Below are 82878 nucleotides of genomic sequence, written 5' to 3'. Positions count from 1 at the left end.
TGTGCGCATAATACTTTTTCCTGCTATATTAAGTTGCTATTCAGCAGGTAATCAAGGCTACTTCACAGGACGGATACTTATTAACGACAGAATAGAAATTAGTAAAATCAGTGGACAGATTAGGAATAAGCCCAAATATCATCCATAGGGCTTTTCAATATGCTAAAAATTTTTTTCCAAATAATGTTAGTGCCAAATTCATTTTAATTAGCTACTGAATACTTTCTTTCTCATTTTCCACCAAGTTATCAATTATGGACTGTACAATTTGTATTTCATTTTCAAGTGACACTATTAATTCTTTTACTACAGCACCTTCAAAAACATTTATCGTTTCCAGGTTTTTTGAGATACCTGAAATTTTGGGGATATTAGCTGAAGCAGTTACCCCCTTCAGCCTATGTCCTAAATGTTTAAGAGTATGCAAATCTTCGTTTTTATAGGCATGCTGCATTTCCCTAAATGTATCCTTCAACTGTAAAGAAAGCTGTTGAATTATTTTTAAAAACATCTCTCCTTGTAGTCCTGTCTTTTCTTTAAAAGTTTGAAAATTAAAATGTTCTTTTTCAATTATTGGTGGTGCTAAATCATTTTCATTTTCCAGGAAACCTTCTCTTCCCATATTGAGCCATTTTCTTATTACATTCCTTAAGGTCTCCAATACAATCGGCTTACTGATGTAGTCGTCCATTCCAGCTTGAATACAAAGTTGATATTCTTCCGGTGTAGTACCAGCAGTCAATGCTATAATTGGTGTAGGATTGGTATTTTCCATTGTACGAATCCTTTTGGTTGCTTCTATACCACTCATTCCCGGCATTTGCACATCCATTAGCACCAGATCTGGTTGATGCTTATGAAATAAGTATATTGCCTGCTTACCATCTTCCGCTTCAATTACCTGAACATTAGGCATTAAATTGCTAACCATGCTTTTGGCTAACAACATATTATATTTAACATCATCAACAATTAGTATTTTATATGGGTAAGTTGTGCAGAGACTTATCTCATGATGCGATTCATTGCCTGTTTTTTCCATTTTTTGAGTCTGTATACGATTTAATGCCGCATACAACTGTTCAATAGATATTGGCTTACTAATTTTACTTTGAACGTCTAATGACTGGCATAACTCTTTTAGAACCGGAGCATCATTAGAGCTATGTAAAAGTATTATGGGGAGCTCTGTTGCATCAATTTTCAATCCTTCCCTGATTTGTCTAATTACTTCTATACCATCCATATATGGCATGATGTAATCGATTATAACGAGATCAAAGTCATTATTTTTTGAAATTCTATCAAGTCCTGCAATCCCATGTTCTACTATTTCGGTTTGAATATTTTTTAGGGCTAACATTTCTTGCAAGATAATACCATTGTGCTTGTTATCATCTACAATAAGTACTTTCTTAAATTCATTTTCTTTACTCCAGGAAACCAAATCATCCTCAGCTGTATCAACCAAAATTGTAAAAGAGAAACGGCTTCCCTTGCCTGGCGTACTTTCAAGTTCAAGCCGAGAGTCCATGAGTGAAAGTAACTTATTTGATATAGTTAGTCCTAATCCAGTTCCTCCATACTTACGAGTAGTAGAACTGTCCTCTTGTCCAAATGCTTCAAATATTTTCTTCTGATTTTCCGCAGAAATTCCTATTCCAGTATCTCTTACTGAGAACTCTATCTTGGTTTTTTCTCCAAACTTACCAAGTATATGTTTTAAAGAAAGCTCAATTTCACCCTCGTGAGTAAACTTGGTTGCATTGCCCAACAAGTTGATAAGGATTTGTTTGATTCTAATAGAATCAATCCAGGCATACCTGGGGGGTAAGTCTGATGATAAATTTAAAAGTAATTCTAACCCTTTTTGGTTGGCATTGTATTTCACAATTTCGGTTACATGAGAAACGAGCTCCCATAGATCAGTTTTTTCAATGGAGAGCTCAAGTTTACCAGCTTCTATTTTAGAAAAATCAAGAATATCATTAATCAAATCCAACAGTGAATTGGCAGAATGGTGAATTGCCTGCATGTATTGAAACTGTGAGTCATTCAGTTCAGTTTTTATAAGCAAATCACTAAAGCCAATAACACTGTTGAGGGGTGTACGGATTTCATGACTCATATTCGCTAAAAACTCAGATTTAGCATTACTTGCTGACTCAGCAAGCTTTTTTGCTCCCAGCATTGCAGCCTCATTATTCTTTCTGTGGGTTATATCATTAATTTGAGATACGAAATGAACAGGCTCTTCATTGTCATTTCTTACCAGTGAAACTGAAAGTAATCCCCAGATGATGCTTCCATTCTTATGAAAATACCTTTTTTCCATCTGATAACTTACAGATTTTCCAGAGAGTAACTCCTTGACATGTTTAAGGTCATTTTTGAGATCATCAGGATGAGTAATATCCTGAAAACCTAATTCCATTAGTTCTTCATTGGTATAACCTATCATTTCACACAAGCTAGCATTTACTTTCAACCATTTGCCATCCAGACCTACCAGAGCCATTCCATTAGCGGAATTTTCAAACGCTCCTCTAAACCTTTCTTGACTAATCTGAAGTTCTTCCTCTTTAACCTTTTCAGAGTCAATATCTTGAAACATACCGTACAACCTCTTACACTTACCATTTTCAAATTCAGAAATTCCAATGGCTCTCACCCATTTTAGATTATTTTTAGCAGTAAGGATTTGCAGTTCCAGGTCATATGAAACACCTTTTTGGATAGCATCATTTGCAGCTTTCAAAATTTTCTCCCTATGTAGATCAGGAAAAAAACTTAAAGCAGTTTCCATGTCAGGCAGATAGTCCTCATCTACTTCATGTATCTCTTTCGTAACATCACTCCACGTAGGAATATTTTTTTCTAAATCTACTTCCCAGGTTCCTATTCGTGCGATTCTATTTGTCTTATCTAATAATTCTTTAAATTGGGACAACTTTGCTTCGTAGTTTTTGCGCTCTGTGATCTCCAGATGAGAACCAGCCATCCATAATGGTTTCCCCTCTTTTGTCCAACTCATAACTTTTCCTTTGTCCAGTACCCAGACCCAATGACCCTCTTTATGCTGCATGCGGGCTTCACACTCATAAAAGTCATTCTCTCCTGCAAAATGTTTTTGCAGAAGTTCATTTGACTTTTTCAGATCATCTTTATGTGTAAATTTAATCCAAGTATCAATTGAAATGGGCTGAAGTTCATCTAATCTGTAACCCAGTATTTCTGCCCACCTACTATTGAAGATGGTTTCACCTGTCTGAACATTCCATTCCCATGTACCTGCATTAGTGCCCTGAATAATATTATCAAATCTTTCCTTTTTTTCGCGAAGCTTTTCTTCAGTTTGTTGATTTTCTGTGATATCTCTTGCTATAGCATACAATAAATGAGTGTCTTTCTCAGGTGTGGCTACCCACTGCAAATTTTTATATGTACCGCACTTTGCAAGAAACCGGTGAGTAAAGGACAAAGTATACTTTCCTTGCGCCAGTTTTTTTATTTCATCATGGGTAGCAGCAAGGTCATCAGGGTGAACAAAATCAAAAAATGACCTCTCTAGGAGTTCATTTTCACTCCACCCCAATAACTGTTCAAATGCCGGGTTAATAATTTTAAAAAATCCATTCGTTTCAGCAACACAGATCATATCTATAGATAACTGAAAGAGTTTTTCATATGCTTCAAGTCGCTCTTTTTCTTTTCTTGAGGTAATTTGATCAGTAATTTCCTGCGCTAAGGTCTTAAGTGTAAACTGCTGGACTTTTGTTAATTTACTGGGTTTAATATCCATAACACATAAAGTCCCCAAAATAAACCCATTGGGATCAATCAGCGGAAAGCCTGCATAAAAACGGGCTTTTGTACCTTCTGTTATTGGAGGACACTTTTTAAAACGTTTGTCTGTAAAAGTATCATTAACTTCCAGAAGATCATTTTTCAAGATGGTAAATTGGCAAAAAGAATGATCTCTGGGAATCTCATCAAGTTCAAAGCCTACTTTAGATTTAAACCATTGTCTGGTTTCATCAATTAGGCTTATAAAAGCTAAGGGTTTTTCACATATCGCTGAAACTAATTTCGTAATACGATCAAACCTCTCCTCTGCTTGGGTATCCAGTATATGATAATCATGTAATGCAGCAATTCTCTGATTTTCATTAATTGGCAAAGGATAGGTATTTTTCATCTTTTAAAAGGTTGAATCTTTCACAGATTTGAAGTACTTGAGACTAAACTTATTTTTGATGACATTTATTAAAGCACCTGAAGCATATAGTCATGTGCTATTTTAGAATCCTGCTTAATTTTTGATCAGTTTGAAGGGCTTAGATTGATACTTGGGATGTATTAATGTTACTAAATATGTGCCGTTCTTGATCGGATGATTTTCCTGGAAATCAATTTTATTCATACCCGCATAAGCCTGCTCTTTTCTGCTTGCTACAAGTGCACCATTCATATCTGTCAGTTTTAAAGTAACCTCTCCACTTTCGGGAATATCAAACTCAACAGAAAAAGAATACTGAAAAGGATTAGGCCCAAAATTTACAATGCTTAAATCCTGATCTAACCCAATTTTACTATTATGATGGACAGTGACGATATCAAAATACTCAAATTGACCATCAAAGTCGGTTTGCTTCAGCTGGTAAAAGCTCTGGCCAGTCAGAGGTTTTCTGTCAATGAATTCATAGTCCAGTACCTTATTGCTATTGCCCACTCCCTTTATTGTACCGATTGCATGGAATTGTTTTCCATCAGCACTTCGTTCAATAGTAAAAAAGTCATTGTGAATCTCCTGGGCAGTTTGCCAGCTGAGCACCACATTATTATCTATTGATCTAGCTTTAAAGTACGTCAGGGTAATTGGTAAGGTAGTAAAAGTATTATCTTCTAATATTTCAAATACACCCTCATATTTAGTTTGAAGATCAGTCATGCTTTGTTGGGCACCAGATGCATCTGTATTACCAGTAATACTGCCATTCACGAACAATTCACCTCCTCCGCTTCCATCATAACTATCTTGTGTATTTGTAGGGAAATCCATATTCCCTGCTACTGCGATAACCCCTCCATTACCTACGGTAATCTTATTATCTGCGGTAAAATTACCAGTAATAATAAGCACCCCTCCATCAGCTACTGTTACGTTGGATTTATTACCCATCGTTAGATTACCAATTATGAGCAAAGTATCTGTAACAATTAAGTTCTTACCTGATCCTGAACCACTTGCATAGCTTAGGTCACCATTTCTGGTTACAAACTCAAAGATTTCAATATTAGAATTAATACCAGTAGTTGGAGGAGTAATCCCACCATTCCAAGTAATAGCTTCTTCCCAATTACCTTTAGTGATAGAGTAAAAATCTGGTGGTGCAGCTTCACTATCTTTTTCTGCTCCCAGATTAAGATAAATAAACACTCCAATGGCTACGAGTATCGCTAATGATATTCCAACAACAGTATATACCATTATTTGCTTTCGCTGCATTCTGGGAGATATGCCAGATTTTAATTTTCTTCTTGATTTCATATTTTTAGCGGTATAGCCCAGTTTTTTTATGCAATGGATGGAGAAAATAAAAGATCTTCACAGCCAATTTTTTCTCCTTCACTGATTAGTGCAGCTCTTTCAATGAAGGATTTTAATTCTCGTATATTACCGGGCCACGAATGTGAAACGATTGCCCCAATAGCGTCCTTGGTTAAAGTTTTTGGAACAAGATTATTTTTTTCACAGAATTGATTTAAGAAATAGTTTGCCAAAAGAATTACGTCATTATCTCTTTTTCGAAGAGGGGGTAATTCTACAATAAAGCCTTGCAAACGATAGTACAGGTCTTCACGAAACTTTCCTTCTTTCACCCTTTGAGCAAGGTTTTTATTGGTCGCAGCCAAAATTCTGGCGTCTATACTAATTTCTTTATTACTCCCTATTCTACTAACTGTACTCTCCTGTAGTACCCTTAATAATTTGGTTTGAAGATTGATATCCATTTCACCAATTTCATCAAGTAAAATTGAGCCTCCATTGGCTTCTTCAAATTTTCCAATTCTTCTACTGATTGCCCCGGTAAAAGCTCCCTTTTCATGACCAAAAAGCTCACTTTCAATTAAGTCTTCTGGAATAGCCGCTACATTTACTGCGACAAAGGGTTTTCTTCTACGAGAAGAGTTATAGTGTATAGATTTGGCAATTACTTCTTTACCAGTACCACTTTCACCCGTAATCAATACCTGAACATTGGTTTTTTCAATTTTTTGTAATAATCGTATCACCTTCAAAATCGCAGGGCTATTACCTATAATTGATGAATAGTGATGCCGGTCTATAATCTGGTCTCTTAACTCTTCTACTTCTTTTCTTAAGTTTATATGGGATTTAAGTTTAGCTACATACTGCTCTAATTCAATAAAAGCATCTTCATTTTTTATGATGTAATAATCTGCCCCATTTTTATAGGCTTCTACCGCTACTCCTACTTCCTCCTGCCCTGAGATGATAATAGTAGCAATATTACTATTGTACCTAAGGGTCTTTTTTAGTATTTCTAATCCACTTATGCCGGGAAGGTTAAAGTCTATAGTGACTATATCTGGGCTCTTATGAAGATGATTAAAATATTCTTCTCCAGAGGAAAATACAGTAACTCCAAATTCATTATTTTTTTCAAGCGTAAGCTTAATCATCTCCCCATAAAACGGATCATCTTCAATACAAAAAATATTAATTAAATCTTTCATAAGCACCATATTATTGAACTCTATATAGAGTAACAATAATAGAAACAGGACTTATTAAATAAATGACAATTCCTTAAATAATCTTATTAAGTAACTATTTCTTTAGCTTTGAATATATCCATTCTTATGGCATGAGGATAAATGTTTTTTTATAAAGTTACTTAGTATAAAACTATTTCTGTACAACTTAACTTACTCATAAAGTAATAAAAACTAAGCCGACATATTTGCCTGATTAATACTGAGAAACCTACTTTTATTCTATTTCTCCTCCCACCTTAATTCATTAAAATTTACTACAAAAGCTATTAAAGGATTTTAAGAATAGAATTAACGAAATGAATATTATAGAATTAAAGGGGTACAAAAAATACCAGGTTTGACAACTCATGAAATCATTGTATGAAGACCAAGCTAGTGTTGCAGAAATAAGCAAAGGTTACCCCTTTTTACAATAAAAAAACCTTCTCTTCATAGTTTCTTTGAAGAGAATGTTTTTAGGAAATTTTACCTTATTTATTTTCAATAATTCGGAATTCAACTCTGCGGTTGATACTTCTGCCTTCTTCGGTGGTATTTTCGGTGATAGGTTGAGTCTCCCCTGCACCGCTGATGAGTATACGAGCACTATCCACATTTTTCTGTAGGAGGAATTGCTGCACTACTTTGGCTCTTTCTATGGATAAAGCTTTATTCCGTTCCTCACTACCAACATTGCAGGTATGACCGATAAGTTCCACCTTCAACCACTCATTACTCCGCATGATCTCAGCAATCTGGTTTAAAAACTGCTTAGAACTCTGATCAAGCTCAGCAGTCTGAAACTCAAATCGTACTGTCTTCTCAAGGCTGAGCTTGTCCTTCTCGGCTAGCTGCATTTTCTTCTCTATCTTTGGCAGATTAGCGCTAGACGTTTCCATTGGACGGTTGTCGAGCTTTTCTACTGAAGCCGGTTTAGTCAGCGGAAACGGTTCAGGTTCTAGTTCTTCCTCTACTTTTTCCATCACCTTTTCTTCAATTACAACCTCTTTCTTCGGCTCCTTCTCTACTACTACAGGTGATTCAGGTTGCCGGATTTTACGGATGCGCAATGATATGGAAATCTCAAAGATACCAGTCTGAAGAGCAGTATTGAGCTCATTGGAGACAGGCTGATCATAAGAGGCAGCCAGGCTAAGGTTTTCCTGCTGATACTCAAGCGATACCACTCCTGCCTGGTTGGTATTGTACCATAAACCGAGAGCTACTTGTTGCTGCCTCTCACGGTTCATTTGATATCCCAGCCAGGAGCCTGCGTTCCAGAAGCTATTCTGAGCCTCCTGTACATAGCGAAACGTAGGCATGACTGAGAAACGTCCCTGACTATAAGCTCGGTAGCCAGCAGTGAGCTTCCAGGAAAGAGGCACCTGATCCTGTCCGTCAGTGATAAAGGAAGCATTAGGCTGATTAAAATTGAAGATAGAAGCCCCGGCAAAAGCTCTTAACTGTCCATCCGTACCTTTCCACTGCCAGTGCAGCCCGCCGCTACCGCTAAGGTAGCTGGTGGTATTATTAATCATGGTTTCTCCAGTGCCAGCACTAGGGTCAAATACTCCATCTACATACTGCTGATCGGTAGTAAAGTTAAAGCCGAGACTACGCTGAAAGAAACCTCCCTGGAAGCCCATACTCAATGAGCTTCGCGGGAATACCTGTATGCTGTATGCCAGCCCCAGCATACCGCTGTTGGTCTGTACGATGTCCGCAGAGCGGTCGTTGAGGAAGGCCGCACCTACCCCCAGGCGGTGATGTCCGACACGGATAGGCACATAGCCTGATAGCATGGAAGTCTGAAAGCTCTCACCTGCGCTGATAGTTTGGTTACGGTAGTTTGCAAAGATACGAGCGTCTTCCACAGTACCGATCATTGCTGGATTGGTCAGAAAAGGTGTCTGGTGATAAAGTGAGAAGTTTCCCTGCTGTGCCCAGGCTGCCGAAATGCAGACCATGAGAAACAGTAGCACTGCAAAAGATTGGCGAATATGTTGATGTATCATTATTCTGAATTAAAGATTTTGTGGTTTCTATTAGCGAAGTAGGCGGACAATACCAGACTTTCTACCCTGGACCAGAAGAGGTTGTCCACTGGTATATGTTCCTTTGATCACCCATATGTACATGCCCATGGGCTGTTTCTTCCCTGCGAAACTTCCGTCCCACCCCCGTTCCGTGATTTCTGTCCAGTCTGTAGAGTGAAATACTACATTATTGCTGCGATCAAATATGGTAAACTCTACATTGTTCACTCCTCCACCTCCGCGCAAAATGAAGCTGTCGTTATTACCATCCTCATTAGGCGTGAAAAGGGTAGGTAGAAAAAGCTCATTAGCGGTGATATTAAAAATGCGCACGACAGCAGGGGCCTCCTGATAAATTTCATTACCGGCTTGCCTTGCTGTTACAGTCACTTGCCCTATATTCTCTATGATGATTTGATTCCCTTCCAGACGTGCCACACCCTCAGCTGGCTCAGTGCTGATCGTAAAGACAATCGGCTCCCCAGAATCACCACCACTGGCTGTGAGTAGAATAGGTTCCTGGCCTACTTTTTTATCCTCCAGAGGAGCAAAGCTGATCTCCTGCGAAATTTTGCCTACGATGATGTTAAAGGTTACAGGCTCAGAAGTATCCACACCTCCATTGGCAGTTCCGCCATTATCATTGAGTTGTACTGTCACCGTGACAGTACCGCTGGCATCCTGTGCAAGGCTGAAGCTCAGATCCCCTCCAACTGTTATGGCCGGAGCTGTAGTGAAGAAGGCTGATTGATCATTACTTACTACAAAGCTGAGTTGCTGGACAGATTCATTGGCTGGACCAGCACTAATCTGACTGGCCCAACCTTCATAAAGATAGTCGGCTGCACCAGCCTGCAGGCTAATATTTTCTCCTTTCACAAAGGTGGGAACATCATTGACAGGGGTTACATCAATGTTAAAAGTAGCTACTTCTGATTTATTGATTCCTCCATTGACTGTACCTCCGTCATCCTGTAAATAAGTATTGACGGTCACCGAACCATTGACATTATCTGCTACTGCAAAGCTAAGGTTACCGCTAGCATCAATAGTTGGCAACTCTGCAAAGAAGGCGTCATTTGAAGTGGTAAGGACAAAAGTAAGTTGCTGGTCACTTTCATTTTCCGGACCGGCCACAATATCAGTAGCCCAATTGGAAAAGTTCTGTGAGCCGGCATCTTCTTCAATGCTAATATCCTGACCGGCTATGAATGAAGGCGCATCATTCACCTGAAGCACAGTCACAGCAACGTTAGCTGCAATACTAGTGTTCAGACCGTCGCTCACAGTAAGCTGTAAACTATAATCAGCAGTATTGCCATTCAATTCATCAGCGTCATCTACAGTAAGCTCTCCGGTTTCAGTATTGATTGCAAAAGTCGGGCTATTATCCTGATCAGTATCTAAGTTACCGGATAAGATTTTCCAACCTCCTAAAGTAGTAATAGTTACATCGCCATCAGTTGCGGTTATCTTGCCTAGGCTAATACCCTCCTCGCTGCCTTCTACTACTTCAAAATTCTGTCCGGCAGTAATGACTGGCTTAATGTCATTTTCGTCAGTCATTATAAGTGTGATTTGCTCGCTCTTGCTAGTATTGGTACCATCGCTTACGCTGACTTCCAACATAAAACCATCGGTAGTTTCACGGTCTAATTCCTCAGAGTCATTTACTGTGATTTCTCCTGTATTAGCATTGATGCTGAAGGCTTCCTCACTGTCACCATCCTGGTCAGGGTTACCAGAGATAATCTGCCAGTTCTGTAAGCTGGTTCCTGCATCCGCATCAGTAGCAGCTACTACCAGGATCGTACTCCCCGAACTAAGATTTTCTGAAAATACTAGCGACTGCCCGGCGGTCACTATAGGGCTGTGGTCGTCATCGATAATGGTAAGCGTTTGCTGCTGCTCGCTGGCTTCTGTAGCATTGCTTACAGCAACAATATCAATGATTACCGTTTCATCCTCCTCATCAAGGCTCTCATCCAGTAGATGGATAAGCATTTCATGACTGGTATAACCAGCCTCTATCAGCGCTGTGCTTTCAATTACACTATAATCAGTAAGTGCTTCAGCGGTACCTGAAAAGCCCAACTCTACTGTTACATCTTTACCAGCGGATTCAGAAAGAGTAACCGTCAGCTTTGCGGTCCCTCCATTTTCATTCAGGCTGAGTACATCCAGGCTGAGTGTGACCTCAGGTATCACTGAGTTAACCCAAACCTGACTGGTATTTCCTATGCTATTGAGTGTAAGGTCAGCCATATTGCCCACTTCATCCAGAATAGTTCCACCATTGAGCGCCAGTGTACCTACGCTGATTCCATCCAGATCTTTCTCTCCTACTTCCACTGTATAGCGAAAAGTAGTATGCGTAGTTCCGCTACCACTCACATATGCTGCTTTCACTTCTTTTCTACCAATAGTGATTGAAAGTTCAGGATTAGCTGTGATGGTCACTATCTCACTCCAATTGATGACAAAATCCAGAACTTCACCTTCAGTGTGAGTTTTGTTGGCAGGCATATCAACGCTGCTGATTACAGGCTCTACCGCATCTACTTTGATGCCGCCAGTAGCTCCTTCATTATTAAGGGTCAGGTCAGCGGTAAATACCCTGTCAGCGATATCTCCTCCGTTCAAGTCCAGTGTACCTATGGTTATGCCGTCAGTATCCAGATCTCCATTTTGTACTGTGTAGCGGAATACTGTGGCTGTACTACCACTACCGCTTAAATAATCAGCCTGTACTACCGAGCCTCCAATAGTCAGTGATAATTGCGGATTACCGGTTACATTCACACTTTCTGACCAGTTGACTGTAAAGTCCAGAGACTCTCCAGCTACATAGGTTCCATCAGTTGGCACATCCACACTGCTAACAGTAGGCGCTGTAGCATCATAAATAACATTGGTATGCGTAACATTTGCTTCTGGATTTCCCAGTGCATCCTGATAAGATAATTTGAAACTGTAGATCGCACCATCTACCAGAAAGTCATTAGGGTCTGAACTTACGGCACTGACCAGGGCATCATTGGAAATATCAGCAGGATCATAGGTAGTGGTATAGTTACCGCTGCTGGTCTGATCAAGGGTTAACACATGCGGAGCATTGGTATCCTCAGCACCTCCTGTACGGGAAATAGTCATCTTTACACTACCAGCCAGTGGAGCTTCAGGAAGATTAATATCTATATCAGTGAAGCCAGAAGACACACTACCATCACTGGCTGGGGTAGTGAAGCCGGGAGTGGCAGTAGTAGCATCGTAAGTTACAGTAAAAGCTGTTGCGGCAGTATTGTCTCGGCCAGCCTGATCAGTAGCTACTGCTGCAGCTACTTCAACCCTTACTTCCCCTTCAGCCGCAGGCGTAATGTCAGCTGTATAACTGATGTTATCACTGCTTTGCAGATTGCCTGCTACACCATTGGTCACGCTGATATCTCCCAGTGCAAAGCCACTTACTTCTTCGCTGAAAGTGAAGCTAACTTCAAAAGATGACTGATTTGTTGATGTGCTTTCTGTAGAATTGATTACAACTGTCGGAACGCCAGTATCGTAATAAATGCTGAAAGTAGCAGCTTCGGTATTTGCATTGCCTGAGACATCGCTAAAGGAACCAATAGCCACATCTACACTTATCTGCGCCTCTGTTGCAGGAGTAATGTCAGCAGTGAATGTAATATTATCACTGCTTTGCAAATTGCTTGCTACTCCATTAGTTACGCTGATATCTCCCAGCGCAAATCCACTTACCTCTTCGCTAAAGTTAAAGTCCACCGTAAAAGGGGAATTATCGGTAAAACCACTTTCTAAAGAATTGATAGAAAGCGTAGGTACAGTAGCATCATAAGTAATGCTAAACTGGCTAGCTGATTTGTTACCTAGTCCGTTGCCATCTGTAGCTACACCTCCGGCTATGCCTACTGTTACGATGCCATCTGCAACAGGCGTAATGTCTGCCGTGTAGGTGTCATCTGAGCCAGTGAAGTTACTCGCTGTGCCATTACCCACACTTAAATCGCCAATAACGAAGCCTGTTACAGACTCACTAAATGTTACAGTGATGGTAAAAGGACTGCTGTTGGTAGGATCAGTGCTGGTACTACTGATGATAGCGGTAGGTTCGGCATTAACCGTCAGCGTGGTGGTATAAGCAGATGCACTGGACTCTATTCCATCATTCACCTGAAAAGAAAAGCTGGAAGAAGTGCTCCCGGCTGAAAGGTATTTGAGCCTTCCTGCATCCAGATCAGCTTTACTGACAACACTGGCATCAGCAAGTGCCTCACCACCATCGGCAGTATTATTATCATTGCTATCTATGAAAAGTGTTCCGGAAGCCGGAGCGGCAACAATGGTCACATGATGCAACGGATCAGCATCCCCGTCACTGTAGGAAAAGTCTCCGGTAGCAAAAGCAAAAACACTACCTTCATTAGGAGTGACAGTGAAATCAGCGGAGGTTGGCGCCTGATTAGTACCGGTACCACTGATCACAAAGTTGTAGGGAGCTTCGTCGGCATCGTCATTGAATATCTGGATTGCGGCAGTTCTGGCACCAAGCCCTGAGGGATTGAAAGTTACTGTAAAAGCAGTACTTCCTGAAGCAGCTACTGATGATGATGGCTGAGAAGACACACTAAAATCAGCTGCATGTGTACCGCTAATTTCTACATACCCTCGTCCATTAAGGTCACTTAGTGTTAGAACTGAGTTTCCCAGGTTTTCTATAGTGAAGGTACGTACTACTGTACCAGCACTGACAGAAAGATTACCAAAATCAGTATGGTCACTAATATCAGTAGTTAAATCTCCATCAGCAATATTTACATTATTTCCTTTAACATTGATTTCAGGGGCTAGTCGTATAATTGGGCCTGAGCGGGTGCTTTCTACAGCAGTACCTGCATCAGTACCATCATTAGGAGTTACTTCAAAGCTGATATATTTATTCTCATCAGCGGCGGCCAGGACATAAGTCTGACTATTCGCACTAGCAATAGCAGTTTTGTTGAGTCCAGCAGCATTGTCTGAACGATACCACTGGAAGGTTGTGCCACTTTCAGGATCTGTATCTACATCAGTGTAACTATAGCTTCCGGTAAGTGTCTGACCCACTTCCAGTGTCCCGGTAAAACCAACAGATGATGCAGTGGGAGCGGTATTAGTGGATGTAGATACAACGTTTTGTCTAAGTAGCCAGGTATCGTACTGGGCACCACCCACCATATCATTCACCATAAAGCTAATATTACCATCAACATCTGCAAAAGTGACTATCTCGCCCCACTGATCAACCAGCGTAGGCATACAGGATGCATAGCTGCCTACATATGTTCCATTATTTTCATATACCTCTGCATAGGGAACATAACCTAAATTTGGTCCATAGCCTAAGTCATTGTATGAATATGAAAGATAAAATCTATCACCAGCAACTACTGGCTCACTGATTGAACCCCAGGAGTAAATTTGTCTTATTATTACCTGGCTCTTGGCTTCCGTACCATCATCATTATAAATTTTATAGGCAATGCTCCGGGACTCTGTTCCACTGGTGGGTTGTATTCTATAAACCAGCAAAAACTGCCCGGTAGATAAAGTTTTGATATGAGTGGTTTTATCCACGTGAGCCCCGGAAGTACCGGCAACTGCCGCAACAAATGAATTATTACCTCCGACCTGAATAGGAGTTGTGCCATCATTGTCAAATATCATGGCATAATAATTCAAATTATAGTGATCTATAAAGATCATAAACCTACCATTGTCATTAGCAGCAATATTATATGCGTATTGTGAACCTGATAGTCCCGCCAGACTAGTAAGAGATAGCTGGTTTGCATCTACAGCAACACCATTCTCAGTGAATCTGCGCATTGCATAATTGCTACCGTCTGTAGCCCATGTAAAAACAATATTTCCATTTGAAAGCTGTTCTACCTGCGTAAACCTGTTTAGGCTTCCTGCCAAAGTATTAATCTTGGTAGAACCAAGCACTTCAGTTCCGGATCGGTTTATGATTTTGAAATACACATCCGTAAAACCTTTGCCACTGGAAGAGGAGTACCAGGTCACCAGAAGGTTACCATTATCTAAACCTTTATATATAATTGCATCAGAATTATCATTAGTACGTGGTGAAATCGTAGTAGTAGGAGCAGGTGTTACTGTACCATCCGGTGCTATAAACTTATAGTGATTCTCATAGGTAAGGTAGTCAGTATATCCTACCAACAAATCTGTACCTGCTAATGAGACGTTTGGCCAGAAACTGTCTTCTGCTAAACCTACTTCAAGATCAGTCCTTGTATCCCCAAAGCTGGCACATGGATCCGCGAAAGTCTCACTCAAAGTTATTGGAGATCTGTATTTTGTAATAGTTTCTTTAGCGGGTATCCACCGGGCTATTGCCGAATTTTGATTAAGATAGCTCTGCCCAAAACCAGGAGATGTAGTGCCCCATAGGACTAATAGTAAGAGTAAGATAGTAATTTTTGATTTCATTCTTTTTGGGTTGATTACTCAATGATCGTTACTAATCGGAGATAAATCGTTTGAAACGGTAGGAAGGTGAGTAGGTGTTAGTCAATTATAACTTGTAAAAGAAATAGATAATATTCAGATTTATTTTTACCGATTAAGGCCGTAAAACTATTTCCTTTTTCAAATTCTTAATTTGGTATGTATGAGTAAAAATTACATGAGTAATGCTAAAAATTCTATTCAGGAAGTGGGTATAATCAGCTGAGGAATGAATACTATTAAAGTATTGAATTAGGAGCTATTTGATATAACTTTTCTAATTTTGAAAACACTTAATATTTATTTTTTTATGGGATAATACCCTTAATTATTATCATAAAGCTATATTTTTACAGAGGGTGCTTTAGCAAAATATAAAGTGAAATTTAATTATTTGCAGACTACCCCAATAGCGATAACTTGATAACTAGTTTTAGAATTAGGCTCAAACGTTAAGCTTGATAATATTTAGTCTCAAAAAGAATTCATTTTAATTTGTTAGAATCTCGAACCATGAAGAAAAAATAACATTGCAGGTATTAGCTACAGAGATAGGGGGGTAATAATATCTTGAAAGAACAAATTGAGATAGAAAATTTGAGAATAGTTAATACTCAGATATTGTTTGATTGCAGCTTAATGGAAGACCTACACTAAACTTTGCTTTCAATTTTTCTTGGTGTTCGTTATTATACTAAGAAATGCGTTTCTTGGCACCAACTGTATTTAGATTTATTCGCAAATAAATAACTCAAGAAAGCAGTTGCTGCACCTATGCTTTTAATATTGTAGGTAATCTAATATGGTTATCCCTATGAAATGAAAGGCTCTTATCACTTTGATACTGGATGAAAGATGAACAGAAGTAGGGATTTTTGTGAAGTAAGGTTGATAAAGCGTTTAAAGATCGTGCTTATATTTTATATAGTAATCTCTTCTAGATAAAGAGATAAATGTATTTACTTAGAGCATGTTAAAAAATTCTGTTTGGTATTTACGCCAGGCGGTTAATAATCATTTGACAGTTCTGCCATAGTACCCAAGCTTCTGCGCTTCGGGTAGTTTTTTCGTGATCTTTGTCCAGCCTTCTAAAGAAGTTAAAGCTTCCAAAGCAGCGTTCCGTCACCCATCGCCATTTGACAGGCACGAAACCTTCCTGACTAGGTGGTCGGGATGATATCTCTAGCTCTACACTCAGCATATTAGCCTGCACCCATGCTAAGAAGTTCTTCTCATAAGCCGCATCGGCTAGTATCTTTTTCATCCGATGTAGATAGCCTTGTAAAGGAGCGACAACACGTTGAGCAGTGGCACCGTCTGCCCGATTAGCCGCATGAACCACTACGCCCCATACCAAACCTAGCGTGTCAGTTAACACATGCCGCTTACGGCCATTGATGCGCTTATTGCCATCCACACCTCGTGCTTCCTGAACAAAAGGTACTGCCTTAACTGATTGTGTATCAATACTTACCATGCTAGGCGTTGCTTCTTTTCCCACTCTTTTACGTTCCTTTTGGTTTAAAAAAACATTGAGCCTATCCAGCGTTCCATTGCGCTTCCAAGTACCAAAGTAATAGTAGACAATGGCATAAGGCGGATAGCTTTCCGGTAGGTTCCGCCATTGTCCGCCTACGCGTAGATACCAGAGAATAGCATCGACAATGTCGCGCAGGTCATATTTACGCTTTCGTTGGATAGGTAAACATTCTTTCATAATTTCCCACTGCGGGTCGGTCAGTCTTTTGTACTGTGTTTGCATGAACTTTTAGGTTTTGGTTAACCCAAAGTTTACGCACTGGCCCGCCATTTTCAAAATTTCAACATGCTCTTATTCCAGTCTCTAAATCATAAGGTATCTCAACGTAGAAGGTTTCTACGTGAATCAAGGTATACCTGTACCTCCTACCCTTTCTCAGCATTACGAATTTTCCGTACTGCTTGATATACTGTATTTGATAGTGCTCTCCAAACTTAATGAAGTTATTAACCGTCATGCCCTCTCTTTTTTGCGCGCAATATGGAAGCCTTAGAAAAGAATTGCACTTGACACTGCCAGCTTTTCCTACACTGTAGGATTCATTAGGATTGAAGACCTTTAGTCCCATATTCTCCCTCATCTTCATCCAAGTAAAGTAAGAAATATGTAAAATAATTATTAGAATAGTGATATTTTAAATATATATAGTTATATTTGTGTTAATAGGTACACAAATAGTACATCATATTAAACCATTCCTTATGAAAAGACTTATTTACGCTCTTGCCTTAGTTATTAATGGATTACCTCTCCTTGCACAAAATAGTATCTCCTCTGAAAAACCCGAAGATTTAATCTTCTCTGGCTCTATTCAACTCCTCTCATTTACAAGTGTAGTACAAGAAAATACTGTTCAGTTAGCCTGGAATACTGCTCTAGAAAAGGATGTAGATAGTTTTAGGATAGAACGGGCTACAAGTAACATGGAGTTTAAAGTCATAGGTAAAGTAGAGGGTAAAAGTGACGCTGATAAAAAAGTTAATTACAAATTTGTTGATAAAAATCCTTTACAAGGTCTAGCTTATTATTGCCTCAGCACTACGGATCTGGACGGCAATGTGGAGTTTCATAATATCATTAGTGCTTCCATTGAAAGGTTAGAGGAAAATAGTTATGAAACCTACCCTAGGGTGATAAGCGATAATTATCTGAAGTTAGCAGCTTCACAAGTTCCAATCAGTGAAATCAGGCTATTAGATTTCAGTGGTATGGTGGTATTTTCTTTCTTTCCTGAAGGGGGGGATACTAATTGTCTTCGCCTACCTGAGCAGGTCAAGCCTGGTGCATACTTACTTGTGATGTTCAGCGATCAAGGCAACCAGCATCAACAAAAAGTTATGATTTTATAAGTTTAGCTACATAAAAGAATAGTCAAAGGTGAGCAATGCTCACCTTTTTTGTTTTAATAAGCTGAACTGTAAAAATCACCATACCAACTTAAGATGGCTACTGTACAGCATACGTTGTGTTTTCACTAAGCAAACTACATAAGTATATTTAGTGCGGTTGATAAACTCATTTTTTCCTAAAATTTTTATGCTAAAATTACATCTTATACCTTTTTTTTTAATGAAACATTTAATCGTTAAACAAACTGATAATCAAAATTGAATAAAAAATGTATTGCCATACACATTAATTTTTAAGCCTTTTTCATTTTAAGATAGCTTTTTTTTTAATAAATCAGTTAATTCTCCTGGGAATACTACTTGATATCTTCATGGTGTTTACACTCATATATTAGGACGAAACTGTATTGATGAATAAGTTTGAGCATTAAAATATTATGAAGATCTAGTTTTTGATTGTTAAACCACAAATTGAAGTTTATCATGTTCACAACAATTTCAAAGGTAGGCAGCTTAATAATAAGTTTGTTATCAATTGTAAGCGTGCAATTCGTAAATGCTCAAGCTGAAAATAAGGACTTTCAGTATCACGTGATGTCTTCAACACCTGTAAATCATTTGTATCAGGGAAAGATTCTGGGAGTGAGCGGTACAGAAGCAGAGAATAAAATAGTGGCTACTCAAGTATTAAAAGGAGAGATGCCGGAAGGTATTTCCATCTTTAACGATGGAACTATGGCAGTCAGGCAAGATAATAAAATCAAAACGGGTAAATATAAAGTCAAAGTAGAGTTCATTGATAGCCATGGGAATAGCTTTATTGAAAAGATAAAATTTAAGTTATTAGAAGCTGTAAACTATACTGATGTAGAAGCTTCTATTCGTATTGCTCAACCCAAGTTTACTCATCCCAAACTTACCAATCACTACAAAGTAGGAGATGTCATTGCTCAATTTCATGATCCTGATGGAGCTATTAAAGATGCGAAATTAGTCAAAGGAAGTATTCCTCCGGGAGTCATGTTTGTGCAAAACAAAAAATTTGTAGTGACTCGTCCTGAAGAGTTAGAAGATGGAGAATATTTTTTTCTATTCGTTTTAGAAGATGAGCGAGGAGGGAACTCTGTGATAGCAGCTTCTTTACCTATTGGACTCAAAATAGGAGAACTTAATAATGAAGGTAATTCTAATACTGTTCTGGAAAACTAAATATTCAGCTATTACTCACTTCAAGTAGATATGTATGCTAGCATGTGAGAATACGTTCCCCAATACTTTGCGTTACCTACATATTAAATTTCATTTATACACGAATTGCCTTGGCGTGGTCGGATCAGTATTATATCATAAACTTATGATACTACTTATCTTCTCTCAGTGTATCATAGGTATGGTATATTGTCACTTGCTTTTTGATTCTATAGACCTCTTTTTTTCATTAGGAGAATTACTTCTTCCTTTATCCTAATACCCATGTTATTTCTTAAATAAATTAAGAACGAATTTATGATCTATCATTTTTTATTGGCATTAATTCTTTCGGTGATCATCATGCCCAAATCTGCTATGAGTTTGAATGAACTCAATGAAGTACTAACCGAAAAGTTAAATGAAGAACCTCTCTTCGTAATGGAACTCCAAGGTAAATCTCTCAAGCTAGATCAGGCGAAAAGAGAAATTATTAAAACTCGCTGGATTGACAAGGTAGAGCTATTAAGAACACCTTGCTTGAAAGATAGTAACCATGTTTCTACACCTAAAACGATGGTGAAAGTTTTTCTAAAAAAACGTAAAGTGGATGATTTCTGGGAAGTAGTAGAGCAAGAAAATATGCATCTTTAAGTTAGAAACTTGTGTCTTGTCCTGCTTTAAAAAGGTCCATTTCTAGCCCCCAAACCTTTTTGCAGGATTGCTACCAGTTCCTATACGAACTTACTCATACCGTAGGCTATCTACCGGGTTCTGACGGGCAGCTTTCCAGGTGAGCCTGCTCACTGAGAAGCCCGCTATTACCAATACCATAATACCAGGCACAGCATAGAGCCACCACTGGATCTCTACGCGGTAAGCAAAATTTTGTAACCATTCACTGATGAAGTAGTTGGCTACAGGTATGCCTATGGCAAAAGCTATTAAGATAAGCCTGATGTAATCCTTCCCTAAAAGTATAAGCAGATTATTTACTGAAGCTCCCAATACTTTGCGGATACCGATCTCTTTGGTACGCACTGCTACGGTCAGTCCCATCACCCCTACTAAACCCATACAGGCAATGAGTACTGATAAAACCGAAATCCACTGTAAAATTTTCATCCAGCGAGCATCTTCTTCATAAAGAGCCTGCATATCCTCATCCAGAATACTATACTGAAACGGTAGTTCTGTATCCAGTGATGCCCACACCTGTCTTAGATTCTCCAGGGTATGGCCAATATCCTGAGTATTTAGTTTTACTAGAATATGTTGCAGCTTATTTCGCTCTCCTGCCAAAGAAAACATCAGTGGTTCTATTTCACCTTTGAGCGACTGGAAATTAAAGTCCTCTACTACGCCAATGATGCGATATCCATCTAATTCTTTTCCGATTGGATCTTCTATATCCCAATACTTTACCAGTGCCTGATTGACGACCACTGCTTCGGTGGAGTCCGATGCGATCTGAGTATCAAATCCTCTGCCCTGACTGATGGCAATATTCAATAAATCAAAAAAGTTAGGCGTTACATGATAGGCCCACGTCATGCGCATCTCCTCTTCCTCACTTTTGCGCATGTAAAAGACAGTGCTTCCCCTGGTAAAGGCAGCATCGGTAGCACTAACATCTAATATGCCTGTTTGATAGCTGACCGCTTGTTTGAAACGCTCAAAAGTCTGTTTCTGGTCAGCGGTATTATTCTCTACCACCAATACCTGTTCGGGTTCAAAACCCAGGTCTTTCTTTCGCATATGACGAAGCTGTAAGACCATGACTAAAGTGATGGATAGAAAAACGATAGGCAGCATGAACTGGAAAGAAAGCATCATTTGGGGAGCCACTCTTTTTCTTCCCAGACCTGTTTTGTTTTTGAACACTGACAGCACGTTTAAGCCTGACATCAAAAGGGAAGGATAAGCACCAGCCAGGCTACCTGTGAATAGTGTGATACCCATCAAAACAAGTATTCCTTTAAGAGAAAAAAGATGTGTAAGAGAAAGTGATTTTTGTGCCAACGCATTGAATAAGGGCAATATCAATCCACTTACAAGAAAGGCTAATAATAGTGCTAAAAAGTAAGTTAGAATCGCTTCGCTCCAAAATTGTAAAATCAGTTGTCCCTTTCTTGCTCCTACTACTTTTCTGATCCCCACTTCTTTGGCCCTGCTGTTGGAACGACTGATAGAAAGCAACATAAAGTTGACTGAGGCCAGCAATAAGATACAGGCAGCCACAGCCATCAGGATGTAGGAGTACATTGGATTGCTACCGATTCCTTTCGTTTTAATTTGGGTGTTAAGGTGAATGCTGGTAATAGGTTGTAGCAGGTAGGTTCGAGAAAAATTACTTCCTTCTCCCCCATGAAGATCCAGTAAAGCCTCTTTGTCATCTGAAAAATACTGTTGTCTGAAGGTGGCTAGTTTTTCATCCATATGCTTTACTACTGCCTTTTCCTCCAGTAGCACATAAGTCTGGTAAGCTGATACCCACCACAGGTTCATCTCAGGATCGTTGATGTATTTTTTGTCTTTGCCCAGGGTTTCTTTGAGCATTGGAAGGAAAAAGTCAGAATGAATGCTGGAGTTGGAAGGAATATCTTTGAATACAGCAGTTACTTCGTAGGCTTCAAATGTATCGTCAAGCCTGATGTCTAGTGTTTGTCCCAGAGGATTTGTATCACCAAAGTATTGCCTGGCAATTCGTTCACTGATGGCTACCGTATGAGGTTGGGTTAGTGCTTTCTCCGGATTACCATAAACGAGAGGAAAGCTGAATACCTGGAAGAGAGATGAATCAGCAAAGAGGAATGATTCTTCATTGATGAGATCTCTGTTTTTCACAAACTTGTTAACCCTAAAAGATACTCTCACAAAATTCGCTACTTCCGGTAGGTCCTCTTTCATTGCAGGTCCTAAAGGGTAAGGATGGGTTACCTGGTATTCTACAGCATTACTGCTTTGGTTGGTTTCTACCAGAACAGTACGAAAGATCCTGTCCTTATGGGTATGAAAGCTATCAAAGCTAAACTCTTCTTCAATGAAGAGGTAAGTAAGCATCGCACAGGCAAGTGCAATGGAAAGACCCAGCAGGTTGATGAGGGTAAAACTTCTGTGCTTGAGAAAGTTTCTGATGGCAATGGCGAAGTAACTTTTAATCATTAGGAGCAGCATATAATAGACAATGACAGAAGGTAGTCACACTTATCTTCACCAGCCAAAAATTTGCAGCCAAAGGCTATGATTTTGCAGGGAAAGGGGTTTAAACTTGTAATCAGTATACAATCGGGAACATACACATTACCTGGACTTAACTGAGGACTAAACTCTGCCAAATGATCTAATAGACAAACGATTGGAAGCAATTTATGAGCAAAGGCAATCAAGCATATCTTCTCTGGGTACCAGCAATAAATACATATTGCAAAAATGATTTGATGAGATTTCAAGAGGATATACCAATCAAAATAATTGAAGCTTGAAAAAATCTATTTGCCCTTGAACAGCATTTGAATAAACGAGATGATATAGGTATGGAGGAGTGAATGGAAGAATATTTACCTAAAGAGGATATTGCTGGAAAAAAGCAAAAAACAGCAAATGAGGTAGGTAGCTTCCCAGATTATCGTAATCAAAGGTATTGAACCCCAGATAGCACACTGAACTAAAAAAAGCCATGAATAACCCCGCTTTACCCGAAACATTATTGCCACCAAATGATCAGGAAATCCTTGCGTTAGATGAGTTGTACTCTTACATATACCTAAAAGCTGATTATGGATTGCGTCTTTATATTTAATCCTACAAAATAATCCTATTCTTAACTTTAGAGAAAAGGAGGAGAACTCGTGGCTTGCTTAGGCTTAAGACCTTGACATTGTGTTAGTCCTCCTTTTCCTAAAATGTTGAACCTTTGACCCTATAGAACGATAGACCTACATGCCTCATAAAGGTGCTAGTTGGTTCAACTTATTCTTTCATCACTAACCTTTAAGTTATGAAAAAATCAGTATTTGTCTGTATTGATGTAAGCAAATTATCCTTGGATGCTGCCATGTTTGAACCTTCTTCTGGAACCCTAACTCATCAGCAGTTTAAAAACAATGACCAAGGCTTTGCAAAACTCTTGAAGTGGGTGGTAAATGTGGCTTCACTTCAAGACTGTCTGTTTTGTACAGAGGATTCAGGTAGTTATAGCTATAGATTAGTTTGTTTTCTCACTAATGCTGAAGCCGATCTGTGTCAGGAGTCTGCCTATCGCATTAAGCATTCAATGGGTATACAAAGAGGTAAAACTGATAAAGCAGATGCAGAGATGATCGCTCGCTTTGCCTATCGTTTTGCTGATGAATTGTCCCTTTATACTCCTCCGGTTACTACAGTTGCGCAGCTTAAAGCTTTACTCTCTTTTAGACTACGCCTCATCAAGCAGAAGACAAGCATCATTTCTGCCATAGAAATCGGTAAGCATCACATGGTCGTCATCAATGCCATCAGAAATAAGCTGATCAGCCGAATGTTCGCTGTCATTAGAAGGGATACTCCCTATGTGAAATTGCAACTGTAGTAATGGAGTCTTCCTTATTGACCACCCGGTAAATAGCAGGTGGTGAAAGTAGGAAATGCTTACATTTGCTGCTTTTAACACCTTGTTTGCAGAAAGCAAACTTTCACGGTAGCAGATCCAACAAGTGTAAAATTTCCACCAATATGGTTAGGCAGGATACCTTTGTCCTTTCTTAGAATATTTATATCTAAATGCTTGCTTTTTTAATAGGACGCGATGTCGCAGAACCAGGCAAATAATTGCCATTTTTATAGGGGATTATATGGCTGAAAGTGGCCAACATTTTTGGCATTCCATACTCCAAAACTATCGTCATAGCATCACTTATAGTGATTTTTGGAAAGCTTATGACCAGGTAATACAAACGAGCAAACATTACAGGGTGGGAAAAGACACTGCTCAGACCAATCATATGTAGCGGTGAAATAATACTCTCAGCCAACGAATCAGTATATTTGTTAGAAAAACATTGTCATTTTTAAAATTAGATAAAAACCACTACTGGTTCAGTAAATGGTTTATTGTCAATTATAATCTATCACTCACACATTGACACTACCATAATTTCTTGTCTCTTTTTTTGCACCCGGCCATCGTATGCTCTACGGTTATGAAATGGAGAGTCTTATACTGGTGTATTTAAAAAATTAGAATAGAAGTTGCTTAACTACTGAAAAATTCAAGCTTTCCAGATAACAGTGGCGCTGTAGATATTAATAGAAGAAATGGAGCTATTACACTCTGGGAATAGCTCCATTTTTTGGATTATGAAGAATGAAGTTATTGTGTTATTGTATCTCAGGAGGAAACTGGCCTTGTCTTGGATGTGCTAATGGAAGTCCAGGTTTTGCATCCCACCATACTTTGCTCATTGGATCATCGCCATTGGACAATGTAGAAGAAGCTTCTTCAACATTATCTAGATTTTTTGAATATTCATCCAGGGGGTACTTTTGTCTCCTGGGGATTTGCCCATCGGTATCAGAAGGCCCCTCTCCAATCCACATACGAGGATAGCCGGTTCTTCTGTATTCGGCCCAGGCTTCATGTGCCTGATAGTAGTTGGCCAGATATTTTTGAACAATAATTTCTTCCAACTGCTCTTCTTCTGAGCCTTCAAGTATCGCTGCTGAGCTTGCCAGATATGCATCAATTTCTTCCTGTGCAACATTATATTGCTCCATAGCGAGTTGAATGCCTTCCTGAAAATGTATTTCGGGATCATCTGAAGTGATACCTGCTAAAGCAGCTTCTGCCTTGAGGAACTTTACTTCTGCAGCTGTAAGCACATTAAAAGTATATTCTGAAGTTCTAAACATATCACCTACCGATGTAATGCTGTCTCCATCATACCTGGGTTTTTGCTCTTCAATTACCATATTGAAAGGTCGTGAACGATACCCTGCAGAGTTAGACTCATTCAAATAAATTGATAGCCTAGGGTCATCTCTTTGCAGCAGATTTTCACTCACAGTTAAAGAAGCATGTAACGAATTGGAATTATTATTGGCTATATAATTATAAAAAGGGCCTCTGTTTTCATTTAGTGCGGCATCTTCTCCTTCGGAGATTAGGTCAGCGTTTTGGTCATTACTTTCAATCAGAGGAGCATTTACTACCTCATTAATATGTTGCTGAGCCAAAGCCGGATCGGCATATCGGATGCGCATGGCCAGACGTAGCCGGAGCGAATTGGCAAACCTTTGCCAGGAGGCCACATCGCTTTGAAACAATATGTCGGCATCGCCATAGCTTTTTAAAGAAGCATCATCACTGAGTTGGGTAGCTGCTTCCTTGAGCGTATTAAGCAGATCATTGTAGATAAACTCCTGGCTATCATATGATGGCCTGGTAATCACCGCTTCAAAACCTTGGGCAGCTTCAGTATAAGGAACTGGCCCAAAGTTATCCGTCAAACGATAATATAGCCAAACCTTCCATATTTTTGCGATAGCATTCTTATTAGAGAGCGTGGGGTCATCATCAGTCAGTCGGATTACTTCGGCTATATTTACTATCCCATTTCTGTATTCGTCAAAGCTGCCAATGATATTTTGCAAGGGAAAACCAGAAGCCGGGTTACTCACAAAACCTGAATACTCCCCTATCCGTCCAAAATCCGGAATACCAAAAATAGAATTTTTCAACACATAAGTCAGTATAGCGTCAGGTTTTACCTTTTCTTCGGTAATTAATGTTGGAGAAGTATTGATCTCCTCAAAGTCATCAGTACAGGCACTGATGAAAATGCCCATAAATGTGCCAAATGCCAGATATGTTAATATATATTTATAGTTCATGTCCCTCAGTAATTTTGTATTAAAAAGTAAACGATAAGTTGAACCCTAGGCTTCTTGTAGTAGGAGTAGAAGCGAACTCATAACCTTGGGCAGCAGCTGTAGGAGCAAATGCCGTTTCCGGATTGATACCCATCAACCTCACTTCAGGATCACGGTACAAGTAAAGTAGGTTTCTACCCACTATAGAGAGTTGTATCGTGCTGAAAGGAGTTTTGGATAATAGCGCTGGCTTAAAGTTATAACTCAATGAAGCTTCCCGAAGCGCCACATAGTCTGCATCCAGCACGAACTCCTCACCAATATTACCCCAGGCTTTTTGTGCATAATACAACTGTCCTGTGACTACCTTGGTGTTTTCTGAATAGGTGCCATCTTCATTTTCAACTACACCATCAGCCACTAGATTCTCTCTGTCCTCGGTGAATTTTCCCGTTCCCTTTGCAGTTTGATCATACTTACTGAAAGAGTAGATTTGTCCACCCTTCCGAACATCAAACAATGTGCTCAGGCTAAATCTTTTGAATGAAAAGGTGTTGGTAAAACCTGCCAACCAGTCGGGTTGAATATTCCCCAAAACTACCCTTTCATCAGCACGCTGATAAGACCCATTTGACGTGATGATGAAACGCCCTTCTTCATTTCTTTTATAAGGGAAGCCGACAATATTTCCATATGACTCTCCTGGTCTGGCCTCAATACTTGCATTATCTGTACTAATCAAAGTGTACGAATCAATACCTTCTACCAAAGAAATTACTTCTGATTTGTTTTTGGAGAAGTTAAGTGAAACATCCCACATAAACGAGTTGGCTAGCGAAATCGGAGTGCCTGTCAAAAGTAGTTCTACCCCCTGATTAGTAATTTCACCAGCATTTACAAGGATAGTATTGTAGCCAGTGGTTGCTGAAATTTCAGCAGGAAGAATCTGGTTGGTAGTTGACGAATTGTAATAAGTAAAATCAATACCCAATCTGTTTTCAAACAAACGAATATCAGCTCCTACTTCAAAAGAAGATGTAAGTTCATTTTTTAAGTCTGCATTCTTTACATTACTTGTAACACTGGCGTACCGCTGATCTCTAAAACCATTTTGTGAAATTACATATCCGGTAATTGTTTGGTAAGGACTGGCATCATTTCCAGCTTCTGCATAAGACATTCTTAACTTACCAAATGTGAGTAGCCTTGAGTCAATCTCAAAAGCATCAGTGAACACATAACTCAGGCTGGCTGAAGGATAAAAGAAAGAGTAGTTACCTACACCAAGCGTGGAAGACCAGTCATTTCTGCCTGTGATATCCAAGAAGAGGTAATTCTTATAACCCAGTTGTCCGGAGAAGAATACTGAATTGGTTTCTTTTTGAGAAAAGTAAGGCTCAACATTAATGTTAATTGCATTGGTAATTTCATACAAACCATCAATGTCCAGCTTCCTTCCTGTATATCCTTCTTTGTTCAGCTGATAGGTATAATGGTTGACACCCACAGAAAGCAATCCACTGAAGTCAGAAGAGAAGTCTTTTTGTGCTGTTAAGATAGCATCAGAGTTAAGTTCTTTTACATGATAAATACTTTTTGACACTACACCATCTCTTCTTGAACTTCCTGGTGTTCCTTGTCCGATGCGCTCATAACGGACGTCGGTATAAAAATCATTACCTACCCGGGCTTTCAGACTTAGCCAATCTGTAAAATCATAAGTAGCTGCCACAAAACCGATAATTCTATTTCTTGTATCCTCTGTAAGGAATTCGTTCTGTATCCAATAGGGGTTGGTCGGAGAGTTATTTTTCCAGTTTCTGTATTCGCCATCTTCTGTTTTATAGTCTTTGATCCAATCAAGGTCTACATGTCGGCCCAACAAATTCAAACTTGGAGCTATTGACTCACTACTTGACTGGCCGATTACAGGTCTGTTTTTTCCCTCCTGATTGATATAGTTTACCTTTGCTTCCACTGTGAGTTTATCAGTGATACTGGCTCCTACATTCATATTGACAGTATTACGATCAAAAGAACTGTTAGGGATGATACTCTGGTTGTTAAGATTAGAAAGCGATAACCTGAAATTCACTTGCTCAGATCTTGAGGATACAGCTACCGTATTGGTAAAAGTTTTGCCGGTTCTATAGAAATTGCGGATGTTATCTTTGGGCTGACCTACCAAAGGTACCAAACCTAATTCAGGCAGCGTTTCAATAGCCACGAGTTGACCTTCCATTTTTGGCCCCCATTGATCTAACATCCAGCCTGGATACATAGGATACTCTTCTCCATCAATAGTTGTAGTACTCCAGGAACTGAAATCATCGTCATACCCACCGGCATAAGAATTTTGAAAAGTAGGAAGTACGTTAGGCTCTTCAAAGGTGGCATTTGAATTGAAGGAAATGCCCAAGCCTTTTTTAGTAGCTTTTTTGGTAGTAATCAGAATAACCCCATTAGAACCTCTTGAGCCATAAAGAGCCGCTGCATTAGGACCTTTTAAAACTGTAAGAGATTCAATATCATCAGGATTGATGTTCTGGATACCATCTCCATAATCTCTACCACCCCAAACGCCTGCTGCACCTAGGTTATCGTTATTTATGGGTACCCCATCTACTACATACAAAGGCTGATTATTACCTCCGATTGAGCTGTTTCCTCTGATAGATACAAAACTAGAACCTCCTGTACTGGCTGAAGATGAATTGACATGTACTCCTGCAACTTTACCTTTGAGAGAATTCATCACATTGGTTTCACGCGCAATGCTTAGCTCTTCCCCTTTTACTTCCTGTGCAGAGTAGCCTAAGGCTTTCTTTTCTCTTTCAATCCCAAAAGCAGTTACTACAACTTCAGAAAGTGACTGAATATCAGGCATTAAACTAACATTTATTTCGTTGCGCCCACCGATTTCTACTTCCTCTATTTCATAGCCGATAGAAGAAAAAACTAATACAGTGGCTTGAGCAGGTACCGAAAAGCTGTAGTTACCTTCTATATCAGTAACAGTCCCCCTAGTAGTACCTTTCACTATAATGTTAACTCCTGGCAAAGGTGCATCATCTTCTCCTGAAGTTACTTTACCCGAAACCACATTTGCTTGTCCCAATACGTTTGAAACAAAGCCAAACGAAAAGAAAAGGAATAACAATGTGATCGTTGATTGATAGTTGTTCCTCATAAATATAATATTTAGGAATGCGTATTTAATTGTTTAAGGTAGTATATACTTTCACTTCATTTCGTTTTAATATTATTAATTATTATTTTATTATTCAAACTTTTTGAAACCAAAATAAAAAGGTTTTGAAATTTTATCATGGAATTTACTTAATAAACATTAAAAAAATAAGGATTTACATAACACATAGTAATGATTAAGATAAGATAGTAAGCAAATGAAACTATAACTTACTAGCCAAACTATGAATTACCTTTTTTGGTTAGAGAACTCCCTCCATGAGACATGCTTTGATGGCTAGAGAAGACCACATACAGCAATAGATGTTTAATGTCAGTGCATGCAGACGCTAAAAGCTCTTTAATAGCACTATTAAACTATGTGAACATAAACCTTCTGAGTAAGGGGAATTGCGAAAAAAATTAGAAGCAAAAAAATGCAGAGAGATGCTTATATCCACTCTACAAAAGTTTTCTAAATAAGTATCGTAAATTATACGACCAGTACTTGTATGCCAGCATTCTCAAGCTTTTTATGCTCTTCAATAGGAATACCGGCATCAGTAATTACCACGTCTATATCAGAGATAGGGGCAATAAAAGCAAAACTCCTTTTCAGAAATTTACTAGAATCGGCTACAACAATAACTTTTTTGGAAATTTCTATCATTACTCTGTTCAGATGTGCCTCCTCTACATTAGGAGTAGATAAGCCATGAGCCGCACTAAAGCCATCAACTGCAATGAAAAGCTTATCACAAAAATAATTACGGTAACTTTCTTCAGCAGTCGCTCCTACTAAAGACAATGAATTTTTCCTTAAAAACCCACCCGGGATAATCACACTTGCATTTTTATGTTCTGCTAAGATACTAGCTACGTTGAGAGCATTAGTAATTACGGTCAAAGTACTGGAAGCAGATAAATTTTTTGCGATTTCAATAGTAGTAGTGCCTGAATCTAGAATAATGGTATCACCTTCTTCAACCAGTTTGGCTGCCGCCACACCAATTCGTTTTTTCTCTTCGTAATGCTGTTTGTTTTTATCTGATAAATCAAAATCTACCGCTACCCGATCTAGTTTGATAGCCCCTCCACGTGCCCTGATCAACATTTTCTTCTGCTCCAAACGTGCCAAATCATTGCGAATAGTAACCTCACTTACTCCCAAATCTTTACTTAATGTACTCACATCTACTTGACCTTTTGACTCTAGCCTATCCAGGATTATTACCCGTCGTTCTACTGTCGTTTTTTTATCTATCTCAGACATTGATTTTCAATTTGTTACAGCTCTTCCAAATTTTTAATGGTGTAATAATATTAAAAAGGGTAAGAAAAACCTTCAGCTTCAAAAAAAACTTGACATACTTACTTTAAGATTAATAATAACAAATAGAATAATTTTAAAAGCTTTCATAAGCCAATTGCTTTATTTAAAATAATTTATAAAGGTTTTGAAAACAAATAATTAAGTTTTTATATTTAGATCGTAACGAAATAACAATATGAATTTTACAAACAACTATAAGCTGGAAGATAATCAGGAGGTTATGCGGGCATATCTTGGGTATGATCATCCTGAACTTGAATATAGAGGAGCATGGCATACAGCCCAGGAAATCTCTAACCAACCCGAGCTTTGGCGCAAAACCTGGGACTTGGTAAATCACCACCAGGTTAAGCTCGCTAAATTTCTTAAAAACACATATGCTCATGAAACCCTGGATATTATTATTGCAGGGGCAGGTACTTCTGCTTTTATAGGCAATATTCTCCAGGGCACATTTAAGAGAAATACTGGAAAATCAACTTATGCTATTGCTACTACTGATTTAGTATCTCATCCGGAAGATTATCTGCGCCCTGAGCACCCAACCTTACTTATTTCTTTTGCACGTTCCGGGAACAGCCCTGAAAGTTTAGCAGCAGTTAATATAGTAAATACCTATTGCAAAAAGGTTTATCATCTTATCATTACCTGCAATCCCTCCGGACAGCTTGCTACAAATAAATATGATGAAAACACTTTAGTTTTTTTATTGCCTCCGGAATCAAATGATCTGGGCTTGGCCATGACAGGAAGCTTTACGGCAATGTTGCTTTCCGGCTTATTAATTTCCCAAATTGAACGATTAAAAGCATTAAAGCCCCAAGTTGAGCAACTAGCTTTGTATGGTGAAAAAATAATTTCTAACTATGCTTCTTCTTTACAAAAAGTAGCCACACTTGATTTTCAAAGAGCAATATTTTTGGGCTCTGGTCCATTATTGGGAACAGCCAGAGAGTCACAACTGAAATTGCAAGAACTTACTGATGGCAAGGTTATTTGCAACTATGATTCTTTTTTAGGATTACGACATGGGCCACAGGCAGTAATCAACCCCCATACCCTCCTTGTTTACTTGTTTTCCAATAGTGAATATGTTCATCCTTATGAAGTTGACTTAATAAAAGCTATTAATAAGGGAGAAAAAGGTTTATTTCAGATTGGGGTGAGTGAATCTCCTCAGAAGGATTTAAACCCAGATTTGATGATAGAATTATCTTCAGGAAATAAAAAAATTGAGGAAGAGTTTCTCGCAATCTGCAGTGTTTTGCCTGCTCAGATACTTGGGTTCTACAAATCACTTCATTTAGGTTTGAAACCAGACTCTCCCTCTGTGAATGGAGCCATTTCCAGAGTGGTGCGGGGTGTTACGATTTACCCCTATCATTCCCCAAGTCCACCTGAAGCATAATTCATAGTGCTTTTCTACCTGTGAAAGTGAATAAAAAGGTAGCTGTAAAAAAATATTCTTCCATGCTTCTTACCTAACCAAAAAATTTTCATTTCATATGAAAAAATTTGATGTACTAGTAGTCGGAGAACTTAACGTAGACCTGATTTTCAATAAAATTAATCCTTTACCTGAAGTAGGGAAAGAAGCACTGGCTGAACAAATGACCCTAAGCCTGGGGAGTTCTTCGGCTATTTTTGCCAGTAACCTGAGTAGCCTGGGGAGTAAAGTTGGGTTTATAGGAAAAATTGGCAAAGATCATTTTGGCGAGTTCGTATTGCAAAGTCTGAATTCAAAAGGAGTAGATACCAGCCTCATTAAACAAAACCAAGCCCTGCAAACCGGTGCAACTGTAGTACTGAATTTTGGTGAAGACAGGGCTATGATTACGCATCCTGGTGCGATGAGCTATTTAAGTATAAAAGATATCCAGCCTGAACAACTAGCTCAAGCACACCATTTACACTTTTCATCCTTCTTCTTACAATCCGGAATTCAGCAGGAAGTTCAACAGCTTTTTAAACAAGCTAAAAGTTTAGGGCTAAGTACTTCATTTGATACCCAATGGGACCCTTTGGAAAAATGGGATGTAAAGCTTTCAGATATTCTCCCCTTCGTAGATGTGTTTCTTCCTAATGAAACCGAATTCCTACATCTAACTGGTAAGAATGATTTGACGGAAGCAATAGATTCTGTTAAAGCATTTAGTAATTCCATTGTCGTCAAACAAGGAAATAATGGTTCAATCTGCTGGAGCAAAGGAAAGATATTATACCAGGAGCCATTCTTAAACAGGGAGGTAGTAGATACCATCGGTGCCGGTGACAGCTTCAATGCCGGTTTCATTTATAAGTTTATTCAAAATTCAGATATAGAAGCATGTCAGGAATACGCCAACCTGATTGGTGCTATTTCAACTACTGCTGCCGGAGGTACTTCAGCATTTGCAGATCGTAACCAGTTTACCAGGATTGCAAAAGAAAAATTCGGATACCAGACCCATGAGACTGCAAGATAAACTCAAAGAAATGCGAGCTAATGGGACCTCCCTGCTTGCTACCAATTTCTATAACTATGAAACTTTAAAAGGAGTAGTAGAAGCCGCTTCCGCAATGAAGTGTCCTATCATCCTGCAACTTACCAAGAGTTCCATTGAATATTTAAGTTTGCCTGTAGCAGTAGATATGGCAAGAGCTGCACTGAAACAGTACAAAGTGAAAGGCTGGCTGCATCTGGATCATTCCGATTCCTATCAATTAATTGTCCAGTGCCTGAAAGCAGGCTTTGACTCGGTTATGATTGATGCCAGTGAAAAGACAATGGAAGAAAATATTGCTATTACACTGCGAGTGGTTGCTTTAGCTAAAAAGTATGATGCTAATGTGGAGGCTGAATTAGGATATGTAGCCAAACTGGGACAGTCAAAAGAGAAAGTTGGCTTCACTGAGCCAGAAGAAGCCTGTTATTTTGCCCAGCAAACAGGAGTGGATGCTCTGGCGGTTGCGATAGGCAATGCACATGGATTCTACACTGAAACTCCCCAAATTGACATGGAGAGGCTTAGCAAAATACATGCGGTTACCCAGGCTGCTCTGGTACTTCATGGTAGTTCCGGAATTCCATCACCTCTGTTAAAAGAGGCCATCAAAAGAGGAATTTGCAAGGTCAACTTAGCTACTGAGATTAAAAACACATTTATGACACATCTGAGAACAGATTTGAGCATTACGCATGAAATTGATTTGCGCCAGGTTTTTCCTCCAGCCATACACGCGGTTACTGCACTGGTCAAAGAGAAACTGGAAACGGTAAGCCTATAACCTCATCCAACTCATGAAAAAAGATAGAAAGTTTAATTTTTTTATTGTCTTAAGTATATTGATCCTCATGACGCTTCAAAACTGTTCCACTAAAGAAGACTCTTCTGCTACCTATTATTCTATGGATGACTATCAGAACATAGAAAAATACGATGTGCACGTGCATGTCATGACTCTTGACTCATCTTTCGTGAAGGCTTCAGCAGAGGATAATTTTAAACTTCTGACGATCAATGTGGATGTTCCTTATTATCCATCTTTGGAAGATCAACAGCATTATGCGTTACACCAGAGTAAAGCTTTTCCGGATCATTTGCATTATGCTACTGCCTTCACAGTAAACAACTGGGAAGATGAAAACTGGCAAAAGACGGCTCTTGATTATTTAAAGCAATCTTTTTCAAATGGAGCCATCGCTGTAAAAGTCTGGAAAAATATCGGGATGGAGTTGAAAGATCAGCATGGTGATTTTGTCATGATCAATGATGCTCGCTTTGACGCTATTTTCAATTACCTGGAAGAAAATAATATCACTTTAATTGGCCATCTGGGCGAACCAAAAAACTGCTGGCTACCGGTTGAAGAAATGACTGTAACCGGTGATAAAAACTATTTTGCTACCCATCCGGAGTATCATATGTATTTACACCCGGAATATCCTTCATATGAAGACCAGCTCAACTTCCGGGATAAACTCTTGGAAAAGCACCCCGACCTTAAGTTTGTGGGAGCTCATCTGGGCAGCCTGGAATGGAGTGTAGATGCCTTGGCAAAGCGACTGGATCAATATCCCAATATGGCAGTAGATATGGCTGCCCGCATTTCTCACCTTCAATATCAGGCAGTTACCGACTGGCAAAAAGTCCATGACTTCTTCATCAAATACCAGGACAGAATACTGTATGGTACAGATTTACAAGCTGATGACGAAATGAGCCCCGAAGCATTGAAAAAGGAAGCACATGAAATTCGTCTTCGGCATTGGAAATTTTTTACCAGCGATGAGACCATGAGCGTACCAAAAGTTGAAGACGAGTTTAAGGGACTGAGATTGCCTAAGCAGGTAATAGATAAAATATACCGAGAAAACGCAAAAAAATGGTTTTCAGGACTGTAAATTATCCTACGGATTGAAAATTCAGCAATAAAGATAGAAACTATGGCATCATGACCAACCTATAAAGCAAGCTCATTATGAAAGATATATCTAAAAACTATACTTCCAGCCGTCGTCATTTTATGAAGACCTCTTCGGTAGCTTTGGGTAGCACATTACTTTACCAGCTACCGGTAGAGGCTAGCGCTTTTGTGGCGGGCAATGATACGCTTAAGGTAGCCCTTATCGGATGTGGCAAACGTGGAGCAGGCGCTGCTGTGCAGGCACTGAGTGCCGATGAAAATGTAAAACTGGTGGCCATGGCTGATGCTTTCCGAGATCGCCTGGATGAGACTTACAACAACCTTAAAAAGGTTGGCAATGTAAAAGAGAAAGTAGAGGTGCCGGAGGAGCATAAATTTGTGGGTTTTGAGGCTTACAAAAATGCCATTGCTCTTGCAGATGTAGTACTTCTGGCTACTCCTCCTTCCTTTCGTCCCCTGCATTTTGAAGAAGCTATCAAGGCCGGTAAGCATGTGTTTATGGAAAAGCCATTGGCTTCAGATGCACCGGGCATACGCAAGATATTGGCGGCTGGAAAGGAAGCTAAAAAGAAAAACCTGAGTGTAGTAGTAGGTTTACAGAACCGTTATGACCCCGTTTACCAGGAATTTGTAAGCCGTTTGAAAGATGGAGCCATCGGTGAAATCGTTTCTTCTACCTGCTCCTATATGATAGGACATGTCACTTTGCTAGCCCGTCAGGCTGGGCAAACCGAAATGGAGTACCAGATGCGCAACTGGCGCTATTTCTGCTGGCTTTGGGCAGGCTCACCAGCTGGCTTACAAATCCACAATACTGATGTAGTCAACTGGGTAAAAGAGGCCTACCCCATCAAAGCACAAGGCATGGGTGGTCGTGCAGTATATCAGGGACCAGAGAAAGGAGACATCTTTGATCACTTTTATATTGAATATGAATATGCGGATGGTAGTAAACTGCATAGTCAGATACGTACCATTGATGGCACTTACAATCAGGGAGGATCATTTTTTCAGGGTACCAAAGGCTCAGGAGATGTGAAGAAGGGACTAGTGGATATGAAAGGAAAATCACTTTGGAGAACCAGAGGACTCAAAGAAGTTAATCCTTATCAGCAGGAGCATGACGAATTCTTTGCAGCTATCCGCAGGGAAACACCCATTAATGATACAGAATGGGCGGCCAAAAGCAGTATGATGACCATTATGGGACGAATGGCCGCCCATTCAGGTCAGATGATACAATGGGATGATGCTCTTAACTCTGAGTTGAGTCTGCTCCCTGAAAAATTTGCCTGGGATGCAGATCCCCCTGTACTTCCCGGACCAGATGGTCGTTACCCTATCCCTATTCCCGGGCAGACTAAAGTAATGTAGGATGAATATAAAATATGTCCCTATCCTTCTGTTAAGTATTTTGTTATGTTCCTGCCAGCAGGAAGATGGTTTTCAGAACTTATTTAATGGGTATGATCTCAGTGGGTGGACCAATGTAAACGGGGCTCCTACTACCTGGCGGGTGAAGGACCAAATGATTGTATGTTCGGGTATCCCTAGCGGAATTTTAAGAACTACCCGGCAGTATGAAAACTTCATCCTTGAGTTGGAATGGCGACATACAGAAGAAAATGGCAATGCAGGCGTATTCATTCACAGCGATGCCCTACCTGCACCCGGTCAACCCTTTACCCGCTCTATTGAATGTCAGGTAATGGATGGTAATCATGGAGACGTATTTGCCATTCATGGAGCGACAATGAAGCCGGATCGCCCTCATCCCCAGGGCTGGATGCGTTCCTTACCCACCGAAGAACGGGCAAAGCCAGCTGGTGAATGGAACCATTACCGTGTTGAGAGCCGTGATGGGCGCATAAGCCTTGCGGTCAATGGAAAGGTGGTATCCGGTGGTTTTCAAAGCAACCCCAGGAAAGGCTATATATGCTTGGAGTCTGAAGGTTCTGAGGTGCATTTCCGTAACATCAGAATCAAAGAGTTACCTTCAACGCGTCCTGAGCCACACGAAATTGCCACCCTGGACCAGGGCTTTGTATCCCTTTACAATGGAGTGGATTTATCGCAATGGGAAATGAAGCCAGGTCATGAAGGGCATTGGACAGCGCAGGACTGGAAGCTGGATTACGATGGCAAAAGCGAAGAGCAAGATAAAAGTCTCTGGTCGCGCAAATCCTACCAGGACTTTGAGCTTATAGCTGATGTACGTTTGACTAGAGAACCAGAAATGACCATGCTGCCTGTAGTACTACCTTCTGGAGAAAATGACACCTTAGACGATGGCAGTGAAAAACAGGCTCCGGTTGCTTATGCCGGTGACACTGGCATTTATTTGAGAGGAAGCTCTAAAAGTCAGGTCAACATAGGCATCCGAAATATTGGTTCCGGAGAAATCTATGGGTACCGGGTAGATCAAAAACTTTCGCCCGATGTGCGAGCCGCTGTGGTACCGAAAGTTAAAGCAGACCACCCCCCAGGGGAATGGAACAGGTTTATCATCCGCATAAAGGGTAATAGAGTAAGTGTGGAACTAAACGATCAACTAGTGATCCGGGACGCATTGCTACCGGGAGTGCCTGATGAAGGGCCAATTGCTTTGCAGGATGATCATGCTGAAGGAAATACTTTTCAGTTTGCGAACTTATTTATCAAAGAGCTAAAATGAGATTAGGGACAACCTAATTCTATACAAATTCAGATCTAAACTACTTACAGAATACAAGATGAGAAATATCTTAATGGCAAAAGACTGTACAAACGTTATCAATTCTATAAGCTTGATCAGGTTCATTTACACCTTACAGCTACAATGGATAGTAGCATTGTTTTTAGTGATGATCTTATCACAAAATGTTTTTGCACAAGATAAGCCAACACCGCTTTCAGAGATAGGTATTCATCTGATCCCCTACCCTCAGGAAGTTAGTTTGGAAGGTACTGATTTTATGCTCAACAATAATGTCAGTATAGTAATAGACCCGAATGCTACTGAAGAAGATAAGTTTGCAGCACATGAGCTTTCCAACACCTTAAAACAAGATTACAATATAGAAACAAGTGTCACCTCATCAGCTCAAACAAATGCTATTATCCTGACAAGAAAAAGTGCTCCCAAGGATATGGGAGAAGAAGGCTATCATCTAACTGCCAATCGCCAACAAATTAGCATTCGTGCTCGGGAAGAAGCAGGGCTGTTTTACGGCGTTCAGACTTTACTGCAATTGATTCAAAAAAATGCTTCGGCTACCTATGTAAAAGGCATGAAAATCAAAGACTGGCCGGATACACCACAAAGAGCAGCACATTATGATACCAAGCACCATCAGGACAAAAAGGAATATGTAAAAAGCTTTATTCGTGACCTGGCAAGATATAAAATCAATATGTTGGTATGGGAATGGGAAGATAAGTTTGCCTACCCTAGCCATCCTGAAATAGGTGCACCCGGTGCATTTACTATGGAAGAAATGCAGGAGCTTACCAGGTATGCACGGCAATATCATGTCCAGATCGTACCCCTGGTACAGGGGCTTGGTCACGTGAGTTTTATCCTCAAATGGCCTCAGTATGCTCATCTAAGAGAAATACCAGCCTCCAACTGGGAGTTTTGCCCTCTCAAAGATGGCACCTATGAACTGCTTTTTGATCTCTGGGAAGATGCTATTGAAGCCACTCCTGGGTCACAATACATTCACATTGGCTCTGATGAAACCTTTGAACTGGGCATGGGCCCTGAATGCCAGGAAAAAGCAAAAGAAATTGGCAACAGTGGTATATATCATCTTTTTGTGAATAGAGCAGCCAAACATTTGCAAAAAACTGGCCGTGAAGTTATGGTTTGGGAGAGGCCAATGGGCTGGGAAATGAGTAATTCACCAGCCAAAGGAATTGCTCCCCAGAAAGATGTAATCCTTACTGAAAGCTATGATTATGAAACTCCAGATTTCCAATATGCCAAAGAGGCCAAAGCGCTGGGGTATTCAATATATGCTTACGATCCTAATCCTGGAATTGAGCAGCTATTTCTTCCGTATTATTTTCGCAAAAACAGAGACAAAAAGATCATGGGCAGTCTGGAAAACTCCTATAATTTTTTAACCTCTAATATTGGGTCTGGCTTGTTTGATGGTATGATCAACACCTCATGGGATGATGCGGGTTTGCACAATCAGGTTTGGATGTTGAGCTTCGCTACCTCCGCTGAATATGCATGGAGTGCTGATAATCCTGGGTTAGAAGAGTTTGAAGAAAAATTTTTCCTCAACTATTACGGTAATGCCGTAAAGGATGTGGAAGAACTTTTCATGCTGCTAAACGAAGGAGCTTTTTACTACATGGAAAGCTTTGAGCGGAAGATATGGCATCATGCTAATGTAGGTAAAACACATTTGCCTGACTTGCCACGGGGTGATGCCCTTGAGTATGATCCTTACTGGAATCAGGAATATGCAGAGCGAGTAGAGAAGTCAAAAGAAATGGCCGAAAAAATGGACATGGCCATATTGATCTGTCAGGAAAACATGAAGAGAGGCATCAAAAATGCTTATGATTTTGAAGTATTTGCCTCCATTGCCAAACTGATCAGACACACTGCCCATACCTATCTGGACTTATCCCATCTGGAAAATGCTATTACCCAAGCTCATAAGCAGCGCTTTCTGAGTCACGAAGCTGCTTATAAAAATTTAGAAAATGCTGCAAAAATTGTAGAAAAAAGCTTGGAGCGCAGGAAAAAAGTTTTTTCCGAATTAGTAGATACCTGGGAAAAAACGCGTTTACCCAAAGGGATGTCCACAGCAGACAAAGCTTATTTCTATAGGCAAGATCGGGCTTACCATTTTGCTAATCGGCGCCCTGATATGACTTACCTTATTTATGATGAACAGCTCCTGGGCATGGAAGAATATTTAGAAAACCTTCAGGAATATATGACCTATTATGAAGATACTTTTCTGAAAGGTGATATGATTGAGCAAGAAGTACCTGCACCCAAATAGTAACTGAAGAAGTTAGAGTAGGCCCTGATAATTCACTGTTAAACATGAAGATAGCAAATTTAGTAGGCTAGACTCCTGGTTAATGGCGTCTTTTTACAAAGCTTTGTTGGTTTCTTCAGTACCAAACATGGACTACCTTGCAATCATTATTTTTCTTTAATAGGGGCCAAATAATTCATTTGTTAGATCCTGCTGCCCCTTTTGGCTTGTAGAGGACTGTCCACCTGTTTCTGTTTTGCCTTTTCAAGAGATCTATATCTACAAACAAAGCAGCGCTCTCTTCTACTGGCAATAATAAATAGCTACTGATACTATGAAAATGATGGTGTTGATTGAAGTAGAAATATGACACACTATATTGATAATAGAATAGTTAAATAGCGAGGCATTATGAAAATCATAAAATTAAACTGTATATTCGGTTTTTTTATGAGAAATAATATTAACAAAGTTGTAGAATAAACTTATTTTTAATAATATCATCATAATCAGCTTTTTACACCCAGCCAGAACTATCTATGATCTATGAGTTATAACTTTAATGGGCTCCCCAATGAAGATACCTCAGCTACAGATGAGAGTCTATGGGAAGAAGTCAGGTGTGGTGACAGAGCTGCCTACCAAAAACTTTATAGCAGGCATTTGAACGACCTATATAACTATGGGTATAAGATTATTTCTAATGAGGCTGTAGTAACTGACCAGATCCAGGAGCTTTTTATAGATCTATGGAAGTATAAAGAGCGTTTATCTGGAATAAAGAATATTAAACATTATCTATATCGCTCTTTGAGAAATAAGATCGTCAAAGATATAAGCCGGAACAGGTATGTAGTGAAAGACATGGAAAGTGAGTATGCTAATGCTCTGGTGGTTCTTCCGCTTGAAAATAAAATCATAGAGAGTCAAACCCTGGCAGATACTAAAAAGAAATTACAAAAGGCCTTCCTGGCCTTATCCAAACGCCAGAGAGAAGTGATCAACCTCTTATTTTATGAGAAGTTTTCTTACGAAGAGGTGGCAGAAATTATGAGCATCAACTTACGTTCGGTCTATACTCTGGCCTGGAAAGCCCTCTCTGTACTTCGTAAAGAGTTGAGCTGCCTGATTATCGCTTTTCTATTTAGTCTTCTCATACGGTAGTCCTACTCACCCTCCATACAGTATAGTTAACCTGCATTTTATGCTCAAAAATTCACCTTTTCTTGCCAAGAAAAAAACACCTTCTTTCCAGCACTTTGAAAGATGAAGAAAAAAAATTAAAAATTTTTTAAGAAATAATGGATAACTATTCTGCATTTCTGACTCTTGGTAGTAAAGAGTCCCGGAATGGATTATAAACAATATAGTGTAGAAGATTTTGTCCTGGATCAAAGATTCAGAAAATGGGTGTTAAATCCTGATCAAGACGCTCGTGCTTTCTGGACTCAGTGGTTAGATGAGCACCCGCAAAAAGCAGAAACGGTAAAGCAAGCCATTGAATTGCTCAGACAAATACCTGTGCAGCAAAATAGCCTCAGTGAGCAGCAAATGGCATCCATCTCTAAGGCCATAGAAGAAGGTATAGATTTGTGGGAAGAAAGCGAACAAAAGCCAGCAGAGAAAGAAAAGACTGTTCCCATCAGTGCTTATGCAATGACCCGGCAAAAGCTTGAGACTAAAAAACGCAAAAAAACGGGATACAGGTCATTATGGGTTAAGATTGCAGCCTCAGTTGTATTTTTACTGGGTATGCTGTATGTATTTTATGATGACATACAACATCAAGAGCAGGAGCCCGAAATAGTTTATGAGGAAGTAATAAAGGAAAATCCTAAAGGACAAAAGCTGACAGTCTTTTTATCTGATGGTACCAAGGTAGTGCTGAATGCCGGAAGTAAGCTGAGTTTTACCAAACCATTTCATCCTGAAAGAAGGAGAGTAACTTTACAAGGAGAAGCTTTTTTTGAAGTAGTGAAAGATTCCTTACGACCATTTCAGGTAGTAAGTGATGTAATCACTACTACAGCCCTGGGTACGAGTTTTAACATTGCTGCTTATCCAAATGATCAGCACATACATGTATCATTAACGAGTGGCAAAGTAAAAGTGGATTACCAGCAAACTACGGAAAACCAAAAACCGGAAGTATATTATCTGGTACCTGGAGAGCAATTGGGCTACGATAAAGAAAACCAAAGTTTATCTAAAGCACCTTTTGATACTGATAAAGTGCTTGCCTGGAAAGAAGGAATAATTCATCTGGAGAATAAAGATCAGGAAGCTGTAATTAAAACACTGGAAAGGTGGTATGGAGTACAAATTGAAATAGAAGGAAAAAGTGCTACTGCCTGGAGTGTGACTGCTAAATTTAACAACCAATCACTTAAGAGTGTGCTTACTTCTCTAAGTTATACTATGGGATTTGAGTTTGAAATCAAAGAAAATCGTGTCTTAATCAAATATCCTACTAATACTTAAACCTAAATCTAATGAAATACACTGATACAGGCTAACAAAAGCAGCCCCGACTGGAAGTCCCTGACTGGAAGTCCCTGACTGGAAGTCCACCACACGGCATCCCCTAATCAGGGCTGCTAAATACTTCTTTCTCTTGAATAAAACCATGAAGTAGGCAAAATGGCAAGTTGTCAATCAAGGTTTTTGCCAGAGAAAAAAGCTTCGTTCATGATAATCTACTAAAACAACCTAAAGATATGAAAAAGGTCTTTACCAGGATACTTATGTCTTCATTTTATGGCATACTCATACAAATAAGCTTGGGTAATCTTCTGCTGGCCATTACGCCAAGCAACGCCCAGGAACCTGCCAGCACAAAGGAAATCCACCTTAGTCTGGAGTTGGAAAATGCTGATCTGCTTACCATATTTAATAAAATAGAACAACTCACTGAATTTAACTTTGTCTACAACAGTAAAGATATAGATAAGGGTATTACATTAAATAATAATTATTCAAATACCCCTCTCTACGACATACTCATTGATATTTCCAGACATACAAAACTCGGTTTTAAACGAGTGAATACTAATATCAATGTCAAAAAATTACCAAAGGGAGAGCCAGCCACCGTTACTGAAGAAGTGGCAGCCATTACCGTCTCTGGAACCGTAACCTCTCAGGTAGAAGGAGAAGGCCTGCCAGGAGTCAATGTTATGGTGAAAGGAAGCAACATAGGAACCATTACTGATATTGATGGGAATTATAATCTCAATGTACCTAATAATGATGATATTTTGGTGTTTTCTTCCATTGGATACACTACACAGGAGGTACCAGTAAATGGAAGAACCAGCATTGATGTAGCAATGGCTGAAGATGTACAGAGTTTGGAAGAAATAGTGGTAGTAGGATATGGAACAGCTAAAAAAGAAGATTTAACCGGAGCTATTGCTTCAGTTGATATTGAAAACTCCAGAGATATTCCCAATGCAAATGCCGTTCAGTCTTTGAGAGGAACGGTTGCAGGAGTAGTGGTTACTGACAATGGGCGGCCTGGTTCTGATGCTTCTATCCAGATACGTGGCAGAAACTCTATTTCAGCAAGTAATCAACCCTTGATCGTATTGGATGGGGTGATCTATGCAGGAGGACGACTTTCCGATATTAATCCGGGAGATATAGAATCCATTCATGTCTTGAAAGATGCAAGTTCTACTGCCATTTATGGTTCACTCGCTGCAAACGGAGTAATAGAGATTACCACCAAAAAAGGAGCGTACGGTAAACCACGTTTATCATTAAATACATATTACGGGTTTTCTGATTATGCCCAGGTTCCTGATTTTTTGAATGCCCAGGAATTTCTGGATTTTCGTAAAGATGCAGAAGCTGCTGATAATGGACCAATACCCTTTTCTGCCACAGAGCAAGCAAACATAGATGCCGGAAGAAGCATTGAGCCATTTGAAGAAATCAGGCAGGAGGCACCTGTATATAATGGCGAATTAAGTGTTTCTGGCAGAACTGAGTTTGTAAGTTACTATGTTTCTGGTTCCTATATCAACTCTAAATCTCCTGTTGCTGGTGATAATTTTAGTCGTCTTGCAGGCAGGGTTAATCTCAATGTAGCCGCTACAGAATGGTTGAATATAGGATTAAACTCTGGTTATTCATCTCGTGACAACTCAGGAAACAGGGCTGACCTTGGTGCTGCCAGCTGGTTAAGTCCCTGGGCAAGTTTATATTATGATGATGGTGTACCGAGGAAGCAACCACAAGATGTTGGCCTGGTTGCTAACCCAATGTTTTCTACCATATGGAATAACAGAGAAGATAAATCAGCTACCCTTTTTGTCAATTCATTTGCTGAAGTCACCCTGCTTGAGGGACTTACCTACAAACTTAATGTAGGGTATACGCAAAGAAATGATCATGAATATATTTACAGGCCTTCCTATGATAGAGAAGAGTTCTTTAACCTTGGCTCAGGCAGTAAGGAGCATTTTGAGTCTCATAACCTAACCTTGGAGAATATTTTGCAGTATTCCCGATTCATAACTGATGATCATCAGGTAAACGCCACGCTCATGTATGGGTTTTATGAGACTAATGATGAAACTTCTTTCTTATCAAGCCAGAATATTTTCAATGATGCCCTGGGGTGGAATGCCTTGGAAATAGGCGAAAACTTCAATATTGCCACCGCAGCAGGCGAAAGCACCCAACTATCTGCCATGGGAAGACTCGGTTACCGATACAAAAGTCGCTATATACTTGATGTGAGTTTAAGAAGAGACGGATACTCAGCGTTTGGAGAAGGTAGAAAATATGGACTCTTTCCCGCTGTCGGATTAAGCTGGAATATGATAGAGGAAAGCTTCTTATCTGATGTTCAGTTTCTGGATAACCTGAAACTAAGACTTTCCTGGGGTAAAAATGGTAACAGAGGTGTAGACAGATATTCTTCCTTGAGTGAAATTGTTTCAACGAACTATGTCTTTGGTGACGCAGGAAACACGGCTGTTGGATTGTATCCAACTTCTTTTGCTAACCCCAATTTAGGTTGGGAAACCACTACCAGCACTAACTTTGGCGTTGATTTCGGTGTTCTGAATTCCAGATTAAGCGGCTCTGTTAACTATTATGTGAGTCATACCACAGACCTGCTCCTCCAGCAGCAAATCCCCAATACCAATGGTTATGACCAATTCTTAAGAAATGTGGGAGAGACAGAAAATAAAGGAATAGAAATTAGTCTTTCTTCTGTCAATCTGAACTTAGGGGATTTTCAATGGAATACCGGAGCAGCCTTTACACTAAACAGAAATAAAATTGTTAAACTTACCGGAAATGATATTGATGAAGATGGAATAGAAGATGATGACATAGCCAATGAATGGTTTATAGGTTATCCGCTTGGGGCTAATTATGATTATGTTTTTGATGGCATATATCAGGAAGGAGATGACTTTTCTGCTTTACCGGGCTCACAAGCTGGTCATATTAAGTTTAAAGATGTGAATGAAGATGGTGTAATCACGCCTGACGACAGGCAGGTATTGCACTCGGATCAGCCAGACTTTATCCTAGGCTTAACCAACACTTTCAGCTACAAAGGATTTAGTTTGATGACAGTTTTCAATTGGAGAAAGGGTGGTTACAGCTCTAATCAAGCTTTGAATCTGGGAAGGAATTTCTATTATGAGGCAAATGTTTACGATATCCCGTATTGGACTCCTGAAAACGCTATCAATGACTGGCCTATCATCAATTATGGCAACCCACTGGCATGGGGCTTTTATCAGAACAGAAGTTATGTAAGACTTCAGGATGTATCTCTTGGATACACTTTTCCTCAGGCAATTGTGGAAAAGGTCAGTATCAGCGGACTTAAGATCTACCTAAGTGGTAAAAACCTGTTTACCTGGACCGACTGGATAGGTTGGGATCCCGAACATGGTGCCGGAGGAATCAGCCCTGGTAACAACGGACCATTAATGAAGACTTATACTGTAGGCCTAAATGTTCAATTTTAATCTAAGTATATCATGAATAATATAAAATTATTGTTGACTTCAGTTTTTGTTATGGGTCTGCTGGTATCCTGTGATGAATCGTATTTGGATGAGGTGCCAAAGGATCAATTTAGCCCAGAAAATGTACTGGAAAATGAAGCAGGATATGAGGCAGTTGTGGTCAGTTTATACGATGCTGCCAGAGAAGAACATCTTGTTGCATCCGGCAACTTTGAGTATATGACTGTGGGAACCGATCTGGCCCGATGGGGCAGATATGATAGCCGGGGCTTGAAGGATTATACCCTTCTCAATTCAAACTATGATGCAGCACGAATTTATTGGGATTGGGCTTACGAGCAAATGATTGTTCGTACTAACCTTATCCTGGACGACATTGATAATGTTGATTTTGATCCAAGTGCAAAGGATAATATCAAAGGTCAGGCCTTGTTTTTCCGGGGCTACACGTACAACTTCCTGGTTAACATTTATGGAGGGGTTCCCATTGTAGATACACGGTTAATAGAACCAAAATTTGATTTTTCCAGGTCCAACCGGGAAGAAGTGTTAAGGTTTATTGCCGATGATTTAGAGCAGGCTACTCAACTTTTACCCATTGAAGTAGAAGATGGCAGGGTCTCCAAAGCAGCTGCTTACCATCTATTAAGCGAAGTTTATATTTCGCTAGGTCTTGAAACCGGAAATAATTCCTATTATGATGATGCCATTGAGGCTGCTAGTATGGTGATTGACAAACAAGTTGGAGACTATGAGATCATGACTAGCAGATTCGGGCCGGCAAGCGGTGAACCTGGTGATGTTTTTTCAGACCTACATTCCTGGGGACAGGTCAACAGATCTTCGGGTAATAAAGAAGTAATCTTTGCCTGGCAAATGGAATCTTTTACGATTGGTGGTGGAAACGGAAATAACTGGCCACGATACTGGGCTCCTGAATATGATAAGATAGTCTCCCCTAATGGTTTTGGGAATAGTGCGGCAGATTCATTGGTAAGAGGTATTGGCGTGAATTCGCCTACCAACTTCGTTAAATATGATATGTGGTCCCTGGACTGGAGTGATATGAGGAATTCTGAATATAATATCAGGAGAACATTTTACTACAATAACCCGGCAGATCCGGAATACTTTAGGCAACCCATTAGAACAGCACATGGTGCTGATGGAAAATTATATATTGTAGAAAATGACGGGGTGACATTAACCGATATAGAATTGGATACATTACGCCAATACTACCCCTGGATAAGAAAGATAGATGGAGAGCCATTTGAAGACAATGTCGCAGGAGGAAGAACTTCAAAAGACATTGTCAGAATGAGGTTAGCTGAAACCTACCTATTGAGAGCAGAAGCTTACTTTAGAAAAGGTAATTTGAGTGCTGCTGCCGATGATCTGAATGTTATTAGAGAACGCGCCAATGCTGTATTAATCAACCCGGCGAATGTAACGGAAGATTTCATACTGGACGAAAGGGCGAGAGAACTTCTGGTAGAGGAACCAAGGCTAAGGACTTTGATCCGTATGGATAGACTGGTAGACAGGGTGAGAAAGTATAACTCCGCTCCTGATACTGAAGGAGGAGTTTCATCGGGGAATACGATTCAGGATCATAACAGATTATGGCCTATTCCTCAACATGTAATTGACGCCAATACTCAAGGTGAATTTCAACAGAACCCTGGTTACGCAGGTTCATAATCATTAATAATTATGAAAAGAAGAGACTTTTTAAATTTAACCATACCAGCCACTGGAGCTATTTTAATGACTCCCGGCTTAATGAACGCCAGAGTTTTAGAAGAGATAAATAGTCAGTTTTCTGCTCAGGCCAGTTTTGATGAATATGACATTGTGGTCAATGGGGCAGGTTTATCCGGATACTTTGCAGCTATACATGCAAGCAAACAGGGCAAAAAAGTATTAATTGTGGATAAAAGAACCAGCCCTGGCTATGACATTGCTGCCAAAAATAAATTGTGGCTAGGTGCCGAAGGATTTGATGACTTTCGTCCTGAACTTCAACAATTATTTTTGCCATCTGATGAAAAGCAGGAATCTCAAAGAACTGGGGGGAGAGGTTATGGAAACAGCCTTTTTGGAGATGAAGTACTCCTTTTTTCTGGAAGTATCCGAAAAGGGTTACTGCGCAATCTGTTGGTGAATAAAGTTCACATCCTTTTGATGACTGATGTTTGCGGCGTCCTCACTGACAACGAAAATATACAGGGCGTACTCCTGGCTGGTAAACACGGTATGCATGCTGTTAAATGCAGAAGCTTTATTGATGCTTCCGACCAGGTATTATTTAGCCGAGGCATTCTGGATGAAAATTACAAAGTAGACCGAGCTGGCTTTGTACTGGAACTGTCAGATGTTGATCAACCCAAGAAAAAGGAAGTCAAAGTTTCAAGTGATTATGGCCTACATGAAAACACACTGAAATTCCATCAGGGAAAACTCTCTGATAGTCAATCCTTTATTGAATTTGAATTTCCTGTAAATTCACAAAAACCTGAAGAAATAGAACATCAGGCGAGGTTAATATCAGCAAAACTGGGAGAAAATTTGAGTAGCCTGGATACTTCTCTTCAAAAAGCTCAGATCAATCAATTCCCTTTAGAAACTTCTATTTTCTTGTCAGATGAAACTTTGCCATCAACCCAATTGAAGGGGCATTATCTGCTGGCCAATTCCTCTGCCTACTTAAGCGGTAAAAAAGTAACAGAATTAGAAGCAAGTGCGAAGCAACTGGTGGATAGCATAAAGTACGCTAAAACCAACGCAAAAACTAAGTCTGTACTGACTATTGGGAATGTGATTCCTATTGCAAATCTGCATATCACAGACATGGAAGAACCGGGGCTGGCTGTTCCTTTGAAAAATGTTACGTTTGATTTTGCGAAACTTGTCAAAAATAAAGAACAGTGTCAGGTGCTGGTAGCCGGAGGCGGTACTGGAGGTGCCTTTGCCGCTATTGGCTCCGCCGAAAAAGGAGCTAATACTATTGTGGTGGATTATTTCAATGATCTGGGAGGTACTAAAACTATGGGGGGTGTGATGGGATACTACCATGGCGTTACCACCAACAAATTTTTCAAAAAGCAAAGTGATGATGCCGAAAGACTCGCTTTTGAAACCAACATGAGCAAAAAGACAGGCAGAAAATTATACCATCTTACCAGTATGCTGAACGCCGACGGACGGTTTTTAGGGGGAGCGATCATGTGCAATACATTGGTTGACAAAAATACTGTCAAAGGCATACTGGTGTGTCGTAATGGTAAATTGGAAGCCATTGAGAGCCAAATTACCATTGACGCTACCGGAGACGGAGACATTGCTGCTTTTGCAGGCGCACCTTTTTTTATAGGCAATTCTCGCACCGGCGAGACCCAGAACTATAGCCAGTGGGACATTGGAGGCGTTAACATGCCTTCACCCACCAACCGGGATTATGATGTGATAGACAATACCAAAATATCTGAATTGCAACGCGGATTGTTTTTGTCACATTACGAAGCCCACTTTTATGAGTTCCATCCTATGCTGACAGTCAGGGAATCGCGAAGAATTGAGGGAGAATATGTATTGAATTATCTGGACGCTGCCGAAGGCACCCACTTTAAAGATGTAATATCCCTTACCAGCAGCGATTTTGATCCGCATAACGTGGGCTCGTCCGAATTTACGAAATGTGGTTTTTTGCTTCCTCATTCCAATGACATCGTGGTTGAAATTCCCTACCGAAGCATTGTACCTAAGACTTTGGATGGTTTGTTGATTTCCGGGAGAGGCATTAGCCAAACCCACAATGCATTGCAATTTACCCGAATGACGGCTGATATCATTGTACTAGGCTATCTTACCGGACAAATAGCAGCAGACTTAGCCTGGAACAATACCCAGCCCCGAAATTATGATATTTCCCGACTTCAAAAAGAATGGGCAGATCTGGGATATTTACCGGCCAATTATACCCGGGAGTCTACCTGGAATTTGAGGGAAAACGATGAAGAAATCCAGAGAAGAATTATGCATCTGGCCAATGGAGAAAGGGAATACCTATTTGAATGCAGTAAATTACCAAAAGAAAAAGCCCTCCCTGTATTGCTAGAATACTTCAACAGTACTGTGAATACTGAAGTGGAGTTTGTAGGTGAAGGAAAGCTGTTGACAGCCAAAGCTCTGGCTTGGTTTGGCAACCCTGTTGGTAATGACCTAATTGTAGATGAGTTAAAAAAATTGTTTGCTCAGGAACAAGCAGAAGGTTACCCTGGTGGTTATGTAGACAATTATGATTTTATCAGGGGTAGAGAAAAGAATGTATTGGAAGGCTTGTTCTGGCGGATCAATCAGAATATAGGTTTGCTTGCCATGTCCGGAGATCCCAAAAGCAATCCAACCATCAGGCACATTATTGATAATACGGTTTCAGGAGGAGGTATGGTAGAACGTTCCAATGCTTATTACAATGGCAGGATTGATTTAAAAATCATTCCTTTCTATAATAGAATCCTGAACTTATGTTTTTACGCGGAGCGGATACCTGATGCTTCATTTATTCCGGCTTTTGAGCAACTGCTTCGGGATGAAAACATCAAAGGTTACATCACAGAAGATTATGATAAGGTGCGCTGGAGAGCGTACGGAGGCTTTTTAGAAATTGCTATTGCTTCGGCACTGGCTCGTTGTGGGGGTAAAACTGGTTATATGTTACTGGCTGACTATCTGGAAGATATTCATCATTTTAACAAGGCGTTTGCTGTCAAAGAGTTAACAGAACTGACACAGAAAGATCATGGTTTTAATGCCAAAGCATGGAAAAAATATGTGGGTAGCTTACAATATCCCAGACCAGGCAAAAAGCTTGTTAAAGAAGTAGAAGTATAATTTTTATAATCATGATAATCAGTCGGATTTTATTTCTCCTGTACTTATGCTTTTTGTTAATCTGGGATTCAGATGAAGTTTATTTCCAAAGTAGCGCTCTGAAAAACTTGAATCTATCACCTTTACCTGGTGAATATTGTATCCTTGATGATCAAGATGAAAAAGTAGAAATAAAAGGATTGCAAGATGAAAATGGCATCGTGTACTGGTATAGAAAATTAAAAACTCCGGTATGTCTGACTGGTGAATGTAAGTTGATTGAAATTGGCATTTATTGGGATTGTACCGGCAGTTTTCGTGGGCTTGAAGTATATGGAGAACATCTAACCAAAACTGACCACAGTGACTTTTCTCAGCAGGATTATGACCAATTGATGAGTATTTTGCAAAATGATTGGTCTATCCTGCGAGAATATGAGCTTTCAGAATTGGTAGATGATCCATATGCTGATGCTGAGGTAGATGGTGCAACAGGAGCAACCAAAAAGGAAATAGCTGATGAAGCTGTGGATGATGCGGTGTATACCACCTACACCATCTGGCACCTGATTCATGTAGGAGAGAAAGAACAACTGGCAGCCCTTACCTTAACTGAATTAAAAAGTGATGATGAGCTTATGAGTAAGCTCTTGAAGAGTAGTAAAAAAGAATACAGCTACTTCTTACTCGATTTGCTCGCACAAGGAAAACTGTCGCCTTCTCCCTTAACCGATTCATTAGTGATTAAGGGTTTAAATACAGAAGACGACCCTCATCTTAGTACACTGGTTTCCCAATCTTTAGCAAAATCTAATGTCAACAGCACCTTTATTCAAACTGAACTGGCTAAAATTTACCATCATGCTCCAATGAACGAAAAGTTGCAAATATTGTCTGCTCTAAAAGATATTAACACCATTGATCAAAGCTTATATGATGCTTTGAGTGAAGATATGGATATGGAAAATGAATGGTTTCTATTAAAGATCTTAGAAGTATTAAAAAGTGCCAGTCATCATTCAGATAAGGTAATTATTACAGCACAACAGTTGACAAAAAGTGAAAATTCTTTACTAAGACAATCAGCAACAGAGCTTTTGACCCGTGTGGATTAAAAGCATTAAAACCATAACTACCTCCAAAACATAGCATATTTGAGAAATTCTCACGAGCTATTTGGTAAAATAAAATCAAGTTTTACTAAGCGCATAGCCCCCTTAGGGTTAAGGGACAAAGGTTTCCAGGGGGCGCTCTATTTTCTTCATATTTTGTCCAGAATATGAAAATAAAGAAGGATATTAGACATTATTCTGATAATTTGTTAGGCGGTTCTGTTAGCAGTTCTTAAGTTATGCAGCCCACAGGCAATAAGCATGACTTGGTCGCGTATATTTTGGAAACGTAACCTGATCTTCTCTTTTACAAAGTTAAGTCTTTTAACCCCAGCCATCACATGTTCTACAGGCACTCTAATTTGGCTTAGGTCGGTATTCTCTTGTTTCTGCCGTTCAGTTATGATGACCTCTTTAGGTCAGGTCATGTAGATCCGAAAAGCGTTTTGGATGCTGCTCAGTCAATAACGCATTTTGGGGTGGTGGTCGTGATGAGTTTTTCGCTCTTCCTAAGGCGTTTGAGGAGAAAGTGCTTGATGATTACTTTTTGGGTGATGAAAGAAGCATGATGTTCGCCAGAACTCATTTTGGAACCCAGGGGGATGGTAATCACTTTTTTGTTTGTTGGCCAATCAAATCAGACGGGTGAAACTATCATGATTACCCATCATGGAAGCCGGGGGTTTGGCGCTAACCTCTACAAAAAAGGGATGAAGGTGGCTGAAAGCTTCAGAAAGCAGATTTCCCCACAAACAAGACCCACCAATACCTGGATTCCTTATGCTGAAGATCAGGGTAAGAAATATTGGGAGTCGCCTCAATTAGTTCGTAAGTGGACTAAGTTGAATCATCATGATATTCACGACAAAATTTGCGAAAAACTCAGGATTGATCCACTGGTTCGTTTCTGGAATGAACATAACTTTGTTTTCAAAGAGGGTGATACATTCTACCATGCCGAAGGGGCCACTCCCCTGGATGATAAGTTCGTACCTGATAGTCACAAACAGTTACGACTCATACCTTTAAATATGAGTGAACCGGTATTAATTGTTCGTGGTGTAACCACATCCAGAAACCTTGGTTTCGCTCCGCACGGAGCGGGCCGGAATATCAGCTGTACCAAGCATATCAGGAAGAAAACCGATCAATCTATTCAGGAAATATTTGAGGAAGAGACCAAAGGCCTGGATGTCCATTTTTTTCCTCAAATGTTGACATCTTTGAGTTGCCTTCTGCCTACAAAAATGCCCAAAACGTTCAGGAGCAGATGAAGGAGTTCGGATTAGGAGAGGTGGTTGATGAAATCCTTCCCTATGGATGCATTATGGCCGGAAACTGGCAAATGGATGCTCCCTGGAGAAAGAAGAAAATAAGACGACACTAGGATGTGTCTTCTTTTCAAATATGGAATTCCACCTAATAATTATGTGGGTCATGAAATTTGGTGAAAATTTGACAAAATCATTTTAGAAAAAAAACCTGCACCTACTGCTGCTAAAAGCAGCAGATAGGCACAGGCACTATCACACTACTACATTATTTTTGAGTGATAAACCAGCCCCTTCTCTAGTTTAAAATTTTACTGAAAAGAAGTGTAATAATATTAGACTACATTTATTGAAGTTCATGATGTGTAAATAACATGATGTTGTAGATTTTTAGAGTTCAATCAACTATTTAATGTGATTCTGTATGTGACAGTATTGCCTTTAAAATATTCATAGCTAAACTCCAGTACCATGCTGGTTTCGCTTATAGATACTATGGTTGCCATCACTTCTGTACTGCCATCTTCCAGTATAATGGTCTTTTCATCACTAGATAAAGTCCAGCTACCAGTATTAGCCAGGCCACTAAAATCCGGAATGCGCAAAGTGTATTGCCCTCCTACTGTAAATTCTACTTGTGCATTAGTTGTACTAACTGCGGTTCCATTAGTAGTAATACTACTTATAGTCCGGGGTAGTACAATCAATTCACGAGTAGTAGGTCCTTGAGGAGGATCAGGAGGTGGAGGGCAAGCATATACTCCCAAGAGAAGGAAGATAAATAAATATAGGGTTTTATAAGCTTTCATTTTATTCAGATTTATCATTGCTTGGAAAATTTCTTTCTGACCACTACATCATCTCCTCTTAGCATGATGAAATATATCCCTTGGGGAAGTGTACTTACATCAAAATCTGAATAGAAGAAGCCCCTATTACTGCCGAAAGGTGTTGAAGAAAGTACCTGTCCATTGCTATTAACAAACTCAATGGTAATATCACCCTCAATTAGCTGTGGTGGTATTTCTAACTTAACTCTATCATTTGCTGGAATCGGATAGAGCTTTATCTGCTGTGCAATGACCTCACTTAGGCCGGTAATACTGATTTCATTAGAAGCCTGGCTAACACAACTACCATTACTAGCCACTACATAATAGCTTCCAGCCTCAGTAACAGGTATTGTGTTACCCGTAGCGCCTGCAATGGGTTCATTATCTTTGTACCACTGTAGTTCAACTCCAGAACTCACTCCTTCAGCGATCAAGGACAGTTCATCAACATAGTCAGACTCATTGGAGCGGCGTATGGTAGGTGCTGCCGGAGCTTGTCGTTGGGCATCAATAGTTTCTTCTAATACAGTCGTACATCCATTAGCATCGCGCACCGTTATAGAATAGTTGCCTGCCACAAGTCCGGTGAAAGTATTGCTTTCCTGAAAATCTGAGTTATTCAAGCTATAGGTGTACCCCTCTTCCGCCCCTCCAGAGGCACTGACTTCAATTCGGCCATCAGCATCACTAGCACAGTCTACATCCTGAGCCTCTGCTATTTCCAGTACCAGTGGCTCAGGGGCAGTGATCGTAAAGCTTTGGCTTTCTACATAACTATCTACATTTCCACGAACATAGGCAGTATATGTACCTGCAGATAAACCTTCAAATACATTAGTAGAAGTAAAAATAGCACTATCTGTACTGATGCTGTAAAGTAATTCGCCTACCCCCCCTGAGGCTTCTATTGTTATAGAACCATTTTCTTCTCCTGCACAGGCAAGGTTATTTACCATTATAGTATCAATATCTATAGGAATGGTCTCAGTATAAGGTGTGATGTCAGTAGTGCTTACTAAACTACTTCTGTTATTGTCATCCGTAGCCCACACATACATGATATAGTTTTTCCCATTTTCCAAGGGTTCAACCGTTGCGGGAAACTCAAGGTCTACTATTGGTGCCGGATCTGGAATATTGTAGGTATACATACCTTCTCCTGCAATAGTATCTTCAGCTATATCGTAGTAATAATAATTGAGTGCTACAATATTTGACGGAGCATTATCATCTGCCACTACAAACGCTCGCTTTGTAACCAAAGACCATTTTCCATTAACATCTTTTGCCCGCATGTATAGCATGTGAATGCCCGGGTCAAGGCTGCCCAAATCGGCATCAAATTCTAAAGTGTCTAACCCAGAAGTGCCACTGACTTCAATGGCTTGGTTATTTCCAAAGCCTGCATCTGAGTCAATAAAATATTCCGCAGCTACGATACCAATAGAGGTTAATGATTGACGATCTACTAAGAATGTTCTGTTGGTAGTCAGGCTCCATATTCCGTTTTCATCCTTGGCACGAACACCTAATACATGGATGCCCGAACTCAGATCAGCAAGTACAGCAGTGAACTCAAGGCTTAATTCATTTCCATTTTGAGAAATAGGTATAGAAATGTTTTGACCAAAACCGGCATCCTCATCTATAAAGTACTCTGCCGCAGTAATATTTTGAGCCCAAAGGCTAACTGGCAGGAGTACAATGATCATTAAAATACTTAACCATCTCATAATACTCTAGTTATGAGATTTAACTTTGATTACCACCCGCAAACCCTCGTTGGGTGTGCCTACACTGGCAGCATCTAGATCATAAATAGCAGGAATCGGAGGTAAACCAGATAATTTATAGGGTGTTACTCCTCCAAAAGCACCTAAATTTTCTCCATTGATGCCCTGCCCAATTGCTGGAGAATCAGATGCTAATTTAAACTCATTGTCAATAGAAGGGGCAGGGTTTACAAAAATATTTGCTTGTACTGCTCCGAAAATGTTACTACTAAGTGTATTACCTGTAGAGTTTTCTGGTATCACAGCTTCCTGCGTGGTCGTAAAAAGATTGTTCTTTACATTATTATTATCGCAATCATTTAAAATTCCTTGTGCAAAAATATTATTTTGAATAGTTGCACCATGAACTCGATACAGGCCACTCCCAAAGGTGTTATTCTCAATTACAGTATTAACTAAACTAACATTATCAATACCATAAATTGAGACAAGATTTCTAGTTACGACTATAATGTTGTTTCTTATGATTGTTCTACTTGCTTCTTGATAAATTCTGATAGGGTAATCATTTGTGTTAAAGTAATTCTGGGAGATTAAAGTATTACTAGCATTAGAAACATATATAGCCTCAATAACATTGCGTTCTAACCTAACATCACTTGGCCCACTAGTTCCATCACTACCATCAAAACGATCATTATTGATTGTTATATAACTACTATTGTTTCCAATATTCATCCCACTTATGGTAGTTCCGTCAGCTCCCTCACCAACAATCATTCTATATACAAATGCTGCTTGTTTGACAGCCTGAGTTTCTTCATTTTCACCTAAGAAATATCCTGGGCCTATTATTGTAAGGGTTTTATTAATTCTTATTACTGTCCTGTTGTCATCATAATAATTCGGGGAGCCGACTACATAGATAGTATCACCAGACTCGGCATTATTGATAGCATCCTGTAATTTGATATAATCAGCTGATGAATCGGGATTGTTATCTACCCGGATCACGGTAGCCTGAGCCATGGTAGAAAACAAAATTCCTGCAAATAATAGAAAGTAGAATGATAGTTTCATGATAATTGAATTTTGATAGTGTGTATTAATTGAATAAATGTTAATTTCTAAGTATTCTTTTTTATTAAGGATATGAGGGTTTTTAGTAACTCATCGTCAAGGAATTTTCACTTCAAAGGGCACAGTAAACTGACTTCCGTCAGCAAGGGTAATGACCATCTCAGCTACAAAAGAGGTATTGCTACTCCATACGCCTGAAGAAATGTTTGCTTCCCACAGCGTCTGATAGTATAGGGCATTACCACTGAGCAAATCCCCCAAGGTTCCAAACATGGTGATGAGTTGCTCGGTCTCTTCTGCCCACATAAAAGCACCACCAGTATTTGCCGCAATGGTAGACAACACGCCGAAATCAACATCTCTGCTTAATCCTATTGTGTAGATTTGAACATTCATGTCAGAAGCATAGTCAGTGAGTTGCTGAATACTTACTCCCCCCTCAGTATCCTGTCCATCGGTAAACAGGATGATTGCTTTGTTAGCACCTGGGGCATTTTCTTCAGTGTATCCTACCATGATATAGCTTGACCAGTACAGAGGAGTACCTCCTCCTTCTCTGTAAAGTAAGGCATTCAAACTACTGTTAAGCGTTGCAGTATCCTGTGTGTAGTCGGTATGAACTAGTAAGTCAGTAGGGTAGTCATCAGTAAAACTGGATACCAAAGCATAATCACTACTCCCTAGGGCGCCACAGAATATTTTGGCTGCTTCAATCCGAGAGTTGTCGGGGTCAGTATTCGTAATGCTACCGCTTTGGTCCAGTAGCAAGCTAGCCGCATAACTGCCTTTGGAGCTTGTCCTGGAAGCACCGACTTGAGTATTTGTGAAAACAATACTGTCACCAAAGAGAATACTGATACTTTCAACATCAAAATTACTACCTGTTAAGCCTCCGGCAAAATTACCTTGACCATCTACCACAAAAACATCCAGAGAAAGGGTTAAGGTTTCTCCATTTATGTCCAAAACATTAGTATTGATTACAGCTCCGCTGGGCTCACCATTCAGTCCACGATCAGGAATCAGATCGGCGTGATCCTCAAAGCAGGAGGTGCAAATAGCGGTTATTACCGATAATATGATTAGATTTTTCATGCGCTTTGATTTGTATTTTACTTTCCGAATTTGACTACCAGACCGACTTTAGGATAGGCTACACTTTCGTCTCCTATCTCTCCAAAGAACCCGAAGGTATTGTTCAGGTAATAGCGAATGCCTAGCAATAAACCAGGGTCAATTTCTTGCCAGCTAGTACTTTCACCAAGCTCCGTTTTCGTTATTTGTCTTCCCGTAAGCGCTGCTCCGGCATACAAATCCAGCTTACGCCCCAAATTAAAGTGGTAAGCCACCCGGGCACTCACTGCATAATATTCGTACAGAATGTCTTCAACTTCCGGAAAACCCCAGTGCATTGCTCCGGCCGTAATTCCGACGCCTATATTGTGGCCTATAGGAAGCTCAGCCATGAACATGACAGGAGGGATATTTATCTGATTGTTACGATAGCCGATGTCCACATTATCCAACCCAATACCCAGACCAATCACAAAATTCCCCCGGTGGAAGGATTCAGATGTTTTGAAAATCGGTACATTATCATTCCACCATTGGGCGAAATCAAATTTCTCTTTAACAGGTTTAGGGAAAGCTTTGACAGTACCATCGGAAAAGTAGATGGTATCCACCTTTTCTGTTTTGACAACCAAGGTATCATTATTGGTGAACTGTTGGTAGCGTACTTCTTCTTCGTCATAGTTAAGTACTACCGAGCCAATTCGCTTACGGCTGGTCAATACAATAATATCCTGGATTGTCTCAACGGCTTCAGGCTTGATCACCTCCATTTCTACCCTTCGGTTCTTAGCTCTTCCTTCAGAGGTACTGTTATCGGCTACAGGGTTATCACTCCCGAAGCCTTCACTGATGAGCCGGTCTGATTCAACACCCTTCTCCTCAAGATACTTTTGTACATTCTTTGCTCGATTTGAAGATAACTGTTTGTTGAAATTTTCATCGCCAGTATTATCAGCAAACCCCTGAATATAGAGATCAATGTTGGGAGCCTTTTGCATTAGGTTCACGACTTGATCCAGATAGGCCGTAGCCTGGGGCTCCAACTCAGCAGTCCCAAACTGGAAGTTGATATCACCCAGGTTAATCACCATATTTTCCACTGCTTCACCTGCATCCAGTTTCTGCAATATCTCCTGCACATCCGTTTCCGTTGTTTGTCCGTACAAAGAGCATGTAGCGACTGTTAACAGCAGTAATAAAGATGCTTTTAAGTAGCGCATAAGAGAAAGGTTGAAAGTATGTAACACAAGAGTGATTATAGCATAAAGCTAACGCCCATTTGTAATACCGAAACGCCGAAACCTAATTCACCATAGGCAGCAACTTTCGGGTTAAACTGATACCGTATGCCTCCAAAGATATCATAACCAAAGTCATTGATGTCGCTATAGCCACTATAGCGTTCACCACGGTATGAGACCGTTGTTATTCCAAAACCAATGAATGCACCAACATAAAGATCTAGCGCTTCATTTTCTATATCCAAGGCATCGGCGAAGTGAAAAGAACCTCTCGGACCAAAGTAAAATACGTTGATTCTTAAGGGATCATTAAAAATGTAGTTTCGTCGGTAGCCAGAGTAGCCAATAGCTCCCCCAATAGAAAGTTCCTCATTGACAAAATATTCTACGCTGCCGTTTAAAGAGACGGTACCGTATACACTTGAACCCAAGCCTATTCCAGTGTTTATCAACAAGTCCCCTTTTTCGTAAATCTTTTGTCCCTTGCTGGGAAGTGCGTATGCACACACCAATACGGTGATTAATAAAATTAACTTTTTCATAGTAGTATATAGTTAAATGGTTTGTGTAATAAATTTTTGAGGATCAGAGCTTGACACCTAGTGTTACCTGAAAGCCATCAAATTTTTGCAATCCGGGAATACTTAGCCCGGCTAAAGTAGCTCCGTCAACCCCGTTTAGTAAGCGACGGTATCCAGCTCCAGCAAAAATTTTCTCGGTAAGATCGTAAGTACCGAAAACCTGTAGCAGATCACTCATAGACATGATCCGCAGCCCAAACTTTTGGAAACTAGCGCCAAAGCGAGCGTAAAAGCCATACTTAAGATGATTGTAAAAGTCATCATTTAGGAAAAATTCTTCATCAAAAGAGTAGGTAAAGGGTTCAGAACTCAGCAGGGCACCGTATCCAAGAGCTGCGTAAACTTTGTAATGGTCAGCTTGATAACCACCGTACATGCCCGCAGCCCCGCTAAGCAAAACGTGAAAATTAAATTCATCGTCTACCAGTGAAGAGTAGAACGGATCATACATGTAGCTACCAGTAACGGATGTAGGTACGGCCAGGCCAATATCGAGCCCGTCTTTATCATAGAACGAAATAGTTCCGTCGGTAGCGAATTGCAGTGTAGCAAAGTCAGGCCCGGCGCTAAGCGAGAAAGCACCCTGGGCAGAGACAGTTGATTGGCCTATAATCAGTTGTGAAAAGACAAAGACAAGTAGTGTGATGTAAGCTTTCATGATTGTATGTTTTGTTGGTTGATATTGTAAAGGAAAACCTATTGGCCAGACTGTATCTGCTCAAAAGTGACGTCCCGAAAAGTACCCTCTATGGAGAAAGTGGAATTCACCGGATTAGAAGGACTTCCCAGATTGATCATCTCTCCTGCTATCTGGAAGGTGCCCGATATTTTCAGGGCTGATTTATCCAGCACTGTGATTACTAATTCTCCCGATCCGAAGCCTGCGGTTTGTTGAGCAGATGGTTCAGGCGAATAGATACCTACTACTGCCGGATAAATTCCGGTGGCCGAAGAAGTATAAGTGGTATTAGTTTCCAGAGTTTGGTAATCTCCGTATAACTGAATACCTACAATAGTAGTGTCTCCTGCATCAATAGCTATTCCTGCTACGGTGAGCACATCTATTGTAGGATTTTCATTATGGATAGCAACTGAAGAAGAAATGAGGCTGGTAGAAAATGGCTCCCCGTCAATGGTCGCCTCCATCATCCCATTATTGGCTATGGGTTGCAGTTCACCGGAGTTTTCTTCCTGAGGATCTAGGTCTTTATCTTCCTGGCAGGAAAAATTCAGTATACTCAATAGTAATAGTATCAGTGTGTAGTTTCTCATGGGTGTAAGTTTAATGTAAACAAAAGGAGACGTAGTGGTACCAGGGCAGCTCAGGCTACCAGGTAGTTCCAATGAAAACCAAATTCATTAGTATATGACAGGTTTAACAAAAGGTTACCCTTGAGCGGATAACTTTTTTATTTTTCTTGAAAAAGAGTGCTTACGAGCGGATGCCCGAAGTGCTGCTGAGAATAATTATTGGTAGTTTAGTAAAATAGACTCTTTTGTTTTTGCAACTGGAAATAAAATTACTCACATTTTGATAATAAAAAAGCTATTTAACCCTCTTTCTGCTAACAACTTTTCGAAGACTGACTGATTTCACACCAAAGCAGTTTTTCCTCTCACCAAACTGAAAGAAGTGTTTTTGAACGCTTTTAAGGTACTATTTTTAGTACAAGTGAAACTTTTTTTCACACCAAAAGGGTAATTGTTCAGACAAATTGACAAATTGACGAGTATCTAATACTTTCTAATGTTGATCAAAACTTTAAGCAAACTCTTATAGTCGGATAAAGTCTAAATTTTCACATTAGCATTTATCAAAAAAAACACTTTTCTTAAAGGATTGTATGAACTGCAATAAGCATAAACAATGTAGAGATTAAAAACCTAATCATGAACCTGACCAGTAAACCCAGGAATTAAAGCAGCACTTTTTCTGGTGCTAGTCGCAAGACAGGTTAGCTTTCGGTTAGGCATTTCGCAAAGCTCAGTTGTAGATGAGTAGCATAACAATTCTATACACTGGATTGCTTTTGCACTGGCTTAATAAAAAATCTTGTTTATATTGGTAATAATTAATAAAAACAATTCTCAAAATTTCAACCTTTCAGCACAACCACCATCGCTATGAGAAGATACCTTTTCACCCTACTCACGCTTATTGTTTTAGTACCCTCTTACGGTCAACAACTCATCACAGAAAGGCCTTGGTATGCCTTTATTAAATGTAAAGCCATGATTGAGCAACAGCACTACGATAGTGCATTACTCTGGGCCGATACTGGTATGGAACGAGCGGAAGAGGAATTTGGTAAAACTACCGATGAATATGTTTTCTTTCTTCATAACAAAAATCTGGCATTTAAGGCGGCAAACCAAAGAGATCAGATTGAGCCAATGTACAATGCGTATTATGAAGAATTGAAAATAGCCCCTACCGACTCTGCTCTTATTAACCACCTAAGGATTAAAACCTTCTCGGAAACCATGCGAAAAGTGGGCGTTGAGGAAGTATTACGAACGATGACACTGATGAAAAGCAAACTAGGAAAGAAAGCTCAAAACCTGGCATTGAGTGCTTTTGAGAATCCGGAGGCTGATAGCCGACGGTGGACGACTATTTTGGCTTTCGTAGACCTGGGAGGTGAGTTTCAACAGATTGATCAGGAAACTGAAGAGAATAAATCTCTATTTAAAGGTACCCCTCTAGAGAGCACCGCTAATGATGTTTTTGGTAGTATAAGTCTTTTTAAAAAAGGAAAAAAAACCAAAGAAACGCTTAATGAGCATAACAATCCCGAAGATAGTGTGGAGCGTCCCAAAATAGGCATCCGAGCATTTCTAGGTGCTAAAGAGGAGGAGGATGAAGAGCCTAAAGAGGAAAATCCGTTGATCCCGCAGTTTGTAGCCACTGGTGTCAATTACGCTTCTCTTAGCGAAGCTCAGATTGATTCTTTGGAAGCGAAAGTTGTTGAAGAATATATACTTAAAAAGCAGCAGAGAGATACTTCTCAATCCATATTTAGCAATGTTATCTTTGCAACCACCGCCTTAGGAGCTGGAGTTTTTTATGAAAATGTGGACCGCATTACCCAGGCAGACACTTGCTTCGCTAGAGCCAACGAAGGTTTTCATAATTACATGAGTGAGTTCTCCCTGCTGGTGGGTCAGGAAGATAAAATGCGCTCTGTTTCTGACTTTTATGCCTTCTCCAATTACGCCAACAGCTTTGTACTAAGGCACTACCGGGAATATCCCTCTATTACCGGACTTGCGTACAATAACATACTACTCGAAAAAGGGCAGTTGCTAGAGAAAAACCGCTTTATGCAACAAGCCGTCACTAACTCTGATGATGAATATCTTCTCCGAGTATACGATTTATGGATTGATGCCAAAAATATTGTAGCGGCAACCAACCTTGAAGAAATGAAAGATGATGAAGTTAGGAATTACATAGATTCTGTAAAATTTGCTATGCAAGAGCTCAAAAAAGAGCTTAACCGGCAAACCCAATTTGAAAACCAGCAGCAGTGGGTAGCCATTCGGGAAAACCTCTCTGCCGGTGAAGCGGTAGTAGAATTCTTACACTTTCCTTATTACGAAAAGGGAAAAGTACTGCAGAACAGTGAAGAAGAGGAAGAAAAAGTTACTCCCTTTGACTCTATCTATTACGCTGCGGTCGTAATGCGTCCAGAAGATGAATATCCTCATATTGTTCCTTTATGTAAAGAAGCTGATATTATAGAACTGGTAAAGGGAGAGGAATCTGAGACAATTGCTAACCAATTATACCGGGGGGCAGGTGCTGTGAAAACCAGTTTAAGTAAAGGTGATCAGCTATATGATCTGATATGGAAACCCTTAGAACCACTGCTCAATGAGAGTGAGACTGTACATTTTTCACCCACTGGACAATTACATAAGGTGTCTTTTGCGGGCTTACCATCTCCTGATGGAGCATTGGTTGAGCGCTACCAGTTACATCATCTTGGTAGTACGCGCTTACTTGCCTTTGGATCGGTAACAAAACCTGTAAATACTAATTCGGCTGCCTTATTTGGTGATATTAACTTCAACGCCAACCCGGACGAACTACTGGCTATGGCAGAAAGTGAAAACCTGGTGAGCTATGGCAATGCCTTTGTATACAAAGATAAAGAAAAGGAAGAATGGAAAAAATTAGATGGGACACTTTATGAAGTGGAAGCCATCGCTAATCTTCTAAACGATAAACAAACTCAGTATGATTACTTTACGGGTAGCAGCGCTATGGAAGAGAGATTCAAAAAGCTAGGAGATCGAAGAGCTGAGTCTCCGGGAATTGTTCACGTAGCAACACATGGTTTTTTTCTGGCTAATTCAGAAACCGAAAAAAAGAAGGACAAAGAAGAAGACGAAGAACTTTATGACCCAACTTTAGCATTACGAAGATCGGGCCTGGTGTTTGCCGGAGGTAATAATGCCTGGATGGGTAAAAAGAATGTGCCGGAAGATATAGACGATGGTATTTTACTGGCTTCCGAAGCTGCTCAGATGAGTCTGCAAAACACTGATTTGATAGTACTATCCGCCTGTGAAACCGGGCTTGGCGATATTACGAACAGTGAAGGAGTATACGGGTTGCAGAGGGCTATTCGGGAGGCGGGTGTGCGTTATCTTGTTATGAGTCTGTGGAGCGTTGATGATGAAGTTGCAAAGTTTACCATGCAACGGTTTTATGACTTATTGATTGATCAAAAAAAGCCAGTCAGTACCGCCTTTAATCAGGCTCAACAGGAAGCTCGCCAGCGGTTCAATGATAATCCTGACTGGGCTGCTTTTACGCTGGTAGAATAAAAGATAAGATTAGTAGGAACAAGAAGCTCCCTGGTGAGCTTCTTGTTCAATATTGGTAACTAATATAGAATTGTATCATATATAGTCAGAAGAAAATCATTATCAACTTCAACACTGACTAATATGAAAAAGCCTGCTTTATTACTAGCTATACCAGCTCAATACGAATCTTATACGGGCACTTCCCTATATTATTCAAGACTAGAGGAGATTACCCCCCTTCCTGTTTGCCTTTCTGGCTATTTGGCTTTCTTACTACCCGATATGGCTGTGGTTAGCGGTATCAATCTAAATAATAGCTGCCTGCTGCATTAAAAAATATTTCTTCTTTTGAAAGGTGGGCGGTTTTTCCTAGTTTGAAGTGTTATTTAAAAACTACTACGACTAACCACCGTGACCGAACAAGAACTAATAGAATTACTCAAAAAGTGCGATCGTCGAGCTTTTCAGGAGGCATTAAAATGTTATACTATATGTCGAGGAGTTCTCTTAAAAATGGGAATTCCTGAAGAGGTCATTGAGGATATTTTTCAGGAAAGTATAATCGTCCTTTACGAAAATTCGCAGGAAGAGGGCTTTGTATTAACCTCTAAGCTATGTACTTACCTATGTGCAATATGTAAATATAAGGGATTGACTTGGCTCCGGAAAAATGGGAAAGGGCAGAACCAAGAAAACATGGAAAATTTCGCTGATGACAATGAGGGCGAAGAGTTCGTATATGAGGAGAAAAATGAAGGGGGAGCACCAATATTACCTGAAGAGGATTCTAACCTACCTTCTGAAGAAAAGATACGGGAGGCAATCGATAGTTTAGGTTCTCCCTGTAAAGATTTAATACTGGCTGTGTATTACCATAAAACCAGGATGGAGGAACTTAGAGAGGAGTTTGGATACAAAACGTTGAACTCAGTGAAAGTAGCAAAGCACAAGTGTATGGAGCGATTGAAGAAAATATTAAATCCAAAAAAACCATGATTAACGAAGAGGATAAAACTTATATAATTGACCAGTATTTGGCTGGAACTTTAAATGATAAACTGCAATTAGAGTTAGAAGAGCGAATAAATGAGGATGCTGAATTTCGTAGGGAAGTAGCCCTCCAGCAAAAGATTATCCGCACTGTTAGGAACCGAGAGCGGGACTCAATACGCAATGCATTAGCTGAACTGTTTGACTCAGAATTTAGATAACTCAAATGTTTTAGAGAGTTGGAGTTGAAAGGCTGTAATAACTAAAAACTAAGTTAACTCCAGCTAATAAACATTAGGTTCTAATTAAACTCAGGGCTTCGTTTTAATAAAACTTAAACGTTGCATAAGCGTTTTCCGATAATGTTCACCCACCGATAATTTTTCTTCACCCAACCAAATGGCTTTCTTCTCAATCTTGGTCAAATGATGGGCATTAATAACATGCTTTTTTGATATCCGAACCAAGTCATCAGATTCTAATTGCGGAATAAGCTTAGATAAATAAAGGGTGATATCATATTTTTTCCCATACTTGGTAATTAGCGACGTATAGCTACCATCTCCCTCAACATACAAGATATCATCTTTCAACACTTTTTCATGCCCCCCATCGGATGTAGGAATAAAGACCGCATTGTCTAATAGCAAATGATCTTTGGTATTTTGTCGAGCAAAATTCTCAATGGCCAAATCTACATTCGTGATAAACTCTTTTGCCCTAAATGGTTTTAAGACAAAAGTGACTGGTTGGGTATTTTTTGCTTGTTCCAGTAAATTATCTTCTGCACTACCAGTGATGTAAATAATGGGTACTTTGGTTAGTTTATTAATTGTACTGGCTACAGCAATTCCGTTCTTCTCACCATCAAGTTGGATATCAAGAAGTACTAAATCCGGTAGTTCTTGCTTAAACAGCTTGAGGGCACCTTCATAAGAACGGGCAATCCCTGTTACTTCATACCCTGCTTCCTCCAGCTGTTCTTTGATATCTTCGGCAGCAAGTAGTTCATCCTCTACAATCAATATTTTAACTTTAGCCATAATTCTAAGAATTCATTTTAATTGGTTTTAATGATTAATGAAGCTTTTCTGAAAAAGTTACTGTATTTATCAGAGTAAAACTAAAATTTACCCTTGTATCATTTATTTTCTTGGAAAAGTTAATTGAAACAATGTTCCATCTTGAATCTGATAATCAGCTTTTCCACCTAGCTGATCAGTCTGCAAATGAATTAGTTTGGTACCAAACGTCTTGGAACCATTACATTTATCCAAGTCAATTCCAGGACCGTTATCCTGAATAACTAACAGGTATGATTGGGCTGAAGCTGGCTGAAAAGTTACCTTCAAAGTAGGTTGAGTATGGTCGGGAAAAGCATACTTACAGGCATTACTAATTACCTCATTGGTGATTAGGCCAACGGGTACGGCCTGATCAACATCGAGCATAACATCGTCCAGAGAAAGTTGCAAGTCTGCCTTGCAACCAAATGAGTCCAATACCTGAGGAATTAATTCTTCTAAATATTCACGCATGTTTACGTCAGTAAGCTGATTTCCGTACAAACGACGATGAATCAGTCCCATAGATTGAATACGCAACTGCGTTTCGCTCATTGCTTTTTTTGCACCATCGTCTTCTAATCGTCGTGATTGCAGGCTCAGCAAACTGGAGATTGAGTGTAAATTATTCTTGACCCGATGATGCACTTCCCGTACCAGATCGGCATTGCGATCTTTCATTCTACGATTTAAGTTATACAAACGAAACAAGACGATACTAATAACTGTCAGAATTGCTCCACCAGAAAGCGCTGCCAGGGTGTAGCGTTGATGTTGTTCACTTTCAGCCTGGGCAATTGATGCCCGTAGTTCAGCATTTTCCCTGGCTTGCTCTTCTTGATGTAATGTATACTCAGCCTGGGTCTCCATCACTTTAAGCCGCTCTTCATTGAAGAGGCTATCCCTGAGTGCAGCCCACTGCTTTTGGTAGGAAAGTGCCCTTGCTGTTTGATCCGTTTTTTCGTGGTAAAGGGCTTCTAAACGGAAATACTCTAGGCGAATACTCCGGGAATCCAGCTGATTAAGCAAAATCTTCGTAGTATCAAGATACGAACGAGCGGTTGATATTTGTTCACTGGACAAATAGAGTTCTCCCAAGCTATTACTGGCGGATGCCATTGCTCCTTTCATATCATATTGTTGAGCAATTCTATAAGATTCTTTTAGATAATACGACGCAGTATCCAGATGCTGTAGAGATAGATAGGTGTTTCCAAGATTATATAATGTAGTAGGTAGAGTTCTAGATTGATCAATTTGCCTTTTCCAATGCAAAGCTTGCTGATAAAATAGCAAAGCACTATCATAATCAGCCTGATCGTAGTACACCTGACCAATATTGTTGTAGACATAAGATAATCGTAGGGTATCTTTTAAGTGCGTCCATTCTTTCAAAGCAACTTCATAATACTCCTTTGCTTTATCATATTGCTCCATTTCATACATTAATACTGCTAATGAGTTATTTACCGAAGCAATAGATTGAGGTCGATTTAGGAGTTGGGCCAGCTTTAATGCCTCTAGGTAATGATTTAAAGCACTTTGATTCCGCCCCATATCCCAATAGGTCATTCCAATATTTTTTAATCTCCCAATAATTCTCACCGTATCCGACATAGCTTGTTCAAGTGCGAGCGATCGCTGATAATAATGTAAGCTTTGGTTTGAACTACCCATTAGGTAGTAATAGTACCCATATTCATTTAAAATATCTGATACCATCGTATCCTCCGAAGAGTAAAGCTGGAGCATAGAATCCAAAAGTTGAAAACCTCTAGTTGTATCATTGTGTTCAAAGTATTGGTCTGCTAAATTGAATAGGGAATCAGGATTCGAAAAATTAGTTGATGAAGCGAGTGTTTGGCTGACACTAATCAGAAATAAGAGAGTAAAATATGGTTTACGTAGTTTCATTTACCTGATTTTATAGTCAGTAAAAAGTAGCAAAAGTAAGGGACTGAAACAACAGTCACTTATAAAACTAGCATACCTTCGGATAAATATCACCAACTCTTGTGATTCGTTTTACAGATATCATATTTACTCAATTCGTTTTTGAAGTGACATTAGTAATTCCTGAGCCTGATGTATGCAATTATTATTCGTATTAACATCATCGTAACCATAGAAATCATATCAGATAGAGAAACAGTATAAAATCTTTTTTATATCAAACGGTAGTGGGGGCTAACATAGCTGAAAATACTAAAAAAGAAGCGCGTCCCAAAGGACGCATTTCTTCAATTATTCACAAGCTCTGCGACAAGGGTCTTGATCCGACCCTCCAGAACCAGAGGCCTGTTCGGTATGCTCTTTTAAGTCATCGTCAAAACCGACAACATCGCAACTGCTAGTAAGACATAGTACAACCACCATTCCAATGAAGGATTTCGCTAAAGTTTTCATTTTTTCCAGATTAGAATTAGAAAAATTGGCTCAGCCGTTTAGCTGGTGGGGTTTAGAAAGCAGAGCATCATACCTACCCCACACGGGTAATCAGCCCTGCTTTCCGGAAAGCAGCTAAGGTTTTTAGTGAATGTCTGAATTAGCTTTAGTAGACTATCTTTAAAACCGTTAGCGTAGAATTCTACGTGTTACTTTCATCTATCTATGGCGAAAAGGGAAAAACGTTACCCATCCTTTGGAAAAAATTATTTAAAACCAAGATGGAGGGTTAGGAGGTATGATTGAGAAGCAGGAATTTTCATTTAGCAATACTATTACCCTAAAAACAAAAGCCCCTTATGAAGAATAAGAGGCTTTGGTTATAAGAAGATACAAGTTAGGAGCACATAATATCCGTAGTCACATTTCTTTCAGATTCTATCCAGTAACGAATGGTTTGTTCTGTTTTCAATTAAAGTGATTAATATTTAGCGGAGGATGACGATTTGACAAATAGGTTACCCTGCCCCCCTATTTTTTTCTTGCCGATTATTGCTGTAAAAAAACATAGGATAACCTATCTATTTTCCCAGTTAGGGTCTTGAACTTTCCGATTGACTCAATATTATGCATTTTTTTTACTCTATACATGCTTAGCTATGGTCAAAACATAACCCTGGCCCATGATTTTATTTGCCTTCTTCTATCCTAAACACCAAAGTCTCAATATGTCCTGAGGAAGGAGACACACTAGGGGTACTCGCTCCCCTATTCTTCATCCGTTTAGTCTTATATGTATCTCTAAATAGTTTTTCCAGAGGGGTTAGATTCCCACCTCTTCCGGTAGACTCTCCCCGGGTAGTAACGATTGGCCCGATTTCAAAAGGCTCGGTGGTGGCAATCAGCTTGAAATTTTCGGTACCAAAAGGCCGCCCAATCTGAAAAATATCATTGGGTATCAAAGTATCACCCGCCGCAACCACGTATTCTTCGGCCGTTCTTCCATTATTGGGTATCAATGCATTGATCACATTATCCGGTTGAATATCTAGTAAGGCGAAGTAGGCTTTTTTTATTCCATGATTAATAATGCGTAATTTTATATAATCACCCTCGTTGAGAACCAACATACCCTCCTTGTTCATTTTATTCTCTATCGGTAGGGAGCGGGTTTCAACTACCCTTCGGCCCTGTTGCTCCGCTTCAATAGGAATTACCTCAAAGGATACCCGAATATCCTCAGCTTCCATTTCCAGATTACGGAGAAAGGATGCCTGGGCGTACGAGATAATCTTCTCCGTCACGTCCTCAGCAATGGCCGGAGTACGAGCTTCCTGAACAACATTCTCATAAACTACATAATCATGTGCCGTAATAATTTGTAGTGCATTGACTCCCTGTTCTTTGGTAAATTCCGTATTCATTTCTATCAGCAACTCAGGGTTTTCAGCGGTTTCCTTAATCAGGGGGGCTTCGGCAAACTCTTTTCTCAAGGCGTTGGTAAAAGCCTCATTTTCCCGGATATCCAGTTTTACCTTCACCTGCATGGCTCCGAAATTCTTGCTGGTAATAAATACCCAGGAATTTTCTGCCTCACTTTGACTTACCCCCTGATCCAACAACACATCGCTTTCCTGTAAATAGGAAGCAATTACCCGACCGGATGCTTTAGGAGTTACACCAGTAGTATCTTGAGTATCAATATCATATAAGGCAACTTCAGTATCCTCATAAATCCCGTAAAGCTGCCCACCCTTAATGGTGATATTTTTATCATCGTAGTGCTCCTTCACGGTGTAGTAATCCAATTGAGGTACCGCCTGACCACCTAAAATCTGCCGGTCCAGATCTCCTTCTATCTGGGGAGTTTGGCGAGGAGCCAGCGAACTCATGTCTACCATAATCATATCAAATAGCCCGCGGTAAGAAGTATGAGCTTCGGCTTTACTAAGGGTACGGCTAAGGGCGTAGGAAAGTGAACCTACCCGGTTACCGTTCTTATCACGAGCTTCGTAGTTAAGCTGATTGGCCCCTGCCCCACTTATTACTACTATGGGCGATAACTGATTCCCTTCTCCAGCCTCATCCCAACCTTCATTCTTACCTCGGGATTGAGACGGTTGATAACCCGGGGGAGCAATCTTTGTATTCGTCCCTCTAACATGGGTTAGTTCTCCCCGAGTAGCCGTACCCGAATGGCATGCATCCAAAACAACGATCAGATCACCTGAGGGGCCTATCTTCTGGCGTAACTGTCTCAGCAGTAAACCCAGTTCATCATCCCGCAAATGTTTTTCTCCCTTATAATCGGAATTTGGTCCTTCCACCTTCTGGGGTGCATCATAGGGTACTAGCGCTTCATCAAAACCGTCCAGTTCTTCTCCGTTGTCATCAAATACCTGCTGCCCATGTCCCGAATAATGGAGAACGGCTATACTGCCTGGTTGAGCTTTCTTCAACAAATGTTGCTGAATAGCTTGTGTGATGCCAGTTCGGGAGGCTTGCTGATCTTGCAAAACGGCAACATTATTGACAGTATCAAATCCCTGGGCTGCTAAAGAAGCTTTGATTAAGGGTATATCATTGGTTGATGCTATTTTATCCCATCCCGTTTCTGAATCATACTCACTAATCGCTATGATTAATGCAATCTTATTCGGATCGACAGCTACTTGGATAGAAGTTTCTTTCAAATTTTCATCAGAGTTGTAAGTTGCTTCTGCATTCTGTGCTCTGGAAATAATTTTGCTATCAAACACTTCTGTCTTCTCCTGAGGTGACATGGTGGTACTAAGACAGCTTAAGGTAAGAAAGGCTATACAAGCTAGACAGGTTGGGTGAGCGTTAAAAGGTTGTATCATAATAATAGATAAAAGTTTTGGCTATATCTTCTGATCTGCAATAATGATTTTAGAAAGCATATATCATCCGTTTTTTGCTACTCATATCAGGATAGAACACAAAACGAAATAAGGTTAATGCTAATAGATTTTGGTCAGTTAATCAAAATATTAGGCATTTTTTTGATAAGGATATTTGTCTTTCCTTCAAGGATTTACTCACTATAAAATTGGACGTTAAATTCACCCTATAAGAACATCAATCTAGTAAACAGGCTAAAAGTCTCAAAAAACAACCTATTTCTCTCACTAACCCATAATTCTTTCTCACAAATTGACAATCAGATCAAAAAGTCAGTCAATAAAGACCTACTAAAGATGAAAAAATTATTGATAAATTTTTATGAAAGACTTTGCTCAAAGATTATATTAATGTGATACATATATCTACCCATTTAAAGATTGAACACACTTTTATTTGTCAAGTCCATATCATATTAGCAACTACAATGAAAAATTTATTTCAGAAACTTTTTATCATTATCAGCATTCTGTGTATTAGCTTTTCTCTCGGCTTCGGACAAGTGATGGAGTGGCCCGAGGTTTTCGCAGGCGAATCATCCGAAAGCCCCCTCCATTTTATGTACATGATGGGAGGTGAATATGATAAGGCGATAGTAGAGCTGGACAAAGTGGCTTCTGAAGTAGCGCAAAATCACGGAACAAACAGCTTAGATTACCTAAACCTACAGTACCATCAATGGTTAAGTTACCATTATACACAGCAGGAAAATAAAGCTGCGCAGATAAGAGAGGAAATGCAACCCCAAGCGGATAAGCTTCCCGAAGATTCGCTGCTTAAGCATTTGCTGTATAAAAGTTGGCTGGATATACAGTTGCATAGTTCCTTGATAAGTGGAGTCAATACAAACGAGGTAATGAGCGAATCTGATGATCCTCTTTTGAGCAGTCTTGGCGAAGTCTCTGTAGTAGACCCTCAGGCATATCAACGCAAAATGGCAGCTGCGTTCGAAATTACGGAAAAATATGAAGAGCAGGAAGAAGAAAACAATGATCAGATGGCCCTGGAAATGTATGGTGCCATGTACGGTAAAGAAGGAGCCAGTGACTTGGCCGAACTTATGAAGCTAGCGGAAGAGGGTGGAGATCTTAGCGATGAAGAAGCCATACAACAATTGCTTAAGATGGAAGACAACAGTCTAATTTCCTCTTATCTACCCCTACTCAAAGGAGTTCAGGAATTGGATGAAGGCAGTTCCCCAGAAGAGGCTTTGGCTTTGGCCGAAGATGCTGAGAGAGCAGATACGGAGGCTGCTATCAGAGGAATGAATCAGCTAACTACTCCAGTTGGTTATCAGGCAAAGAAAACTATAAGTCGTCAAGAGTTTGAGGAAAAGATGCAACGGTTTGATCAATTAAATGAAGAAGAAAAAGTAGTGCTGGAAGATCAACTGCTGGACAAACTCCAGCAGCGAGATCAAATTCAAGGTAAAATCAAATGGAGCTCGCACGGTGATGTGTATATTCAACTGGCCCGGTTCTACGAAGCCCGCGGAGCTATTAATAAATCGGCTAATTTCTACCGTGATTATAAAGATGCCTTGACTGAGATTCTACTGTTGTATCAGCAAGGAGAACCCTCACCTTACGGTGAAGAAATGGAAGAAGAGGAAGATTATGCCAGTAGAGATATGCAGTATCTTACTGCTGCCGAAAACCAAATCTTCATCATCTCAGCGATGCTGCATAACTTTGTGATGAGACATCACCAGCAACATCCTGAACTGGCCAGCTACGCTTACAACACCGCTTTGCAGGATAAAGGTATGCTCTTAGAGAAAAAGCGCAATTTGAGAGTTTCTGCGCAAAATTCGGATAATGCCTACTTACATAAAATAGCTGATCAGTGGCTAACATGTAAGAAGCAAAAGGTTCACCATGACACAGAACATCCTGCCCTTGAACAACAATTGGATTTGCTGGAAAAGGAACTGAGCCGCAATGCCCAGGATCTCTTGCAAACTGACTGGAAGGCAATACAGCAGCAACTTAAAGAAGGCGAAGCTGCCGTAGAATTTATTTATTTTTACAATCTTCCGCAGGATCCTTCTTCCAATAGTCAAACTACTACTTCAATTAAGGAAATAGATAGTTTACGTACCTACGCAGCAGTCTTACTAGTCCCCGAAGAAGTTCACCCGCACTTCATCCTCTTAGCTCAGCAATTCCAACTTGACAGATTGCTTAAGATCGATAGCAGTAATTCACCTCAGCAACTATATCAAGCAAGAGGGGCCTCCCCCGTTAATAAAAATCTTACCGGAGATGAATTATATCAGTTAGTTTGGGAACCGCTGGAGCCATTTCTACAAAATACTCAGGTGGTTCATTTTTCACCGGCCGGTATTCTTCACCAGGTAGCCTTTGCCGCCCTGCCTCATCCGGAAGGCTTACTACTGGATCGCTACGATCTACGGCAGCTAAGTAGCACTCGTCAGATCACGCTACAATCTTCGGAGTCTTCGCCACAAAATGCAGTTCTATTTGGTAGTATTCGATACGGCACACCACCTAAGTCAGAAACAAATACTCAAAATGGCTCTTCTAATTCACAAGAGCCATTTGAATACCTGCCCGGGACGAAGGGAGAAATAGAAGCTATTGCTAATTTAGTGGAAGATCAAGGTATAGCCTCTGAACTTTTCACCGAAGCGGAGGCCTCAGAAGAAGCCGTCAGTCAACTTGTTTCTCCCAGCATTTTGCACATCGCTACTCATGGTTTTTTCAAAGATTCCAAAGATTCTACTGATGCTCCAACTTCGGAGGATGAACTAATATTGGATGATCAGCTTTCCAAAAGTAAAGAGCAACAAGATACTCTTCTTTTAGAAGATGAAGCAATGCTACTCAGTGGATTAGCGTTTGCCGATGCCAACCGAAATTGGAAAGACCGTGAACAGCCAGTCAAAGCAGATGATGGAATTCTGCTTGCTACTGAAGCTGCCCAACTTGATTTACATCAGACCCAACTGGTTGTACTTTCTGCTTGCGAAACCGGCTTAGGTTTGGTTCGTGGCAGCGAGGGGGTATACGGACTACAGCGTGCATTACGGGAGGCCGGAGCTCAAAAAATTATTATGAGTCTTTGGTCAGTTCCAGATTTGGAAACTCAGGAAATGATGCAGCTATTTTACCAGTTTTATTTGCAGGAAAAGCTGACTATTAGAAAGGCATTCCGAAAAGCCCAGCAGCAGATGCGGGAAAAATACGATCCTTACCAATGGGCTGCATTTACATTAGTTGAATGATCTAGGGGAGGTCGTTTATTCTTTTAAAACACGAAGATGGTCACGTCTTATGAAAGTAGAATAAATTTCTTGCTGGATTGAGTTACGGACGAAGTGGTACTATATCTGATGTGGTATTCAAAGAATATTCCGTATCATCAATCAATAAGAGATATTGTTCAGCATTTGGCTCATAGTAGATTGTCAAATCGTTTATATTGAAATCTCCGTATAGTTTTAGCGTATCCTTCAATTGGTAGTGAAAATTGTATTCTGAGTGCTGGGAAATAACTTCTACTGCCAACGAATCAGGTATTTGAGTAGGCAATACGCCTCTACCTCCTGGAGGAACAGTGACTTCCAGGAAGACAAACTGTGGGTCAGAGTTATCTGGTTGAAGTGTAAAAAAGAGTATCGCTGTCAATATAAGCAATCCAATAGCAGCTGCGATGGCAATGTAGCGTCGATGAGGAGAGATATCTACCACCTTTCTATCATCTATTTCCTTTACTTCCTCTTGTTGTCCATCTGCTTTGCCTCCAAGGGGTGCTTTTTTATCTTCTACCTCTTCTTTGAAAAGTTGTTTTATGTCATTCCTTAAATCACTTCGCTCCTTTTCTTTAATCGTTTGGATAATTTTTTGCTGAAGAGCAACTTCTTTACGAAAGTCTGAATCACCTTCCAGTTGCTCTTCAAATTCTTGAAGCATTTCCCCACTTAGTTCTCCACTTAAATATTGATCAATTAAATCGGTTCTGTTTTCGTCGTTAATCATCCGAGAAAATATTTTTTAAGTCGGTCTAAACATCTTTTTTTCGCTTGTCGAGTAGCATTTTCGTTCGTATATCCCTGCTCTTCCATGATTTCTTTCATACGAAATCTATGATAGTAAAACATAGACAATAACTCCCTACACGTGTGCCCTAAATTTACAATTGCATTGTAAATTTCATCATATTCCGGGAGTTCATTTTCTAATTCTTTATACAAAATGAGGTTTGAGTCATCTTGACCATGCTTCACTTGCTTTATAGTATCTGGTTCTTCTGAAATAGTGATTGTCTCTACTTTACTTTTTTTGCGGCTATGTGCCCTAACTTTATTTTGGCATACAGAATAGAGGTAGGAGCTTACTTTTGCAGTAAGTTCAAAACTTTCCTTTTGTAAATTTTCGTAAAGAACAATCAGACTTTCCTGAAAAATGTCTTTAGAGGAATCTTCATCCAAGTTATAATTCCGCATCATTTTCCTGCACATTGGGTAGTACTGCATCAGATAACGAAACCCTTTGAGATCTTTTTCTCTGAGCCTTTTAACGAGTTCCTCTTCAGACATATAGTAATTTAACAGTAAAGGTTTGGTTAATTCAACTGTGTTGAATATCGGAAATATTACTAATCCTTTCAAATGAGATAATAAAATAAGCAATTCTGCTGAAGTTAATTTTCTAATCTCCCCCCTCAATATTACTAACCTACATTAGATTGAACATTTTTAACAAAGTTTCTTCTTTTGGATAAAAACTGATCAACAAAACTTATAATGATCATTTGTTCAAGAAATTCTAAAAAAACATTCAGTGCAATCATTATTGCTAAAGATAGCCTATATTTTTGTATAATGGTTTTCTGTATTTACTAAAGTAGATTACATCTATGAAGTACTTCTTGACCTTGGTAACACTTTTCCTTTCTTTGTCTTTAAGCGCCCAAAAATACTATGTTTTGCACGTAGTCGGAGATGTGACTACCGACAATAGTGATACAGTTCGTATCAAAAATCATTATGAAGAGGGACAAAAATTTAACTTTGAGGATTCGTTAGGGTTAATTGTTTTTCTCAATGAGAAAGTTGGGAAGGTTGTACTTAAGCCGCTACATAAAAAATCGTCACAACAACCCCAAAAACAGAATTCAAATACCCTACAATCTTTGCATACTGACGAAAAAAATTATGTTTATTCAGAAATTATTGCACTAAGTAGTAAAGAAGTGCTTCCCTTGACAAGTTCAACCTTTACCAGAGGCAGCGTGGGTATAATTAATCATTTAGATGATTTTCAACTATTTTTTCAAATACCTCATTTGCTACTTGACACCATTACTATTGATTACAACCAAAATTATTTTCCTATAGATCAAAACAATTATTTCTTTATAGCCGACAATAGTGAAAAAAAGAAGAAAATTAATGCCAAAAATGGACAGCTATTGTTAACTGAAACTTTGTTTAGATTAATAGATTCAAGCTATCAAAAACAGAATTTTTTTCACACAAAACTTTTTCAGCACAAAAATCAAATTAATTATCCCATTACTGAGTTTACCATTGTCAAAGTTGAAAATCAGCAACTCATGCAACAAGCAAATATGATTATAGAGGCTGGAAAAAAAGGGGACTCTAATAGTGAAATAGAGCTTATCAAACAAATACATCTCTTCTTTAACGAACTGTATGGTAGTTGCACAAGAGATGAAGTGAAAGCTTGGCTTTATAACCATTCTTTACTTTGAGTATATGAAGAAAGGTTTATCATCAAGGCATCTCTGGTTAGTAAACCTTTTCTGCTTATTCCATGCTTTTCTTTTGGTAGGAGCAACTGTTCTGTTAATCAACATACCTTTTTTACATCCTAGCGCACTTGATATAGCTAAATATAATACACGGTTCAAGACACTACTAGATACCTATCTATTCAAGAATGATACAACTTCATTACCCTATAATTTTGCTTTCGTTGATGTTGCCTGGAGTAAAAAATTAGTACCAAAATACGATAGCCTTGGGATTCAAATCGGAAATAAAGCCATCACCGATCGTGAAACATTAGTTAATTTCTTTAGACTTATCAATAGCAGTAGTTCAAAGCCAAAGCTTATTCTATGCGATATTTTTTTTGAGGAAGCCACCCAGTATGATTCGCTTTTACAAAAAGAATTTGACCAACTAGATAATCTAATTATTCCTATTGCAATAAAAGAGGATCAAATAATAAAACCGGTTGTTACATCCGACTTTGGACTTGCAACGGTACTTGAACACAGAGGTAATTTTCTTAAGTACAGATATATATTCAGTGACACTCTTCGACAATTACCCTTGGTGGGGTACGAAAAAATAAGGAGCACTAAATATAAAAAAGCAGGTTCACTATTGAGATCAGAGTCAGGAAAGTACTTTTTTAATAACTTCATTCCTACCCTGAGAATATCTCCTTTTGACCTGAATCATCAGAATGGAAATCTATTGCATCTTTATATTGATGAATTATTGGCAGTGCAAGATATTGCTGCTACTTTTCTACAAGATAGAATCGTAATTGTAGGTGATTTTGAAAATTTGGATAGACATCAAACACTTTGGGGTGAAATGTCAGGAGCATTAATTATCGCTAATGCGCTTTTAGCTTTAGAGTATCAAGACAATTTAATCTCCTGGCTTTTCTTGCTCTTTTTGTTTATATGCTATGTCTTAATTACATACTTCGCTATTTTACCTAAACCTTGGCTAAAAAGAAGAGCGCTTATGTTCAGAAACAGAGCCACTGTAATTTACAGACAATTCCAGATTGGGTTTTCAAAAATTATACAGATCAAAAAGAAAAAGCAATCTGTACCCACTACAAAAAGAATACTAAGATATAAAATCACCAGTCTTCTTGTCACCTATATTACTTATGCTCTTTTTCTTGAACTAGTTAATTTGATCGCTTTTTTTTGGTTGAATATTCACTTGACACCAATATTCTATTTATCTACTTGGTTTTGGCTTATCGAGTTAGCGTCAGGATGGGTACGCAAACATTATAGTATTAGTTAAAAAGATCACGGGTTCAAGAGCTTGCTATTCTAGTTCTACATGAAACTACCAATAGTTTAATCTGAAGGGAATAAAAAATGAGGACTTAAAAGCACACAAAATTACCTTAGGCAATTCGGTGACCTATTCGGTGACCAAGACAATTTATTTTTCATAAGTGATTGATAATCATAAATTTGAAAATAATATTCAGGAGCCTCACTCTCTGCGAGGCTCCTGAACCTAGAGTACATTTTACATCAAAGCCCTTTAAATCCTATGATTTTGAGGGCTTTTTTCTTTCTCAGGATATCAAATAGAACCAAACCAGTTCAAATCATTCGGTGACCAATTCGGTTACCTTTTTTGGTTTTTTCACCCTAAAAAATGTACTTCGTTGACCCGTTTTGGTATATGTCAAAACAATGCAAATTAATGCAATTTGATCATCTAATTATGAGGCTGTGTACATTGTAATAAGCTTCTCTCTTGACATTATCAAATGGAAGCTTAATGATAACCATGATATTTTTTCGGTCTCAACTTTTGACTCACTGGTACACTATGCTCTAGAATATCGACTAAGAATCCTGTACTTTTGGAAGCTGAGAGGAAGAGAGTTAAAGGAGGAATTTATACAGTTTATCAAGACAATATCCTTGAACTTTAGGCTTACGAGCATTCACCAGGTTTGAGGTGATCCACAGAATGCATACCTCCTTTAACATAAAATGTAATTAAGAAACTTTAAATATATTTTTTTTTAGTTGCTTAATTTTAAAGTTGTCCAAAACGTTTGGAATAAAGAAGGATCTTATTGACCTTCTTTATTCTCTCTTTTCAATTCCTGGTTGATAGGCTGAGACTGCAGGTCCATGGAAGGATTTTCCAGTATGCCTATGAATTCATCCAGATGTTGCTGATGTACTCCCCTGGGATTGGTGTTGTGTTTTCTAGCTACATATGATGCATAGCCTACCACTTCTCCCATCATACCACAGGTACGCATCACCCGGGTACTTCAGAAAGTTACATGGGTTGTGCTGATGTCCCTACCTGCCATGAAAAGGTTTTCAATATTGCATGAATAAAGGTAGCGGTAAGGAATGGTGTAGGGTTTATAGTGTGTAAAGGCCTTAAACTATCTATTCCCTGCAGAGTCCAGAGGAATTTACTTAAATAAAAAAGCTCTTTACCCACCTCCTTTTTTAGAAAGCTCGCGCCTTATCACTATCTAATTGGAATTAACTTTATCTCTCGCAAATCCAATAATGCGCCTTCAAATTTTGCTCCTGTCTTAAACGTTATTTCCTGCCTTCCCTTCTTCAGCTGAATATGACCTATTTTTTCAGTTCTGTAAGTAAACCAGGACCCACTCTGTCCGACCTTACCATTCAGTTGATCATTTCCTACTTTTAACAGATATGGCTTTCCTGCTTCTTCATCAGAGACTGACCATTCCAGATACACATCATATTTTCCAGGCGTATTAACTTCTGCCTCCCAGTTCACCTGGTCTTCGGCAGTAAACCAGCCAAAGGCTTTCCATTCCGGCATATATTCTATTTCCGGACCCATTGCCTGGGCAACCGCTGCATGCAATGTAAGCGTACCCTTCTGATCTGGTTTTACTAGCTGCAAGCGATTAACAGAAGCTCTCTCTGACTTAAACGAGGTTGGCATCAGTTCGTCAACAGCATTAACTATCAACTCTTCTACTTCTTCAGAAAAGGGAGATGGTTTGTCATAGTAATACATAGAACTTTCAGCTTCATACCCTCCTTCCTGAATCACCCTACGAGAAGCAATGTAACAGGGAACATCATTCGCATAAGCATTCATCCACACTTGCTCAGCACCATATTTATTCTTCAGGCGTACAGCGTAATCTACCACCACTTCACCTGCCAGGTTAACCATCGCCATATCATTGCCGAACGCCCAGACCTGTACCGGATACTGCAGTTCTTCAGGGATGGCATGACCTCTGGCGATCCTCTCAAGAGAGCGACGGGCATAATATCCTTTCACCGAAGGATCTTTAGTTTGTTCAATCAACTCAGCTATGGTAGGCACTTTAGCAAAGGGGAGGTCTATCCACTTGATTTTGCCCTTCGGAGGAGAAGTAAGCGGCTGTAGTTGGGCTGTTAACAATTTCTCGACATTGCTGGCAATTTCCTGCCCGTGTAAAGTCATATGCTCTACTTTTCCACGTGGGTCTGGATTTGCATCCGCACCACATCCAATAGCCACCATGGCTAGTGCTCCCGGATGCTTCTCTTCAATGAACTGTTGCGCCTCGCTCATCCAGTCGCCATGAATTTTATTAACCCCGCCTCCCAAGGTAGTACCATGACATGCATAATTCACTAAAACTGCTCGCAGCTTACCTTCAGGATCATTTACCCGCAACAAAGGAAGCGCAGGGTCAACCGGACCTCCCGGAGTTCGTCTATTTTTTGCAAAACCTGCCTGTCCCTGCCCCCAAGCCACTAAGGCAGGGCTGCGGTTATCCAGTGCTTCTAGCGTTAGCTGCTCAAGCTTCTGGCTTAGCTGATCAATATATCCGGCAATCTGCACCATCTGATCCAGAGCAAGTAGAGAATCACTGAATGCACCATCTTTGTACTGTAATATGTTCAGGAGATTACCCACTTCTGGTCCTCCATGTGTATGAGAAGCCAAAATAACCAGTTGTGATGCACTCAGTCCGGTTTGCTCCGAAAGCCGCTCCACCAGTCCAGCAGTGATATGGCCGGGAATCCCCACCAGATCAACTGTAATCAGCACCGATGGATGCTGGGTATCACTTCCGAAAGCAAGCGCTTTGGCATAAAGCCGATGTATAATCCCTTCTGATTCGGTATTTTTCCTGCTGGCGTATCCTGTCAGCCGAATCGGCCCTTCCGGTGTAATATCAATTCTAGCCACCCCAACTTCCATTGTTTTCCCAGGCTGAGAAGTGGTCTGAGCTGAGGCTTTTGCACTAAAAAGCAGCACAACAAGAATCGCAGATAGTCTGAGAAAGTCAGGTAAGGTCATTTTGCGTATTATAAAAGTCATACTGAAATATTTCATGTTGGCTTGGCTGCTTAGTTTAGTAAATCAATCATTTTTTCTTAAAAAGACCAGTAGATCAGCCATTTCCTGCTGGCTGATCTGTTTTTCCAAACCTGTAGGCATAGCAGACATATTCAGCGTTTTAATGTTCTGGATATTTTGCCGATTGATAACTTTCTCTACACCAGGCGCAGTATGCAAAGTAATGGCAGATTGCGTTTCGCTGGAAATGATGCCTTGCACTGATTCTCCACGATTAAGGTCAACTTTCCAAAGGTCATACCCTACAGCGATAGAAATATTAGGATCCAGAATATGAGACATAATAGCCTCAGGCTGCCAGCTGTGTACCGTACCCAGATCAGGACCGTACTTCACGCCTAACTCACCTTTGAACTGATGACAAAGGGCACAGTTTTTCAGATATACTTTTTTCCCTTCCACCCCATCTCCCTCTAAGGTCAAAGATTTCTGATACTTTTGGGTGACCTTACTTTGCCCATTGGCAGCAAACATAGAGCGTGCTCTTGCACGCAGATTTTCATCTGATTGGGTCATGAGGCGAACTTTTTGCCGGAAAGTCAGGCTTGATGTAGAAATCTTCTCCTGGTCAAGTGCATCCAGCA

Annotated in this window: 53 protein-coding genes (1 of these 53 cut by a window edge); 25 read left to right on the top strand and 28 right to left on the bottom strand. The window is 39.8% G+C overall.

Annotated features, from left to right (window positions below):
• Positions 1-211: 211 nt before the first annotated feature.
• From WJR50_RS17915 to WJR50_RS17890, 6 genes are all read right to left on the bottom strand, one after another.
• Positions 212-4198 carry a PAS domain S-box protein gene (locus WJR50_RS17915; RefSeq protein WP_341294680.1) on the bottom strand — a complete coding sequence of 1329 codons (3987 nt, stop codon included), beginning with the start codon at positions 4196-4198 and terminating at the stop codon, positions 212-214.
• 114 nt (positions 4199-4312) lie between these two features.
• The gene (locus WJR50_RS17910; RefSeq protein ID WP_341294679.1) at positions 4313-5551 is read right to left on the bottom strand and encodes a T9SS type A sorting domain-containing protein; all 1239 of its coding nucleotides are present in this window, start codon (positions 5549-5551) and stop codon (positions 4313-4315) included.
• 26 nt (positions 5552-5577) lie between these two features.
• Positions 5578-6762 (bottom strand): sigma-54-dependent transcriptional regulator, encoded by a 1185-nt coding sequence (locus tag WJR50_RS17905; protein WP_341294678.1) that lies wholly within the window; start codon positions 6760-6762, stop codon positions 5578-5580.
• Between the two features lie 512 nt (positions 6763-7274).
• A complete protein-coding gene (locus WJR50_RS17900) occupies positions 7275-8798 on the bottom strand; it encodes a PorP/SprF family type IX secretion system membrane protein (protein WP_341294677.1) in 1524 nt (507 codons plus the stop codon).
• A gap of 30 nt (positions 8799-8828) precedes the next feature.
• Positions 8829-15332, bottom strand: coding sequence for an Ig-like domain-containing protein (locus WJR50_RS17895; protein ID WP_341294676.1), 6504 nt, complete (start codon positions 15330-15332; stop codon positions 8829-8831).
• A gap of 1012 nt (positions 15333-16344) precedes the next feature.
• Positions 16345-17112, bottom strand: a complete 768-nt coding sequence (locus tag WJR50_RS17890; protein ID WP_341294675.1) for an IS5 family transposase — start codon at positions 17110-17112, stop codon at positions 16345-16347.
• Positions 17113-17591: 479 nt separating this feature from the next.
• On the opposite strand from WJR50_RS17890, the gene WJR50_RS17885 reads away from it, so the two are divergent.
• The 3 genes from WJR50_RS17885 (at position 17592) to WJR50_RS17875 (ending at position 20081) form a co-directional block, all read left to right on the top strand.
• Positions 17592-18239, top strand: coding sequence for a hypothetical protein (locus WJR50_RS17885; protein ID WP_341294674.1), 648 nt, complete (start codon positions 17592-17594; stop codon positions 18237-18239).
• A gap of 543 nt (positions 18240-18782) precedes the next feature.
• Positions 18783-19448 (top strand): hypothetical protein, encoded by a 666-nt coding sequence (locus WJR50_RS17880; RefSeq protein ID WP_341294673.1) that lies wholly within the window; start codon positions 18783-18785, stop codon positions 19446-19448.
• 297 nt (positions 19449-19745) lie between these two features.
• A complete protein-coding gene (locus tag WJR50_RS17875) occupies positions 19746-20081 on the top strand; it encodes a hypothetical protein (protein ID WP_341294672.1) in 336 nt (111 codons plus the stop codon).
• A 90-nt stretch (positions 20082-20171) separates the two neighbouring features.
• Here the strand turns inward: WJR50_RS17875 and WJR50_RS17870 are convergent, their stop codons facing one another.
• Entirely contained in the window at positions 20172-22592 is a 2421-nt protein-coding gene (locus WJR50_RS17870) for an ABC transporter permease (RefSeq protein ID WP_341294671.1), read from the bottom strand.
• A gap of 835 nt (positions 22593-23427) precedes the next feature.
• Between WJR50_RS17870 and WJR50_RS17865 the strand changes: the two genes are divergently transcribed.
• The gene (locus tag WJR50_RS17865) at positions 23428-23997 is read left to right on the top strand and encodes an IS110 family transposase (protein WP_341294670.1); all 570 of its coding nucleotides are present in this window, start codon (positions 23428-23430) and stop codon (positions 23995-23997) included.
• Positions 23998-24785: 788 nt separating this feature from the next.
• Here WJR50_RS17865 and WJR50_RS17860 read toward each other — a convergent pair.
• From WJR50_RS17860 to agaR, 3 genes are all read right to left on the bottom strand, one after another.
• Positions 24786-26297: a SusD/RagB family nutrient-binding outer membrane lipoprotein gene (locus tag WJR50_RS17860; RefSeq protein ID WP_341294669.1), complete on the bottom strand. Its 1512-nt coding sequence runs from the start codon at positions 26295-26297 to the stop codon at positions 24786-24788.
• A 19-nt stretch (positions 26298-26316) separates the two neighbouring features.
• The gene (locus WJR50_RS17855) at positions 26317-29466 is read right to left on the bottom strand and encodes a SusC/RagA family TonB-linked outer membrane protein (RefSeq protein WP_341294668.1); all 3150 of its coding nucleotides are present in this window, start codon (positions 29464-29466) and stop codon (positions 26317-26319) included.
• Between the two features lie 492 nt (positions 29467-29958).
• Entirely contained in the window at positions 29959-30738 is a 780-nt protein-coding gene (gene agaR, locus WJR50_RS17850) for a transcriptional repressor AgaR (RefSeq protein ID WP_341294667.1), read from the bottom strand.
• Between the two features lie 388 nt (positions 30739-31126).
• Between agaR and WJR50_RS17845 the strand changes: the two genes are divergently transcribed.
• From WJR50_RS17845 to WJR50_RS17785, 13 genes are all read left to right on the top strand, one after another.
• Positions 31127-32206, top strand: a complete 1080-nt coding sequence (locus WJR50_RS17845) for an SIS domain-containing protein (protein ID WP_341294666.1) — start codon at positions 31127-31129, stop codon at positions 32204-32206.
• A 97-nt stretch (positions 32207-32303) separates the two neighbouring features.
• The gene (locus tag WJR50_RS17840) at positions 32304-33263 is read left to right on the top strand and encodes a carbohydrate kinase family protein (RefSeq protein WP_341294665.1); all 960 of its coding nucleotides are present in this window, start codon (positions 32304-32306) and stop codon (positions 33261-33263) included.
• Positions 33247-34065, top strand: a complete 819-nt coding sequence (locus WJR50_RS17835) for a class II fructose-bisphosphate aldolase (RefSeq protein WP_341294664.1) — start codon at positions 33247-33249, stop codon at positions 34063-34065. Before WJR50_RS17840 ends, WJR50_RS17835 begins: the two co-directional genes overlap by 17 nt.
• 13 nt (positions 34066-34078) lie before the next feature.
• Complete coding sequence (locus WJR50_RS17830) at positions 34079-35182, top strand: amidohydrolase family protein (protein ID WP_341294663.1); 1104 nt, start codon at positions 34079-34081, stop codon at positions 35180-35182.
• A gap of 77 nt (positions 35183-35259) precedes the next feature.
• Entirely contained in the window at positions 35260-36579 is a 1320-nt protein-coding gene (locus WJR50_RS17825) for a Gfo/Idh/MocA family protein (protein WP_341294662.1), read from the top strand.
• A 1-nt stretch (position 36580) separates the two neighbouring features.
• Positions 36581-37879, top strand: coding sequence for a 3-keto-disaccharide hydrolase (locus WJR50_RS17820; protein ID WP_341294661.1), 1299 nt, complete (start codon positions 36581-36583; stop codon positions 37877-37879).
• A gap of 58 nt (positions 37880-37937) precedes the next feature.
• Entirely contained in the window at positions 37938-40211 is a 2274-nt protein-coding gene (locus WJR50_RS17815) for a beta-N-acetylhexosaminidase (protein WP_341294660.1), read from the top strand.
• Between the two features lie 525 nt (positions 40212-40736).
• Positions 40737-41354, top strand: a complete 618-nt coding sequence (locus WJR50_RS17810; protein ID WP_341294659.1) for an RNA polymerase sigma factor — start codon at positions 40737-40739, stop codon at positions 41352-41354.
• A gap of 186 nt (positions 41355-41540) precedes the next feature.
• On the top strand, positions 41541-42671 hold the full coding sequence (locus WJR50_RS17805) for a FecR family protein (RefSeq protein ID WP_341294658.1): 1131 nt from the start codon (positions 41541-41543) through the stop codon (positions 42669-42671).
• A gap of 236 nt (positions 42672-42907) precedes the next feature.
• On the top strand, positions 42908-46189 hold the full coding sequence (locus WJR50_RS17800; protein ID WP_341294657.1) for a SusC/RagA family TonB-linked outer membrane protein: 3282 nt from the start codon (positions 42908-42910) through the stop codon (positions 46187-46189).
• A gap of 12 nt (positions 46190-46201) precedes the next feature.
• Entirely contained in the window at positions 46202-47893 is a 1692-nt protein-coding gene (locus WJR50_RS17795; RefSeq protein ID WP_341294656.1) for a RagB/SusD family nutrient uptake outer membrane protein, read from the top strand.
• 12 nt (positions 47894-47905) lie between these two features.
• Complete coding sequence (locus WJR50_RS17790) at positions 47906-51085, top strand: FAD-dependent oxidoreductase (protein ID WP_341294655.1); 3180 nt, start codon at positions 47906-47908, stop codon at positions 51083-51085.
• 107 nt (positions 51086-51192) lie between these two features.
• A complete protein-coding gene (locus WJR50_RS17785; RefSeq protein WP_341294654.1) occupies positions 51193-52179 on the top strand; it encodes a hypothetical protein in 987 nt (328 codons plus the stop codon).
• Between the two features lie 206 nt (positions 52180-52385).
• On the opposite strand, the gene WJR50_RS34215 is transcribed toward WJR50_RS17785, so the two are convergent.
• Positions 52386-52532, bottom strand: coding sequence for a hypothetical protein (locus tag WJR50_RS34215; RefSeq protein WP_445223473.1), 147 nt, complete (start codon positions 52530-52532; stop codon positions 52386-52388).
• A gap of 300 nt (positions 52533-52832) precedes the next feature.
• On the opposite strand from WJR50_RS34215, the gene WJR50_RS17780 reads away from it, so the two are divergent.
• Positions 52833-53450, top strand: a complete 618-nt coding sequence (locus WJR50_RS17780) for an RtcB family protein (RefSeq protein ID WP_341294653.1) — start codon at positions 52833-52835, stop codon at positions 53448-53450.
• A 398-nt stretch (positions 53451-53848) separates the two neighbouring features.
• On the opposite strand, the gene WJR50_RS17775 is transcribed toward WJR50_RS17780, so the two are convergent.
• The 8 genes from WJR50_RS17775 to WJR50_RS17740 all read right to left on the bottom strand — a co-directional run bounded on the left by WJR50_RS17775 (position 53849) and on the right by WJR50_RS17740 (position 61261).
• Positions 53849-54256, bottom strand: a complete 408-nt coding sequence (locus WJR50_RS17775; RefSeq protein ID WP_341294652.1) for a hypothetical protein — start codon at positions 54254-54256, stop codon at positions 53849-53851.
• A 14-nt stretch (positions 54257-54270) separates the two neighbouring features.
• Positions 54271-56013 (bottom strand): T9SS type A sorting domain-containing protein, encoded by a 1743-nt coding sequence (locus WJR50_RS17770; protein ID WP_341294651.1) that lies wholly within the window; start codon positions 56011-56013, stop codon positions 54271-54273.
• Between the two features lie 6 nt (positions 56014-56019).
• On the bottom strand, positions 56020-57093 hold the full coding sequence (locus WJR50_RS17765; RefSeq protein ID WP_341294650.1) for a right-handed parallel beta-helix repeat-containing protein: 1074 nt from the start codon (positions 57091-57093) through the stop codon (positions 56020-56022).
• A gap of 96 nt (positions 57094-57189) precedes the next feature.
• Positions 57190-58188: a vWA domain-containing protein gene (locus WJR50_RS17760; RefSeq protein ID WP_341294649.1), complete on the bottom strand. Its 999-nt coding sequence runs from the start codon at positions 58186-58188 to the stop codon at positions 57190-57192.
• A 17-nt stretch (positions 58189-58205) separates the two neighbouring features.
• Complete coding sequence (locus WJR50_RS17755; protein WP_341294648.1) at positions 58206-59387, bottom strand: OmpA family protein; 1182 nt, start codon at positions 59385-59387, stop codon at positions 58206-58208.
• A gap of 35 nt (positions 59388-59422) precedes the next feature.
• Positions 59423-59917, bottom strand: coding sequence for a putative outer membrane beta-barrel protein (locus WJR50_RS17750; protein ID WP_341294647.1), 495 nt, complete (start codon positions 59915-59917; stop codon positions 59423-59425).
• 76 nt (positions 59918-59993) lie between these two features.
• Positions 59994-60647 carry a hypothetical protein gene (locus tag WJR50_RS17745; RefSeq protein WP_341294646.1) on the bottom strand — a complete coding sequence of 218 codons (654 nt, stop codon included), beginning with the start codon at positions 60645-60647 and terminating at the stop codon, positions 59994-59996.
• A gap of 38 nt (positions 60648-60685) precedes the next feature.
• The gene (locus tag WJR50_RS17740; RefSeq protein ID WP_341294645.1) at positions 60686-61261 is read right to left on the bottom strand and encodes a hypothetical protein; all 576 of its coding nucleotides are present in this window, start codon (positions 61259-61261) and stop codon (positions 60686-60688) included.
• Between the two features lie 852 nt (positions 61262-62113).
• On the opposite strand from WJR50_RS17740, the gene WJR50_RS17735 reads away from it, so the two are divergent.
• The 4 genes from WJR50_RS17735 to WJR50_RS17720 all read left to right on the top strand — a co-directional run bounded on the left by WJR50_RS17735 (position 62114) and on the right by WJR50_RS17720 (position 66018).
• The gene (locus WJR50_RS17735; protein WP_341294644.1) at positions 62114-64825 is read left to right on the top strand and encodes a CHAT domain-containing protein; all 2712 of its coding nucleotides are present in this window, start codon (positions 62114-62116) and stop codon (positions 64823-64825) included.
• A 123-nt stretch (positions 64826-64948) separates the two neighbouring features.
• Positions 64949-65140, top strand: coding sequence for a hypothetical protein (locus WJR50_RS17730; RefSeq protein WP_341294643.1), 192 nt, complete (start codon positions 64949-64951; stop codon positions 65138-65140).
• Positions 65141-65320: 180 nt separating this feature from the next.
• Positions 65321-65803, top strand: coding sequence for an RNA polymerase sigma factor (locus WJR50_RS17725; RefSeq protein ID WP_341294642.1), 483 nt, complete (start codon positions 65321-65323; stop codon positions 65801-65803).
• Positions 65800-66018, top strand: a complete 219-nt coding sequence (locus WJR50_RS17720) for a hypothetical protein (RefSeq protein ID WP_341294641.1) — start codon at positions 65800-65802, stop codon at positions 66016-66018. Before WJR50_RS17725 ends, WJR50_RS17720 begins: the two co-directional genes overlap by 4 nt.
• Before the next feature lie 90 nt (positions 66019-66108).
• Here the strand turns inward: WJR50_RS17720 and WJR50_RS17715 are convergent, their stop codons facing one another.
• The 3 genes from WJR50_RS17715 to WJR50_RS17705 all read right to left on the bottom strand — a co-directional run bounded on the left by WJR50_RS17715 (position 66109) and on the right by WJR50_RS17705 (position 72107).
• On the bottom strand, positions 66109-66840 hold the full coding sequence (locus WJR50_RS17715) for a response regulator (RefSeq protein ID WP_341294640.1): 732 nt from the start codon (positions 66838-66840) through the stop codon (positions 66109-66111).
• 102 nt (positions 66841-66942) lie between these two features.
• Positions 66943-68775 (bottom strand): tetratricopeptide repeat protein, encoded by a 1833-nt coding sequence (locus WJR50_RS17710; RefSeq protein WP_341294639.1) that lies wholly within the window; start codon positions 68773-68775, stop codon positions 66943-66945.
• A 1160-nt stretch (positions 68776-69935) separates the two neighbouring features.
• Positions 69936-72107, bottom strand: a complete 2172-nt coding sequence (locus WJR50_RS17705) for a caspase family protein (protein ID WP_341294638.1) — start codon at positions 72105-72107, stop codon at positions 69936-69938.
• A 488-nt stretch (positions 72108-72595) separates the two neighbouring features.
• Here WJR50_RS17705 and WJR50_RS17700 point away from each other — a divergent pair, with 488 nt between their 5' ends.
• Positions 72596-75415, top strand: a complete 2820-nt coding sequence (locus tag WJR50_RS17700) for a CHAT domain-containing protein (protein ID WP_341294637.1) — start codon at positions 72596-72598, stop codon at positions 75413-75415.
• 82 nt (positions 75416-75497) lie between these two features.
• On the opposite strand, the gene WJR50_RS17695 is transcribed toward WJR50_RS17700, so the two are convergent.
• Together WJR50_RS17695 and WJR50_RS17690 are read right to left on the bottom strand one after the other, a co-directional pair.
• Positions 75498-76169, bottom strand: a complete 672-nt coding sequence (locus WJR50_RS17695; protein WP_341294636.1) for an anti-sigma factor family protein — start codon at positions 76167-76169, stop codon at positions 75498-75500.
• The gene (locus WJR50_RS17690; protein ID WP_341294635.1) at positions 76166-76729 is read right to left on the bottom strand and encodes an RNA polymerase sigma factor; all 564 of its coding nucleotides are present in this window, start codon (positions 76727-76729) and stop codon (positions 76166-76168) included. The genes WJR50_RS17695 and WJR50_RS17690 overlap by 4 nt, the downstream gene beginning before the upstream one ends.
• Before the next feature lie 320 nt (positions 76730-77049).
• On the opposite strand from WJR50_RS17690, the gene WJR50_RS17685 reads away from it, so the two are divergent.
• Positions 77050-77907 carry a hypothetical protein gene (locus tag WJR50_RS17685; protein ID WP_341294634.1) on the top strand — a complete coding sequence of 286 codons (858 nt, stop codon included), beginning with the start codon at positions 77050-77052 and terminating at the stop codon, positions 77905-77907.
• 4 nt (positions 77908-77911) lie between these two features.
• Complete coding sequence (locus WJR50_RS17680) at positions 77912-79213, top strand: CHASE2 domain-containing protein (protein WP_341294633.1); 1302 nt, start codon at positions 77912-77914, stop codon at positions 79211-79213.
• A gap of 793 nt (positions 79214-80006) precedes the next feature.
• Here the strand turns inward: WJR50_RS17680 and WJR50_RS17675 are convergent.
• The 4 genes from WJR50_RS17675 to WJR50_RS17660 form a co-directional block, all read right to left on the bottom strand.
• Positions 80007-80201, bottom strand: a complete 195-nt coding sequence (locus WJR50_RS17675; protein ID WP_341294632.1) for a hypothetical protein — start codon at positions 80199-80201, stop codon at positions 80007-80009.
• A gap of 12 nt (positions 80202-80213) precedes the next feature.
• Complete coding sequence (locus tag WJR50_RS17670; RefSeq protein WP_445223474.1) at positions 80214-80300, bottom strand: FAD-dependent oxidoreductase; 87 nt, start codon at positions 80298-80300, stop codon at positions 80214-80216.
• A gap of 122 nt (positions 80301-80422) precedes the next feature.
• Positions 80423-82270, bottom strand: coding sequence for a neutral/alkaline non-lysosomal ceramidase N-terminal domain-containing protein (locus WJR50_RS17665; RefSeq protein ID WP_341294631.1), 1848 nt, complete (start codon positions 82268-82270; stop codon positions 80423-80425).
• A gap of 27 nt (positions 82271-82297) precedes the next feature.
• Positions 82298-82878: the final stretch of a PVC-type heme-binding CxxCH protein gene (locus tag WJR50_RS17660; protein ID WP_341294630.1), read on the bottom strand. The gene runs 2461 nt beyond the window's last position; the window shows 581 of its 3042 coding nt (coding positions 2462-3042); its start codon lies off the right edge, out of view; it ends in the stop codon at positions 82298-82300.

Origin of the sequence: Catalinimonas locisalis, assembly GCF_038039535.1 — a bacterium.
Classification (GTDB): Bacteria; Bacteroidota; Bacteroidia; order Cytophagales; family Cyclobacteriaceae; genus Catalinimonas.
Note: the sequence above shows the minus strand (reverse complement) of the source record. Positions and strands in the feature narration are given on the sequence as shown.

Bases quoted from the DNA above. Each gene is read 5' to 3' on its own strand.
- WJR50_RS17915 (WP_341294680.1), bottom strand. From the start codon at position 4,198: ATGAAAAATACCTATCCTTTGCCAATTAATGAAAATCAGAGAATTGCT.
- WJR50_RS17910 (WP_341294679.1), bottom strand. From the start codon at position 5,551: ATGAAATCAAGAAGAAAATTAAAATCTGGCATATCTCCCAGAATGCAG.
- WJR50_RS17905 (WP_341294678.1), bottom strand. From the start codon at position 6,762: ATGAAAGATTTAATTAATATTTTTTGTATTGAAGATGATCCGTTTTAT.
- WJR50_RS17900 (WP_341294677.1), bottom strand. From the start codon at position 8,798: ATGATACATCAACATATTCGCCAATCTTTTGCAGTGCTACTGTTTCTC.
- WJR50_RS17895 (WP_341294676.1), bottom strand. From the start codon at position 15,332: ATGAAATCAAAAATTACTATCTTACTCTTACTATTAGTCCTATGGGGC.
- WJR50_RS17890 (WP_341294675.1), bottom strand. From the start codon at position 17,112: ATGCAAACACAGTACAAAAGACTGACCGACCCGCAGTGGGAAATTATG.
- WJR50_RS17885 (WP_341294674.1), top strand. From the start codon at position 17,592: ATGAAAAGACTTATTTACGCTCTTGCCTTAGTTATTAATGGATTACCT.
- WJR50_RS17875 (WP_341294672.1), top strand. From the start codon at position 19,746: ATGATCTATCATTTTTTATTGGCATTAATTCTTTCGGTGATCATCATG.
- WJR50_RS17870 (WP_341294671.1), bottom strand. From the start codon at position 22,592: ATGATTAAAAGTTACTTCGCCATTGCCATCAGAAACTTTCTCAAGCAC.
- WJR50_RS17865 (WP_341294670.1), top strand. From the start codon at position 23,428: ATGAAAAAATCAGTATTTGTCTGTATTGATGTAAGCAAATTATCCTTG.
- WJR50_RS17860 (WP_341294669.1), bottom strand. From the start codon at position 26,297: ATGAACTATAAATATATATTAACATATCTGGCATTTGGCACATTTATG.
- WJR50_RS17855 (WP_341294668.1), bottom strand. From the start codon at position 29,466: ATGAGGAACAACTATCAATCAACGATCACATTGTTATTCCTTTTCTTT.
- agaR (WP_341294667.1), bottom strand. From the start codon at position 30,738: ATGTCTGAGATAGATAAAAAAACGACAGTAGAACGACGGGTAATAATC.
- WJR50_RS17840 (WP_341294665.1), top strand. From the start codon at position 32,304: ATGAAAAAATTTGATGTACTAGTAGTCGGAGAACTTAACGTAGACCTG.
- WJR50_RS17835 (WP_341294664.1), top strand. From the start codon at position 33,247: ATGAGACTGCAAGATAAACTCAAAGAAATGCGAGCTAATGGGACCTCC.
- WJR50_RS17830 (WP_341294663.1), top strand. From the start codon at position 34,079: ATGAAAAAAGATAGAAAGTTTAATTTTTTTATTGTCTTAAGTATATTG.
- WJR50_RS17825 (WP_341294662.1), top strand. From the start codon at position 35,260: ATGAAAGATATATCTAAAAACTATACTTCCAGCCGTCGTCATTTTATG.
- WJR50_RS17820 (WP_341294661.1), top strand. From the start codon at position 36,581: ATGAATATAAAATATGTCCCTATCCTTCTGTTAAGTATTTTGTTATGT.
- WJR50_RS17815 (WP_341294660.1), top strand. From the start codon at position 37,938: ATGAGAAATATCTTAATGGCAAAAGACTGTACAAACGTTATCAATTCT.
- WJR50_RS17810 (WP_341294659.1), top strand. From the start codon at position 40,737: ATGAGTTATAACTTTAATGGGCTCCCCAATGAAGATACCTCAGCTACA.
- WJR50_RS17805 (WP_341294658.1), top strand. From the start codon at position 41,541: ATGGATTATAAACAATATAGTGTAGAAGATTTTGTCCTGGATCAAAGA.
- WJR50_RS17800 (WP_341294657.1), top strand. From the start codon at position 42,908: ATGAAAAAGGTCTTTACCAGGATACTTATGTCTTCATTTTATGGCATA.
- WJR50_RS17795 (WP_341294656.1), top strand. From the start codon at position 46,202: ATGAATAATATAAAATTATTGTTGACTTCAGTTTTTGTTATGGGTCTG.
- WJR50_RS17790 (WP_341294655.1), top strand. From the start codon at position 47,906: ATGAAAAGAAGAGACTTTTTAAATTTAACCATACCAGCCACTGGAGCT.
- WJR50_RS17780 (WP_341294653.1), top strand. From the start codon at position 52,833: ATGATTACCCATCATGGAAGCCGGGGGTTTGGCGCTAACCTCTACAAA.
- WJR50_RS17775 (WP_341294652.1), bottom strand. From the start codon at position 54,256: ATGAAAGCTTATAAAACCCTATATTTATTTATCTTCCTTCTCTTGGGA.
- WJR50_RS17770 (WP_341294651.1), bottom strand. From the start codon at position 56,013: ATGAGATGGTTAAGTATTTTAATGATCATTGTACTCCTGCCAGTTAGC.
- WJR50_RS17765 (WP_341294650.1), bottom strand. From the start codon at position 57,093: ATGAAACTATCATTCTACTTTCTATTATTTGCAGGAATTTTGTTTTCT.
- WJR50_RS17760 (WP_341294649.1), bottom strand. From the start codon at position 58,188: ATGAAAAATCTAATCATATTATCGGTAATAACCGCTATTTGCACCTCC.
- WJR50_RS17755 (WP_341294648.1), bottom strand. From the start codon at position 59,387: ATGCGCTACTTAAAAGCATCTTTATTACTGCTGTTAACAGTCGCTACA.
- WJR50_RS17745 (WP_341294646.1), bottom strand. From the start codon at position 60,647: ATGAAAGCTTACATCACACTACTTGTCTTTGTCTTTTCACAACTGATT.
- WJR50_RS17740 (WP_341294645.1), bottom strand. From the start codon at position 61,261: ATGAGAAACTACACACTGATACTATTACTATTGAGTATACTGAATTTT.
- WJR50_RS17735 (WP_341294644.1), top strand. From the start codon at position 62,114: ATGAGAAGATACCTTTTCACCCTACTCACGCTTATTGTTTTAGTACCC.
- WJR50_RS17730 (WP_341294643.1), top strand. From the start codon at position 64,949: ATGAAAAAGCCTGCTTTATTACTAGCTATACCAGCTCAATACGAATCT.
- WJR50_RS17725 (WP_341294642.1), top strand. From the start codon at position 65,321: ATGGGAATTCCTGAAGAGGTCATTGAGGATATTTTTCAGGAAAGTATA.
- WJR50_RS17720 (WP_341294641.1), top strand. From the start codon at position 65,800: ATGATTAACGAAGAGGATAAAACTTATATAATTGACCAGTATTTGGCT.
- WJR50_RS17715 (WP_341294640.1), bottom strand. From the start codon at position 66,840: ATGGCTAAAGTTAAAATATTGATTGTAGAGGATGAACTACTTGCTGCC.
- WJR50_RS17710 (WP_341294639.1), bottom strand. From the start codon at position 68,775: ATGAAACTACGTAAACCATATTTTACTCTCTTATTTCTGATTAGTGTC.
- WJR50_RS17705 (WP_341294638.1), bottom strand. From the start codon at position 72,107: ATGATACAACCTTTTAACGCTCACCCAACCTGTCTAGCTTGTATAGCC.
- WJR50_RS17700 (WP_341294637.1), top strand. From the start codon at position 72,596: ATGAAAAATTTATTTCAGAAACTTTTTATCATTATCAGCATTCTGTGT.
- WJR50_RS17695 (WP_341294636.1), bottom strand. From the start codon at position 76,169: ATGATTAACGACGAAAACAGAACCGATTTAATTGATCAATATTTAAGT.
- WJR50_RS17690 (WP_341294635.1), bottom strand. From the start codon at position 76,729: ATGTCTGAAGAGGAACTCGTTAAAAGGCTCAGAGAAAAAGATCTCAAA.
- WJR50_RS17685 (WP_341294634.1), top strand. From the start codon at position 77,050: ATGAAGTACTTCTTGACCTTGGTAACACTTTTCCTTTCTTTGTCTTTA.
- WJR50_RS17680 (WP_341294633.1), top strand. From the start codon at position 77,912: ATGAAGAAAGGTTTATCATCAAGGCATCTCTGGTTAGTAAACCTTTTC.
- WJR50_RS17675 (WP_341294632.1), bottom strand. From the start codon at position 80,201: ATGCGTACCTGTGGTATGATGGGAGAAGTGGTAGGCTATGCATCATAT.
- WJR50_RS17665 (WP_341294631.1), bottom strand. From the start codon at position 82,270: ATGAAATATTTCAGTATGACTTTTATAATACGCAAAATGACCTTACCT.